The organism is Micromonospora sp. NPDC023737, assembly GCF_040639715.1.
In the GTDB taxonomy this organism is placed as follows: Bacteria; Actinomycetota; Actinomycetes; order Mycobacteriales; family Micromonosporaceae; genus Micromonospora.
Genome location: NZ_JBFAAL010000014.1, coordinates 1 through 115,343 on the forward strand (window position 1 = coordinate 1; position 115,343 = coordinate 115,343).

General features: G+C 72.3%; 95 protein-coding genes, 1 tRNA gene and 1 pseudogene (1 of these 97 running past the window's edge). 51 read left to right on the forward strand and 46 right to left on the reverse strand.

What is annotated here, in order from left to right; genetic code table 11:
• Positions 1-484 (forward strand): annotated as a pseudogene (locus AB0F98_RS24590) (2-oxoacid:ferredoxin oxidoreductase subunit beta); the annotation flags it as partial.
• A 112-nt stretch (positions 485-596) separates the two neighbouring features.
• Here AB0F98_RS24590 and AB0F98_RS24595 read toward each other — a convergent pair.
• Positions 597-1,244, reverse strand: a complete 648-nt coding sequence (locus tag AB0F98_RS24595; RefSeq protein WP_357739426.1) for an NAD(P)H-dependent oxidoreductase — start codon at positions 1,242-1,244, stop codon at positions 597-599.
• A 90-nt stretch (positions 1,245-1,334) separates the two neighbouring features.
• On the opposite strand from AB0F98_RS24595, the gene AB0F98_RS24600 reads away from it, so the two are divergent.
• Positions 1,335-1,802, forward strand: a complete 468-nt coding sequence (locus AB0F98_RS24600; protein WP_357739429.1) for a MarR family winged helix-turn-helix transcriptional regulator — start codon at positions 1,335-1,337, stop codon at positions 1,800-1,802.
• A 24-nt stretch (positions 1,803-1,826) separates the two neighbouring features.
• Here AB0F98_RS24600 and AB0F98_RS24605 read toward each other — a convergent pair whose 3' ends face one another.
• On the reverse strand, positions 1,827-2,840 hold the full coding sequence (locus AB0F98_RS24605) for a potassium channel family protein (RefSeq protein WP_357739432.1): 1,014 nt from the start codon (positions 2,838-2,840) through the stop codon (positions 1,827-1,829).
• A 160-nt stretch (positions 2,841-3,000) separates the two neighbouring features.
• Between AB0F98_RS24605 and AB0F98_RS24610 the strand changes: the two genes are divergently transcribed.
• The 6 genes from AB0F98_RS24610 to AB0F98_RS24635 all read left to right on the forward strand — a co-directional run bounded on the left by AB0F98_RS24610 (position 3,001) and on the right by AB0F98_RS24635 (position 7,658).
• Positions 3,001-3,513, forward strand: a complete 513-nt coding sequence (locus AB0F98_RS24610) for a SigE family RNA polymerase sigma factor (protein ID WP_357739435.1) — start codon at positions 3,001-3,003, stop codon at positions 3,511-3,513.
• 11 nt (positions 3,514-3,524) lie between these two features.
• Positions 3,525-4,640: a hypothetical protein gene (locus AB0F98_RS24615; protein WP_357739438.1), complete on the forward strand. Its 1,116-nt coding sequence runs from the start codon at positions 3,525-3,527 to the stop codon at positions 4,638-4,640.
• 196 nt (positions 4,641-4,836) lie between these two features.
• On the forward strand, positions 4,837-5,331 hold the full coding sequence (locus tag AB0F98_RS24620; RefSeq protein ID WP_357739441.1) for a helix-turn-helix transcriptional regulator: 495 nt from the start codon (positions 4,837-4,839) through the stop codon (positions 5,329-5,331).
• Between the two features lie 135 nt (positions 5,332-5,466).
• Positions 5,467-6,069, forward strand: coding sequence for an ATP-dependent Clp protease proteolytic subunit (locus AB0F98_RS24625; protein WP_357739443.1), 603 nt, complete (start codon positions 5,467-5,469; stop codon positions 6,067-6,069).
• 536 nt (positions 6,070-6,605) lie between these two features.
• Positions 6,606-7,010, forward strand: a complete 405-nt coding sequence (locus AB0F98_RS24630) for a RidA family protein (RefSeq protein WP_357739447.1) — start codon at positions 6,606-6,608, stop codon at positions 7,008-7,010.
• Between the two features lie 138 nt (positions 7,011-7,148).
• Entirely contained in the window at positions 7,149-7,658 is a 510-nt protein-coding gene (locus tag AB0F98_RS24635; RefSeq protein WP_357739450.1) for a hypothetical protein, read from the forward strand.
• Between the two features lie 115 nt (positions 7,659-7,773).
• Here the strand turns inward: AB0F98_RS24635 and AB0F98_RS24640 are convergent, their stop codons facing one another.
• Both AB0F98_RS24640 and AB0F98_RS24645 read right to left on the reverse strand, forming a co-directional pair.
• Entirely contained in the window at positions 7,774-8,409 is a 636-nt protein-coding gene (locus AB0F98_RS24640; RefSeq protein ID WP_357739453.1) for a hypothetical protein, read from the reverse strand.
• Positions 8,410-8,686: 277 nt separating this feature from the next.
• Positions 8,687-8,759: transfer RNA gene (locus tag AB0F98_RS24645), tRNA-Arg, on the reverse strand.
• Positions 8,760-9,089: 330 nt separating this feature from the next.
• Here AB0F98_RS24645 and AB0F98_RS24650 point away from each other — a divergent pair.
• Positions 9,090-9,635 (forward strand): hypothetical protein, encoded by a 546-nt coding sequence (locus tag AB0F98_RS24650; RefSeq protein ID WP_357739456.1) that lies wholly within the window; start codon positions 9,090-9,092, stop codon positions 9,633-9,635.
• 114 nt (positions 9,636-9,749) lie between these two features.
• Here the strand turns inward: AB0F98_RS24650 and AB0F98_RS24655 are convergent, their stop codons facing one another.
• From AB0F98_RS24655 to AB0F98_RS24680, 6 genes are read right to left on the reverse strand one after another with little or no spacing between them, the layout of a single operon-like run.
• Positions 9,750-10,376 carry a hypothetical protein gene (locus AB0F98_RS24655; protein ID WP_357739787.1) on the reverse strand — a complete coding sequence of 209 codons (627 nt, stop codon included), beginning with the start codon at positions 10,374-10,376 and terminating at the stop codon, positions 9,750-9,752.
• 23 nt (positions 10,377-10,399) lie between these two features.
• Positions 10,400-11,032 (reverse strand): hypothetical protein, encoded by a 633-nt coding sequence (locus tag AB0F98_RS24660; protein ID WP_357739459.1) that lies wholly within the window; start codon positions 11,030-11,032, stop codon positions 10,400-10,402.
• A complete protein-coding gene (locus AB0F98_RS24665; RefSeq protein ID WP_357739462.1) occupies positions 11,029-11,907 on the reverse strand; it encodes a DUF6406 domain-containing protein in 879 nt (292 codons plus the stop codon). Before AB0F98_RS24665 ends, AB0F98_RS24660 begins: the two co-directional genes overlap by 4 nt.
• Positions 11,908-11,939: 32 nt before the next feature.
• Positions 11,940-26,837: a toxin glutamine deamidase domain-containing protein gene (locus tag AB0F98_RS24670; RefSeq protein ID WP_357739464.1), complete on the reverse strand. Its 14,898-nt coding sequence runs from the start codon at positions 26,835-26,837 to the stop codon at positions 11,940-11,942.
• Between the two features lie 45 nt (positions 26,838-26,882).
• On the reverse strand, positions 26,883-27,227 hold the full coding sequence (locus AB0F98_RS24675) for a hypothetical protein (protein WP_357739467.1): 345 nt from the start codon (positions 27,225-27,227) through the stop codon (positions 26,883-26,885).
• On the reverse strand, positions 27,224-27,616 hold the full coding sequence (locus AB0F98_RS24680; RefSeq protein WP_357739470.1) for a YbaB/EbfC family nucleoid-associated protein: 393 nt from the start codon (positions 27,614-27,616) through the stop codon (positions 27,224-27,226). Before AB0F98_RS24680 ends, AB0F98_RS24675 begins: the two co-directional genes overlap by 4 nt.
• A 153-nt stretch (positions 27,617-27,769) precedes the next feature.
• On the opposite strand from AB0F98_RS24680, the gene mycP (AB0F98_RS24685) reads away from it, so the two are divergent.
• Positions 27,770-29,065 (forward strand): type VII secretion-associated serine protease mycosin, encoded by a 1,296-nt coding sequence (gene mycP / locus AB0F98_RS24685; RefSeq protein WP_357739473.1) that lies wholly within the window; start codon positions 27,770-27,772, stop codon positions 29,063-29,065.
• 123 nt (positions 29,066-29,188) lie between these two features.
• Here mycP (AB0F98_RS24685) and AB0F98_RS24690 read toward each other — a convergent pair whose 3' ends face one another.
• The 3 genes from AB0F98_RS24690 to eccB all read right to left on the reverse strand — a co-directional run bounded on the left by AB0F98_RS24690 (position 29,189) and on the right by eccB (position 31,419).
• Positions 29,189-29,476 (reverse strand): WXG100 family type VII secretion target, encoded by a 288-nt coding sequence (locus tag AB0F98_RS24690; protein ID WP_357739476.1) that lies wholly within the window; start codon positions 29,474-29,476, stop codon positions 29,189-29,191.
• A 17-nt stretch (positions 29,477-29,493) separates the two neighbouring features.
• The gene (locus AB0F98_RS24695; RefSeq protein WP_357739479.1) at positions 29,494-29,826 is read right to left on the reverse strand and encodes a WXG100 family type VII secretion target; all 333 of its coding nucleotides are present in this window, start codon (positions 29,824-29,826) and stop codon (positions 29,494-29,496) included.
• Between the two features lie 165 nt (positions 29,827-29,991).
• A complete protein-coding gene (eccB, locus tag AB0F98_RS24700) occupies positions 29,992-31,419 on the reverse strand; it encodes a type VII secretion protein EccB (protein ID WP_357739481.1) in 1,428 nt (475 codons plus the stop codon).
• 137 nt (positions 31,420-31,556) lie between these two features.
• On the opposite strand from eccB, the gene AB0F98_RS24705 reads away from it, so the two are divergent.
• Positions 31,557-32,306, forward strand: coding sequence for an SUKH-3 domain-containing protein (locus AB0F98_RS24705; protein ID WP_357739484.1), 750 nt, complete (start codon positions 31,557-31,559; stop codon positions 32,304-32,306).
• Positions 32,307-32,330: 24 nt separating this feature from the next.
• Entirely contained in the window at positions 32,331-33,140 is an 810-nt protein-coding gene (locus tag AB0F98_RS24710; RefSeq protein ID WP_357739487.1) for an SUKH-3 domain-containing protein, read from the forward strand.
• Positions 33,141-33,284: 144 nt separating this feature from the next.
• On the opposite strand, the gene eccD is transcribed toward AB0F98_RS24710, so the two are convergent.
• A complete protein-coding gene (gene eccD, locus AB0F98_RS24715) occupies positions 33,285-34,673 on the reverse strand; it encodes a type VII secretion integral membrane protein EccD (protein ID WP_357739789.1) in 1,389 nt (462 codons plus the stop codon).
• Between the two features lie 135 nt (positions 34,674-34,808).
• Here eccD and eccCa point away from each other — a divergent pair, with 135 nt between their 5' ends.
• The 5 genes from eccCa (at position 34,809) to AB0F98_RS24740 (ending at position 43,298) form a co-directional block, all read left to right on the forward strand.
• Positions 34,809-38,765 carry a type VII secretion protein EccCa gene (gene eccCa, locus AB0F98_RS24720; RefSeq protein ID WP_357739490.1) on the forward strand — a complete coding sequence of 1,319 codons (3,957 nt, stop codon included), beginning with the start codon at positions 34,809-34,811 and terminating at the stop codon, positions 38,763-38,765.
• A 110-nt stretch (positions 38,766-38,875) separates the two neighbouring features.
• Complete coding sequence (locus tag AB0F98_RS24725; protein WP_357739493.1) at positions 38,876-39,499, forward strand: hypothetical protein; 624 nt, start codon at positions 38,876-38,878, stop codon at positions 39,497-39,499.
• Positions 39,500-39,533: 34 nt separating this feature from the next.
• On the forward strand, positions 39,534-41,282 hold the full coding sequence (locus AB0F98_RS24730) for a hypothetical protein (protein ID WP_357739496.1): 1,749 nt from the start codon (positions 39,534-39,536) through the stop codon (positions 41,280-41,282).
• Between the two features lie 100 nt (positions 41,283-41,382).
• Positions 41,383-42,726, forward strand: coding sequence for a type VII secretion-associated serine protease mycosin (gene mycP / locus AB0F98_RS24735; RefSeq protein WP_357739499.1), 1,344 nt, complete (start codon positions 41,383-41,385; stop codon positions 42,724-42,726).
• 140 nt (positions 42,727-42,866) lie between these two features.
• A complete protein-coding gene (locus tag AB0F98_RS24740; RefSeq protein WP_357739502.1) occupies positions 42,867-43,298 on the forward strand; it encodes a hypothetical protein in 432 nt (143 codons plus the stop codon).
• A gap of 91 nt (positions 43,299-43,389) precedes the next feature.
• Here the strand turns inward: AB0F98_RS24740 and AB0F98_RS24745 are convergent, their stop codons facing one another.
• From AB0F98_RS24745 to AB0F98_RS24755, 3 genes are read right to left on the reverse strand one after another with little or no spacing between them, the layout of a single operon-like run.
• Positions 43,390-44,652 (reverse strand): SseB family protein, encoded by a 1,263-nt coding sequence (locus AB0F98_RS24745; protein WP_357739505.1) that lies wholly within the window; start codon positions 44,650-44,652, stop codon positions 43,390-43,392.
• The gene (locus AB0F98_RS24750) at positions 44,646-45,131 is read right to left on the reverse strand and encodes an SUKH-3 domain-containing protein (protein WP_357739508.1); all 486 of its coding nucleotides are present in this window, start codon (positions 45,129-45,131) and stop codon (positions 44,646-44,648) included. Before AB0F98_RS24750 ends, AB0F98_RS24745 begins: the two co-directional genes overlap by 7 nt.
• Positions 45,128-45,511: a YwqJ-related putative deaminase gene (locus tag AB0F98_RS24755; RefSeq protein WP_357739510.1), complete on the reverse strand. Its 384-nt coding sequence runs from the start codon at positions 45,509-45,511 to the stop codon at positions 45,128-45,130. The genes AB0F98_RS24750 and AB0F98_RS24755 overlap by 4 nt, the downstream gene beginning before the upstream one ends.
• Positions 45,512-45,809: 298 nt before the next feature.
• On the opposite strand from AB0F98_RS24755, the gene AB0F98_RS24760 reads away from it, so the two are divergent.
• The 9 genes from AB0F98_RS24760 (at position 45,810) to AB0F98_RS24800 (ending at position 57,250) form a co-directional block, all read left to right on the forward strand.
• Positions 45,810-47,489 carry a right-handed parallel beta-helix repeat-containing protein gene (locus AB0F98_RS24760; RefSeq protein ID WP_357739513.1) on the forward strand — a complete coding sequence of 560 codons (1,680 nt, stop codon included), beginning with the start codon at positions 45,810-45,812 and terminating at the stop codon, positions 47,487-47,489.
• A 32-nt stretch (positions 47,490-47,521) separates the two neighbouring features.
• The gene (gene eccE, locus AB0F98_RS24765) at positions 47,522-49,024 is read left to right on the forward strand and encodes a type VII secretion protein EccE (RefSeq protein WP_357739516.1); all 1,503 of its coding nucleotides are present in this window, start codon (positions 47,522-47,524) and stop codon (positions 49,022-49,024) included.
• On the forward strand, positions 49,021-49,713 hold the full coding sequence (locus AB0F98_RS24770) for a hypothetical protein (RefSeq protein ID WP_357739519.1): 693 nt from the start codon (positions 49,021-49,023) through the stop codon (positions 49,711-49,713). The genes eccE and AB0F98_RS24770 overlap by 4 nt, the downstream gene beginning before the upstream one ends.
• 577 nt (positions 49,714-50,290) lie before the next feature.
• Positions 50,291-53,296 (forward strand): family 16 glycoside hydrolase, encoded by a 3,006-nt coding sequence (locus AB0F98_RS24775; protein ID WP_357739522.1) that lies wholly within the window; start codon positions 50,291-50,293, stop codon positions 53,294-53,296.
• A 139-nt stretch (positions 53,297-53,435) separates the two neighbouring features.
• Entirely contained in the window at positions 53,436-53,762 is a 327-nt protein-coding gene (locus AB0F98_RS24780; protein ID WP_357739525.1) for an amphi-Trp domain-containing protein, read from the forward strand.
• Positions 53,763-53,823: 61 nt separating this feature from the next.
• Entirely contained in the window at positions 53,824-54,837 is a 1,014-nt protein-coding gene (locus AB0F98_RS24785) for an ion transporter (protein ID WP_357739527.1), read from the forward strand.
• A 64-nt stretch (positions 54,838-54,901) separates the two neighbouring features.
• Positions 54,902-55,123 (forward strand): hypothetical protein, encoded by a 222-nt coding sequence (locus AB0F98_RS24790; protein WP_076470674.1) that lies wholly within the window; start codon positions 54,902-54,904, stop codon positions 55,121-55,123.
• A gap of 136 nt (positions 55,124-55,259) precedes the next feature.
• Complete coding sequence (locus AB0F98_RS24795) at positions 55,260-56,552, forward strand: histidine kinase (protein WP_357739531.1); 1,293 nt, start codon at positions 55,260-55,262, stop codon at positions 56,550-56,552.
• Positions 56,540-57,250: a response regulator transcription factor gene (locus AB0F98_RS24800; RefSeq protein WP_357739534.1), complete on the forward strand. Its 711-nt coding sequence runs from the start codon at positions 56,540-56,542 to the stop codon at positions 57,248-57,250. The genes AB0F98_RS24795 and AB0F98_RS24800 overlap by 13 nt, the downstream gene beginning before the upstream one ends.
• Positions 57,251-57,277: 27 nt before the next feature.
• Here AB0F98_RS24800 and rpsN read toward each other — a convergent pair whose 3' ends face one another.
• The 3 genes from rpsN to rpmB are packed head-to-tail and all read right to left on the reverse strand — an operon-like array spanning position 57,278 to position 57,986.
• Complete coding sequence (rpsN, locus tag AB0F98_RS24805; RefSeq protein WP_357739537.1) at positions 57,278-57,583, reverse strand: 30S ribosomal protein S14; 306 nt, start codon at positions 57,581-57,583, stop codon at positions 57,278-57,280.
• Positions 57,583-57,750 carry a 50S ribosomal protein L33 gene (gene rpmG / locus AB0F98_RS24810; RefSeq protein WP_357739540.1) on the reverse strand — a complete coding sequence of 56 codons (168 nt, stop codon included), beginning with the start codon at positions 57,748-57,750 and terminating at the stop codon, positions 57,583-57,585. The genes rpsN and rpmG overlap by 1 nt, the downstream gene beginning before the upstream one ends.
• Entirely contained in the window at positions 57,750-57,986 is a 237-nt protein-coding gene (rpmB, locus tag AB0F98_RS24815; RefSeq protein ID WP_357739543.1) for a 50S ribosomal protein L28, read from the reverse strand. Before rpmB ends, rpmG begins: the two co-directional genes overlap by 1 nt.
• A 164-nt stretch (positions 57,987-58,150) precedes the next feature.
• Here rpmB and AB0F98_RS24820 point away from each other — a divergent pair, with 164 nt between their 5' ends.
• Complete coding sequence (locus tag AB0F98_RS24820) at positions 58,151-59,476, forward strand: GTP-binding protein (RefSeq protein WP_357739546.1); 1,326 nt, start codon at positions 58,151-58,153, stop codon at positions 59,474-59,476.
• Positions 59,473-59,736: a type B 50S ribosomal protein L31 gene (locus tag AB0F98_RS24825; RefSeq protein WP_357739549.1), complete on the forward strand. Its 264-nt coding sequence runs from the start codon at positions 59,473-59,475 to the stop codon at positions 59,734-59,736. Before AB0F98_RS24820 ends, AB0F98_RS24825 begins: the two co-directional genes overlap by 4 nt.
• 79 nt (positions 59,737-59,815) lie before the next feature.
• Here the strand turns inward: AB0F98_RS24825 and AB0F98_RS24830 are convergent, their stop codons facing one another.
• The 5 genes from AB0F98_RS24830 to AB0F98_RS24850 all read right to left on the reverse strand — a co-directional run bounded on the left by AB0F98_RS24830 (position 59,816) and on the right by AB0F98_RS24850 (position 63,731).
• Positions 59,816-60,574 carry an SRPBCC domain-containing protein gene (locus AB0F98_RS24830; RefSeq protein WP_357739552.1) on the reverse strand — a complete coding sequence of 253 codons (759 nt, stop codon included), beginning with the start codon at positions 60,572-60,574 and terminating at the stop codon, positions 59,816-59,818.
• A gap of 114 nt (positions 60,575-60,688) precedes the next feature.
• Complete coding sequence (locus AB0F98_RS24835; protein ID WP_357739555.1) at positions 60,689-61,144, reverse strand: DUF6069 family protein; 456 nt, start codon at positions 61,142-61,144, stop codon at positions 60,689-60,691.
• A 1-nt stretch (position 61,145) separates the two neighbouring features.
• Positions 61,146-61,754, reverse strand: coding sequence for a helix-turn-helix domain-containing protein (locus AB0F98_RS24840; RefSeq protein WP_357739558.1), 609 nt, complete (start codon positions 61,752-61,754; stop codon positions 61,146-61,148).
• 166 nt (positions 61,755-61,920) lie between these two features.
• A complete protein-coding gene (locus tag AB0F98_RS24845) occupies positions 61,921-62,568 on the reverse strand; it encodes a helix-turn-helix domain-containing protein (RefSeq protein WP_357739561.1) in 648 nt (215 codons plus the stop codon).
• Between the two features lie 158 nt (positions 62,569-62,726).
• Entirely contained in the window at positions 62,727-63,731 is a 1,005-nt protein-coding gene (locus AB0F98_RS24850) for a zinc-binding alcohol dehydrogenase family protein (RefSeq protein WP_357739564.1), read from the reverse strand.
• A gap of 72 nt (positions 63,732-63,803) precedes the next feature.
• On the opposite strand from AB0F98_RS24850, the gene AB0F98_RS24855 reads away from it, so the two are divergent.
• Together AB0F98_RS24855 and ileS are read left to right on the forward strand one after the other, a co-directional pair.
• Positions 63,804-64,175 carry a helix-turn-helix domain-containing protein gene (locus AB0F98_RS24855; protein WP_357739567.1) on the forward strand — a complete coding sequence of 124 codons (372 nt, stop codon included), beginning with the start codon at positions 63,804-63,806 and terminating at the stop codon, positions 64,173-64,175.
• 316 nt (positions 64,176-64,491) lie between these two features.
• Positions 64,492-67,614 (forward strand): isoleucine--tRNA ligase, encoded by a 3,123-nt coding sequence (gene ileS, locus AB0F98_RS24860; RefSeq protein ID WP_357739570.1) that lies wholly within the window; start codon positions 64,492-64,494, stop codon positions 67,612-67,614.
• Between the two features lie 49 nt (positions 67,615-67,663).
• Here the strand turns inward: ileS and AB0F98_RS24865 are convergent, their stop codons facing one another.
• Positions 67,664-70,984, reverse strand: a complete 3,321-nt coding sequence (locus tag AB0F98_RS24865; protein ID WP_357739573.1) for a BTAD domain-containing putative transcriptional regulator — start codon at positions 70,982-70,984, stop codon at positions 67,664-67,666.
• Between the two features lie 145 nt (positions 70,985-71,129).
• Here AB0F98_RS24865 and AB0F98_RS24870 point away from each other — a divergent pair, with 145 nt between their 5' ends.
• The 3 genes from AB0F98_RS24870 (at position 71,130) to AB0F98_RS24880 (ending at position 74,056) form a co-directional block, all read left to right on the forward strand.
• Complete coding sequence (locus AB0F98_RS24870; RefSeq protein WP_357739576.1) at positions 71,130-72,002, forward strand: alpha/beta hydrolase; 873 nt, start codon at positions 71,130-71,132, stop codon at positions 72,000-72,002.
• 447 nt (positions 72,003-72,449) lie between these two features.
• On the forward strand, positions 72,450-72,785 hold the full coding sequence (locus tag AB0F98_RS24875) for a YciI family protein (protein WP_350791469.1): 336 nt from the start codon (positions 72,450-72,452) through the stop codon (positions 72,783-72,785).
• An 11-nt stretch (positions 72,786-72,796) separates the two neighbouring features.
• Positions 72,797-74,056, forward strand: a complete 1,260-nt coding sequence (locus AB0F98_RS24880) for a DUF6596 domain-containing protein (RefSeq protein ID WP_357739581.1) — start codon at positions 72,797-72,799, stop codon at positions 74,054-74,056.
• 16 nt (positions 74,057-74,072) lie between these two features.
• Here AB0F98_RS24880 and AB0F98_RS24885 read toward each other — a convergent pair whose 3' ends face one another.
• Positions 74,073-74,981, reverse strand: coding sequence for an LLM class flavin-dependent oxidoreductase (locus tag AB0F98_RS24885; protein ID WP_357739584.1), 909 nt, complete (start codon positions 74,979-74,981; stop codon positions 74,073-74,075).
• Positions 74,978-77,278, reverse strand: a complete 2,301-nt coding sequence (locus tag AB0F98_RS24890) for an LLM class flavin-dependent oxidoreductase (protein WP_357739587.1) — start codon at positions 77,276-77,278, stop codon at positions 74,978-74,980. The genes AB0F98_RS24885 and AB0F98_RS24890 overlap by 4 nt, the downstream gene beginning before the upstream one ends.
• A 134-nt stretch (positions 77,279-77,412) precedes the next feature.
• Here AB0F98_RS24890 and AB0F98_RS24895 point away from each other — a divergent pair, with 134 nt between their 5' ends.
• From AB0F98_RS24895 to AB0F98_RS24905, 3 genes are read left to right on the forward strand one after another with little or no spacing between them, the layout of a single operon-like run.
• Positions 77,413-77,892 carry a MarR family winged helix-turn-helix transcriptional regulator gene (locus tag AB0F98_RS24895; protein ID WP_357739589.1) on the forward strand — a complete coding sequence of 160 codons (480 nt, stop codon included), beginning with the start codon at positions 77,413-77,415 and terminating at the stop codon, positions 77,890-77,892.
• A gap of 41 nt (positions 77,893-77,933) precedes the next feature.
• Positions 77,934-78,767 carry an MEDS domain-containing protein gene (locus tag AB0F98_RS24900; protein ID WP_357739591.1) on the forward strand — a complete coding sequence of 278 codons (834 nt, stop codon included), beginning with the start codon at positions 77,934-77,936 and terminating at the stop codon, positions 78,765-78,767.
• Entirely contained in the window at positions 78,764-79,717 is a 954-nt protein-coding gene (locus AB0F98_RS24905; RefSeq protein ID WP_357739594.1) for a sensor histidine kinase, read from the forward strand. Before AB0F98_RS24900 ends, AB0F98_RS24905 begins: the two co-directional genes overlap by 4 nt.
• 26 nt (positions 79,718-79,743) lie before the next feature.
• Here the strand turns inward: AB0F98_RS24905 and AB0F98_RS24910 are convergent, their stop codons facing one another.
• The 3 genes from AB0F98_RS24910 to AB0F98_RS24920 form a co-directional block, all read right to left on the reverse strand.
• The gene (locus tag AB0F98_RS24910) at positions 79,744-79,962 is read right to left on the reverse strand and encodes a hypothetical protein (protein ID WP_076470692.1); all 219 of its coding nucleotides are present in this window, start codon (positions 79,960-79,962) and stop codon (positions 79,744-79,746) included.
• 88 nt (positions 79,963-80,050) lie between these two features.
• A complete protein-coding gene (locus AB0F98_RS24915; protein WP_357739597.1) occupies positions 80,051-80,509 on the reverse strand; it encodes a hypothetical protein in 459 nt (152 codons plus the stop codon).
• A 3-nt stretch (positions 80,510-80,512) separates the two neighbouring features.
• Positions 80,513-82,951 (reverse strand): nitrate reductase, encoded by a 2,439-nt coding sequence (locus AB0F98_RS24920; RefSeq protein ID WP_357739600.1) that lies wholly within the window; start codon positions 82,949-82,951, stop codon positions 80,513-80,515.
• A 139-nt stretch (positions 82,952-83,090) separates the two neighbouring features.
• On the opposite strand from AB0F98_RS24920, the gene AB0F98_RS24925 reads away from it, so the two are divergent.
• Both AB0F98_RS24925 and AB0F98_RS24930 read left to right on the forward strand, forming a co-directional pair.
• Entirely contained in the window at positions 83,091-83,615 is a 525-nt protein-coding gene (locus tag AB0F98_RS24925) for a YetF domain-containing protein (RefSeq protein WP_357739603.1), read from the forward strand.
• Between the two features lie 94 nt (positions 83,616-83,709).
• The gene (locus tag AB0F98_RS24930) at positions 83,710-83,868 is read left to right on the forward strand and encodes a hypothetical protein (RefSeq protein ID WP_357739606.1); all 159 of its coding nucleotides are present in this window, start codon (positions 83,710-83,712) and stop codon (positions 83,866-83,868) included.
• A 53-nt stretch (positions 83,869-83,921) separates the two neighbouring features.
• Here the strand turns inward: AB0F98_RS24930 and AB0F98_RS24935 are convergent, their stop codons facing one another.
• Positions 83,922-84,320, reverse strand: coding sequence for a four-helix bundle copper-binding protein (locus AB0F98_RS24935; RefSeq protein WP_357739609.1), 399 nt, complete (start codon positions 84,318-84,320; stop codon positions 83,922-83,924).
• Positions 84,321-84,516: 196 nt separating this feature from the next.
• Between AB0F98_RS24935 and AB0F98_RS24940 the strand changes: the two genes are divergently transcribed.
• From AB0F98_RS24940 to AB0F98_RS24950, 3 genes are read left to right on the forward strand one after another with little or no spacing between them, the layout of a single operon-like run.
• Positions 84,517-84,873, forward strand: coding sequence for a hypothetical protein (locus AB0F98_RS24940; RefSeq protein WP_357739612.1), 357 nt, complete (start codon positions 84,517-84,519; stop codon positions 84,871-84,873).
• Positions 84,870-85,373 (forward strand): universal stress protein, encoded by a 504-nt coding sequence (locus AB0F98_RS24945; protein ID WP_357739615.1) that lies wholly within the window; start codon positions 84,870-84,872, stop codon positions 85,371-85,373. The genes AB0F98_RS24940 and AB0F98_RS24945 overlap by 4 nt, the downstream gene beginning before the upstream one ends.
• Positions 85,374-85,411: 38 nt before the next feature.
• A complete protein-coding gene (locus AB0F98_RS24950) occupies positions 85,412-85,738 on the forward strand; it encodes an SAV_915 family protein (protein ID WP_357739618.1) in 327 nt (108 codons plus the stop codon).
• An 88-nt stretch (positions 85,739-85,826) separates the two neighbouring features.
• On the opposite strand, the gene AB0F98_RS24955 is transcribed toward AB0F98_RS24950, so the two are convergent.
• From AB0F98_RS24955 to kdpF, 6 genes are all read right to left on the reverse strand, one after another.
• Positions 85,827-86,507, reverse strand: a complete 681-nt coding sequence (locus AB0F98_RS24955) for a response regulator (protein ID WP_357739621.1) — start codon at positions 86,505-86,507, stop codon at positions 85,827-85,829.
• Complete coding sequence (locus AB0F98_RS24960) at positions 86,504-89,056, reverse strand: DUF4118 domain-containing protein (protein ID WP_357739625.1); 2,553 nt, start codon at positions 89,054-89,056, stop codon at positions 86,504-86,506. The genes AB0F98_RS24955 and AB0F98_RS24960 overlap by 4 nt, the downstream gene beginning before the upstream one ends.
• Before the next feature lie 87 nt (positions 89,057-89,143).
• Entirely contained in the window at positions 89,144-90,025 is an 882-nt protein-coding gene (locus AB0F98_RS24965; protein ID WP_357739628.1) for a potassium-transporting ATPase subunit C, read from the reverse strand.
• Positions 90,025-92,217 (reverse strand): potassium-transporting ATPase subunit KdpB, encoded by a 2,193-nt coding sequence (kdpB, locus tag AB0F98_RS24970; RefSeq protein ID WP_357739631.1) that lies wholly within the window; start codon positions 92,215-92,217, stop codon positions 90,025-90,027. The genes AB0F98_RS24965 and kdpB overlap by 1 nt, the downstream gene beginning before the upstream one ends.
• A 20-nt stretch (positions 92,218-92,237) precedes the next feature.
• Positions 92,238-93,893 (reverse strand): potassium-transporting ATPase subunit KdpA, encoded by a 1,656-nt coding sequence (gene kdpA, locus AB0F98_RS24975; RefSeq protein WP_357739633.1) that lies wholly within the window; start codon positions 93,891-93,893, stop codon positions 92,238-92,240.
• On the reverse strand, positions 93,893-93,982 hold the full coding sequence (kdpF, locus tag AB0F98_RS24980) for a K(+)-transporting ATPase subunit F (RefSeq protein WP_091592907.1): 90 nt from the start codon (positions 93,980-93,982) through the stop codon (positions 93,893-93,895). The genes kdpA and kdpF overlap by 1 nt, the downstream gene beginning before the upstream one ends.
• A gap of 380 nt (positions 93,983-94,362) precedes the next feature.
• On the opposite strand from kdpF, the gene AB0F98_RS24985 reads away from it, so the two are divergent.
• Positions 94,363-95,517: an acyl-CoA dehydrogenase family protein gene (locus AB0F98_RS24985; protein WP_357739637.1), complete on the forward strand. Its 1,155-nt coding sequence runs from the start codon at positions 94,363-94,365 to the stop codon at positions 95,515-95,517.
• A 169-nt stretch (positions 95,518-95,686) separates the two neighbouring features.
• On the forward strand, positions 95,687-96,775 hold the full coding sequence (locus AB0F98_RS24990; protein ID WP_357739791.1) for a CaiB/BaiF CoA-transferase family protein: 1,089 nt from the start codon (positions 95,687-95,689) through the stop codon (positions 96,773-96,775).
• Positions 96,776-96,988: 213 nt separating this feature from the next.
• Here the strand turns inward: AB0F98_RS24990 and AB0F98_RS24995 are convergent, their stop codons facing one another.
• Positions 96,989-98,392, reverse strand: a complete 1,404-nt coding sequence (locus AB0F98_RS24995) for a cation:dicarboxylase symporter family transporter (RefSeq protein ID WP_357739640.1) — start codon at positions 98,390-98,392, stop codon at positions 96,989-96,991.
• Between the two features lie 287 nt (positions 98,393-98,679).
• On the opposite strand from AB0F98_RS24995, the gene AB0F98_RS25000 reads away from it, so the two are divergent.
• The 6 genes from AB0F98_RS25000 to AB0F98_RS25025 all read left to right on the forward strand — a co-directional run bounded on the left by AB0F98_RS25000 (position 98,680) and on the right by AB0F98_RS25025 (position 104,817).
• Positions 98,680-100,269, forward strand: a complete 1,590-nt coding sequence (locus AB0F98_RS25000) for a sensor histidine kinase (RefSeq protein WP_357739643.1) — start codon at positions 98,680-98,682, stop codon at positions 100,267-100,269.
• 22 nt (positions 100,270-100,291) lie between these two features.
• Positions 100,292-100,975, forward strand: a complete 684-nt coding sequence (locus tag AB0F98_RS25005) for a response regulator (RefSeq protein ID WP_357739645.1) — start codon at positions 100,292-100,294, stop codon at positions 100,973-100,975.
• A gap of 143 nt (positions 100,976-101,118) precedes the next feature.
• Positions 101,119-102,360 (forward strand): DUF2786 domain-containing protein, encoded by a 1,242-nt coding sequence (locus tag AB0F98_RS25010; protein WP_357739648.1) that lies wholly within the window; start codon positions 101,119-101,121, stop codon positions 102,358-102,360.
• 197 nt (positions 102,361-102,557) lie between these two features.
• The gene (locus AB0F98_RS25015) at positions 102,558-102,914 is read left to right on the forward strand and encodes a YciI family protein (protein WP_357739793.1); all 357 of its coding nucleotides are present in this window, start codon (positions 102,558-102,560) and stop codon (positions 102,912-102,914) included.
• Positions 102,914-104,164, forward strand: coding sequence for a DUF6596 domain-containing protein (locus tag AB0F98_RS25020; RefSeq protein WP_357739795.1), 1,251 nt, complete (start codon positions 102,914-102,916; stop codon positions 104,162-104,164). The genes AB0F98_RS25015 and AB0F98_RS25020 overlap by 1 nt, the downstream gene beginning before the upstream one ends.
• A gap of 17 nt (positions 104,165-104,181) precedes the next feature.
• Entirely contained in the window at positions 104,182-104,817 is a 636-nt protein-coding gene (locus AB0F98_RS25025) for a dihydrofolate reductase family protein (protein WP_357739651.1), read from the forward strand.
• 53 nt (positions 104,818-104,870) lie between these two features.
• On the opposite strand, the gene AB0F98_RS25030 is transcribed toward AB0F98_RS25025, so the two are convergent.
• From AB0F98_RS25030 to AB0F98_RS25055, 6 genes are all read right to left on the reverse strand, one after another.
• The gene (locus AB0F98_RS25030; protein ID WP_357739654.1) at positions 104,871-106,340 is read right to left on the reverse strand and encodes an alpha/beta hydrolase; all 1,470 of its coding nucleotides are present in this window, start codon (positions 106,338-106,340) and stop codon (positions 104,871-104,873) included.
• 590 nt (positions 106,341-106,930) lie between these two features.
• Positions 106,931-107,425: a hypothetical protein gene (locus AB0F98_RS25035; protein WP_357739656.1), complete on the reverse strand. Its 495-nt coding sequence runs from the start codon at positions 107,423-107,425 to the stop codon at positions 106,931-106,933.
• A 395-nt stretch (positions 107,426-107,820) separates the two neighbouring features.
• Positions 107,821-107,994: a CsbD family protein gene (locus tag AB0F98_RS25040; protein ID WP_357739659.1), complete on the reverse strand. Its 174-nt coding sequence runs from the start codon at positions 107,992-107,994 to the stop codon at positions 107,821-107,823.
• Positions 107,995-108,204: 210 nt separating this feature from the next.
• Positions 108,205-110,469 carry a heavy metal translocating P-type ATPase gene (locus tag AB0F98_RS25045; protein WP_357739662.1) on the reverse strand — a complete coding sequence of 755 codons (2,265 nt, stop codon included), beginning with the start codon at positions 110,467-110,469 and terminating at the stop codon, positions 108,205-108,207.
• Between the two features lie 11 nt (positions 110,470-110,480).
• The gene (locus AB0F98_RS25050) at positions 110,481-111,458 is read right to left on the reverse strand and encodes a hypothetical protein (RefSeq protein ID WP_357739665.1); all 978 of its coding nucleotides are present in this window, start codon (positions 111,456-111,458) and stop codon (positions 110,481-110,483) included.
• Positions 111,459-111,489: 31 nt separating this feature from the next.
• Positions 111,490-111,699 carry a copper ion binding protein gene (locus tag AB0F98_RS25055; RefSeq protein ID WP_357739668.1) on the reverse strand — a complete coding sequence of 70 codons (210 nt, stop codon included), beginning with the start codon at positions 111,697-111,699 and terminating at the stop codon, positions 111,490-111,492.
• A 146-nt stretch (positions 111,700-111,845) separates the two neighbouring features.
• Between AB0F98_RS25055 and AB0F98_RS25060 the strand changes: the two genes are divergently transcribed.
• Entirely contained in the window at positions 111,846-112,142 is a 297-nt protein-coding gene (locus AB0F98_RS25060; protein ID WP_357739671.1) for a metal-sensitive transcriptional regulator, read from the forward strand.
• A 53-nt stretch (positions 112,143-112,195) separates the two neighbouring features.
• Here AB0F98_RS25060 and AB0F98_RS25065 read toward each other — a convergent pair whose 3' ends face one another.
• On the reverse strand, positions 112,196-114,214 hold the full coding sequence (locus tag AB0F98_RS25065; protein WP_357739674.1) for a heavy metal translocating P-type ATPase: 2,019 nt from the start codon (positions 114,212-114,214) through the stop codon (positions 112,196-112,198).
• 300 nt (positions 114,215-114,514) lie between these two features.
• Between AB0F98_RS25065 and AB0F98_RS25070 the strand changes: the two genes are divergently transcribed.
• On the forward strand, positions 114,515-115,343 hold the 5' portion of the coding sequence (locus AB0F98_RS25070) for a YibE/F family protein (protein WP_357739677.1). The gene runs 533 nt beyond the window's last position; the window shows 829 of its 1,362 coding nt (coding positions 1-829); its start codon is at positions 114,515-114,517; the stop codon falls past the right edge of the window.

Here is a 115,343-nt window from a genome sequence, read left to right on the forward strand (position 1 = left end):
CCAGTCGGTGCTGCGCGCCGCCGCCGAACACGAGGGCTCGGCCTTCGTGGAGATCTACCAGAACTGCAACATCTTCAACGACGGCGCCTTCGACCAGCTCAAGGAGCACGAGACCCGGGACGACTACCTGATCCGGCTGGAGCACGGACAGCCGATCACGTTCGGCAAGGACGGGCAGTTCTGCGTCGTACACCCGCCGGGCGGCTTCGGCCTGGAGGTGCGGGAGACCGCGGCGACCCGCCCGGAGGAGATCGTCGTGCACGACGCGGGCGTCACCGACCCGGCGTACGCCTTCGCGCTGTCGCGGCTGCCCGGCCTGGACCTGAGGAACACCCCGATCGGGGTGTTCCGTGCGGTCGAGCGGCCGTCCTACGACAACGTGGTGCGTACCCAGCTCGACGCCGCCCGGGCGGAGGTCACCGAGACCCCCGAGCAGCAGCTCGCCGGCCTGCTGAGCAGCGGGGACACCTGGACGATCCTCTGAACGTCGACGACGGTGAAGGGGCCCGCAACCGATTGGTTGCCGGCCCCTTCGTCGTTGGCGGTGCGGTTGTCCCCGGTCAGAAGACCAGGTTGAAGCCGCCTCAGCCGCCGGTTCAGGCGGCCGCGCGAACCGGCATCCAGAGTTCGTCGATGGCGCGCTCGGCCGCGGCGAGGCTCTGCTCGTGCAGCGGGACGAGCTCGGCCATCGCCGGTACCGCCGGGGCGAGCGTCAGCTCGGCCGCGATGAAGCGCGGCTCCAGGCCGGTCTGCGAGAGGCCGTGCGGCAGCCAGGGCTCGGCGTGGTCCCAGCCCTCGCGCGGCGTGCCCGGGCCGTAGCCGCCGCCGCGACTGGTCAGCACGACGAACTCGCGGCCGCCCAGCAGGCCGGCATTCGTCTCCGGGTCGTACGCGATGCCGGGCGCGATGAGGTGGTCCACCCAGGTCTTGACGCTGCTCGGCGCCCCGTAGTTGTAGAGCGGAAGGCCCAGCAGGACGGTGGTGGCCTGCTGCAGCTCGCCGACCAACTGCTCACTCAACTCCCAGGACGCACGCTGCGCGGGAGTGTGCTGATCGTACGGCGTCATCCGGGCGAGGCCCCCCGCCTCGTCAAGGTGGGGCAGCGGCTGCTTGCCGAGGTCCCGGTAGGTCACCGTGCCGCCCGGGTGGGCGGCCCGCCAGACCGCGGCGGCGCGGGCGGTGAGCCGCCGGCTGATCGAGTGCTCCCCGCGGATGCTCGAATCGATGTGCAAAAGGTGAGCCATGGACTAACCCTCCGTCAGTCACAGATCATTGGTGCAGGACCAATCATTTATAGCAGGCTCATCGAACGGGTCGGCGGTAAACTGGCTCACATGCCTGACCTGCCGGCTGTCCAGCCGGAACGCCGTACCGGGCCGCTGCTTGATCACTTGGCTCGGCGGATGCGCCTCCGGTCGGAGTCGGTGCTGACACCGCTCGGCCTGCGCCCCCGGCACCTGCTCGCGCTCACGGTGCTGCGCAATGCCGGCGGAATAAGCCAGCAGGCGCTCGCCAGCACTCTTCAGATCGACAGCACGAACGTGGTCGGGCTGCTCAACGACCTGGAGTCGGCACAACTGGTGGAGCGGCGACGGTCAGCCGAGGACCGCCGCCGGCACGTCGTGTTCCTCACCGACGCCGGGATGGCTCGCCTTCACGAGGCAGAGTGCGCCCTCGAGACCGCGGAGGACGAGGTCCTCGAGGCGCTGCAGCCGAACGAGCGCGAGGTGCTCTACAACCTGCTCCAGCGGGCCACCAGCGGGTGGCAGATCATCTGCAGCGCAAACGAGGACGGCTCGTAGAGCCGAGCCGCGCGCGGCGATCGGTCAGGCGACCGTCGCCGACTGGGGCCGGTCGTCGCGGACGTAGACCAGCATGTCCCCGGTCTCGATCTCGGCACCCGCCGGATCGGTCAGGGTGATCACTCGGCCGCGCCGGACCAACGCGATCACCAGGCAGTCCAGCTCGCGCGGCGAACGGCCCACCTCGTTCCGCTCGGCCGACCGCATCGCCAGCGCCATCCCCTGCCCGGGCGTGAGCAGGTCCTCGACGACGTCGATCAGCGGCGGCGCGGAGGTGGAGAGACCGAGCAGTCGACCCGCCGTGGCGGAGGAGACGATCACGTGGTGCGCGCCGCTCTGCTTCAGCAGCGGAGCGTTCTCGGCCTCCCGAGCCGCGGCGATGATCCGTACCTGCCCGGCGGTGAGCTGCCGCACCGTGAGCGCCACCAGCACCGACGCGTCGTCGCTGTCGGTTGCGATGATCACTGCCTTGGCGTTCTTCACGTGGGCTTCGTTCAACGTCGCCGACCGGGTCGCCGAGCCCTCGATCGCGACGAGTCCCGCCGCGGTGGCCTGGCGCAGCGCGGTGCTGCTGCGCTCGACGACGATGATCCGCGACTTGTCCAGCCCGTTCTCGAGCAGGGCGGAGACGGCGCTGCGACCCTTTGTGCCGTAGCCGCAGATGATCACGTGGTCCTTCACGGTTCTCCTCCACCGCGTCAGGCGCCGGCCCGTACGGTACTGCTCGGTCAGAACTTCCAGGGTGGTGCCGACCAGGATGATCAGGAAGACCACCCGGGCCGGGGTGATGTAGAGGACGTTCACCAGCCGGGCGCCGTGGCTGACCGGAGTGATGTCGCCGTAGCCGGTGGTGGAAAGGGTCACCACCGCGTAGTAGAAGCTGTCGAGGAGCGTCAGGCCGTCCTCGTTGACGTCGCGGTAACCGTCACGGTCGAGGTACACGACCGCGACGGTGGCGAACACGAGGGCAAGCGCGGCGGCCAGCCGCAGGCTGAGCGCACTGAGCGGACTACGGCGCTGCGCCGGGAAATGGATCACCGTCTAACCTGCTCCGTCGCCTGCACGCCCACAACATAGCGGGTGCGACGAATCCCGTACTGCCGGGTACGGCCCCGGGCAACCGACCAGCGCTCCGGCCTCGACTACCAGTCGACGACGACGAACCGGTCGAGGCCGGCAGACGAGAGGCGGACTCCTCGTGACGACGAGCGGCGGGCGCAGAGCCCAAGCCGACGCCGAGTACACCGACTTCGTGCGGGGCCGGATGAGGCAGTGGCGGCGGACCGCGTACCTGATGTGCGGCGACTGGGATCGCGGCGACGACATTCTGCAACGGGTACTCACCGAGCTGTACCGCAACTGGGCCCGGGCCCGGCAGGCCGAACACCCGGACGCACTGGTGCGCACGATGCTGCTGCGACGGCTGCTCGACGAGCGGCGGTTGCGCTGGAGCCGCGTGGTGCTCGGCGCGGCCCTGCCCGAACGGCGGACCGAACCGACCGACCCGACCGAGCGACTCACCCTGGTCGCGGCGCTGCGCAAGGTCCCGCCCCGGCAACGGGCCGTGCTCGTTCTCCGGTACTTCCAGGACCTCAGCGTCGACGACACCGCCCGTGCCCTGGGCTGCTCGGCCGGAACCGTCAAGAGCCAGGCGGCGAAGGGCCTGGCCGCCCTGCGCGCCGTGCTCGACACCGCACCCGTGGGCCGATGAGAGGAGCGACGATGCTGGACGAACGGGAACTCACCGACCTGATGCACGCCGAGGTGGACTCGGCGGAGCGCCCCTCCGCGGTGCTCGACGTCGACCGGGCGATGGCCACCGGCCGGCGACAGCGCCACTACAGCCGGGCTGTGGGCGCGGCACTGGCCATCGGCCTGCTGGTCGCCGGCGGAGTGACGGTCCCAGGCCTGCTGGCACCCGAGCACCCACCCGCCACCACCGGGACGGCGGGTGGCCCGGCCGCTCCGGCTGGCCTGCCGGCCGCGCTGACCACGGTCGACCCGGGCGTGGTGTACGTCCGCTTTGGCTGGCTGCCGGAGGGGGTACGCAGCCTCCAGTACCAGTCCGGGTTGCTGCTCTCCGGGCCCGGCGTCTACCTCGGCGCCGTCAGCAACCCGGTCGGCGAGAACTGGCAGGGCGTCGCGGTGGACCTGTACCCGAAGGGGGTGGAGCCGTCGGCGCCCCAGCGGGACAGCGATGAACCAGCCACCCTCACCGGTACCCGCCCCGGACCCGTGCTCAACGGCGCGCCGAGCACCTTCGCCGCGTACAGCGGCGCGGAGCAGCCGGAGGCGATCCTGCGTTGGCGGTACGCCCCGGACGGTTGGGCCCAGGTGCGGACCCACGGCGTCGCGGGAGACCCGGCGGAGACGGCGGAGCGGGTGGCCCGCACGCTGACCTTCGGCCACGAGGTGCTGCCGATGCCGGTGACCGTGCCGGACCTCCCGAAGAACCTGCGGCCGATCACGGGGAACGTCTCGCTGGACCTCGGCGAACCGAGGTCCTGGAACGCCTACACCGAGTGGTCACCGGAGCCGGCGGACGCGGATCCGGGCCGGCAGCGGGCGCGGACCCTGATGGTCGCCTTCTCCCCGTACCGGCTGGTCACCGACCCCAGGGACAAGGCGTACGTCGATCCGAACACCACCCTGGACGGTCATCCCGCGCGGTTCGGCGGGCAGGGCGGCGAGGAGTCGCTGACCGTGTTCGACGTCGAGGGCATCAGCGTGTCGATCTACGATGACGGCCTGCTGCCCGCCGGCGGCACCCGGGCACTGTTCCGGAAACTCGACATCGGGCCCGACGCGGCCAGGTGGCTGCCGCACCTGGCGCGGTGACCCGGCTCCGGGCGGGGCCACCCCCGCCCGGGGTCACCTCGGTCGGACCGCTCCGACCGCCTCGACCGAGGCGCTGCCCGGCCGCGTGGCGCGGCGACCCGGGGCGGCGGATGCGCCTCCGGGGGCCGCCCGGGACGGCGGGACCGGGCATGATGGGGGTGTCCCCGAGACGACGAGGCAGGAAAGTGAGGCCGGCATGTCGTTGCTGCGACGGGTGATCGGCGGGGTCCTGCGCCGGCTTCGGCTGCGTCAGGGCCGCACGCTGCGCGAGGTGGCCCAGGCCGCCGGTGTGTCCGTGCCCTACCTCTCCGAGGTGGAACGCGGGCGTAAGGAGGCCTCCTCCGAGGTGCTCGCGGCGATCTGCCGGGCTCTCGGCATCCACCTCTCGGAACTCCTCGAAGAGGCTCGGGACGACCTTCGCCAGGTCGAGCCTCGGCTGCCGGCCACGCCCCGGTCGGCGACGGCCGCGCTGGCCCCCGTGCCGACGTCCCGACCGCAGGCCGGGCCGAACGTGCGGGTCGGTCCGCGTACGCCGCAGGGTCTGCTGCACCGGGGCCCCGGGGCAAGCGGTCCGACGTTGCGGGCCGACCGGTCCGGTTCCGCACCGGCCGGGCGCACCGGTCCACGTACCGCCGGCCTGCTCGGCTGCGGGCGGACCCGCACGTCGCGGCGTTTCCTGACCGCCGCCTGACCCGACCGATTCTGCCGGCGGCAGATTCGCCGCCGGCAGAATCGCTGGGACCGCGACCACCGACGAACGCACGCTTGTGGGGCCGGTCCCCCGGGCGCTCCCGCCGCCCACCGGCACGGTGGAGAGGCGGACGTGATGATCGGGTACGACCAGGTGCGGATGCTCACCGAGGGGCAACCGTCCTTCGGTGACCAGGTGTTCGAGCGGTTGCTCAGGGAGCGGATCGTCTTCCTCGGCACCGAGGTGACCGACGAGTCGGCGAACCAGATCTGCGCCCAGATGCTGCTGCTCGCCGCCGAGGACCCGGACCGGGACATCCACCTCTACATCAACTCGCCGGGCGGCTCGGTGAGCGCCGGCATGGCCGTCTACGACACCATGCGGTACATCCGCAACGACGTGGTGACGCTGGCGCTCGGTTTCGCCGGCTCGATGGGCCAGTTCCTGCTCTGCGCGGGAACGGCGGGCAAGCGGTACGCGCTGCCGCACTGCCGGATCATGATGCACCAGCCGTCGGGCGGGATGGGCGGCACGGCCGCGGACATCACCATCCAGGCCGAGAACATGCTGCACGTGAAGCGGACCATGCAGGAGCTGATCGCCCGGCACAGCGGACGGACGCTGGAGGAGATCCAGCGCGACTGGGACCGGGATCGCTGGTTCACCGCCGAGCAGGCCCGTGAGTACGGGCTGATCGACCAAGTGATCACGCGAGTCGATCAGCTACCCGTGGGGTGAGACGCGACGGCCGGCCGGCGATGGTCCCGCCGGCCGGCCGTCGTCCCCGCGTCAGGGCCTGTCGACGAAGCCGGCCGGGAAGCCACGCGCGCCGGCGAGCACCGCGGTACGACGCGGGGAAATCCGCCGTCAGATCGAACAGGCATCGGCGGTGGCGGCGGACGCGCCCCCTCGTTCGCGTCCGACACCCTGGCCGCAGGAATGCCACAGCTATCGATCTCGGTAAGCGGGAGCCTATGCCCGCCGGAATTGCGGCGCTCGCGCTCACGCCGCAGCGTCTTCCCACAGATTCTCGTTACGTCACCGGCTGCCGCCGAGCCGATCCGTGGGGTTCGTGACGACCGCCTCGACGATTCAGGGATTGATCGACGTGGTACTGGTCGACGATCTCGGGCGGCGCCGCGTGCCGGGGATGACCGACCCCACCTTCCTGCACGAGACTCGCAGGTCACCCACTTTCCCCCAGCATCGAGACATACCGCTGCAATGGTGCTGCTATGTTTCAAGACGGATCAGGTAGCTCGATGGAGGTAGCCGTGACGGTCAAGTCCCAGACCTTCCAATTCGGCGTGCCATGGGAGTCGCTCTACGGGTACAGCCAGGCGTACCGCGCCGGTGACACGCTCTACGTCTCCGGCCAGCTGTCCCACGACATGTCCGGCAACTTCATCGGTGCCGGCGACTTCGAACTGCAGCTGAAGACCACCCTGGCCAACCTGGATCTCGTGCTGAAGCACTTCGGGGCGAGCCGCAACCAGATCGTCGAGACCACTGTGCTGGTGAGGAACCTGCGCGAAAATTTCGACACCTTGGCGCGTCTCCACGCCGCCTACGTCGGGGACCACCGTCCCACCAGCACCGTGATGGGCATTTCCGACCTCGCCCTGCCGGAACAGCTGGTCGAACTCGGCGCTGTCGTCCGCCTCGACCTGCCGGCGTAGCAGCGGGGCGAGGGGTCCTGACCGCCGGCACGGCCGGGTCCCACCGACACGAGGTTCACTGACCCATGAATGGTCCAGCCTCGGCGTGAGCCAAGACCACGTGTCGTCAGGGCCCGCCCGTGGTTAGGGTGCAGACCCATGGAGAAGTGGGGAGCCAACCTTTACGGACAACCCTGCCGGGGCTGCGGCTTCGACTGGGAGCTGACCCCAGCAGAAGCCGTAGCTGCGGTCCGGGCGATGCCAGATGCGTACGCCAAGCGGCTAGCTGATGCGACCGGTCGGGAGACACACCCCGAGCTAACCTGGACGAGCGCGGCGTACGTCAGCCATGTCACAGACAACCTGCGTACGTGGGCTGAACGCCTCGCGGGCGGCTACCTGGCAGGAGTCCGCGACGTGCCGGGCTACGACCCTGACCTTCTGGCCCAAGCGCGCCACTACAACGAGATCTCACTGGCGGGCGCCCTGTGGTCCCTGCGGTGGGCCGCCGATGCATGGGCGGAGGCCGTGGAGCAGGCGCTCGCCTCCGGTGTGGTGCTGCAACACGCCACCCGGGGCGCGCAGCGCGCCGAAGACGTGGCACGCAACAACGCCCACGACGCTCACCACCACCTATGGGACGTCGAGCGCATCCTCGCGGTGAGGTAGAGAGGATGGCCAGGGTTCGGGGCGGAGCCGCGAGGCCTTCAGCAGACAGTACGACGATGGCCCGCCGCTGAGCGCCGGCACCATCGATCCTGTTCGTCGTGGCGGGCGCCGGTCATCAACTCCCTGAGTCCGGAAACAGGTAAACGTCGAACCACAGTCCCTGACCGTCGAGCTCCAACTGTTGGCTGCTGCCCGAAAGGCTTGGCGGGCCAGCGTAGGTGCCGGTAAGGGTGTAGAGGCCCGGATCGACGGCGAACTGGAAGATGCCGTCGGGGCCTGTGACAACCTCGATCCCAGCCGGTTCCAGCCGGATCGTCGCCCCCTCCACCGGCATCCAGGTGGTCGCGTCAATCGCTTGGCCCTGGAGGCTCCAGACGGCAGAGACCGTGAAGGTGCCCTGCGTCATGGAGCTGACCCGACCTCTGCGGTCGACCGACACCGCGTACACCGGACGCTCACCGGTCACGTTGCCTACGTCGACCGTCACCGTCGCCGTCCCGTCCGGCGCCGCCGGGACCTCGTTGCCCAGGGTGATGTTGTCGACGCTGTACCGGAACCGGGTCACCGTGGTGTCACCGTCCACGTCGAACCGGATGGCAATCTGACCGCCTGCGGAGACGCTGTTCCCGTTCGGGAAGCCGATACCTGGCTGACTCGGCGCCTTCGCCCCGGCTGGCCGCCCCACAGCCGCCGACGCCGGCGACGCCACCAGGGTCGAACCGCTGACGAGCAAGAGCAGGGACGCGGCCACCACAACAAGCCTGCGGCGAGTAGAAAGGGTGCGCGCGCCCGAGGTTGATCCGACAAACATCCGAGTCCCCGCATCATCAGTACGTCATGTCGCGGTCAGCCTAGCCAGTACGATGATCTCCGCCAATGCCCTTCAATGCTACGCGAGCCGGATCTATGGCTCCTGTCGCGATGTGGCTCCGGGGGGACTTGAGTCCCTAGGCCCTGTTTCATAGCTCGGGTGGGCCACTCGGTCCGGCCAGGGGTCTCGGTGTGTCGGTTCTGGCTGAGTATCGAGGTGCCCCCGGCAGGATTCGAACCTGCGACACACGGTTTAGGAAACCGTTGCTCTATCCCCTGAGCTACGAGGGCGCGAGGGCCCAGTCTAGCGACATGCACGTTGCGCCGGGTGGCAGGGAGTGGCCCACGATGACCTGGCTTGACCGGACCCGCCGGGCCGGACGACGACCACGTGCGGATCACACGGTTGCGCCGCCGGCCGGCCTAGCGACTGTCGGAGAAACGACCATTTCTCGGACGGCGGATCACAGGGCCGGGTCGGCCGCCGGCTTCCCACTCGGCGATCCGCTCGGCCAGCGACATCGACTGCTGGCGGCAGCGACCTCGACGGCATCTACCCACGTGTACGGGTGAGCCGCGCGGGGCGGTCGGGGAGGGCGGAGGGTCGGTACGGTGGAGCGCATGATCCTGCCCGCCAGTCGTACGAGCGCGGAGGCGCACCTCTACATGGACCTGCGGCCCTGCTCCTGCGGGGAGACGCGGTTCCCCCGGCAGAGCGCGGTCGTGGCGCTCGAGGACGGCGACCTGGCCGCCCGCTACACCGGCGCCTGCCCGACCTGCGGCCAGCCACGCGAATTCACCTTCCGGCTGCCGGCCGAGCCCGCCGTGGCCCCCGCCGGCGGCTTCCGCTACGGCGGGGACGAGCCGTCGCAGCTGCTCGACCCCGGTGAGTGGCTGCGGGTGGCCGACGCGTACGCCAGGTCGGTGCCGGCGGGGGGAACGACCGGCGACGCGGGGCAGGCGGCGCGGGCCACGTTGATCCGGGCCATAGCGGCGCTGGACGAGGTGCTCAAGTTCGTCCCGCCCGGCGAGGAAGTGGTGCCGGCCGCCGCCTTCACCAGCGAGCGGGGGCGCGACGTGCACCGGCGGGAGCCGGGCCGCTTCCGGCGTGACCGGCTGGCCGCGGTCCGTGACACGTACGCTGGGATGCTGCCGCAGGCGGTCTGAGCCGGCGCGACCGGCAGCCGGAATGCCGGCCGCGTCACGCCGAGCCCGTTCGACAGCGATGCCCTTCCCGCGTGGTCCGTCCTCAGGCCCGCCGGATCCCGGATGCGGCGGGCCTCACCGTCGGGCCTCGTCCAGGCAGGCGGCGCTCGCGCCGACCAGCAGGGGCAGCGCCGCCAGGAACTCGCGCAACACGTGTCGGGGGTCGTGCTCGCGAGTGTCCGCCACCTCGGCTCGTGCGCTGGCGTCGGCGAAGACCTGACAGACGTCCCACAGGTTGGCGCCCACGCTGCTCCACTGCCACACGTCGTGTGCCAGCGCCGGCAGCCGCAGCACCGGGGCGGCACCGAAGAGGCCGACGCCGTAGCGCAGCGGATCGTCCGGGGTGTTGCCCAGCGACACCATCAGCGGAAGCACCCGGTGTGCTTGGGCGAACTCCACCACGTCCGGCGCGTCGGGCGCGATCTCCACCAGCAGGCCGTCCTCCAGGAACTCCGCGACTACCCGGTCCGGGTCGGCCACGCCGAGCTGCCTGGCGGCTTCGGTCACCGCAGTCCGGTCCCAGGTCAGGTCGGGCCGGTCGACGGGGCGGTGCGCCGCGGCCCAGACCGCGAAGGCCTGCGGGTCCTCCAGGGTCACCGAAAGGCGGCCGACGCTCAACGAGTGGTACTTCACCGGGGCGCCGACGGCCGGGTGGAACTCCCCGGTGTAGCGCCCCACCGGCAGGATCAGCGGATCGGCCATGGTGGGGTTCCTCGTCGTATCGGTCATGGCAGCGGCTCCAGGTAGACGACGCTGGCCGCGAGCAACAGGTGGGCGGTACGGAGGAACGCGGTGAGCAGCCGTTCCGGGTCGACCAGGTCCGGTTCGGTGCCGCCGGCCGCCCGTTCCTCGTCGGCGAGCGCCTGGCACATCGTCCAGAGGCTCTCCCCGGACGGACACCGTTCCCACAGGTCGTAGACCGTGCGCGTGACGCTGACCACCGGGTGCTCGAAGAAGCCGATCGACCAGAGCCAGGGTTGCTCGGCGCTGTTGCCCAACCCGAGCATGCGGGCGCCGACCCGGTGTCGGCGAGCGAACTCCAACGCCTCGTCGGGGGCGACCTCGACGGCGAGCCCTTCGGCAAGCAGCCCGTGCAGCAGCGGCGCACTGTCCACGCCGGGCAGTTGGCCGGCCGCCGCGTCGAGTACCGCCGGCACGGTCCAGGGCTGCTCGGCCGGCTGGTCGCCGGTGCCGTGCGCCAGCGCCCACAGGGTGAAGCGCTGGTCGTCCAGCTCCCACACCTCGTCGCTGAGGCGGACCCGGTGGTAGCGCTCGGTCGAACCGGCCACCGGGTGGAAGGTGCCGAAGAACTGCCCGACCGGCAGCAGCATGGCCTGTGCGGTGTGCGTCGTCGTCATCGCTGCTGATCCTCGGGTCGCGTGGCCCACCACGTCTGGTCGTCATGCTGGGAGTGGCCGGGCTCGCCGGGCCGGATGATCTGCGCCGGCGGCAGGTCGGGCAGGTCGATCGGGGTCAGCCTGCCGAGGAAGTACCCGATGGTGCGGGCCACCGGGACGAGATGCCGCTCGCGGCCCGCGGCACCCGCGGGACCGATCGGTCCGCTCATGCCGGCCTCCGGCAGGAAGTAGACGCCCTCCTCCGCCTCGTCGCGTGGCCGCAGCGAGACCACCAGCAGACCGCCGGAGGGGTTCGCGATGACCAGCCAGGCCGGCGGCAGCCAGGGATCCCGGTGTACGCGCTGCGCGTGCACCAGGTCGAACGGCGGGTACTGGGGATGAACGCCGAGCAGGGGACGTTCCGGCAACATGGTGAACGGCAGGCCGGGCACGTGGTGCTCGACCTCGGGCTGTGCTCCGTTGTTCTGCCTCAGCCAGTCGCGGTAGCTCGGCGGCAGCTGAGTGCCGAGCTCGGCCTCCACCGCGAGTAGCTGTGCTTCGTCGAGCTGACCGTAGGGCCGCAGCCGGGCGGACTTCCAGACGTGGCCAGTCGGTGGCGTCACCACCTCGTTCTCGTCGACCCGTCGGACGATCACCCGCCACTCGTCCGCGTTCTTCATGTCGACGTCCGCGAAGCGCCAAGTCTCCTCGCCCACCGGGAAGGTCTCGCCGATGGCGACCTCGTAGTGGGGGGATTCCTCGCTCCGGCGGGGCATGACGACGATTTCGCACCGCACCGGCGGGCCCTCGTCAATCCACCGGACGCCGAGCCGGGCCGGCCCGATGTCCGACGGCACGTTGTTGCGGATGGACATGACGTCCGTGTAGGAGCGCAACGGCTCTCCTCCCAGCTCTCTTCTCGGCACGGTCACCCGTTCAGCATGTCGTGCAGTGTCGCCTCGTCGGGCAGCACGAAGCCGAGCACCTCCCGGGCGATCCGCTCGGCCTCCGCCCGGCCGACCGGCAGCGAGCCTCCCGGACCGGGCGGTGCCCCGCCCGCCGTCCAGTGGGCCGAGCGTTGTCCCCGCTCAGACGACTCGACCACCCCCAGGCCACTCACCGTACCGTCGGCCGCGAGCAGGGCGTAGTACGCGATGACGTAACTGAACTCCTCCAGATAGGTCCGACCAAGGGTGTCCGGGCGAGCTGGGTGAACCGGAGACGGACCCGGTGGCATCGGCGGATACGGGGGTGCCGGCGGCAGGTGCGGCGGAGCCGGTGGTGGGGGTGCCGGCGGCACGGCCGGCGGCGCCGCCGGACCTGGCACCGGTGGCTGCGGGGACACGGCCGGCGGAAGCGGTGGCGGGGGTGGTGGTGGCACGGCGGCTGCGGACGGCGCGACCGGCGGGGTTGGCTGCGTCACCAGGTGGGCAAAGCCGCGGTCCATCAGATCGAGGAAGTCCCGCACCGACATCGGGGTCGGGTGGTCGACGTTCCATGGGTTGCGCAGTTGCACCTGGCCGTTGCTGACCGCCACCACCTCGTAGGCGTGTCCGGGATAGAGCCCGTGCGGGAGGCTGTTGCGGATCGCTACCGGGTAGTGCTGTTTCGACTTGGTACCGGTGATCACCGGGCTGCCGGCGGCCAGCAGTGCGGCCAGCCGGGCCTCGACGGCGGCCTCCCGCCCGGGCGTCTGGTCGAACAGTTCAGAACGACTCGGCATCCCGGTGAGCTGGGTGAGGAGCTCCGCCTGCATTCGCGGGGTACTGCCGACATCCAACCGGGCGTATCCGGTGGGTGCGGCCACGTGCGGGTCGTTCGGGCTGTGCCAGGAGGACCAGTCGCGCTGCCACTGCTGTTGGCGTTCGGTGCCCCAGGTCCTATCCACCGCCGCGAGCGCCTTTTCCAACAGCGATGCCCAGGAGCTGCCGTTCTCGCTCTGGTCGGCGTAAGCGGTCTCGCCGTCGTAGTGGGAACGGAGCGGCACGTCCGGATGCACGGTGATCCGCAGTCGCCGGCCCGTCGGGTTGATCGCGTCGCCGAGCAGGGTGCCCTCGTGCAGCAGCACGTCGACGGTGCCGTCCGGGTTGGGCTGGAAGAGCTGGGCGATCGCGTCCGGCCGGTGACCGGCGACGGCGGCCATCATGGCAAGCATTCCGCAGTCGCCGAGCATGCCCTGCTGCACCTGCTCCCGGCGGGGCGGCCCGTCGAAGAGCGGCGACGGTTGGTTGGTCTGTGCGTCACGGGCCTGGCCGTACTCGGGGACGGGCCGGTTGGGCTCCGCGGCCGGCAGCGTGACCCGGTCGGCGACCATCGCCGTCTGACCCGGCGTGAAGGTCGCTTCGACCTCGACGTCCAGCGGCGGCGCGCCGGGCACCAACGCGTGCAACGCCCGGGTCAGTACGTCCGGCACCAGGGCCAGCACCCGGGCGTTGGTCAGGTAGTGGAAGTCGTGCGTGTTCAGCACCGCCACGGCGGCCGGGTTCGCACCGTACTCGGCCCGGAACGCTCCCCGGGCGCGAACCCGGTCCTCGGCCAGCAGCGACTGCCGCCCCACCTCCGTGCCCAGGTCGAAGGCCGCCCGCGACTCCGCCAGCCGGAACTCCGGTGCGCCGTCGAGCACGTACGGGCGCAGATCGAACCGACCGGTCAGATCGACGTACACGCCTTCGGCGGCGATCCGGGCAGCGAGCTGCGGATCCACCTGCCGGATCAGGTCCAGCTGAGCCGGCGGCATGGCGATGATCTGCCCGGCGCAGGCCGGCATCCGGGGCAGGCTCGACTGCGCCTGCTCGCCCTGCACGGCCAGCTCACGCAGCTGGGCGTCCACCGCGGCAGCCGAAGGCGCCTGGAAGTCCGGAGCCAGCCGGGCCCGGTAGTCGGTCGCGCGGAAGCGCTCCACAGCGCTTGTCGGGGTGCCGCTGAGCACGTCGGCGATCGACTCCGGCGTCACCAGCGGCACGCTCAACTGCATCAGGCGGGTGGCCACATCGCCGGGAAGGACGCCCCAGCGGGCGTGCGCGCCCGGGGCGCCCAGGCGCAGCCCGAGATGGTCGGCCAGTGCGTCGATCTCGGCCCGGAGGGTGAGCCGGGTCGCTGGATCCGCGCCCGTGTACGACGCGGCGAGGATCCGCAACTCGGCCAGCCGACCCTGGTCCTGGGCGGTCAGGCCGGCGGGGTCGATCGGCCCGTCGCGGTGGTCCACGTCGAGCTGACCGACCAGCGCCTGGCCGGCTTCGTGCAGCGCCACCAGTTCCGCCACCTCGTGCGCCAGCGCGCGGGTGACCGCGGCGTCGGTCGCGCGGTCCGACACGGTGAGCGTGAACGAGCCGTCGAGGCTCCGCACCGTCTGGGCCACCACGCCGTCGGCGAGCGGGCCGGCCGCCACCCGCACAGACAGCGGGTCCAGGCCGGCCACCCGCACCTCGAACCGGTCCGGGGTGACCGCGACGATCTGGTCGGCCCGCACGGCCTCCGTCACCGTGGGCAGCGCGGCCCGGGCCGCGTCCGCCACCACCACGGCGTCGGCCGACGGCCGGCCCAACCCGTCGAACGACGAGTTCGGCACCGCGGTGGTAGCGGTACGGGCCAGCTCGACGTGCGCGTACCAGGGGCTCATCAGGTCGAGGAAGGCGCGCACCGGCATCGGCGTGGGATGGCTCTTGTTCCACGGGTTACGCAGCTGCACTTCACCGTTGGCGACGCCGACCACCTCGTAGGCGTGCCCGGCGTACAGGCCGTGCGGAAGGTTCGCGGTCTGGTACGCCGACGCCGGTTGGGTGCCGATGATCACCGGGCTGCCGGCGGCCAGCAGCTCCGTCAGCCGGGCCTCGACGACGGCCTCCTGACCGGGCGTGGTGTCCAGTCGGTCCACGGACGTCGGCAAGCCGGTCAGCTGGGTGATCAGCTCCGCCTGCGCAAGCCGCGAGCTGCCGTTGTCCAGCCGCGCGTAGCCCAGTGGGGCGGCCTGAGCGGCCGGCACCCCGGGTCGTTTGGTCCACTGCTGCTGCCACTGGTCGTGACGATCCTGCGTCCAGGTCCGGTCGATCGCGGCGATCGCCTTCTCCAGCAGCGACGCCCAGGCCACCCCCACCGCCGACTGGTTCGCGTACGCCGTCCGGCCGGCCGGGCCGGGTTGCAGCGGCACGTCCGGCTGCACGGTGATCCGCAACCGCCGCCCGGTCGGCGTCACCGACCGGCCGGGCAGGCTGCTCTCGTGCAGCAGCACGTCCACCGTCCCGTCCGGGTTGACATGGAACAGGTCGGCGAGCGCTGCGGGGAGATGGCCGGCCACCGCGCCGATCACCGCGATCATGCCGCAGTCGCCGAGCATGCCCTGCTGCACGTCCTCGCGCCTGGGCTGCCCGTCGAACAACGGCGGCGGCTGGCCGGTCTGACCGTTCAGCGCCTGCCCGTACGTCACGGCCGGGGTGCCCGCTTCGGCGGCCGGCAGGGTGACCCGGTCGGCGACCACGGCGGTCTCCGTCGTGCCGGCCGCGGTGGGGGTGGTCTCCGCGGTCGTCGCCTCGGCGATCGGGCTAAACCCGCGCAGCACCTGGGTCAGCGCGTCCGGCACCAGGCCCATCACCCGACCCGCGCCCAGGTAGTGGAAGTCGTGGGTGGCGAGAAGCGGGACCGGCTGACCGCCGGCGAGACCACGTAGCGCGGTGCGTGCCCGGACCCGGTCCTCGACGAGCAGCGCCTGCCGCCCGGCCGGCGTCCCCAGGTCGAACGCCGGCCGGGCGTCACCCAGGTTGATCTCGGGTTGGCTGGCCACCGCGTACGGTCGCAGGTCGAACTGGCCGGTCAGGTCGACGTACACGCCCTCGGCGGCGATCCGGTCGGCGAGCTGCGGATCCACCTGCCGGACCATGTCCAGTTGTGCCGACGGCATGGCGATGATCTGCCCGGCGTACGCCGGTATCCGCGGCAGGCTGGTTTGAGCCTGCTCCCCCTGCACCGACAGCTCGCGCAGCCGCGCGTCGAGTTCGGTGGACGCCGGCACCTGGAAGTCCGGGGCGAGTCGGGCCCGGTAGTCGATCATCCGGAACCGCTGGACGTCGGTGAGCGCCGGGCCGCCCTGCAGCACCTGGGCGACCGACTCGGGCGTCACTGACGGCACGCTCAGTCGCATCAGGTGCGCCAAGGCGTCCTGCGGCATGGCGGCCCACCGCGCAGGTGCGGCCGGATCACCCACCCGCAGGCCGAGATGATCGACGAGAGCGTCGATCTCGGCCCGTACGGCGAGCCGGGTGGCCTGGTCGCCGGCCTCGTACTCGGCGGCGAGCAGGCGGATCTCGGCCATCCGGCCCCGGTCGTGCGCGGTGAGCCCGGCCGGGTCGATCAGCCCGTCGACGTTGCCCGGGTCGAGCGGGCCGACCAGCGCCTGCCCGGACTCGTGCAGGGCCACCAGTTCCGCGACCTCGTGCGCGAGCGCGCGGGCGACCACCGCGTCCACGGCCCGGTCCGAGACGGTCACCGTGAACGACCCGTCCGGGTTGCGCGTCGACTGGGCCACCACCCCGTCGGTCAGGGAGCCGACGGTCAGCTGCACCCGCAACGGATGCAGGCCAGCCGCGCGCACCTCGAAGCGGTCCGGGCCGACCGCGGCGACCTCGTTCGCCCCGGCGTACATGGCCACCTGCGGCAACGCGGTGCGGGCACTCTCCAGCACCGCGGCCGGGTCGGCCGTCGGCCGCCCCAGACCGTGGAAGCCCGAGTTCGGTACGGCCGCAGCCGTGATCCGCCCCGAGTTGGTGCCGTTGCCGGGGTCGCCGCTGCCCGCCGGGTCCGCGCTGTTGCCCGGATCACCGCCGTTCTCCGGGCCGGTACCGCTCTGCGGGTTGGTCGTGGCCGGATCCGTCTGTCCACTGTTTCCGACGCCGAAGAGGCGGGACAGCAGGCCGGTGCGGTGGTGGTTCTTCGCCAGCCGCTCGGCCAGCCGGTCGGTGGCCGACTCGGCGGCGCTCAGGCGGTCCTCGAGCCGGTCGGCCGCCCGCTCCAGCTCGGCGACCGGCTCGTTCAGCCGGTCGATGACCTGGTCCACCCGATCAGCGGCGGCCCGAGCGTCGCTGCGCGCGTCGAACCGGCTGCGCACGTCGTCGGCGGCGAGGCTCTGCCGCTTGGCGTGCCACTTCGCCATGCCGATCACCGGCGCGGCGGCCACCGCGGCGATGGGGATGACCGGTGCCAGCGGACTGGCTACCGCGAAGGCGATCGCGGTCCCCGCTCCGGCCGCCGCGCCGGTGGTCAGCACGCTCGACACGAGGTAGGTCCGCAGTCGGGGAATGCCCGATGGACGAGCGGCCTCGGCGGACCGCCGCTCGGCCCGGAGCGTCCGGAGCTGCCGCGCCCGGCCGGCACGGTCGCCGCCGAACTCGGCGACCACCTGCTGGGCCTCGGCAGGCAGCTGCGAGACCCGGTCCGGCGCGCCGAGCATGCCCTCGCGCAGACCCAGCCTGTCGATCACCGCGTGCAGCTCGCGCAGGGCCGGCTTCAGGGAGACCCGATCAGCAGTACGCACGTGGTGCGCGGCCGTCTGCAACTCCCAGACGTCCGCCCTGCTCAGCGGTTCCGGACCGGTCGACTCGGGCGTCCCTTCCCGGTCAGGGGTGGTGGCCGCCGGGTCCTGGGTCCCGGTGGCGGTAGCCGGGTCGGGTGCGGTCGCGGGATCGGTCGAGCCGGGCGTGGTCGCACCGGCGGATTCCGGGGCGGCCTGCGGAGATCCGGTGCCACGCGCGGTGGTACGCCCCTGCGCCAGTCGGTCCAGGGTCGCGTTGATGTCGTCGAGGCGTCGCGAGCCGGCGTCGAGCTGCCCAGCGGCGTCGGTCACGGCCGTCGCCGACGGGCCGGCCAGCCCGGCCACCCGTGATGTCGGGTCCGTTGCCGGGTTGGGGTTGGCCAGGTCCCACTCCCGTCGGGCGTCCTTGATCCGGGCCTCGACGCGCTTGAGCAGCAGGTCGCGGAGCGGGCCGAGGAGCCCACCGGCGAGCATGTTGCCCGGTCCGGCCCCGGCGGCGACCTGGAGAGCCTGGGCCACCCCGACCGTCGTCCCAGCCTGGACCAGTGGTCCGGGCGTCTGCTCGACCGCGTACACCCCGATGCTCGGCACGTTGCTCGGCCGTTCGGCGCTGTCCGTCGCGTGTGCCGGCGGACGGTTGAACAGTCGCGTCGCCCGGGCACCCAGGCCCGGACGTCCGTGCCGCTCCACCACCGACCGCAGCTCCGCGGGCACCAGCTCACGGCGCTGGTCCGCACCCGGCGTACCCTCGCGCAGGCCCAACTGGTCGACCAGGACCCGCAGCTGCCGGGCCACCGACGGGCGGGCCAGCGGGCCTGCGGCCTCGTGCCGCGCGGCGAGCTCAGCAAGCCGTTGCAGCGGCGCTGTGCGCGGATCGACAGTCGTAGCAGCGGCCGGACCGGTCGACGCCGCCGGGTCGGTGGACGCACGCGGCGCGGGGATGTTGGCGTTCGGCGGGGCCAGCCCGGCCCAGGCCGGGTCGCCGAAGAGCAGGTGGCGGAACGAGTCGGTGAGACCGTTGCGCCGCTGCGACTCGGCGAGCCGGCGCTCCAGGTCGGCGAGGCGCTGCTCCAGGTCGACGGTCCGTCGTGCGGCCGTCGAGGCGCGGTCGGCCACCGCGCTGATCGGGTCGGCGAGCGAATCGGCCGCCTGGGACAGCAGTGCCTCCGCCGGCAGCGCCGGGTGCTCCGCGTCCCAGGTGTCCCGGGCGTCCTTGGCAGCGGCCTCCTTGCGGGCGATCACCGGGTCGACCGCCACGCCGGTCGCCGCCGCGGCGAGGGCGCCCGCGATGCCGAACCAACCGAGTTTCAGCTGGCCGAGGAGGTCACCGACCCCCACGATGGTGGCGGCCGTCAGCAGGTTCGGCGCGGTCTCCGCCATCGACATCCACCACGGCGCCACCTTGCCCGGCCGCTGACCATCGGCTGGGTAGCGGTCGACGAGGACCCGGACCCGTTCCCGGACCGGCGCCATCCGCGAGCCGCCGAACCGGTCGACGTGCGAGCGTACGTCGGACGGCAACAGGTCACGCCGCTGTTCGGCACCGGGCGTCCCCTGCCGCAGCCCGAGGCTGTCCAGCAGCGCTCGGATCTCCCGGCTGACGCCCCGCCGGGCCCATGGCCGCGCCCCGTCGTGACGGGTGACGAGACTGCGCAACTCGGCGAGCCGCCCCTGCTCGTGTGGGGTCAGACCGATGCTGGGCGCAGCGTTCTGGCCGTCCGGCGACGTGGTACCGCTGCCGGGTCCCCGACCGGTCGCCGCCGAAGGGTCTCCGCCGACCGGCGCGAACCGGCGGGGCCGGCCCGTGAGCCGGTGCCGGCGCTCGTCCTGGCGCAGCTGCTCCTGGACCGCCGCGACCTGCTCACCGAGCCCGGTCACCGCCTCGCCCAGCTCCTGGGCCGCCGAGGTCGCGTCCCCGGTGCGGGCCGCGAGCGCCTCTCCGGTGGTGGTGTCCGTCTCGGCTACGGTGCGGGCGTCCTGGCGGGCGTCGTACCGTGCCCGCCGGTCCTCGGCAGCCAGTCCGGCTCTCTTGGCCAGCCACTTCGCGGGGCCGGTGGCGATGGCTCCGACGATCGCGCCGGCGCCCAGCATCAGGGCGACCTCCGGTCGGCCACCGGCGTCCACGGTGAGCTTCGTCGCCAGCGCCACGAGGAGCGAGTTCACGGTGAGATGCGTGACCAGGTACGTCCTCATCCGCGGCAGGCCGGTGGGGCGACCGTTCGATTCCGCCTCGGCGCTACGGCGGTCGGCTCGCAGTTGGGAGCGCTCGCTCGTCCGCGCCGAACGTTGGCTGGTCGCGTCGGCCAGCGCGGTCCGCGCCTCGGCAGGCAGAGCGGCCATCTTCTGGTCGGACCCGAGCATGCCGTCACGCAGACCCAGCCGGTCCACGATGGCGGCCAGCTCCCGTCGCGCAGCCGCCCGCGACCACGTGTCGACGGTCCGGACCTGGTGCGCGGCCGTCACCAGCTCGGCCACGTCGGCGGGGGTGAGCGGCGTGACGACCGACGCGCCCTCCACCAGCGGCTGATCGAGGGCGGCCAGCTCGGCCACCTCGTGGGCCAGCGCACGTTCGATCACCGCGTCGGCCGCCCGATCGGAGACCGTCACCACGGCCGTACCGTCGGGGTTGAAAACGCTGGCCGCGACCGCGCGGTCGGCGACCGGCCCACTGGTGACCCGGAGGTTGAACTGGCTGCCGTCGGCTCGGGTGACCTGGTAAGTCCCGCCGGTCATTGGGGTCACCGCCCGCACACCGGCGGGGGCGGCCACGCCGGGCAGCGCTGCCCGCGCCCGGTCGAGGACAGCATCAGGATCGGCCTGCGCCCGTCCCTCGCCGTGGAACGCCGTGCCGGGCAGTTCGCTCGCGGTGATCGATTCGCTCGTCGCCACGTCGCCGTCGGTCGACGTGTCGGTGCTGCCCGGGGTCGCCGACCCCGCAGTGGAGTCGGTGGACGTGTCGGTGCTGCCCGGGGTCGCCGGCTCCGCGGTGTGGTCGGTGGACGTGTCGACGACCGATGCGGACCTGTCGGCGTCGGCGTCGGTGGTTGAGGTCAGTCCGTCTGATCGGCCTTGGGCCACACCTGCCTGCCGGTCACCCGGCCCTCCCGGCGTGCCGCCGCGTACCGCTTCATCACCAGGGGTGGCGGCAGGCTGGGATGGGCCGTCACCACTCCCGTCTCGTCGATGATGAAGACCCCCTGGCCCAGCCGCCTGCCCTGCGCCCGGTCCTGCGGAGGAAGCGTCTCCTGGGCCGCCCAGCCGAACTCGAACGGGAACACCGCCACCGGGTTGCTGGTCCCCAGCAGGCGTGTCATCAGTTGCCGGACTTCCTCCCTGGTCATCGTCATAGCTCGGCTGCACCTCCATCGACCACAGGTCGTACGTCCCTTCAACGTAGTCGCCGGGCAGCACGTCCGAGATGGTGTCGCCATGTTGCGGGTCCCACCAGACCGGCCGGTCCGCGCCCTCGGGATAGACGATCAAAAAGGCGTGTTGCGCGGCACCACTCACGTTGCCGTCTTCATCGAGCGCGGGCTCGCCGGTGTTCTCGTCGAAGGAGAGCCACTCGATGACGACGACCGCGGCCGACCCCGGGCCGGCCTCGCGGACACGCTGGTATAGCTCCGTGTACCGCTCGGCCACCGCCTCCGTGCGTTCGGCGGGAGTGGACGGAAGCGCGTCGCTGTCGCCGGTCCACTCTCCGCCGATCCAGCTCTGCACCCGACCGAAGCCGTCCAGCTCACCGGTCTCGGTGTCGATGGAGCCGTCCTCGAGGCGGTCCGGGTAACGCGGCAGGGCCACCTGGGGATCGCCGAAGAAGCTGGCCAGCGCCGCCAGGGAGCAGTCGATGCAGTTGTTGCTGCGGCCGGGCTGGCCCGTCCCGCCATCGTTGATCAGCTGGCCGTACGGGTGCGTCGACGGATCCGCGAAGACGGCGTACCCGTCGGGAGTCCACAGGCTGTCGGCGACGTCGTCCTGGAATTGGGGATCCTCCAGCGGTGCCAGCTCGTCCGGCCCGAAACGCCGGGTGTCCGGCATCGGCCAGCCCTGCATGTCCGGGTAGCCCTGGGTCTGGTCGTCCCCGGACGGCTCCTCGACGGTCCGCTCGCCGTCCGTCTCCTCGGTCGACGTGTCGGCCGCCGCGTCGTCGGTGGCCAGGTCGCCTGGCGGCAGACCTCCGTCTAGGACTGGACCCCGCCCCCCGGTGGCCAGGCCTTCTCGTTCGCCTCGCGTGCCATGATCCGCCGTACCACCGCCCGGAAGGCCAGGTCTTCCCGCTGGTCCGCTACCCGATACGTCCGGTCGAGCTTGTTGATGATCAGCTGGCGGTCCATCATCGGATGTCCGAAGAGGTAGCGCACCTCCTGGTCGGTCTCCTCGGCCTTGCGGAAGCGTTGCAGAATCGCCATCCCGGTGTCCCCAGCTATCAAGATCCTCCCCGGTGCGTGCGGGGATGTTCTGTTCCCAGTTGAACCGCTCGTTCGCGTACGCGTGGGCCTCAGCGTACGTCGCGTTCGGGTGTTCACGCGCGTAGCGCAACTCGCGCAGTTCATGCTCAAGCAGCAGCACGTCCTGGGGTAGCGGCTCACCGGCACGGAGGCGGATCCACGCCTCGGCGATGTCTGCGTCGGGCTCGAAGCGGCCGAGTTGGTGGCCCACCACGTCCCCGTTGTCGTCGTAGACGTTCAGCAGATGATCGTCGACGAACAGGTGCTCTTTGACCTGTTGGATCTCAGCAGCGCTGAAGCCGACCGAGCCATCGTCGCGCGGCACCTGTGCCAGGTTCTCCGCCATCTCCGCGACATCGGTCGGCTCGGACCGGAACAGCTCGTACGCGCTGGCCGCCCAGCGATCCTGGGCTGTCACATCGAGCACATCACGCGGGCGGATCGTGCCGCCGCTCTGCGAGACGTCCGGGGCAGCGGCGGCGGGGTCCTGGACAGGCGACGTGATTCCTGCCGGTCCCGGCTGGCCACTGTCCGGGCTGGCGAGGTCGCTCAGGTGGTCGCTCTCCGCGGTGCCCGTCTGGTCCTGCGCGGCCCTGGGGTCCCCTGAACTCGTCTCGGAGTTCTGGTCCGGCGCCGTGGAGTGCGGCGGCACCGGGTCCGGTCCGGCGGCCTGCGTATCGGTGTCGGTTTCGGTGTCGGTCTGGGTGACCGCCGGCGTGAACGGATCACCTTCGGCGTCGAGCGTGATGGACCAGACGTTGTCGACACCGGCGCTGTAGATCGGGCCCGTGTCGGAGACCGTTCGTGCCTGAACGTCGACCCAGACGATCGTTCCGTCGTGGTTCACCGCGTTCCAGGTGTGCGCCCGGCCGCTGGCGTCCGTGGACGTGGTGATGATGAGGGCAGCCGAGCCGTGGCCGGCCTGCTGGAGAGCAGTGGCGATCCTGTCCAGTCCGGTCGTGCCGGTGCCTTGGTGGCCGAAGGTGGTGCGCAACGCCTGTTCCTGCCGGGCGGTGCTGTCCCGCTCGACGGTCGCCGCGTCCGCCGTGGGCGCCGCCACCTCGGGCCGACCGAACCAGGTGGACAGGAAGGAGAGACCCCCGTCGGCGCAGTTCCGGTCCCGGCCGGGGACCGTCGGTCCTCCGTCGTTGACCAGGCCCGCCCAGTTGCCCACGCGGGGGTCGGGGTGCACCTCCGGCAGGCCCGTGCCCGGGTCGCGAGGCACGGCGTTGTCCAGTGCCTGCTGATCGGCCGGCTCCGGCGGGACCAGGCCCTGCGGATCCCCGTAGGGACGAGCATCGCTCAGCGGTCGCCCGTTGCCCACCACCCCCGGCACCGGTGGCTGATAGTTCGCCGGCAAACGCTCCGTGTCAACGATCGGCTGGACGTCGAACTGCGGCAAGAAGTGTTCGCACGATCGACACGGCGGTCGATAGTGGCCCAGGTCGTGACGGACACCCGCGTCATCGAAGCCGGTGGCGACCTGATGTGTGACGATCTTTGCGCCGCTCAGCGCATCCAGGGCGTACTGCGCGAACGTTCCTGGTTCGCCCGCCTTCCGCCACTGCTCTTCCAGCCGGTAGAGCTGGTCCGAAACCAAGGCGACTTCGGCGCACTTGCCATGACCAGCCCCCTTGCCGCGACCTTTGCCCTGTCCGCCGCCGAGCTCGGCCTCGGTCCGATCGAGAGCCTGTTGCGCCAGCGGGTGCACGTCAGGTTGCGCAGGTGGATTCTTGCTCCTGTCGACCGTCATGCTGGTGTGGGTGGTGATTTCGCCGTTCGGCATCATCAGCGCACCCGCCATGCCCGGCATCTTGCCCTTGGAGATCGTCTTGGCCTTGACGGCCGTCCGGACGGTCTCGGCCAACGTCCTGGAAGCCTCGATGAGCATCCGCTCGGCATCCGGGCCGCTCGGGTCGCCGGGGACGGTGATGGGGTCGAGCTGCCAGCTATGGGTGCCCCGTCCGGTCGGGCCGGTGGAGCGGGTCAGCGTGTTCGGGTCGACCGCCCCGGTGCCGGCATTGGGTCCGGTCGGAGTACCGGTGGTCGGGCCACCGGTGCTGGTCGACACCGGAACGACCACCACACCGTCGCCGGAGGTCCGCTGGGCGGGAACCGCATCCGCCGGGTCCGCCGTCGCGTCGGGGTCGGCGTCCGGGTCGGCCGCCGGATCTGGCGTGTTCGACGGGTCGGCGCCGGTCGCCTCGGGAACGGCCGGCGTGGTGTCCGGTTCGGTCGACCCGTCCGGCGCTGCGGCGACGTCCGCGGGCCCGACACCGACAGCGGGGGGATTCCCCTCGGGCCGTCCCGACGGACTGGCCTGGCCGGTGCCGGACTGGCTGGTCGTGCCCTGCTGCGCCGGCGCACCCGGCTGGTTCGTCGTCCCCTGCTGGTTCGTCGTCCCCTGCTGCGCCGTCGTGCCCGGCTGGTTCGTCGTGCCCGGCTGGTTTGTCGTGCCCGGGTTGGTGCCGCCGGTCGACACGGTGCTCGTCGTCGGGGAACTGGTCGAGGGCGTGGTGGCGGGGGCGAGAGACACGGAGCCGGCCGAGTTCGCCGCCGTCGGGTTGACGGTCGGCGTCGGGCGGCCCGTGGTCGGCTGGGTGTTCGTGCTGGTGTTGGTCGTCGGCGTGGCCTGGGTACCCGTCGCGGTCTGGCTGCTCGGGCCGGTGTTGGTCGTCGGCGTGGCCTGGGTGCCCGTTGCGGTCTGGCTGGTCGTGCCGGTGGTGGTAGCGCTGGTGGTCGGAGCGGTCGTGGCGGCAGTCGGCTGCGCGGTCGTCGGTCCCGGCTGCCCGGCCACGGCCGGGTTCGTGACGGTGCCACCGGTGGCCGGTGCAGACGAAACTGTGCCCGACGTGGGTCCGGCGGCTGTCGGGGTGCCCACCGCCGCGCCGGGTACGACGGCGGGTTCCTGGTCGCTGGAGAGCGGATCGTTCGCGGAGTCCGATGTGGTGTCACCCGGTACGGAGCCGTCGACGGTCGGTGACGGCGACATGTCCGCCGCAGAGACTGAGGGGGACCCGGCGGTTTTGGTCTCGTTGGTCGTGGACGAACCGCCGTCGGTGCCGCCGGTGGTCGAGGAGGCCGTGTCGGACCCGGCGCTGCCACCGCCGGAGTTGGCGTCGACGGAGCCCTGGTCGGCAACGGGATTGCCGACGGGTGCATCAGCGGTGACGGGGGTGCCGGTGGTCGGCGTACCGCCGCCCGTGGCCGGATCGGTGCCCTGACCGGTGCCCGTGGCCGACGGGTCCGACGTGTCGGCCACCGGCGGAACGCCGGCGTCGGCCGGCGGTGGGGCGAGCGAGATCGATCCGGACCCGCTGGTCGGCGCGTTGCTCGGCCCGGCGTCGTCGGCACTTCCGTCACCCTGGCTGCTGCCGTTCGATCCACTGCCCGATCCCGAGCCGCTGCCCGATCCGGACCCACTACCTGAACCCGAACCCGACCCGGAGCCCGACCCGGACCCACTGCCCGAACCCGATCCACTGCCCGAACCCGAACCACTGCCCGACCCGGACCCACTACCCGAACCCGAACCGGAGCCGCCACCCGCGCCCGAACCGCTGCCCGAACCCGAGCCCGACCCGGAGGTCGAGCCCGAGCCGCCGGCCCCATTACCCGCCCCGGTGCCGGCGCCGGCGCCCGTCCCAGTGCCCGTGCCCGGGCCGCCGACGTTGCCGAGGTTCGCCCCGCCGACAGGCGTGTTCCCGGTGCCCGTGCCGGTGCCGTTTCCGGTGCCGGTTCCCGTCGCGGTGCCGGGATCGAAGCCGGCGAGCCTGTTGTGCAGGTTCGCCATGCCGCTACCGAGGTTGCCGGCCGCGATCGTGGCGCCACCGCGACCGGCACCGCTGGCGAAGCCACCCAGAAACGCGTCGCCCCCGGGCATGCCCCACTGCCCGTTCATGGTGCCGTTCGCCAGGACGCTGGCGGCCGGCGAGATGACGGCGTTCTGCGCACCGGCCGAAAGCGCTTCGCCACCCCAGCGGACGACCCCGGCGCCACGGAAGTTCATCGCGGGCGGGCTGAACGAAACCGGCAACCGCGGTGCCACGTTGTTGCGGGCGAAGCGGGTGCCGGCGTGCATGACGGGGCCGAGGGCCGCACCGAAGGCGCCGCCGAGACCCGCGGTGGCGGTGCGGTTGACGTCCCAGTCCTTCCGCGTGCCGGCATTCATCTGGTACGCCTGGGCGCCGATGTCGATGATGAGTTCCTCGCCGACCTCCTCGGCGAGTTCGCGGGCGAACCGCTTTCCGGCGTTGCGCAGCGCCTCACTGGTGAGCCGCCGAGTGATCTGGGTGCCGGCGGTGCGCAGGGCCGCTTGCATCCCGGCGCGGGTGAGGAGTTGCCGGCCCATCTGCGCGATCAGGCGCCGGAACGCGACCGTCACGGCCTGCCGGCCGGCGGCGAGGATGCCGGGGATCGCTCCGGCTGAGACCCCACCCAGCCAGGCCATCAGCAGCGCCACGAAGACCGCGATCACGGTGATCATCACGGCGATGAGGACGGTCAGTTTGGCGTACTCGATCTCCATGGCCGCGTTGTCGCAGCCGCTGGCGAAGGCCGACGCTGCCTCCTGGATCAGCGGCAGGCCCTTGCCCGGATCGACGCCGAGCTGGTTCCAGAGCTGTCCGAACGCCTCACCGGCCCCGCCGCCCCAGTTCTGGAGGATCTTCATGGCGGCCGGGTCCGCGTCGGCGAGGGCGTCGTTGATCGCCTCGGCGAGGCCCTCCCACGCGTCGGCGAGTTGGCGCATGCGGTCCTCGTCGCCGGTGGGCCACGCCTCACCGGCGCTGACCCAGCAGATGGCGTCCCAGACCCACGCGTACTCGCCGAGCGAGTCCCTGGGATTCGGTACCGCCACCCGCTCTGCCTCTCAGTCCCTGCTCGACCTGCCGGAAGCCGGAAGTTACTTGTCCTCGCCGCCGAACCACTTGTCGACCATGTCGTCGACCTCGACGGTGCCGTCGACGGCGCTGGTCACGTCGGGGCCCAACACCTTGACCAGGTCCACAATGGTCTTGCCGCCGCCGATGACGTTGGTGGCGGGGGCGTCATCGCCGCCCTCCAGGTAGTGCTTGTTGAACTCCTTGCCCGGGTCGTCGGTGCCCCAGGGGGCCGAGGCGTTGAGCGAGGAGATGGTGGCCGCGTGCTGGGCCCAGCGGCTCGCCAGCGTATGGCCGGCGGCGCCGAGCTGACGAGCGCCGTCCCGTGCGCCGTCGGGGTTGACGAAGGTCTCGTTCGGGTCGCTCATCGCTCGTCCTCCCGTGGAAGATCGCTGTCCAGCTGACGGAAGATGCCGTCCAGGTCGTGGTCCATGTACGCCTGGAACTGGCTGTCCGGCACGAAGGGCCGCAACAGCTCCTCGACGTCGGTCATCGCCTTCTCGGTGGCCCGCCGGATCGTTGCGGTGACGGTGGCGGAGAGTTCCTTCGAGTTCGGCCGGCGGTAGATGCGTGGATCGAACTCCACTTTGACCACCTGGCCACGCGGGCCTACGGTCACCGTCACGAACCCGTCGTCGGAGGTTACGGTGGCGTTCACCGCCTTGAGGCGTTGCTGGAGGTCGCCCACGCCTGAGCGCATCCGCTCGAACTGGGCCATCAGCTCGTCTGCTCGGGCGCGCAGCGCCTGCGTGTCCATGGCGTCCTCCCCCTGCACGTCCACGTGCCGCCGCAACCCGTCAACGGCGTGACAGCTCGACGATACTGAATCGGCACGACATCGGGGTATCCGGTGAATGCCCGAGGATCGTTACGATGCACCGGCGCCGTGCGGACGGGAGGTGGGTGCGGAATGGTCCTCGACCGTCGTACGTCCGCTGCTGCCCTGGTGGTGGCACTGATGGGCTCGATCGTTCTCGGCACGCCGGCCCGGGCGGTGGCGGCCCCGGCGGTTTGTGACAACCCGAGCGATCCAGGTCAGGTCATCAGCGAAATCCCTTGGCACCAGCGATGGCTCGCGCCGCAACGGGTGTGGCCGTTCAGCACCGGCGCCGGGGTCAAGGTGGCGGTCATCGACTCCGGCTCCGACGGCAACCATCCGCAGTTGAGCGGCCGGGTGACCACCGGCTTCGACGCTCTGCGCGGGACCAGCGGCGGCGATGTGGACTGTGTCTCGCACGGCACCGCGGTGGCCAGCCTCATCGCTGCCCGCCCGCAGGACGGCGTCGGCTTCCAGGGCCTGGCTCCGGACGCCACGATCATCCCGATCCGAGTCAGCGAACGGGCCGGCAACGAGGGCGAGGGCGCCCAGGGCGAGAGCGTCTCCATGGAGGTCTTCGCGCAGGCCATCCGCCGGGCGGTCGACGACGACGCGGACGTCATCAACATGTCGGTGACGCTCTACCGCCCCGACTCCGCCGTCGAGAGCGCGATCAGGTACGCGCGGGCGAAGGACGTCGTGCTGGTCGCCGCCGCCGGCAATCTGCACCAGGAGGGCGAACGCCCGGACCCGGTGCCCTACCCGGCCGCCTACGAGGGGGTGATCGGGGTCGGCGCGATCGACCAGCAGGGTGCGCGGGTGGAGCAGTCACAGGTCGGGCCGTACGTCGATCTCGTTGCCCCCGGCGGCGCGGTGGTGGCGGCGACCCGTCTGTCCGGCCACGCGGTATGGAGCGGCACGAGTTTTGCGGCTCCGCTGGTGAGCGCGACGGCTGCCCTGATCCGCGCCGCCGAGCCGGGCCTGTCGGCGGAGGAGGTCAGCCGTCGACTCACCGCGACCGTCGACCCGGCGCGCGGGGATCCGGGGCAGGGCTACGGACACGGCGTGCTGAACCCGTACCGAGCGGTCACCGAGCGGCTGACCTCCGCGGCACCGGTGGCCCAGCCTCCGCTGCCCGACCCGTCGTACGATCCGGCGGCGCAGGAGCGTGCGGAGCGGTGGAGCGTCTTCGGCCAGCTGGGGCTATGGGGCGGGCTGATGGTGGCTGCGGTCGCGCTCGCCGTCGGCGTGATGGCCTCGTTGCTGCCGCGTGGACGCCGCCTGCGCTGGCGACCGACCCGGCCCGCGGCACCGCCACCCCCGGTCGGCGAGATCGACGAGCCCGAGGAAGCCTTCTTCCGGACGCCCACGTCGCTGCCGCGCGGCTGACGGCACGCCCGCGGTCGGAGCCGCCTCGCCAGGGCACGCCCAAAGTCGGGCAGTGTCATCAACCGGCTGTGCGAACGACGATGGCCCGGCACGGAGCCGGGCCATCGCGTCGTACTGTCGTGCTCAGCCGTGGAACTTTCCGCGGTTCGCGGCTTCGCGGGCCTGCATCTTGGCCGCCGACTCGCGCAGCGCCTTCTCGATGCGGCCGAGCAGGTCGCGCAGGTCGGTCGCCGCCGCTTCCCATTCGGCCTGCCGCTGGCCGTACGCGTCGCGGGCCTCGCCGTCCCAGGTGGCGAGCAGCGGTGCGATACCCGACTTGAGCCCCTCGAGCTCGCCGTTCAGGTTCTTCACCGCGCCGCCGCAGCTGTCCGCCGCGGCGTTCAACGCACCGAAGTTGTAGCGGATCTCCATCTCAGAACCTCTCCCAGTCAGAGCTTGAGCGCGGCGGTGATCTGACCAGCGGTGGCCCCGGCAGAGTCCATGTCGGACCGGATTTCCTCGTCGCTGACGTCGTAGTCCTTACCGGCGGACCCGACGGCCTCGGCGATAGCCCGCAGCGCCACGTTCAGCCGGGCCATGTCCTGGTCGAACCGATCGCGAACCTGCTGGAAGGAGCCCGCGCCAGCACCCTTCCACTGGTCGTACAGCGGCGCGAGCTGGTCCATCAGCTGGTTCAGGTTGCTGGTGAGCCGGTCGGCGACGGCATCTACGTCACCCTCGGTCTTCACCATCAAGCCGGTGTCGGTACCTACCGTCGTCATGGTGGAGTCACCCCCGTCCTCGTCGATCGCCCCGCATCACCGGGGGCAGATTCTGTCGCGGTGCTCACGCACCGGTCCTCGTACGAACCGTAACGGGTCGTGTCCAACCGGCGCTAGGCCAGTCGGCATTCAGACCCGCAACTATCTCTACTGTGGCAGATGCGGCTACTCGGGATCCAGCGCCCGCTTCGCATTCGCCGGGTCGAGCGCAGGGCCGGCGGGAAGCCGGACGACCAGACCAGCCGGCAGCTCGACGGGCCGCGCACCGCGGTAGCCGAGCATTTCCGGCACCTTCTCCGAGGCCAGCGGATACCGGTAGCCCAGATCGGTGACCAGGTTCAGGGTGCCCGTCGCGACGTCCGGAGACGGCATGGCGGCAACCAGGACGCCGTACCCCGGTTCGATGACCACCCGATCGGCGAGCGGGATACCGTCGCCGGTCTGCTCGGCGGTGCGTACCGGCTCCTTCACCGGCTGCACCTGCGCATCCAGCAACAGGGTCGGCTCAGCCTGCCCGGGACGGTAGGCGGCGCAGACGGCCGGCTGATCACCGGTCAGCCGGGCGATCTCGGGGCGTTCGGCGGGTGCGCGGTGGCGCCCCTCGGCCGGAGGCGCCGCCTTGGGGGCCGCCGCGGCGGTCCCGGCCGCGAGCGGCAGGGCCCGGGGCGCCGACTCACCCGGGTACGCGCTCCGCGTCTCCGGGTCGGCGAGCAGCATGTCGGCCTGCATCGGAGTCAGCGGGTGCAGCCTCTCCCGGTTGGCGAGGTAGTACTGGCGGCTGCCGTTCTGGCTCTCCACGACGAAGATCTGGCCGACCCGGGCGTCACGCAGTGCGGTTGAGGGCTCGCCGCGTCCGGCGACGTCGGCCGTGCCGATCGGTTCGCCGGCCGGCAACGCGTTCAGCCAGGCCCCACCGACGTCGACCACCGGCTCCGCGGTCATGGTGAGTCCTTCGAGGACGATCTTCTGATTCCGAATCTCGTACCGGTGGTCGTGCCAGACCAGGTGCAACCGTTTGGTCTTGGTGTCCCGGACCAACAGCGCCGCGTCGCCCATCTCGCGCCCGCCGGTGGGTGGCCTACCGACGGTGAGCACCGTCGTGGCCACGGTCCCACCCGCCTGGTCCCGGGCCGGCTGGGTACAGAGCGTCCACGGCCCGGTGAGGATCCGTTTCGGGTCGGGCAGGGCGTCCGGCGCGTCCGGGATGCCGATCCGGGGTCCGCGCGGCGTGCCGACGAGCGAGTTGCGGGAGACGGAGACGGTGGGGGCCGCCGACTCCATCGCCAGCAGCGCGGACGAGTAGTTGACCACCGGATGGAGGCGACCCTCCCGGTAGACGTACCGGGTCCCGGTCTCCTTCTCCAGGATGACCGCCCCGCCCGCCTTCCACTTGGTGGCGCCACCGGGGCGAAGCAGCCCGTAGACGCCCACCGCGGCGAGGCAGAGCACCGCCACCATGATGCCCGCGAAACCGGCGCCGCCGAGCCGCCGGAACGGCGCGGCCTCCGGATCAGGCTCGCGCGCCACGAGCGCGGACGTCATCCGCTGGACGAAGAACTGGTACGACTGGACCTGGTCCCGCCGCGACGGCATGGCACCCTCCCCTGGCGTACGGCCGGCACCGACAAGAGCCGGACCGCGGTGCCTACGATAGGCACCGCGTCGACCACGGTGGTGCCGGCACCCGGCCGGGGCCGGCGACCAGGACCACCACGGCCCGAGGAGTTCCGATGATCAGTCGTGATGAGGCGCTGGCCCGCGCCCGGGAGTGGGCCGCCGCCGGCCACCCCGGCCCGACGCCGGAAGTCGACCTGTACGAATTCGATCTCGGCTTCATCGCCTCCCGCCGCGAACCCGAACCCGAGCCGACGAACGGAGCACCCCAACCACCCTCGGCAACCGGACAACCCACAGTGGTCATCGACCGGGAAACCGGAAAACTGACCCAGTGGCCGTCACTGCCCGCCCCGGCGATCGCCGAACGATACGCCCAACACCGCGCCGCCGAGAGCCGCTTCCCACCAGACGTCCGAGAAGTCCTCGAGAAAGCCGGCTGGTTCCCCGGCCGCGACATGACCGCCGCCGTCGACCTGTGGCTGACCCGCTTCGCCGACGAACTCGCCGGCCTGGAACTATTCTCCGCCGCACGGGCCGCCCTGGTCGAATTCGGTGGCCTGCGCCTGCCCCAGTTCGGCGGACACGGCGAACCGGGAGGCGGTTACACCAGCGGCATCCACCCCACCCGAGGCGGAGGAGTGCTGGCCGAAGGCTCGGAGATCTTCGCCGAGGAATACGGCATCCCCGTCTTCCCGCTCGGCAACAACGCCGACGGGCCCTCCGAACTCGTCATCGACGCCCAAGGGCGAGTCTTTCAGCTGCACTGGGCCGACAATTTCTTCATCGGCCCGGACATCGACACCGCCGTCATCACACTCATCCGCGGCGACGACGTCCCGGTCGTCGAGGACATCACGCTGTAAGCCGGCGCCCACCAACACACACGAATGGCCACGAATATCGGTCCAACCGGTCGTGATGAGGCGCTGGCCCGCGCCCGGGAGTGGGCCGCCGCCGGCCACCCCGGCCCGGCGCCGGAAGTCGACCTGTACGAATTCGATCTCGGCTTCATCGCCTCCCGCCGCGAACCCGAACCCGAGCCGACGAACGGAGCACCCCAACCACCCTCGGCAACCGGACAACCCACAGTGGTCATCGACCGGGAAACCGGAAAACTGACCCAGTGGCCCTCACTGCCCGCCCCAGCGATCGCCGAACGATACGCCCAACACCGCGCCGCCGAGAGCCGCTTCCCACCAGACGTCCGAGAAGTCCTCGAGAAAGCCGGCTGGTTCCCCGGCCGCGACATGACCGCCGCCGTCGACCTGTGGCTGACCCGCTTCGCCGACGAACTCGCCGGCCTGGAACTATTCTCCGCCGCACGGGCCGCCCTGGTCGAATTCGGTGGCCTGCGCCTGCCCCAGTTCGGCGGACACGGCGAACCGGAAGCTGGCTACTGGAGCTTTGTCCACCCGACCCGCGGCGGAGTGCTCGCCGAGGACGCGCGCATCTTCGCCGAGGAGTTCGACAACCCCGTCTTCCCGCTCGGCAACAACGCGGACGGACCCTCCGAACTCGTCATCGACGCCCAAGGGCGGGTCTTCATGCTGCACTGGGCCGACAATTTCTTCGTCGGCCCCGACCTCGACACGGCGATCGTCAAGCTCGTCCGCGGCGGTCGGATGCCGGAGGCGAGCGGCCTGAACTGGGACGAGCCTGCGCCGATGCCCAGGTGGTACTCATCCCGCAAGTCCTGATCGATGAAGGCCCGATGATCAGTCGTGACGAGGCGCTGGCAACGCTCGTCTTGTGGGGGCGACGCACCGGCGGTCGGCGACGTCACCGTGTGACCCGCCGGCGCACCGCAGGCACGTCGGCGAATCGATGGTCAGCCGCCGGCGTCAGCCGTTCAGCGCGCGCATGAACGCGTACAGGCCCAGCACGCTGCACGCCACCGGTACCACGGCCAACTGCAGCAGGATGTCGAGGACGTCCCCGAGACGGGCCAACCGGGGCGACGGAGCGCGGCGGCTGTAGGTGAGCCCGGCACTGACCGAGAACCCGGCCGCGACCACCGCCACCGGCAGGGCGGTCAGCACGCGCAGCACGGTCCCGGCGTCGGCCGCGCCGACCAGGGGCAGCAGGGCCAGCCCGACGAGACCCCCGGCGAGCAGCGGCACGCGGTGCCGCACGGTCGGCACCAGTCGGGCCCGCAGCAGGTGGCCGAGTGCGACCACACCGGCCAGCAGCAGGGCCGCGACCGAGCCGTGGGCGGTGAGCACGATGAGGCAGCCGACGGTGACCACGAACGAACCGAAGATCATGCCGGTGAGCACCTCGTCGGCCCGGGCGGTGGCCTGGTAGACCAACTCGCGCCGGGGCTGTGGCTCATCGCGCAGCAGGTCCTCGGCGGTGCGCGGCAGCGCCGGCATCGGCATCTTGCCGAGCCGCACGGCGAGCAGCGGCATCGCCGGCAGCAGCAGGGTCACCGCGGTGACCACGATCGCCGCGCCCTGCGCCGCGTCCATCGAGCCGAGAGCGAAGAGGCCGCCGAGCATGCCCCAGATCCCGGCGAAGACCGCCGCCACGAAGACGCGGGTCGCGTCGCCCACTCCGAGGAAGCCGAGCAGGCCGGTGAGGAGCAGGATGGCGGAACCGAGCAGCACGTGCGGCGCGCCGAGCGCCCAGACGGACTCCCCGGTCCCGATCACCAGGACGCCGCCGACGAAGGCGTACGGCAGGCCGGCGGCGGCGACCACGGCACCGGCGAGGGAGTCCGCCATCGCCCGGGACAACACGATCCCGACCACGAGCAGCACCCCGGCGGTGCCGAGGGCGATCACGCCGCCGAGCCAGCCGGGCTCGTCGGATCCGATGATGACGGCCAGACCGAGCAGCAACAGCGCACCGGCGACGATCAGGCCCGTCAGCCGGGTCGCGAGCGGGCTCCAGGCCACCCCGCGCCGGCGGGCGCCGGCCGCGACGGCCTCCATCAGATCGTCGTACGCCAGCTCCGGCCACTCGGTGCGGCGCGGCACCAGGTGCAGCACCTCGCCGTCGCGGACGTTCTGCCCGGCGAGCGTACGGTTCAGATCGACGGTGCTGCCGTCGGTGCGGCGCAGCGCCCAACCGCCGTGTGTCGTCCCGTCCGACGGGTGCTCATCCGCCTGCCGCAGCACGGCGGGAAGCAACCCGACCAGCGGCAGATGCTCGGGCAGGGCGAGATCGAGCCGCCGGTTTGGGGCGACGACGGCGATGCGCGCGAGTCCGGTTCCGGCCTGGGTGACCACTGACGACCCCTCGGCGAGGAGCGGGCCGACAGGGCCCGCGGCTGTCATGACGAGAGAAGGCTACCTACCATGTGCCGTGGCGTGGGCGCCGGTTCGGTCCGCTCGGGTCCGGGCACCAGCGGGGAGGTCTGATACGTGAGCACGGTCGTCGTGAAACGCCCGGCCCGGCAGCCGGAGCCGGAGTACCCGTCCGGCGAGGTCCTGCTGGAGGCGCCACCTGAGCTGCCCGCGCCCAGCGGGCGCAGCTGGGGCCAGATGATGATGATGCTGCCGATGCTCGCCGGCTCATTCGCGATGGCGCTGATGTTCGCCGGCCGGGGCGGCAGCACCCTCGGTTACGTCACGGGTGGCCTCTTCGGCCTCTCCGCGATCGGCATGCTCGGCTCCCAGCTCACCAGCAACTCCGGCGGCCCGAGCAAGCAGGAAATGCTCCAGAAGCGACGCGAGTACATGACGCACCTGTCGCGGCAACGCCGCCGAGTGCTCAAGACGATCCGCAAGCAGCGGGAGGCGGCGTTCTACCGGCACCCGGAGCCGGACGCGCTGTGGTCCGTCCCGCTCGGGCCGCGACTGTGGGAGCGCCGGCGCGGCGACGTGGACTTCGCCACCGTACGGATCGGTTCCGGCCCACAGGAGCTGGCCACGCCACTGGTCCCGCCGCCCGCGACCTCGCTGGAGAAGCTGGAGCCGATGTGCGCGCTGGCACTGCGCCGCTTCCTCACCACGTACAGCGAGGTGCCGGATCTGCCGGTGACGATGGCGCTGAACGGTTTCGCCCGGATCCACCTGGGTGGTGACGACGAGGCGGTCCGAGGGCTGGTGCGGTCGGTGCTCGCCCAGGCGGTCGCGTTCCACGCGCCGGACGACATGCTCGTCGCGGTCTGCGTCGCCCCCGACCGGCGGGACGCGTGGGAGTGGACGAAGTGGCTGCCGCACGCGCTGCACCCGACCCGCACCGACGCGCTCGGTCAGCTCCGGCTGGTCGCGCCCTCGGTCACCGGGCTGGAGGCGATGCTCGACGACGTGCTGGCCACCCGGCCCCGGTTCAACTCCTCCGGCGGCGCACCCCAGGTGGGCGGGCCGCACGTCCTGGTCATCATCGACGGTGGCGACACCGCCGGCTCGGACCACCTGATGACCGAGGGCGGCGTGGAGGGTGTCACCCTGCTCGACCTCTCCCACCCGGCGCCGCGGGTGCTGGACCGGGCCCGGCTGGTGCTCGAGGTGGCTGCCGACCGGCGGTTGCAGAGCACCACCGTGGACGGCCCGGCAGAGATCGGGCGGGCCGACGACTGCCGGATCGCGGAGATCGAGGCGCTGGCCATGCAGCTGGCCCCGCTGCGTCTCTCGGCCGCGTCCCGGGGCGGCGACGCCCCGCTCACCACCGAGCTGGGCCTGGCCGAACTACTCAACGTCGGCGACCCGTACGAGTTCGAGGTGGACCGGGCCTGGCAGCCCCGGCCCAACCGGGACCGGCTGCGGGTGCCGATCGGTGTGGGTACCGACGGCGCTCCGGTCGAGCTCGACCTCAAGGAGTCCGCACAGGACGGCATGGGCCCGCACGGCCTGCTCATCGGCGCCACCGGTTCCGGCAAGAGTGAACTGCTGCGCACGCTGGTGCTGGCGCTCGCCGCCACGCACAGCTCGGAGAACCTGAACTTCGTCCTGGTCGACTTCAAGGGCGGCGCGACCTTCACCCGGCTGGACGCCCTGCCGCACACCAGCGCGGTGATCACCAACCTGGCCGACGAGCTGACGCTCGTCGACCGGATGACCGACGCGATCAACGGTGAGCTGGTGCGCCGGCAGGAGCTGCTGCGCGCCGCCGGCAACTACGCCTCGCAGCGCGACTACGAGAAGGCCCGTGCGGCGGGCGCCCCGCTGGCGCCGCTGCCGAGCCTGCTCATCATCTGCGACGAGTTCTCCGAGCTGCTCACCGCCAAGCCGGACTTCATCGACATGTTCGTGCAGATCGGCCGGGTCGGCCGGTCGCTCGGCGTACACCTGCTGCTGGCCTCACAGCGGTTGGAGGAGGGCCGGCTGCGCGGTCTGGACACCCACCTGTCGTACCGGATCGGTCTGCGGACCTTCTCTGCGATGGAGAGCCGGGTGGTGCTCGGCGCCACCGACGCGTACGAGCTGCCCCGTTCTCCCGGACACGGCTACCTGCGCTTCGGAACCGAACCGCTGGTCCGCTTCAAGGCCGCGTACGTCTCGGGCACCTACCGCAGCAAGACGGCCGAGGCGGTCGCCGCCGGTCACGGCGAGGATCGGGTGCAGGAGTACAGCACTGCCTACGTCGCGCCGCCGGTGACCCGTACGGCCCAGGAGACGACACCCGAGCCGGCCGACACGGGCGGCGACAGCCTGCTGGACATCCTGGTCGGCCGGCTCGCCGGCCGGGGCGCGCCGGCCCACCAGGTGTGGCTGCCCCCGCTTGCGGAGGCTCCGACGCTCGACCAGCTGCTTCCGCCGCTGACCGCCGACCCGACTCGTGGCGTGACGGTGGCGCACGCCGGCCTGGTGGGCGAGCTGCAGGTGGCCGTCGGCATCGTCGACAAGCCGTTCGAGCAGCGCCGCGACGTGCTCTGGTTCGACCTGGCCGGCGCGGCCGGCCACGCGGTGATCGTGGGCGGTCCGCAGAGCGGCAAGAGCACCCTGCTGCGCACGATCGTCACCTCGCTGGCGCTCACCCACACGCCGCGGGAGGCCCAGGTCTACTGTCTCGACCTGGCCAGCAACGCGCTCTCTTCGCTGCGCGACCTGCCGCACGTCGGCGGGGTGGCGACCCGGCTCGACGCCGGTCTGGTCCGCCGGACCGTCGCCGAGCTGCAACTGCTGATGGGCGAGCGGGAGCGGCGGTTCGGCGAGCGTGGGGTCGACTCGATGGCCGCGTACCGGCGTGCCCGTCGGCACGGCCAGCACAACGACGACCCGTTCGGCGACGTCTTCCTCGTCATCGACGGCTGGTCCACCATCCGGGCCGAGTTCGAGGACCTCGAATCGACCATCAACGACATCGCCAACCGGGGACTCTCCTTCGGCGTCCACCTGATCGTCACCGCGGGCCGTTGGATGGACCTGCGCCCTGCCGTGCGGGACGTCTTCGGCACCCGGTTGGAGCTCTGGCTGGCCGACGCCGGAGACTCCAACCTGGACCGCCGCGCCGCGATGAACGTGCCCGAGAAGTCACCCGGCCGGGGCATCACTCCCGGCGGGCAGCAGTTCCTCGCCGCCCTGCCTCGCGCCGACGGCGCGCAGGACGCGGAGACCCTGCCCGAGGGCGCCCGCAAGCTGGTCAACGACCTGGCCGGCGCCTGGCAGGGGCCAGGAGCTCCGCCGATCCGGCTGCTCCCGCCGGTGGTCCCGTACGGCAGCCTGCCGGCCACCGGTCGACCCGGCGTCCCGATCGGCATCGCCGAGGTGGACCTCCAGCCGGTGCACCTGGACTTCTCCACCGACCCGCACTTCCTGCTCTTCGGCGACGGGGAGTCCGGCAAGAGCACCTTCCTGCGGGCGCTGGCACAGACCATCGTCGACCGCAACGAGCTGACCGAGGCCCGGCTGGTCATCGTCGACTACCGCCGCAGCATGCTCGGCGACATCACCACCCCGCACCTGATCGGGTACGGCTCGTCGGCCCAGCTCACCGAGGGCATCATCGCCGAGGTCGCCGGGGTGATGCGGGACCGGCTACCACCCAACGACGTGACTCCGGACCAGCTGCGCGCCCGCAGCTGGTGGAAGGGGCCGGACCTCTACGTCCTGGTCGACGACTACGACCTGGTGGCGGGCGCGGGCAGCAACCCGCTGACCCCGCTGCTGGAGTTCCTGCCGCAGGCCCGGGACATCGGTCTGCACCTGGTCGTCGCCCGCCGCACGGGCGGCGCGAGCCGGGCGCTGTACGAGCCGGTGCTGATGCGGCTGCGGGAGATCAGCACGCCGGGCATCGTGATGTCCGGCAACCGGGACGAGGGTGTACTGCTCGGCACCGTCCGCCCCGGGCCGCTGCCGCCGGGCCGAGGTTGGTTGGTCACGCGGCGGGAAGGCACCCGCCTCGTGCAGTTGGTGAACCTGCCGTCGCGGTCCTGAACGTACACAGCGGGGTTGCTCGATGGCACTATCCTCGACCAGAGTGGATGTACGGATTGGCGGCTCTTGGCACAGCCGCACTGCTGGCATGTGAGCGAACGGGGAGACGCATGGGCGACGAGTGGCTCGTCGACGAGAACATCGACGTCGACATACAGCAGCTGAAGGACTTCGCGAAGGCCATCCAGGACGAGCTGGAGACCAACTTCCGGCCCAGCTTCGAGAACGGCGTACGCCCCATGCTCACCGTGCAGGCGCCGTTCGGTGGAGGTGGGCTCAAGGAGGGCAAGTTCTTCCGGGGCCGGCACGACGAGAGCCGAGCGGCGGTGTCGCAGATGCTCGGCGACGCGATGAAGGGGCTCGTGTCGCTCAGCACGGCCGCGGCGTCGATCTCCGCCGAGTACCTCACCGGAGACGCCCTGGCCCAGGCCACCAACGACGACGTCTACAACGCCTTCTCCGGCATCGACGGGCAGAAGACGCTCAACGACTACTGGCAGCAGGGCGGGGACGAGCACCAGGACCCGGCCAAGGCGGTCCCGAAGGAGGCCACGGATCCCACGACCTACTTCGGCTCGGAGAACACCTGCGGCGTCGACGAGCCCGAGACGACGCCGGACAAGGACAAGCCGGAGACCATCGGCGACGGCTCCGGCACCTACCGGATCCAGGGCGACGACGAGCGGATGTACGGCGACGAGGTGGCTCGCCCGGACGTGGACACGCGGTCCTGACGGTGGGCACGGGACGGGACGCTGAGGAGCGGGGATGAGCGACAACTACTACGGATGGAAGCCGACGTACATCCCGGGTTACGCCGGCGCCGTCGACGACTACGCCGCCGAGCGGGCTTCCCAGGCCGCGCCCTACGAACCCACGGCCTGGGACGGGGTCACCATCGAGCAGATGTGGGAGTACGCCCGCAACGAGAGCGACGAGCGCACCGTCGCCCTCGCCGAGACCTGGCGACGGACCAGCAGCCTGTTGCAGAGCACGCGGGACAACCTCAAGCGGCACGCCGACGCGCTGCAGGCCAAGTGGCGGTCGCCGGCGGGCCGGATCTTCATGGACAAGGTGGGCGCGGCACTCTACTCGATGGACGAGTGGAAGGACGTCGCCGACAAGACGGCCAGCGGTCTGGAGCAGCTCGCCAGCAAGATCCAGACGACGCAGACCGAGATGCGCAAGCTCTGGCTGGAGTACAAGGCCGAGCAGGAGCACCAGGCCCAGAAGGCGAAGGACGACGAGGGCCTGCAGTGGGGCGACTTCTTCGGGATAAACAACGCCGAGTCGTACGAGGACGTGCAGAAGAAATTCCACGAGCGGGCGAAGAACATCGTCAAGCCGCTCGCGGACCTCTACATCGACGTCTACATCTCGAACATCTCCCGCGGTGGCATGTACAAGGGCCCGACGAACGCGGTCGTGCACACCGCCACGCTGCCCCCGCGGCCCACTCGACCGGTCGGGCCGCGGCCGACGACGCCGACCACGTCCGGTGACCGACCGACCCGGCCGGACATGCCCAACCGGCCGAACCAGCCGGACGCGCCCAACCGGCCGGACATGCCCAACCGGCCCGACGTGACCGCCCCGTCCACCCCAACGCCCCCGCCGGCCGACCTGCCCGAGGGCATCGGGCTCGCCGGCAACATGACCGCCGCACCTCCGGCGCCGTCCGGGCCTCCGCCCGCCGCGCCGCCGGCCACCGCGCCGCCGGCCGCCCCGCCCCCGCCCACCCCGGTGCTGCCGGGAATCAGCGGCCAGGGCAACCCGCGTCCGAACGCGCCGAACACCACCGGCCGGCCGGGTGCCCCCCGCACCACCCTGCCGGGAGCCGGCGGCCCCACCCCGGGCACCCGCGGTGGGGCGCCCAACCGCCCCACCCTGCCCGGCGCCGGCGGCCCCGGCGGGAACCCAGCAGGTCGCGGCACCGCACCGAACCGGCCGACCCTGCCCGGCAACACCGGCGCCGGTCGGCCGGGCGGTTCCCGCCCCGGCGCGCCGGGGCTCGGCAACCGGTCGACCGGCCCGGCGACGCCGCCGTCCAGCCCGCGCCTGCCGGGCAGCACCGCCGGCCCCAAGCGCCCGGGGGGCACTCCGGCCCGGCCGGCGTCGCCACCGCCGAGCCTCGGCGGCCAGCGCGGCACCGGCCGTCCCACGACGCCGCCGGGTGCCGCTCGTCCGGCCACGCCGAGCACCGGCGGCACCCGTGCGGGTGGGCCGCTCGCCCCCGGCACGAGCGCCCGTCCGGATCTCACCGGTCGCGGCGCGGCAGGCGCGGCGCGTCCGGCCCCCACCACCGGGCCGGCGCCGTCGCTCGGTGGTCGCCGGGGCGGCCCGGCCGCCCCGGGCGCTCGCAGCGGGGCGCGGCGGGCAGAGGACGAGCAGGAGACCTGGGAGTACGGCGAGGGCGACGACGAGCTCTGGGCCACCGACTCGGCCGCGGTCGGCACCATCGAGGCGCCGACGGAGCACCGACCGCAGCAGCAGGGCAGGGCGCTCGGTCAGGGATGACACACGGCGGGCCGGTCACCACACCATGGGTGGCCGGCCCGTACCATGCGGTGACCGTCTATCCGGCCGCTCGGCGGCCCACAGCGGAAGGTACGCGCAGATGCGCCTCGTCCCCCGTCCGGCATCCACAGTGGCCGTAACGGCGCTGAGCGTCCTGGCGGCCCTGGCCGTGCCGGTGGCGTCGGCACACGCCGCCGACCGCAAGGACGCCTGGTACATCGACGCCCTCGAACTGACCGAAATGCACAAGCTGACCCAGGGTGCGGGCGTTACCGTCGCGGTCGTCGACACCGGTGTGGACGCCCGCCACCCGGACCTGAAGAACAACGTGCTCCCCGGCGTGGACCTCTACGACGACCGGAGCAAGGGGCAGCAGGACCGGAACTCGCACGGCACCACGATGGCGTCCCTGATCGCCGGGCACGGGCACGGCCCGGGCGGCCGCGAGGGTGTGCTCGGCGTCGCCCCGAAGGCCAAGATCCTGCCGGTGACCGTGCAGGGCGCCGAAGGCGTGTCGGTCATCGCGCCGGACGCGGTCGCGGCCGGGATCGACTGGGCGGTGGACCACGGAGCCGACGTCATCAACGTCTCCCTGGGCAGCTCGGCCGACGCCGACATCGACCGGGCGGTGAAGCGGGCGTACGACAACGACGTGATCGTCGTCGCCGCTGTCGGCAACAAGCAGGACGCGATCATCGGGAGCCCGGCCCGGCACCCCGGCGCGCTCGCGGTCACCGGCACCGACCGCGAAGGTCGCCCCAGCCGCATCGCCGCCATCCCCGCCGAGGAGACCGACATCGCCGCGCCCGGCGACGACCTGTTCGCCGCGCTGCCCAACGGGAAGTACACGATGAGTACCGGGAGCAGCGGTGCCACCGCGCTCGTCTCCGGCGCGGTCGCCCTGGTGAAGTCGAAGTACCCGGACCTCAGCTCGTTCGACCTTTTCAAGCGAATGCTGGAGACCACCCGGGACGCCGGCAAACCGGGTAAGGACGTCGACTACGGTTGGGGTCGGCTCGACCTGCGGCAGGCGTTGACCGGCGAGCCGGACGGCCGAGCCAGTCGTAGCCAGGTGGCCCAGGAGCCCGAGGTCGACCCGACCCTGGCCCGTGCTCGCGCGGTGAACTCCGGCGGTTCGAACAAGGCTCTCGAAACGGTGCTCTCGTTGGCGGTCGTAGTCATCGTCCTCGGCCTCGTGGTGACGGTGGTGCTGCTCCTGTGGCGACGCCGCCGCCGGCGGACCGCGGCGCCCTCGGGAGAAGTCCTCAGCGCGGTCGGGGCACCCACCGCCGCCGGGACGCCGTATCCGCCCGCCCCGGGCGCGCCCTACCCGCCGGCGGCGGGAGGGTATCCGGCCGGGCCGGGCGTGCCGCCGCAGGGCGGGCAGCCGGGCCAACCCGCGGACCAGGCGGGCGATGCCGGCTGGCGCAGACCCGGCACCTGACGAGCATCGGAGGCGAGATGTCGACCCTTCCACCGGGTGCCGTACCTCCGCCCGACGCTGTACCGCCGCCACCGCCCGACGCCTTACTGCCGCCACCGCCTGCGGCCGTACCGCCGCATGCCGGAGCGTCCGGTGCGCCGGTGCTGCCCACGGCCGTCCGGCGGCCGCCGACAGTGATCGCGGCGATCGTGCTCATGGTCCCCACGGCCGTCACCTGGCTCGTCGCGGGCGTCGCGTTCCTCGTGGCGATGGCGAGGAGCGACGGAGACGGCAAAATCTTCCTGATCGTCCTCGGCCTGCTGATCCTCGCGCTCTGCCTGCTACTGGTGGCCATGACAGTGGGTGGGATGGTCCTCGCCTGGCGTCGGGCGGGCGCCGCAGGGCTGCGGACGCCGGCCATATTCACCTTCGGGCTCTTCGTCGTCGTACTGGTCGGCCTGCTCGTGCAGGGCAAGCTCAGCTTCCAACCGACGATGGTCACCCCGCTGGTCGTGGGCGGGCTCTCCGGGGTGGCACTCGCCCTGCTCAAGAGCCGGCCGACCAAGGACTGGTTCGCCGGCAACCGGCGCTGACGGGCCTGCCGCCGCGCCCCGGGCCCTCCTGGGCTGCGGCGGCGCCAGAGCCGAGGCGGTGCGCTGGAACCAACGGTGGAACCAGCGACGGTCAGGCCGGCAGCCAGCGCCCGGTGGACGCGTCGAAACGGGCCAGCAACTCGTCGCGGCCGTCCTGGTGCAGGCAGTGCAGGCCCGTCCCGTCCGGCACCACCAGCGACTCCATCCGCGGCTGGCCGCGTCCCCAGTCTTCGGGCGTGTCCTCGTTGGGATCCCAACGGAGCACGGCCGTCCACTCGTCGGACTCCGCGAACGGCGAACCCTCGCCGAGCAGGCCGAGTCGCCGGTAGAGCCGGGCGGGAGTGTCCCGGCCCGGTCCGGCCCAGGCGTGCACCAGCCCGGCGGCACGTTGGTAACCGTCCTCCAGGTAGGACGGCAGGTACCGGTGCGGGATCACCAGTTGCAGCCGTACCGGCAGGTCCGGGTCCGGCTCGTCATCCTCGTCGGCCTCCTGCGGTGCCGTCCGCTGGGCCGGCACGCCTACCGCGGCCGGCTCGGCGTACGCGGCCGTCTCCAGGCGCTGGCGCTCCTCCTCGGTGGCGTCGGTGACCACCTGCCGTAGCTGACCGAGCCAGTCACGAAGGGCCCGCACGGCCTCGCCGGGCAGCGCCGCCGCCAGCGGCGTACCCGGGTTGAGCAGGAGCTGCCAGGACGGGTCCGGCCACTGCTCGGCCAACTGGAGACTGCTGACCGCGATCAGGTCGTGGTCACCGAGGGCCTGCCGTAGCCGCACCTCGGCGGTGAAGACCGGCACGCTGGGCTGCCCCTGCTCGTCCGGGAGGCACCACCACGGAAACTCCGGATCGGACAGGTCCCGCGACTCGGACCCGTCCGGCCGCAGCGGCAACAGCAGCTCCGTCCGGAGCAGCGCCGCCATCAGGGCGTCCGGCTCCTGCCGGGCGATCGCGTCGCGCAGTTCCCGCTCGGCCTCGAGGGCGGGCCCGGCGATCGCGCGCAGTTCCCCGGCGGTGAGCCGGACGCCGATCGGCAGCCCGGCGTCGACCGCGAGCAGCCAGTCGTCGTCCGGCCATTCGGCGGCCAGGTCCTGGGCGCCGAGGGTGTGGTAGCTGACCGACTGACCGGGCAGGCAGGCGGCGATCGCCTCTGGCGAGGTGAACGCGATGACGTGGGTCCGCCCGTCGTACCGGCCCGTCGGCCACGCCATCGGCGCGCGGCCGGCCGCCGCCTCCGGTGACACCGGCAGCAGCAGCGGGCCGGCGGCAAGCGTCGCGAGGAACGTGTCCCGGTCCCCGGCCTCGGCAGCGGCCAGCAGCGTCTCCTCCGTCGGCGTCGCCGGCCGCCAGTCGGTCACCACGTGCCGTCCTGGTGTACCCGGTGGGGCTGCCGGCCCAGCACCAGCGCGGTGATCGCCTCGTCGAGGTCCTCGCCGAGGAACCAGTCGCCGCCGTGGTCCAGCACGAACACCCGCCCCTGGTCGTCGATCGCGAGGATGCCGGTGCCGTCGCCTTCCTCGCCGAGCGGGGTGAGCGGCGCCCCGATGGCCGCGGCGAGCGCGGCGAGGGTGCCCACCGAGTGGCCCACCAGGAACGGATCCAGGTGGAACGTGCTGGGCGCGATCTGTTCTCCGTCGCCCTGCGGGCCCACCAGCAGGCCGCCGAACTCGGCGTACGCCTCGACGGCGGCGCGGACGACGGTGTGCTGCCGGCCGTCCGGCGTGGCGTCGGCGGCCAGCCGCAGCGCCCACTGCCGGGCCCGGTCGTCGTCGCGGCGGCCCGGAACCCAACCAGCAACCCGCAGCGTCTCGGCCACCAGGGATGGGAAGCGGTCGTTCATGTCAGCGCCTCCACGCCGAACCAGTCGAGCAGGGCCGCGCACGAGCGGCAGGGCGCCTGCACCTCACCGTGGCGGGGGTCGCCCTCCTCCCGGACCCGGGTCACCCGCAGCTTCGCGCCCCACAGCAGCGACCGGGCCCGGGCCGGGCTGAGCGACCCGCTGTCGGCCTCGGCCGCATAGAGGCGGTCGGAGAGGAGCACCACCTCGGCGCACCAGCCCGCGAACCGTTCCCGCTGCCCGCTCGGCAGGTCGTGCAGGAACCGCCGGATCACCGGGTGCAGGTCGGGTGCGAGGTCACCGCGGATCGAGGTGTGCGTGTGGACGGTTCCGTCGACCAGCAGCGCGCCTGCGGCGAGCGGCAACATCCGTGGTTCCGCCATCCGTCCTCCCGCTCTCGAGTTCCGGCACTCGGTGCGCCCCGAGCCTAACGGCCCAGCCGCGCACCCCACGGCCCTGCCACCGTGCCGCCCCACTCGTCGTCGATCCGGCCCGGCCGCCGCCGGCCCCGCCGGCGTCGCCGATCCGCCCGGCGAGCAGGCGACGGGCCAAATCCCGCCGCCCACTCGGGACAGGGCGCGGGCGGCCCGATCGCCGCTCGCCGCAATAGGGCTCCCGCCATGCCGACCGCCTGGGATATCGTCGGCGTAACCCTTCCGCCGCCGTATGAAGCCCGGAGCCATGACGCGCACCCTTCTCGTCTCCCCGGACCAGCCCGGCGCCTATCCGTCCATCGGTGACGCGCTCACGGCGGCGGACGACGACGCCGTCGTCTCGGTCAGCCCCGGCACCTACTACGAGGCGTTGTTCGTCAACGACCGCGGCATCACCATCGTCGCCGCGCAGGGCGCCGGCACCGTCACCATCGACGCCTCGTCCGGGGCGTATCCGACGGTGTCCTGCAACTCCGGTCGCCTGGAGCTGCGTGATCTGGTCCTCAAGGCCGGAGACGCGCCGGTCGTGGCGGTCGACCAGGCGACGCTCAGCATGACCGGGTGCGAGCTGAGCGCCGGCTTCGGCGCGGCCGTCTCGGTGGCCAGCCGGTCGGAGTTCACGTTGACCCGCTGCCAGGTCAACGGCGCCCGCTACGGCCTTGTCGTCGAGGATTCCGACGGCACCGTGGAGGGCTGCGAGTTCAGCGATCTGAGCGAGGACGGCATCATCGTCCGGATCGGCGCCGCCCCGACGATCCGCACCAGCACGATCACCCGCTGCGGCAACCGCGGCATCTACGTCTACCAGTACGGCCGCCCGACCATCGAGGCCTGCGACATCTCCCAGACCGGGCACGCCGGCGTCGCCGTGGTCCACCAGAGCGCCCCGACGCTGCGCCGCTGCCGGATCCGCGACACCCGCGGCCCCGCCGTCTCCTTCGCCCGCGGCTGCCAGGGCCGCGTCGAGGAGTGCACCACCGAGAACACCGCGCTGCCGGCGATCGACGTGGCCGACGGCGCCACACCGACCATCGTGGCCGGCACCGCCAGCCGGCGCGCCACCTTCGGGGCCGAGGCGGCACAGGTTGCGAAGGAGCAGGACACCGAGCGCACCGAGAAGCTGCTCTCCGAGCTCGAGGCGATGGTCGGCCTGGAGTCGGTGAAGGAGGAGGTGCGCGCGCTCATCGACGAGATCCAGGTGAACGAGTGGCGGCGCAGCGCCGGCCTGCCGGTCGGCACGGTCAGCCATCACCTGATCTTCGCGGGCGCACCCGGCACCGGTAAGACCACGGTGGCCCGCATCTACGGTGAGCTGCTGGCGGCGCTCGGCGCGCTGCCCGGCGGGGCCTTCCGGGAGGTGTCCCGGCGGGACCTCGTCGGCCAGTACATCGGCCACACGGCGGAGAAGACGGCCGCAGCGTTCGACACGGCCCGCGGCGGGGTGCTCTTCATCGACGAGGCGTACACCCTTTCACGCTCCTCCGGCAGCGGCGGCGACTTCGGCCAGGAGGCCATCGACACGCTGGTCAAGCTGATGGAGGACCATCGCGACGATGTGGCCGTCATCGCCGCCGGCTACACCGGGGAGATGCTTCAGTTCCTCGACGCGAACCCGGGCCTCGCCTCCCGCTTCGCCAAGACCATCGAATTCGGCAACTACAGCCCGGAGCAGCTGGTCGTCATCGTGGAGCGGATGGCCGGCGGCGACGAGTACCTGCTCGCCGACGGGGTCTCCGATCTGCTCCAGACGCACTTCGCCACGATCGAGCGGGACCAAAACTTCGGCAACGCCCGCGAGGCCCGCAAGCTCTTCGAGGGTGTACGCAAGGCTCAGGCGCAACGGCTGCGCCAGTCCGGTCAGCGCCCCAGCCTCGACGAGCTGCGCACCGTGACGGCGGCCGACATCCGTGCCGCGATCGGCCGCTGAGTGGTGCCGGCCCAGGTGAGGGGGGACGTGAGGTGACGCATCCGGGTGCGGCACGGCCGGGCGAACCGGGTTGGCAGCACCATCCGGGTGCGGCCGCCCAACCGGCGCAGCAGGGGCCGCCCGCGCAACGAGTGGCAGCACCACAGCAGGCCGGCGTACCGGCACCTCCGCCGATGGTGAGCTGGGCGGGCCCGGGGCAGGCCCGGGCGGCGCAGCACGGGCAGGGCCGGGCGTCGACCGGCACCGCGTACACCAGCCGGGCGGCCGCCGCGGCGCAGGCCGCGACGGCCGCGCCGCCGACCAGCAGCGCACAGGCCGCGCCGCCTGCGCAGGCCGCCGCTCCCGCCGCCGAGGCTGACGTCCCGGTCGCGGAGGCCGCTGCGGCCACCCCGCTGGTGCGACCGTACCGGCGTGAACTCGGGTTCGGCGGCGTCAACGTTGCCCAGCTGGTGGCGTGGCAGGTCGGGGCAGCGGCGGTGCTCGCCGCCACCCCGCACGGCATGCCGCTCACCGTTGCGGTGGCCGCCGTGGCAGTGCTGCTGCTCGCCCCGACGGTGATCCGGTTCCGCGGCCGTTGGCTGCACCAGTGGATTCCGGTCTGGTGGGGCTTCCGGGGGCGGCGTCGACAGCTCACCGCCGCCGGCGTCGACCCGGCCCTGCATCTGTTGGCCCACCTGGAGCGCGGTGTGGAGCTGGAGGCCGTCGAGATCGACGACCAGCCGGCCGTGCTGCTGACCCACCGGGGCGGGCTGAGCGCCGTCTTCGAGGTCGACCCGACAGAAGGCGCCCTGCTGATGAACGCTCCGCAGGCCCTGTTGTCTCCCGCTTCGCTCCTACCGGCGGCCGACGAGAAGGCGCCGCCGGTGGTGGTGCAGTTGCTGGTCCAGGTGACCCCGGCGCCGCGCGCCCGCTCCGGCGCGGCGGCGGTGGACCGGGCGTACCGGGAACTGACCAATGGGGACGTGCCCGCCAGCCGGCAGGCATGGGTGGTACTCCAGGCCGCACGGACCCCCGATTTCCACGCCGACGGCGACCTGCGCCCGACCCTCACCGCGGTGATTCGGCGGACCCGGCGGCAGCTGCGGCAGGAGCGGGTGGCCGCGCGGATGCTCAACCGGGACGAAGTGCTCGTCGCCGTCACCACTCTCACCCACTTGACCGGCGGGACGGCCGGCGGCGCCGGCGAGCAGCCGCTCGCCCGGGAGACGTGGCGGGCCTGGTCGACCCAGGGCACCCCGCAGAGCTGCCACCGGCTGCTGGACTGGCCCCGCCAGCCGTGGGAGGTCGACCCGTTGCTGCGAGCGCTTCCCGCCGCCGCCAGCGTGGTGTCGATCGCAGCGAGCCGGTCGGCCGGCGACGACATCGCCGTGGAGGTGGCGTTCCGTCTGATGGGCGCCGATCCGGCCGCACTGGCCGCCGCCGACCAGGCCCTGCACGAGGCGATCCGCCGCCACGGCGGTCGTCTGCAACGACTCGACGGCGAGCACGCCCACGGGGTGGCCGCCACGCTACCGCTCGGAGGTTTCCTGCGGTGAAGAGCGTCGCCTTTCCCGGCAGCCGGATGGGGTTGCACCTCACGGACACCGCCTCCGTCGGCGGCCTGCACCTGGTCGCCGGGGGCGGCGGCCTCGTCGTCGGCCGAAACCGGCAGCAGGAGCCGGTTGGGCTGCGCCTGTTCCGCGCCGAACCGACGCGGCTGATGCTGACCGGCGGCGTACGCTGCGCCGAGCTGATCGCCTTCCGTGCCATCGCGCTCGGCGCTCGGCTGTTCATCCAGACCGCCCGCGAGCAGGAGTGGGACGCCTTCTTGCGGCGCTGCGTCATCGGTCGGGAGATCGCCTCGTTCCTTCCGCCGGGCGTGCCGCCGCCGACTGCGGCCACCCCGACCGAACCGCAGCTCGTCGTGATCGACACCGGCCCGGTCACCGGCCCCGACTCGAGCCTCAGTGCGCCGTGGCGGGCCACCCTGGTGGTTCGCGACGACCTGGCCGGCTGGGACGTCGACGTGCTGGTCCGCAGTGACATCGTGGTGCTCCAGCGGCTGACGGAGGCGGAGGCGGCGACGGCGGCGAGCGCGCTGGGGCTGGTGAGCGTCCAGAGCTGGTTCACCCAGTTGCACCCGGAGATGATCGGCCTGATCACCAAGGGCAAGGTTCAGTGGGTCATGCTCAGCATGACCCCCACCGAGCGCCAGTTGATCGGTCCCGTCGCCCGCGCCGGCTGACCGGTGCCGGTCCGGCTCGACCGGATACGGAGTCGGCGGCCTGAAGCTGGTCGCCGTTTGAGGGCCGTCAACGTGCTCGACGGCTCTCGGGCAGGCATCGACCCGCGGCGTGCGGAGGTCACCCCGCCCGTCCGCTGCGCCCACCTTCGGGTGGGCCCCCGCGGGTGGCCGATCATCGTCGTCGTCCCGCAGGGAACCCTGCCCGGCTGGCCGCCGCCGTCGCCGCGGCGGCACGCTGGGCGAGGAGCGTGCGCATCCGGGGCGAGCGCCGTCTCAGGGATCTGTTTGCCCTGTGTCCTGAGCTACGAGAGCGCGAGCGGTCAGTCCAGCGATCGGCGCGTTGACCCCCGAAGGCACACGGAGTTGCCCACGTGGGCTCCGACTCTCACTGATGCCTGTGCATCAGGCGCGCAATGAGGGGCAACTTTCGCACGAGCATTGAGAACTTTCCATTTTTCTATCGAAAGTGATAGTGTCATCGATCGATCTTTCGCGTCGAGAGATCGTACTAACCACCCCCGGGAGGGAAAGTGGGACGACTCTTCTCGACCGGGGACCCGGACCCCCCGGAGGACCGATGACCGCACCGAACCGATGGCGGCGCCGCCGTCGAGCCGTGCTCACCGCCGCAGGTGCCGCTCTGGCGACCCTGCTCGCCACAGCCCCTGTCACCCCGGCCGCCGCCGCACCTGGCATCGCTGACGTCCCGCCCCAGGAACCGGGCGTCACCCTGCGCTCGTACGACATGGGCGTCCCGTTGTCCGCACTGTGCACCCTCAAGCCTGCGCAGACGCCGAACGTCGACAAGCTCATGCCGCAGGTCAACTGGTCGAGCACGGACGACTTCGGTCTGTCCGACCGGTTCATCAGCCACGCCATCGCCAACCTCACGGTGCCCGCCGACGGCACGTACGCGTTCCGGCTCACCAGCGACGACGGGTCACGCCTGAAGGTCGACGATCAGCTGATCATCGACCACGACGGACTGCACGGCGAGACCGCCAAGGAAGGGTCGGTGACCCTGACCGCAGGCCTGCACCCGTTGTTCGTCGAGTTCTTCGACAACGGCGGGGGCCAGTTGCTGCGGCTCGAGTGGCGTGTCCCGGGCGCCGACACCTTCGAGCTCGTGCCGACCTCCGCGTTGAGCACGGAAGCCGGCGTCGTGCGTGTGACGGCACCCGGCTGGAAGTACTGCGAGGGGGCCGCCGACTCGGCCGGCGACGGCATGCCACTGGACCGGGTCCACCCGGGCTACACCCTTACCGACCTACGCCCCGAAGGGTTCCAGCCGCAGGTCACCGGTATGGCCTTCATGCCCGACGGTGACCTGGTCGTCTCCACCTGGGGCGGCACCGACAACGCGACCGGCGAGGTCTACCTGGTCGAGGGGGCCACCGGGGAAACCGGCCCCGGCCAGGTGACCTACCGCCGCTTCGCGGAGGGGCTACGCGAACCCCAGGGGGTCGCGGTGGTCGACGGCACCGTCTACGTCAGCCAGAAGCACGAGCTGACGGCCCTGCGCGACACCGATGGCGACGGCATCGCGGACCACCGCCGGACGGTTGCCACGTGGCCGTGGGGAGCCAACTTCCACGAATTCGCGTTCGGCCTGCTCTACCGGGACGGGTACTTCTATCTCAACCTGTCGGTCGCCATCGACCTCGGCGGCGCCACCACGGTGCCCCAGCCCGCACCCAACCGCGGCACGTCGATCAAGGTCAACGCGAAGACCGGCAAGATCACGTACGTCGCCGGCGGGCTACGCACGCCGAACGGCATCGGGTGGGGTCCGCACGGGGAAGTCCTCGTCACCGACAACCAGGGCGGCTGGCTGCCCGCCTCCAAGCTGGTCGAGATCAAGCAGGGGGCGTTCTACAACCACTTCACCACCCCGGCGGGCCCGTCCGACGACAAGCCGGTGACCCGACCCATCGTCTGGCTTCCGCAGAACGAGATCGGTAACTCGCCGTCGACTCCCGTGCTGCTCAAGCAGGGGCCGTACGCGGGGCAGTTGGTCGTCGGCGATGTGACCTACGGCGGCCTGCAGCGCGTGTTCATCGAGAAGGTCGAGGGGCAGTACCAGGGCGCGGTGTTCCGGCACTCGCAGGGCCTGGAGGCCGGCATCAACGAGGTCACTCTCGGCCCCGACGGCGCGCTCTACGTCGGTGGACTGGGCGCGGGCGGCAACTGGGGCCAGGAGGGCAAGCTCACCTACGGCCTGCAGAAACTGACGCCCAACGGCACGTCGGTCTTCGAGGTCAAGCGGATGCGCGCATCGCACGTCGGGTTCGAGCTGGAGTACACCGAGCCGCTGTCGGCCGAGACCGCGCAGGACCTCGCCGACGCGTATCAGGTGACGCAGTGGCGCTACGGCGCGACGAGCCAGTACGGCGGTCCCAAGCTCGACCTGGAGACGCTCGACGTCGCCGAGGCCGAGCTGTCGCGGGACGGCCGCACCGTCAAGCTCAAGATTCCGGGCCTCAAGGAGAACCGCGTCGTCCACGTGCGTTCGCCGCGCCCGTTCTCGTCCGCCGACGGCGAGGAGCTGTGGAACACTGAGGCCTGGTACACGCTCAACGAGATCCCGGGTCGCGTGGTGCAGCCGCAGACGTTCTTCGAGGCCGAGGAGGGCCGGACCGTCGGCGTCGGCATGGCGACCGACCACGCCGCCTACTCCGGCGCCGGGTTCGCCGCCGGGTTCGCTGAGGACGGCTCGTCGACCAGGATCTCCGTCGACGTCCGGAAGAGCGGCACGTACGACCTGGCGATGCGCTACAGCAACGGTCCGAACCCCTACTCGGGCGAGAAGCAGCTGAGTTTGTACGTCAACGGTCAACGGGTGGAGCAGACCGTCTTCCCCTCCACCGTGACGTGGGAGGAGTGGGGCACGGTCACCACCACCGTACCGCTGCGCGAGGGGCGCAACCTGGTCGAGTACCGCAAGGAGGCCGCCGACTCCGGCCACGTGAACCTCGACGTCCTCGCCGTCCGGCCGCACGGCGGGCGCATCACGCTGTTCGGCGGTGGCGACCTCGCCGAGTGGCAGCACAGCGACGGCCGCGAGCCCGAGTGGACGGTCGCCGACGGCACCATGACGGTGCGCAACGGGGATCTGCGTACGGTGCAGGCCTTCGGCGACTTCCGCCTGCACGTCGAGTTCAACCTGCCGTTGTACCCGCCGGACGTGACCGGTCAGGCACGCGCCAACAGCGGCGTGTACCTGCAGGACCGCTACGAGATCCAGGTGCTGGACTCGTTCGGCATCGACCCGCCGCAGACCAACGACGCCGCGGCCATCTACACCCAGAAGGCACCGGACGTGAACGCGGCACGGCCGCCGCTGACCTGGCAGACGTACGACATCGTCTACCGGCAGGCGCGCTACGACGCGTCCGGCAACAAGGTGGAGAACGCGCGCGTCACGGTGGTCTGGAACGGCGTCACCGTGCACGACGACGTCGAGATCCTCGGCCCGACCGGCGGCAGCCGGCCCGAGGGCCCGGCCACGGGCGCCATCCGGCTGCAGGATCACGGCAACCCGGTCCAGTACCGCAACATCTGGATCGAGCCGCTGGATTCGTAGCCCTCGCGGTCGCCTCGACGCGGGCGGTCGGGTCCGGTTCGCCGGCCCGGCCGCCCGCGCTGCTGTCGGAGCAATATCATTCCGGTCCGGCGGGTTCGCGACCCACCCGTCGGCCGTCCGTCCTTTGTGGAGTGCGAACATGGCGCGCATGGATATCTACGAGGATGCCCGTACGGTGTCACGGGCCGACCTGGCCGGCTGGCTGCGTCAGCTGGCGAACCAGCTGGAGTCCGACGGACGGGTCTACTACGGCGCCGCCGGCGCGGTCGCGGTCGCCGACGAGGTGCGCTGCGAGCTGGAGATCGAGCGGGAGAGCGAGACCGAACTCTCTGTCGAGATCGAGTTCTCCTGGACCGTGCCCGCGCCGGTGAAGGCGGCGGAGCGGGAGACCGAGCCCGCGAAGGACGACGAGGCGGTCGAGGAGCCGAAGGCCGAGCCGGCCGCCGAGGAGACGCCGCAGGCGTGACGGTGCAACGACCGGAGGGCGGCGGCAACGCCGGCGCCCACCGGGCGATCGACGGAGAATCATGACGCCCCCCGTTCGGAGCCGGAGGCACCGACTCGCCGATGCGTGCCAGAAGCTCGTGGACGCCTCCTGGTTCGGCCTGGCGAGCTTCATCGTCATCGTCGTCAACTCGATGGCGCTCGGCCTGGAGACCTACGGCCGGGCGGTCGTGGCGGCCGGTGGCTCGCTGCGGGCGATCGAGTACGCCTGCCTCGCCTTCTTCGTGCTCGAACTGCTGGTGCGATTCGGGGCGCACCTGAAGAGTCCGGCCGGGTTCTTTCGGGACCGCTGGAACGTGTTCGACCTGCTCATCCTCGCCGCTCCACTGGCTCCCGGCGTACGTGAGAACGTGACGCTCCTGCGGTTGCTACGACTGGCCCGCATCGTGCGCGCGTTCCGTCTCTTCCCCAGCCTGCGGGTGATCCTGATCGGCATCCGGCGCAGCCTTCCCGGGCTCGGCAGTTTCCTTCTGGTCACCGTGCTGGTGCTGTACGGGTACGCGATGCTCGGCTGGATGCTCTTCGGCGCCGCCTACCCGGAGCGGTACGGCACGGTCGGGCAGGCGATGCTCACGCTCTTCCTGCTGTTGTCGCTGGACGGCATCACCGACACGCTCCAGTCCGGCCGGGAGGTCACCGAGTGGGCGGTGCTGTACTACGTGTCGTACATGGTCACCGCCTGCTACCTGCTGACCAACCTGCTGGTGGGCGTGGTCCTCAACGCGCTCGAGGAGGCCCACCAGGAGGAGCGGGCCGCGGCGGAGCGCACCACCCGGCGGAGGGTTCCCGACGACGAGGAGCCGTCGGTCCACCAGCAGCTGGCCCAGTTACGCATGATCATCGCGGCTCTGGAGCGGCGACTTCCGGAGGATCCGGCCGGCGACACCCAGGGATCGGCGGTGGCTCGGCGCCACGCCCAGCCGGCGGGCCACCGACGGGCGCGCGGCAAGCGTGGAGGCGCCGGCGGCGCGTCGAGAGGTACCCGATCGAAGATCGAAAATTCGGTGTCCTCTGTGGAGTCACTGCGACGCGGATGATGTAATTCATCCCGATCGGTCTCCCTCCGGGCGAGATGTCAGCCCGGGTATCGAAGGAGAGCGCATGCCCGTCACCGCCGACCTCAGCAAGCTGGTCGACAAGGCCTACCAGGACCAGACCCTCGCCGAGCTGGTCGACGCCCCGGTGGCCGCCCTCGCTGGGGTCAGCGAGGGCGGCGCCAAGCTGCTCAAGGAGGCGCTCGGCATCGTCACGATCGGCGACCTCGGCCGGAACCCGTACTTCCGGGTCGCCCAGGCGCTGGTCGCCCTGGATTCCGGGAAGTAGGCACCCCGAGTTCGTGACGCCCGGCGGTGACCCGAACCCGCCGGGCGTCACGCCCCCGAGGGTAGGGCTGGACATACCCGCGGAAGTGGATCCAGGCGGCTGGGTCGACGCCGGCACCGCCGATAGCGTCGATGGCATGACGTCGTCCCAGCTCCCGCACCTGGCCACGGCGCTGCGCCACCCCCGCTACCTGGTCTCGGAGTGGCCGTGGCGAGCGCTGGGCTACCTGGTGTCCACCGCCCCGATCGCCGGCGTGCTCTCCGTCGGGCTGCTGCTGGTCGGGGCACCCCTGTTGGCCGCTGTCAACGCCGTACGGCAGCACGGGCGCCCGATTCCGCTGCCTCTCGCGCTCTCCCTGGCCCTGGGCACGCTGGCCCTCGTGGGGTTCGCGCCGATCGTGAGTGCCGCCGTCGCGGCGGTCGAGCGGTGGCGGCTCGGGCTCATCGATCCACGCCCGCTGCCGGCCCGCCGCTGGTCGGGTGTCGCCGAGCGCTACACCAGCGCCGGCGCGTGGCGTGAGGTCGCGTACCTGGTGTGGCTGGGCGGCGTGGTGCCGGTCGTCTACTGGGTCTACCTCCTGCTCGTGCTGATCGACCTCCTCGTGGTCGCCAGTCCGTGGCTGGCCGGGGACGCCGACCAGGTGATCGTGCTCTGGGACATCGTCGACCGGCCCGGTGAGGCCGTCCCGTACGCGATCGTCGGGGTCCTGCTGCTGCCGGTGCTCTGGTACGGGCTCGGGGTGATCGCAGCGGCCCAGGGGGCGGTGGCACGGTGGCTGCTCGGCTCGTCGCCCGACACCGTCGAGCTGCGCGAGGTGACCCGGTCGCGGGCCCGTCTCGTGGACGCGTACGAGGCGGAGCGCCGCCGGATCGAGCGCGACCTGCACGACGCAGCCCAGCCCCGGCTTACCAGCCTCACCCTGCAACTGGGGCTGGCCCGGCTCGACGTGCCGGAGGACTCCCCGGCCGCCCGGCCGCTCGCGGTGGCGCACGATCAGGCCAAGGGGCTGATGGTCATGCTCCGGCAGATCGTGCACGGCATCCGACCGCAGAGCCTCACGGACCTCGGCCTCGCCGGTGCGGTCCGGGAACTGGCCGACGAGGCCGCCGTCCCGGTGACCGTGCACGCCGGCCTGGACCGGCCGGTGCCCGAGAGCGTCGAGACGACCGCCTGGTACGTGGTCTCGGAGTCACTGAACAACGTCACCCGGCACGCTTGGGCTACCCGCGCCGAGGTACGGCTGACGCAGGCCGGCGACCGGCTCGTGGTCGAGATCTCGGACGACGGCCGGGGCGGCGCGAACCCGGCGCGGGGCACCGGCCTGACCGGGCTCGCCGACCGGGTGAGCGCGGCCGGTGGGCGGTTGCTGCTCGCCAGCCCCCCGGGCGGCCCTACGCTCGTCCGGGTGGAGCTGCCATGCCAGCGGTGACCCGGGTCGTGCTCGCCGAGGACGAGGTCCTCCTGCGCGAGGGGCTCGTCGGGCTGCTGGAACGGTTCGGTTTCGAGGTGCTCGCCGCCGTCGGCTCCGCGCCGGAGCTGCTGGCGGCGGCCCGCACGCACCGGCCGGACCTGGTGGTGACCGACATCCGGATGCCCCCTGGTCGACGGGACGACGGACTGCGGGCGGCGGTCACGTTGCGCGCGGAGCGGCCGGAGCTCGCGGTGGTGGTGCTCAGCCAGCACGTGCAGGCCGAGTACGCCGCCGCGCTCCTCGACAGCGGAGACGGCCGCCGCGTCGGCTACCTGCTGAAGGACCGGGTCGCCGAGGTGGTCGAGTTCGTCGAACACCTACGTACCGTCGCCGGCGGCGGCACGGTCGTCGACCCCGACGTCGTACGCCGGTTGTTGCACCGCCCGCACGACCCGCTGGCGGCGTTGTCGCCGCGCGAGCGGGAGGTGCTGGCGTTGATCGCGGAGGGTCGTTCGAACGCGGCGATCGCGGCGGCGCTGCACGTCACCGAGGCGGCGGTCGGCAAGCACGTCGGGAACATCCTCACGAAGCTCGGCCTGCTGCCCAGCGACGACACCAATCGCCGGGTGCTGGCGGTCCTCACGTACCTGCGTGGCGGCCCGGCGGCCGATCCCGCCGGCTCGACGTGGACCGGCCCGGCCACCGACCGACGCTGAGGCGGCACGGACCGGCCACGCCGGACGTCACCAGGACGCCTTGCGCACACCCGGCAGCTCGCCCCGCAGCGCCATCTCCCGGAACCTGATCCGGGACAGGCCGAACCGGGTGAGCATTCCGCGCGGTCGTCCGTCGACGACGTCCCGGTTGCGTAGCCGCACCGGGCTGGAGTCCCGGGGCAGCCGCGCCAAGCGGCGGACGGCCTCGTCGCGTACCGCCGGGTCGGTGTCGGGGTGTGCGATGGCCCGCTTCAGCTCGGCGCGGCGGTCGGCATGCCGCGCGACCAGCTCCGCCCGGCGGGCCTGACGGTTGACGAGACCGTTGCGGGCCATCAGCGCTCCTCCCGGAACTCGACGTGCCGGCGCACGAACGGGTCGTACTTGCGCAGGACGAGGCGATCCGGGTCGTTGCGCCGGTTCTTCCGGGTGACGTACGTGTAGCCGGTGCCGGCGGTGCTGCGGAGCTTGACCACCGGGCGGATGTCGGTCTGTCGGGCCATCAGATCCGTGCCCCCCGGCCACGCAGCTCGGCGACGATCGCCTCGATGCCCTTGCGGTCGACCGTCCGCAACGCCTTCGCGGTGAGGGTGAGAGTGATCCAGCGCCGCTCGGACGGCAACCAGTAGCGGTGCCGCTGGAGGTTGGGGTTCCACCGGCGGCGGGTGCGCCGATGGGAGTGGGACACGGAGTTGCCGAAGCCTGGTTGGGCCCCGGTGACGTCACATCGTCTGGACACGCGGACTCCTTCTCGTTGATGCTCGACCTTAGCGGTAATGGTTTTCGTTTCTACTTGGACCGGCCGGCCGCCGCGACAGCGGGGGTGCCGGCTACCCCGCTCGCCGAACCGGCCCGGTGGTCACCCTATAATGACAACCGTTTTCAACAAGCGACGAGAGGACCGTGATGTCGACGTCACCACTCGCGCCAACCAGCACCGTGGCCGGAGAGGCCGACCTCCGGCCGTCACTGACCGTGCTGAGCGGCTTCTGGCCGGCAACCACGTACGCCGTCGCCCGCGCCCTGCTCGCGGCGGACCCGTCACTGCTGCTGGTGCGCCACGACCTCGCCGAGGTGCACGCGGGCGCGGTGCAGCGCATCGTCCGCGACGGCAGCGGCCTGCTGGAGGATGTACGCGTCAGCCTCGCGCACGGATGCGTCTCCTGCACGCTCCGTGAGGACGTGCTGCCCACCCTGGCCCGGCTCACCCGCACCCACCCCGGTCGGAGCCTGCTCCTGATGCTCCCCGAAGTGGCCGAGCCGGAGGCGGTCGCCGCAGCCTGCGCGCACTGTCTCGTCGACGGCGCGCCCGTCACCGACCTGCTGCGCGTCGACTCGTACGTCACGGTGGTGGACGCCGAGCACCTGATCGACGGGCTGGCCACCACCGACGACCTCAAGGCCCTGGGCATCCACGCGGCCGCCGACGACGACCGTGCCGTGGCCGACGTGGTCGTACGCCAGATCGAGTACGCCGACACGATCGTCCTGTGGGGACTGTCCCGCGACGGGGAGTTCGACACCAGCCGACTGTCGGTGCTACTGGACCGGATGGCGCCGTGGGCCACCCAGGTCCGGGTCGACGGGGATCTGGTCGATACCCACGCGCTCAGCCGTCAGCTACGAGACACCCGACGTCACCGGCCCGACACGCCAGGCGTACTGACCCGCGGTCTGGAGGGGTACGCGCTCGGTGCGCACGAGCCGCACCCGGACTGCGGGGTCGTCTCCGTGCTGTTCCGGGCGCGCCGCCCGTTCCACCCCGAGCGCCTGCACGACGCGCTGGAGGAGCTCAACGCCGAGGCGATCCGGTCGCGGGGACACCTGTGGCTGGCCAGTCAGCCGGAGACCGTGATCGCCTGGGACTTCGCGGGCGGCGGCCTCGCCCTGGGGTCGCTCGGGCGCTGGCTCGCCGTCCTGCCGGACAAGCTCTGGGCCGACACGTCCGACCACCGGCGGCTCGCCGCCGCGCTGGACTGGGACCCCTACTACGGCGACCGCCATCAACATCTGGTCTTCATCGGTCTGGATCTGGCCGCCGCCGAACTGCACCGCACCCTAGCCGCGTGCCTGCTCACCGACGCCGAGCTGGCCGACGGCGAGGAGGTCTGGCGCAGCTATCCCGACCCGTTCGCCGGCTGCTTCCCCCTCGTCACCCTCCCCCCGGGCGGCAGTCCCGATCCCGATCTGCCCGACAGTTCCGCCGACCCCGAAGGAGAGAGCGCATGAAGCGCGGCATCCACCCCGAGTACCGGCCGGTCGTCTACCGCGACCGCGCCGCCGACTTCGCCTTCCTCACCCGTTCCACCGCCACCAGCGACCAGACCGTCGAGTGGACCGACGGCAACACCTACCCGGTCATCGACGTGCAGATCTCCTCCGCGAGCCACCCGTTCTGGACCGGAAGGCAGCGGCTCGTCGACAGCGCGGGACGGGTGGAGAGGTTCCGGGCACGCTACGCCCGGCACGGGGCGCAACGACCACGCTGAGATCGCCCCTCACCGCGGCCGAGGCCGCCTCCCGAGCCGATCCGGGAGACGGCCTCGGCCGTCGGCGTACCACAGGTCGTCAGGCGATCGGTAGCTTGTCGGCCCACGCCTGCCAGGCCTGCTCGGCCTGGGCCGGGTCCTGGTCGGCGTCGTAGAGGTGGTGGCCGAGAACCAGGACGTTGCCCCGGTCGATGCCGGAGTGCAGGAAGCGGTAGAGGGCGTCGTCGGTGCGGACACCGACGTAGGTCGGCAGGCCGGCGAGGTCGACCACCCCGTCGATCGGCGGCAGCCCGTCGACGGTGAGTCGGACGCGCTGCCCCTCCTCGATCGGGCCGGCGAGCCCGAAGGCGCCGGCCACCGCCGCCCAGACCTGGTCGGGCGTGCCCGCCTGGGGACGGAACGCCGCGACCGGCGCTCCGGTCCGGCCGGGAAAATGGGCGAGGTACGCGGCCAACGTGCCGAGGTACATGTCCCAACCGGCCTTCATCGCCTCGTACTCGGTCTCCCAGTTGTCGCCGAGCACCCCGCTCTGCACCAGCCGCAGCACGGCGCTTCCCTGGCCACGCCCCTCGATGAGGTACTCCATGGCCAGGAAGCTGCCGTCCGGTCCGGGCACGGTCCGATTCGCGAACCGCGTGCCCGGCTCCCAGGCGGTGACCGTCGCCTCCTCGGTGTGACCGGCCATGGTGAGGCTGCTGCGGCCGCCTTCGCGCGGCTCGACCTCACTGCGCCCCATGAACCAGGAGTCGAGGCCGGGACCGGTGGCGATCGCCTCCCAGACCTGCTCCGGGGTGGCCGCCAGCTCGATGTCCTTCTGAAGCTCGAAGTGGTGTCCCATCACGGTGGACCTTTCGGTAGGTGTGCGGAATCCGGGTCGGAGAGTGCCGGCCACGGCAGTGCTGGCCCGGCCGGGCAGGAGTCAGCGGGCAGTGCTGGACCGCCGGGGAAGGAGTCAGCGAGCGACCGCCCGTCGGCGCAGCATCGGCAGCAGCGCCACGGCCACCACGACGTGGAGTACGCAGAGCATGACCCGGGTGTCCACCGTGGCCTGCTCGATGAAGACCGGGACGAAGGACGCCAGCAGCACGGTGCCGGCCAGTACGCCCCAGACGGTCCGCGCGTGCCGGGTGAACCGCTCAAGCAGCGCGAGCGACCCCCAGCCGAGCAACGCGAAGACCAGGCTGAACGCGGCGATCTCCGGCAGGATCAGCTGGTGCGACTGCGTCGCTCCCGGGTCGGTGAGGGTGAAGTCGGTGCCGACGGCCCGACCGGCCAGGTAGAGCAGGCTGTTCGCGACCACCGCGCCACCCACTCCCAGGGCGCGCTGGCGGCGACGCCGGGTGGTGGCACTGACGGTACGGGTGGCCGGTCGGGTGCGGACGGCGATCGGGCTGGTCGTGGCGGTCATGTCAGGACTCCTCGGATGCGTCGCGGCTGGTTGGGTCGGCGCTGGGGTGCAGGGCGAGCACCACCCGGTGCTCGCGGCCGCCGGGGGCGTTCTCGTCGTGGTAGCGGGCGACCAGTGCGCCGATCGTGGCCGCCAACTCTTCGGCGAACGCGGCCCGGTCGGTCGCCGAGGCGAACCGCACGTTGGCGTCCACGGCGAACGTCGCGACCCGCTTCTTCGCTCGGTCGGCGCCGGTGATCAGCGAGCCGACGTCCTGTACTAGGCGGGCCGCGAGCGCGAGCAGCCACCGCGCCGACAACCGGTCCGGCGCCTCCGCCGGGTCGGGTCGCACCGCGGCCAGCGCCGCCGGCGAGATGACGTACGACGTGGCGGTGGCCTGCATGATCCGCTCGGTGACGTTGCCCTTGCGGCGCTCCTCCACCAGCTCGATGAGGCCGTGCTGCTCGAGCGCGCGGAGGTGGTAGTTGACCTTCTGCCGGGGCAGGCCGACCCGGGCGGCGAGCATCGTCGCCGAGGCCGGCTCGGCGAGGGCCGCCAGTAGCCGGGCCCGCATCGGGTCCAGCGACACCTCGGCCGCCGCCGCGTCCTCGATCACTGCGATGTCGAACATGCCTTGACTCTCTCACCGACAACTTTTCTTGTCAAGACAAATCACATTGTCGGTGCGCGGCACAAAGAGAGCGACCCCCGTGCGGACCCGCCCTCGAAGGGGCCCCGCATGGGGATCGCGTCACGTTTCGTGGCTCGGCGACCCGCGGTCAGCCGACCGGCGGCTCCTACCCAGCGGGGCGCCGATAGACGCCGTACCACCAGGTGTTCGCCAGCTCGAGGGCGGCGGCCTCGTCACCGCTGCCGTCGTCGGTAGCGACGTGGTCGGAGAGGAAGCGCTCGCCGCCGATCACGATCAGACGGCTCGCGGCGGCTGTGTCGACGTCCCGCGGCGCCCGCCCGGCCCGCTGCTCCTCCTCGAGCACGTGGACGGTACGCGTCAGGAACTGGTCGAGCCGCGCCCGCCAGAACCGGCGGACAGCCGGCTCGTAACCGGACACCTCGTTGATCGCGGCGAGCACTCCGCTGTGCTGGCGGTAGATGGCGATGATCTCCCGGAAGCCGCTCACCAGCGCGTCCAGCCCTACCGAGTCGCCGGCCGGGGCGCCCACCTTCGCCGGCTCCCACTCCCCGGCGACCCCGAATGCGGCCTCGGTAAACGACTCGGCGAGCCGCAGCAGCAGCTGCGTCTTGTCGGCGAAGTGCATGTAGAAGGTCGATCGCGCGACGCCCGCCTCCTGGGCGATGCGCTGCACCCCGAGCTCCGTGAAGCTCTCCCCCTCCGCGAGCAGGCGCTCGGTGGTGGCGAGGATCCGCGCCTCGACGGTGAGACGCCGGTCGGCGGCACCGGAGCGTCGTCGCGTGATCGAAGGCATGGCCAGATCCTATGCGCCCCGGCGCGACCACCGGTCCACTTGCTCGGACATCCTGTTCGACAGGATGACCGAGCAAGCCCCGCGACGTGACCCGCCGACCGAGCGCCGACCGTGGACCCCGACGGCCGTCCACGGCCGGACACGGCCGAGCCCGACCGTCAGAAGCCGGCGACGACCACCTTGCCGACGGTGGCGGAGGTCTCGACGAGTTCGTGCGCCCGGCGCAGATTCTCTGCGTTGATCGGGCCGAGCCGCTGGGTCAGGGTGGTACGAAGCGAACCGGCTTCCACCAGGCGCGCCACCTCCTCCAGCAGCTCGTGCTGGCCAGGGTCGGCCGGCTGGAACAGCGGTCGGGTGAACATGAACTCCCAGTGCCAGGCAATGCTCTTCGCCTTCAACGGCAGCACGTCCAGTTCTTTCGGATCGTCGATCGCCGTGATCTGGCCGCCGGGGCGGACGATCTCCGCGTACCGCTCGACGTTGCCAGCCGTGAAGGCGCTGATCAGATAATCGACGCCGCCCGGAGCGACGGCGCGGACCGAGTCGACGAGGTCGTGATGGTCGACCACGTGGTGGGCACCGAGTTCGCTGACCCACTGCCGTGACTCGGGCCGCGAGGCCGTCCCGATCACGGTCAGGTCGGTCAACGCCCGCGCGAGCTGCACCGCCATCGACCCGACGCCACCGGCGCCGCCCACCACGAGCAGTGCTCCGGTAGCGCCTTTCGCCAACCGGAAGCGATCGAACAACGTCTCCCACGCGGTGATCGTGGTGAGTGGTAGCGCCGCCGCCTCGGCGAAGCCGAGTGTCTTCGGCTTGTGCCCGACCACGTGCTCGTCGACGGTGTGGAACTGGGCGTTGGTGCCGGGCCGGCCGATCGAGCCCGCGTACCAGACCTCGTCGCCGACCGCGAACCTGCCGACCCGCTCACCCACGGCGACGACCACGCCGGCCGCGTCGTAGCCGAGCACCTTCAGCTCGCCGCCGGGATCGTTGCCGGCGCGCACCTTGACGTCCACCGGGTTGACCGACACCGCCTCTACCCGGACCAGCAGGTCGTGCGGTCCGGGCGTGGGCACCGGGATCTCGGCGTCCATCAGACTCTCCGGATCGGTGATCGGCAGGCTCCTGCGGTAGCCCACCGCTCGCATCAGATCGTTCATGCCTTGGACGCTATCCAGAGGTGGATAGTTACCGTCAAGGGATGTTGGTTCCCTTTGGGTACCATAGGCGGCATGACCTCCGCTCGAATCGATGGCTGCGGCCCGCGCGACGTCTACTCGGCGGCCTGCCCCTGCCGTGACATGCTCGACCTGCTCGCCAACAAGTGGAGCGCCCTGGCCCTGGGCGCGCTCGAGAACGGGCCGCAGCGCTTCGGCGCGATCCGCACCCGCCTCCAGGGGGTCAGCCCGAAGGTTCTCACCCACACGCTGCGCCGGCTCGAGGAACATGGCCTGGTCGACCGAACGGTCTACCCCTCCGTGCCGCTGCACGTGGAATACTCACTCACCCCGCTCGGCCGGGACGCGTGCGGCCCCCTGGCCCTCCTGCGCGGCTGGGTCGAGGAGAACATCGACCGCTTTCCCACCGCTTCCGCGCCGCACTGAACCACCGCCGGCACGCCTCGGGCCGCGGCATCATGGTCGTGGGGCCACACCAGGCTGGGATAGGATGGGCCCGGAAGGCGCAGATGGGGACGAGTACCGTCGCACGCAGCCAGTAGCGATCCGGGGATGGTGGAAGCCCGGAGGCGTGCGCGGCGGGAAGATCACCCCGGAGCCGTCGGAAGAAAGGCCGCGAGGCCGAGTAGACCCGACCGCACCCGAAACGAGAGGGCCGGACACCGGCCAAGGAGGGTGGTACCGCGGGGCCCCGGCCTCGTCCCTCCGGCGGAGCTTTCCCACACGCGCCGACGGAGGAGCGATGTACCGCAGCGTACCGACGCAGGTCGATCTGCCCGACCTCGACCACCAGGTTTTGCACTTCTGGCACGCCAACAGCGTCTTCAAGCGCAGCCTGGAGCAGTCCGCGGGCCGGCCCGAGTGGGTCTTCTACGAGGGTCCGCCGACCGCCAACGGCATGCCCGGCGCCCACCACATCGAGGCGCGCGTCTTCAAGGACGTCTTCCCCCGCTACAAGACCATGAAGGGCTTCCACGTCGCCCGCAAGGCCGGCTGGGACTGCCACGGGCTGCCCGTCGAACTCGCCGTCGAACGCGAACTCGGCTTCTCCGGCAAGCAGGACATCGAGAAGTTCGGCATCGCCGAGTTCAACGCCCGCTGCCGCGAATCGGTGACCCGGCACACCGACGCGTTCGCAGAGCTCACCGAGCGCATGGGCTACTGGGTCGACATGGACGACGCGTACCGGACCATGGACCCGGAGTACATCGAGTCCGTCTGGTGGTCGTTGAAACAGATCTTCGACAAGGGCCTGCTGGTCGAGGACTTCCGGGTCGCCCCGTGGTGCCCGCGCGACGAGACCGGCCTCTCCGACCACGAGCTCGCCCAGGGCTACGAGACGGTCGTCGACCCGTCGGTCTTCGTCCGGTTCCCGCTCACCTCGGGCCCGCTGGCCGGCCGGGCCGCCCTGCTGGTCTGGACGACCACCCCGTGGACGCTGCCGTCGAACGTCGCGGTGGCGGTCCACCCCGACGTGCGGTACGTGGTCGCCAGTGACGGCAACGAGCAGCTCGTGGTCGCCGAGCCGCTGCTGGCGTACGCGCTGGGCGACGGCTGGGAGCTCACCGGCGAGTCGTTCAAGGGCAAGGAGCTGGAGCGGTGGACCTACCGGCCGCCGTTCGACCTCGTCGAGGTGCCCGACGCGCACTACGTCGTCCTCGCGTCGTACGTGACCACGGACAGCGGCACCGGCCTCGTCCACCAGGCGCCGGCGTTCGGCGCGGACGACCTGGCCACCGCCCGGACGTACGGACTGCCGATGGTGAACCCCGTGCAGTCGAACGGGCGCTTCGAGCCGGACATCCCGCTGGTCGGCGGTCGTTTCTTCAAGGAGGCCGATCGACCCCTGATCGAGGACCTCCAGCTGCGGGGGCTGCTCTTCAAGAACGTCCCGTACGAGCACACGTACCCGCACTGCTGGCGCTGCCACACCGCGCTGATCTACTACGCCCAGCCGTCCTGGTACGTGCGGACCACCGCCGTCCGCGACGCGCTGCTGCGGGAGAACGAGCGGACCACCTGGCACCCCGCCACGGTCAAGCACGGCCGCTACGGCGACTGGCTCAACAACAACGTCGACTGGGCGCTCTCCCGGCGGCGCTACTGGGGCACCCCGCTGCCCATCTGGCGCTGCCCCGACGACCACCTGACCTGCGTGGGCTCGCTGACCGAACTCAGCGAGCTGACCGGCACGGACGTGACCGGGCTCGACCCGCACCGGCCGTTCATCGACGACGTCACCTTCGCCTGCCACTGCGGCAAGACCGCCCACCGGGTTCCCGAGGTCATCGACGCCTGGTACGACTCCGGGTCGATGCCGTTCGCCCAGTTCGGCTACCCCTACCGCAACAAGGAGCTGTTCGAGCAGCTCTACCCGGCGCAGTTCATCTCCGAGGCGATCGACCAGACCCGTGGCTGGTTCTACACCCTGATGGCCATCGGCACGCTGGTGTTCGACCGTTCCCCGTACGAGACCGTCGTCTGCCTGGGCCACATCCTCGCCGAGGACGGCCGCAAGATGTCCAAGCACCTGGGCAACATCCTCGAGCCGATCCCGCTGCTGGAGCAGCACGGCGCGGACGCGGTGCGCTGGTTCATGGCCGCCGTCGGCTCGCCCTGGTCCGCCCGGCGGGTCGGGCACACCGCCCTGCAGGAGGTCGTCCGCAAGACCCTGCTGACCTACTGGAACACGGTCGCCTTCCAGTCGCTCTACGGCCGTACCGCCGGGTGGACCCCGTCGGCCGGGGACCCGGCGCCGGCCGACCGGCCGGTACTCGACCGTTGGCTGCTGTCCGAACTGAACACGCTGGTCCAGCAGGTCGACGCCGCGATGGCCGATTTCGACACACACCAGGCCGGCCGGCTGCTCGCCACGTTCGTGGACGACATGTCGAACTGGTACGTGCGGCGCAGCCGGCGACGCTTCTGGCGCGGTGACCGGGCGGCGCTCGCCACCCTGCACGAGGCGTTGACCACGGTCACCCTGCTGCTCGCGCCGCTCACCCCGTTCATCACCGAGCGGGTCTGGCAGGACATGGTCACGCCGGTGAACCCGGAGGCGCCGCAGTCGGTCCACCTCGCTCCGTACCCGGTCGCCGACGAGTCGCTGATCGATCCGTCACTGTCCCGGCAGATGGCGCTCGCCCGGCGGCTGGTGGAGCTGGGCCGGGCGGCCCGCGCCGACTCCGGCATGAAGGTCCGGCAGCCGCTGTCGCGGGCGCTGGCCTCGGCGGGCGGCTTCGAGGAGCTCTCGCCGGAGCTGCTGGCGGAGATCGCCGCCGAACTCAACATCGGGTCGGTCGACCCGGTCGGTGGGGCCGGCGCGTCGCTCGTGGACACCACAGCGAAGGCCAACTTCCGGACGCTGGGCAAGCGGTTCGGCAAGACGGTGCAGCAGGTGGCCAAGGCGATCGCGGCGGCCGACGCGGCCGCGCTGAAGGAGTCGCTGCGCGACACCGGGTCGGCCACCGTCCAGGTCGGTGAGGAGACGGTGACGCTCGGCCCGGACGAGGTGGTCGTCACCGAGACCCCGCGGGAGGGTTGGGCGGTGGCCAGCGACGCCGGCGCGACGCTGGCGCTCGACCTGCACCTCACCCCGGAGCTGCGCCGGGCCGGTGTCGCCCGGGACGCGATCCGGCAGATCCAGGAGGCGCGCAAGAGCAGCGGCCTGGAGGTGACCGACCGGATCGAGCTGCGTTACCGCGCGGACCGGGAGGAGACCGCGCTGGCCCTGCGCGAGCACCGTGAGCTGGTGGCCGAGGAGGTGCTGGCGACCGACTGCGCCGAGGGCGAGCCGGGCTGGGCCGACGCGTCACCGTTCACCGACGAGTCGCTGGGTCTGACCTTCTGGCTCCGGAAGTCCTGAGCCGAGGCGGGTACCCCGGGCCACCGCGGCCCGGGGTACCCCGCGTCCGTCACGAGGCCCCCACGAGGCGCGCGGCGAGCGCACTCGCCGTCCGGTCGTGCGCGGTGGCCTCGTCGTCCCGGCCGAGCGCGGTGGCCAGGTCGGCCAGGTGCCGGGCCACCGGGCCGAGGCTGAGCACACCGCTGCCCGCTCCGCCCAGCTCGGCCGCGGCGGGGAGCAGCTCGGCGTACGCGTACCGCATCGCCTGCTCGTCGCCGGTGGCGAGCGCGGCCCGGGCGGTGAGACAGAGCCGCGCCTCCCGGAGCAGGTCGTACGGCGATTCGGGCAGCCCGCGCAGCGCGGCGACGGCCTCGTCGCGACGCCCGGCGGCGGCCAGCTCCAGCGCCCGCACCCACGGCTCGTACGGACCCAGGTCCGTTCCGTCGCCGGGCACCCGCACCGGCGCGCTCGGGGACGTGTCGACCAAGCGCAACGACAGCAGCGCGAACGGCAGCAGACCCTGCGCCATGCCGGGCATTCCCGCTGCGGGGGTCCGGGCCGCCGCCCGCCGGTAGGCGACCTCCGCCTCGGCAGCACGCCCCAGCAGGGCGAGACGCAGCGCTTCGTACCACCCGGTGAAGACGCCCACCAAGGGCAGATCGTGCCGGGCGGCGAGCCGGTCGGCGGCGGTCGCGGCCGCGTCGGCGGCGGCGAGGTCGGCCAGCGCGCAGCTGGCCTGGAGCACGACGAGGTGGCCGAGCACCTCGAAGGTCACCAAATCGTGCCGGGCCGCCAGGTCGACCAGCTCCGCGCCGAGGCGCACGCGCTCGGGGGCGAGGCCGGTCCGCTCGAAGGTGTGCATGAAGCGGGCGTTCAGCGCGAACGCCAGCAACGCTGGTCGACGCAGCCGCCGCGCGATCGTCTCCGCCTCGACGGCCGCTTCGCGTCCACGGTCGCCGGTGGTCCCGCGCAGCTCCAGCGCGAGCGTGCTGAGCAGGCGACTGCGCAGCTCCGGGTCGTCCGCGCCGATCATGGCCAGGGTCCGGTCGGCGGCCACGACGATCCGGTGGGAGAGCTCCTCGTCGTCGTTGCGGGTCCACACCGCCGGCACGTCGAAGGCGGTGAGCACGGCCGCGACCAGAGCCGGGTCGTCGAGCGACTCGGCCGTGCCGATCGCCTCGGCGCGGTAGCGCCGGGTACGGTCCAGGTGCCCGGTCACGGCCAGCGCCCGGCCGAGGCCCATCACCGCGGTCAGCCGCCCGCGCACGTCACCGTCGCCCGCTCGGTCGTGGGCGTCGACCGCTTGCTGCCACAACCGGGCCGCCTGGTGCGGATGGGCGCGGTGTTCGGCCTGCTCGGCGGCGGCGCGGGCGTAACGGGCCGCACGTGCGGCGGTGGCCCGGGTGCCCGCCCGGCCGAAGTGATGGGCGAGGGTCACCACGTCGTCCGGGTGCAACCGCTCGATCGCCTCACCGGCAACGGTGTGCCAGTGGGCCCGTCGCGGCGCGGACAGGTCGCCGTAGAGGGTGTCCCGGACCAGGACGTGCGTGAACCGCAGCTCGCCGTCCTCCTCGGTGAGGAACCCGGCAGCCAACGCCCGGTCCAGCGCGTCGAGCAGCGTCGCGTCGCCATCCGTGAGCGCGGCCAGCACCTCCGGATCGACGTCCCGGCCGAGGACCGCGGCCTGCCGCAGCACGTCCTGCGCCGCGGCGGGAAGCCTGGTGAGCCGGTGCCGGATGACATCCCGCACCCCGGCCGGCACCCGTTCCAGCGCGGCGTCTCCCTCCGCCGCGAGGAGCCGGGCCAGCTCCCGTACGAAGAACGGGTTGCCGCCGCTACGACGGTGGATCGCCCGCACGTCGGCCTCGTCCAGGTCCCGCCCGACCACTGCCCGGGCGAGTTCGCCGGTCGCCGGTTCGGCGAGCCCGCCCAGGTAGACGCGGAGGGGTTCGATCCGGGCCAACCGGGCCAACGCCGCGGTCAGCTCCGGGGTGATCTCGCTGGCCCGGTAGGTGCCCACCACCAGCACCGGGCCGGTGACGGGCTCGGGTTCGGTGAGCAGCGCGGAGAGCAGATCGAGGGTGCCCTCGTCCGCCCGGTGCAGGTCGTCCAGCACGAGCAGCACCGGCCCGCGACGCGCGACCCCGGTGAGCTGCGCCGCGGCGGCCCGGTGCAGGCGGAACCGGGCCACGGCCGGATCGCTCCCGGTGCCCTCGGAGACCTCCGCGTCGGCGGTGGGCGGCGCGGTTCCGGTCGCCGCGCCCAGCTGGTCGGCGATCTGCCGCCACGGCCAGGCCACCGGGGCGCCGTCGTACTCGGGGCTGCGACCCCACGCCGTGACCCAGCCGACCGGCGCCAGCTCGCCGGTGAGCGCCTCGGCGAGCGCCGACTTGCCGGCACCCGCGTCCCCGGAGACCAGTGCCAGGACAGGTGGGCCCCCTCGGGTGACCCGTTCGGCCGCCTGCCGCACGCGGGCCAGTTCCTCGTCCCGCCCGACGAGCGGGTGCCGTCCCACACCGCCGTTGAGCCCGCCGGCCCCCGGGGCGGTGACGCGCGCGGCGGGGGTAGCCGGGGCCGCGAGGTGCGCGGCGGGAGTAGCCGGGGCCGTGAGGTGCGGCGCCTGGGCGAGGATGTCGGTCTCCAGCTGCCGCAGCCGGGGGCCGGGGTCGACGCCGAGCCGCGCCACCAGCGTCTCCCGCGCGCGGCGCAGCGCGGCCAGCGCGTCCCCCTGCCGGTCCGCGCGGTACAGGGCGAGGGCCAGCAGCCGCCAGGCGTCCTCACGCAGCGGCTGGTCGGCGACGTGCGCCCGCAGATCGGAGGCGGCCTCGGCGGCGCGACCGGCGGACAGCAGGGACTCGGCCCGCCGCTCGACGGCCAGCAACCGCAGCTCGTCCAGCCGGTCGATCTCGGCGCGGGCCCAGCTCCGGTCGGCGTACTCGGCGTAGGCGGGGCCGCGCCACAGGGCGAGCGCGTCGTCGAGGCGGGCCAGTGCCTCGCCGGGCTCACCGGCGGTGAGCAAGTCCGCCGACTCGCTGAGCGCCGCCTCGAACCGCCAGGCGTCCACGGCGTCCGGTGCCGGATGCAGCGCGTACCCGGGCGGCGCGGTCACCAGCAGGCGGGGCGGCCGGCGCGGCGGCCGGTCGGGCTCCAGGGCGCGGCGCAGGTCGGCGACGAAGGTCCGCAGGGCGGCCACCGCACCTACCGGCGGCTCCTCCCACAGGGCGTCGACCAGCCGGTCGACCGGCACCACCCGCGCTCGGGCGACCAGCAGCCGGGCCAGCACGGCGCGCTGGCGGGCACCGCGCAGCGGCACCGCGCCCCGGGCGTCGTCGGCCCGTACCGCCCCGAGCACGCCGAACGTCACCGCGGGCCGGTCCGGCTGGCTGCTCATGGCCCCAATCTAGGCAGACCCGCCGGACCGCACGCCACTCATCCGACGCTGATCGGTTACTGATCACCCGGGCGCAGGCTCGACGCGTAACGCCGGGCGTGGCCTCACGGCCCAGCCCGGAACCTCCGGCACCGAAAGGTTCTACGTGGAGATCGAGGGCTTCGACTACCAGCGCGTCACCGTCGCCGACGGCGTGACGCTCCAGGCGGCCGTGGGCGGATCGGGCAGCCCGGTCGTTCTGCTGCACGGCTTCCCGCAGACTCACCTCATGTGGCGGCACGTCGCCGCCGACCTGGCCGCGGACCACACGGTGATCTGCCCCGACCTGCGCGGCTACGGCGCCAGCGACAAGCCCGCCGACACCGACGGCGAGCGGTACGCCAAGCGGACGATGGCGGCCGACGTCGTGGCGCTCGCCCGGGCACTGGGGCACGACCGGTTCGCCCTGGCCGGCCACGACCGGGGCGCGCTGGTCGCTGTCCGGGCCGGTCTCGACCACCCGGACGCGGTCACCCACCTCGCCGCACTCGACGTGCTGCCCACCCTGGACATGTGGGACGTCCTGCACGGCACCACCGCCGCCGTCGGCTTCCACCTGTATCTCATGGCCCAGCCGCCCGGGCTGCCCGAGCAGCTGATCAGCGGAAGCCCGGACGCCTTCTTCGGGCACTTCCTGGACATCTGGACCCGTGATCCGGAGGCGATCCCCGCCGACGTGCGGGCCGCGTACCTCGCGGCGTCCCGGGCAGCGGTCAGCTCGATCGTGGCCGACTACCGGGCCTCGGCCGGGGTGGATGTCACGCACGACCGGGCCGACCGGGCCGCCGGGAACCGGCTGCGGATGCCGGTGACCGTCCTCCAGCAGGACTGGGGCGCGGCCCTCGGTTACGACGCGGCGCAGCTGTGGCGCGCGTGGGCGCCGGACCTGGTGCACCGCACCGTCTCCTGCGGCCACTTCATGGCGGAGGAGGCACCGGCCGAGGTCGTCGAGGCGCTGCGCGCGCTGCTGGCCCGGTAACGGCGCCACCCTGCGGCTCACGGTCGGCGCGTGCGGGCTGGCCCGCGTCGACTCGACCGTCGCTGGTTACGTAACGTCGCAACGCAAGCTCCGGCCGGTACCCTCCCCGACTCCTTTGCTCTGCACCCCTCTACGCACCGAGCACTCTGCGTGACAGCCGACTCCGCGCCGACCCGGAGCCCTTCCCTCATTTCAGCAGCTCAGCGCGGTGGTGCGTCGGTGAGTGCAGAGCAAAGCGTCGAGGAGGGGGTGGGGCCGAGTCCCGTGCGCAGCGACGCTCCGTCACCTCACCCAGAGTGACGAGGTGGTCCATGCGGCGGGGCTACAGCGACACCGGCCGAGAATTCAGCGACACGGGTCGAGAATTCTCTGTGGGGCGTGTCGATTCGCGCTGGTCCCGTTCGTCGTCAGAACGTAAGGCAGCCGGAGAGACGACAGGAGTCGAACATGAAGTACATGCTGCTGATCTACAGCGGATCCGCGGACGCGACGGACCCGTGCGGCGTCGAGGACTGGATGGCCTTCGACAAGACGGTGAAAGAGGCAGGGATCTGGGTCTCCGGCCACTCGCTGGCCGACCTGACGACCGCCACCACCGTGCACGTCACCGACAGCGGCGAGCGGGCCGTCACGGACGGGCCGTTCGCCGAGTCGCGGGAGGTGCTCGGCGGCTACTACGTCATCGACGTGCCCGATCTCGACGTCGCCGTGGACTGGGCCGCCCGCTGCCCCGGATCGCGTGGCAACGGGGCTGTCGAGGTCCGACCGATCGGCGAGTTCTGAGACAGACCGGAGTGGACGAGCAGGCAGCCGGCACGCGCGACTCGGTCGAGGCGGTGTTCCGCGAGGAGCACGGCTGGCTGCTCGCCGCCCTGGTGCACCGCTTCGGCGATCTCGACCTCGCCGAGGACGTCGCCTCCGAGGCGATCGAGGCGGCTCTGGTGCACTGGCCGGTCGACGGCGTACCGGACCGGCCCGGTGCCTGGCTGCTCACCACCGCCCGCCGACGGGCCGTCGACCGGCTCCGCCGCGACCAGGCGTACGCGGCCCGCTTGGCGCTCATCGCGGCCGAGGCGGAGCGCGACGTGATTGTCCCGGTGAGCGGCGACGACGGTCTTCCCGACGAGCGATTGCGGCTCTTCTTCACCTGCGCCCACCCGGCGCTGCCGGCCGCGGACCGGGGCGCGTTGACCCTGCGCTACCTGGCCGGACTGGCCACACCCGAGGTCGCCCGCGCGTACCTCGTGCCGACGGCGACCATGGCCCAACGGCTCGTCCGCGCGAAGCGGAAGATCTCCCAGGCCCGTATCCCGTTCCGGGTGCCCCGGCCGGATGAGCTTCCGGGGCGCCTGCCCGGCGTACTCCAGGCGGTCTACTCGATCTTCACTGAGGGGTACGCCGCCAGCTCCGGTCCGCGGCTCCAGCGGCTCGACCTCGCCGAGGAGGCCATCCGGCTGGCCCGGATCCTGCGCCGGCTGCTTCCCGCCGAACGGGAGGTCGCCGGGTTGCTCGGGCTCATGCTGCTCGTCCACGCCCGGCGGGACGCCCGGATCGGACCCGACGGTGACCTGGTGCTCCTCGACGCCCAGGACCGCACCCGGTGGGACCACGACATGATCGCCGAAGGACGCTCTCTGGTGCTCGTCGCGCTGACCGGCGGCGCGCCCGGCCCGTACGGGGTGCAGGCCGCGATAGCCGCGCTGCACGACGAGGCCGCCGACGAGGCGTCCACCGACTGGCCGCAGGTGGTGGCGCTCTACGACCTGCTCCTGGCGTTGACACCCTCGCCGGTGGTGGCCCTGAACCGGGCCGTGGCGGTCGCGATGCGGGACGGCCCGGACGCCGGCCTCGCGCTGCTGGACGAACTGGCCGGCGAGGCACAGCTGCGCGGCTACCACCCCTACCCCGCCGCCCGGGCCGCGCTGCTGCACCGGATCGGCCGGCACGCGGAGGCGGCCGCCGCCTACCGGGAGGCGCTCGCCCTGGCCGGCACCGAGCCGGAGCGGAAGCACCTGCGCGGGCGGCTCGCCGTCGTCGAGGCGACCGACGGGTGAGTCCGGCGCGGTTCCGTCAGCGGCCGGCGCGGGCACGCTCCTCGGCGACCAGCTGCCGGGTGGCCGGGGCGACCTCGGCGGCGAAGAGTTCGATCGTGGCCGGATCGTCGGCCATCAGGATGAAGGCGCTCACCCCGTACTCCAGGGTCAGGCCGGCGAGGTCCTCCGCCCACTGCTCCGGCGGGCCGTTGAGCAGCGACCGGCCGGTGGATGCGAACTCGCCGGAGATGTTGAGCAGCCGCCGGATCTGCGTCGGCTCGCGGCCCGCGGCCGCGGCGGCCTCGTCGATCCGCTCGTTCATGGCCACCAGGTCGGCCGGCCCACCCTGGAAGTACGGCAGCGACGGCAGCCAGCCGTCGGCCACCCGCCCGACCAGGCGCAGCATCCGCGGCTTGTACGCGCCTATCCACACGTTCACGTCGTGCGCCGGGGCGGGACCCCGCTTGGCCCCGTTCACTCGGTAGTACTCGCCGTCCAGGCGTACGCCGCCCGGCTTGTCGGCCGCCCACACCTCACGGATGATCTGGATCGCCTCCTCCAGCGCCGTGATCGCCTGGCCGGGGCTCAGCCGCCGGCCACCCATCGCCTCGATGGCGTCCCAGAACGCGCCCGCGCCGATGCCCAGCTCGAACCGTCCACCGCTGAGCAGGTCCAGGCTGGCCGCGCTGCGTGCGGTCACCGCGGGCGGCCGCAGCGGCAGGTTGAGCACGTTGGCGCTGAGATGGACGCGCTCGGTGCGTGCGGCCACGTAACTCAGCAGCGTCCAGGTGTCGTGGAACCGAGGCTGGTACGGGTGGTCCTGGAAGGTGACCAGGTCCAGCCCGGCGCGGTCGGCGACCACGGCCAGGTCGACGGCCTGCCGGACGGGTTGCACGGTGGGCGTGGTGAAGGTGCCGAACAGTAGGTCGTGCCCGTAGTCGGTCATGGCGTCGTCCTCGATGCGGTGTCGGGTGTGATGGCGAAGTTGTCGCGGAAGAGGCCGTCCGGGTCGTAGCGCTCTTTCAACGTGCGCAGCCGGGCCAGCGTGCGGGGCGGGAACGCCTCGGCGAGACGCTCCGGCCGCAGGTCGGTCTCGAAGCTGAGGTAGGTGCCGCGCAGGTGCTCGGCGAGCAGGCCGTCCCAGAGCGCGTCGAGCCGGGCCCGGTGCCGCCCGAACGCGGTCACGTGGAAGTTGGCGTTCCGGTGACTCCACGCCATCGCGTCCGGATCGACGTCGGTGACCGCGCCGCCGATCGAGCGGATGTGGAAGAAGTAGACGACACCGCTGGCCAGCAGGCGGGCGGCGGCCGCCGCGAACTCGGGGGTCAGGTGCTCGATCAGGCCGGTGCGGGAGATCGGTTCCCCCTGGGCCTGGTGCGGTGCGTCGCTCGCGTTGGCCATCACCGAGGCGTACGAGGTGATGACGACCTGCTGGTCGTAGCCGGGCGCGACGTCGGCGACCGGTTGGAGCTGCGCCACGATCGTCGCGGGGTCGTCGGAGTCGACCATCGCCATCACCTGCGCCACGGCCGGTTGGCCCATCCGGGGCGGCCCCATGATTATCGCGCTGGTCAGGTCGCGTGGCGCGGCCTCCACCGCGGCGCCCCAGCGGGTCAGGAGCCCGGCGGGGTCACCGGCGTCCAACGCGAACTGGGCCCAGCCGACCGGTCCGACCTCGTCCGCCTCGAACTCGAAGGCGGTCACCACCCCGAAGTTGGCACCGGCGCCGCGTACCGCCCAGAAGAGGTCGGCGTTCTCGGTCTCGCTGGCCCGCACCACACGGCCGTCGGCGAGCACCAGCTCGACCGCGCGGAGGTGGTCGATGGTGAGCCCGTGCTTACGCGCCAGCCAGCCGACGCCACCGGCGGTGGCCAGTCCGCCCACGCCGACTCCGCCGTAGTCGCCGGAGGTGAGCGCCCAGCCGTGCGGGGCCAGCGCCGCGGCGACGTCCATCCAACGCGCACCCGGGCCGATCCGGACCAGGCGGGCGTCCTCGTCGAGCACCTCGATGCCGTTGATCCCGCCGACGTCGATGACGATGCCGCCGTCGTTGGTCGACCGCCCGCTGATGCCGTGCCCGCCGCTGCGGATACCGAGCGGCAGGTGCCGGTGCGCCCGGGCGAAGGTGAGCGCGTCGGCCACCTCGGCGGGGGTGCGCGGGCGCAGGACGAGACCGGGCGCGCCGCCGCGCAGGTAGTTCGACCTCACCTTGGCGTAGTCGATGTCGCCGGGCTCCACGGCGCGGTCGGCCAGGGAGGCGGGCACCTCGTCGTACGCGATGCCCGGACGCCGCTTGACGCGGACCGCGCGGCCGCGCTGGGCGGTGCGTGGCAGCGGGGCGGGCAGTGCCCGGTCGGCCGCCTCCCGTAGTGCCGGCGCCACCTCCCGCGCGAACCGTTCCATGGTCGCCATGTCGTCGGTCGTCAGGACGATCGTCCCGACGCCGTTCTCGACGACCAGTGGCAGCAGGTCATCGACCCAGCCGGTGGCCGGCCCGTGCAGGAAACCCTGCCGGGTGGCGGCGAAGCGTCCGGTGACGTTCAGCAGCCGGCGGATCTCGGCCGGGTCGCGCCCCGCCTCCCGGGCCGCCTCGTCGATGATCTTGTTGCTGGTCCGGACGGCGTCCGGTTCGGCCGGATCGAGCGTGCCGAGCCATCCGTCGGCCTTCGCGCCGACCAGCCGCAGCAGCCGGGGGTCGGTTCCGCCGAGCCAGATCGGGATGTGGTGGGCCGGCAGCGGGCCGCGCGGCGCGCCGTCGAGGCGGTGGTGCTCGCCGTCGTAGTGGACCGGGTCCGGATCGCCGGCGTCCAGCACGGCCCGGACGACGTCGACCGACTCGCCGAGCGCGTCCACCGCCGCGCGCGGGTCGAGCCGGGCACCGCCCCTGGCCGCGACGGCCGCCAGGCCGTCGGGGCCGCGGTCACCGGCACCGAGGGCGAGTTCCAGCCGGCCGCCGGAGAGCAGGTCCAGGCTGGCGGCGGAGCGGGCGATCACGGCCGGGGACCGCAGCGGGACGGTGAGCACGTTCGCGGCGAGGTGGATCCGGTCGGTCCGCCCGGCGACCCAGGCGAGCAGCGTCCACGTGTCCAGGTGGGCCGGCTGGTCGGGATCGTCGGCGAAGGTGACCAGGTCGTAGCCGAGCGCCTCGCTGCGGCGCGCGAGCGCCACCGGGTTGTCGGGCGACGCGTTCACCGGCGTGACGAGTGTGCCGAACTCGAGGCGGTGACCGTAGTTACCTGACACGACTGCCCCCCAAAGGTTGATGCGTCAACCAGAATACGGCGCGGGCCGCCGACCCGCGTGTGATCCCGGTCATCTCCGGGCGGCCCGACCGCACGCTCGGGCCGGGCCACCCGAACGCGAATTACGCTGGTCGGATGGGCGGATCCGGTAGCCGGCTCGACGGGCGCGAGTACCAGGTCTGGCGTGCCTTCCACCGGATGCACGACCAGCTCTCGCTCGCTCTGAACCAGCATCTTCAGCGGGACGCGGGCATCTCCGAGCCCGACTTCCAGGTGCTCGCCGCGCTCGCCGAGGCACCGCGGCAGGCGCTGCGATCCCGCGAACTCCGCGAGGAGCTCCAGTGGGAGAAGAGCCGACTCGCCCACCAGATCCGCCGGATGGAGCAGCGCGGCCTGGTCGTCCGGGACGAATGCCTGGAGGACGGCCGGGCCGCCACGGTCCGGATCACCGACGCCGGCCTGACCAGCGTCCGCGCCGCCGCGCAGGCGCATGCGGCCATGGTGCGTGAACTGTTCTTCGACGCGCTCAGCCCGGCTCAGCTCGACGCCTTCGACGAGGCCGGCGCGGCGGTGATCGAGCGACTGCGCCAGCGCTGCCCCGCCGAGGCGCCGTGACCGGGCAGATGGGCCTAAACTGCCGGCATGAGGCGCCGAACGTGAGCAGCGAGATGGCGCCTCCGACGCCGTACGGGCACGTCTGCTGGGTCTACGACGACCCGGCCGCACTCGACCGAGCGGCCCGCAGGTTCCTCACCGCCGGGCTCGCCGTCGGCGAACGGCTCTGGTATGTCGCCGCCGGCCGCGCCGAGCCGGTCGTCGCGAAACTCTCCGCCACACCGGCGCTGCGCGACGCGCTGGACCGCGGATCGCTCGAAGTGGTGTCGCTGGGCGACACCTACCGCACCGGCGCCGTCGTGGACGGCCCGGCCCAGGTGCGGGCGTACGCGGCGGCCACCGAGGACGCCCTCGCCGCCGGTCACCGCGGGCTGCGGGTGGTCGCCGAGGCCACGCCGCTGGTCCGCACCCCGGCGCAGCTCGACGCGTTCACCCGCTACGAGCACCTGATCGACCGGTACATGCGCGCCCGGCCCTTCCACGCGATGTGCGTGTACGACCGGCGGGAGATCGACGGCCGTGCCGCGGCCGAGCTGGCCTGCCTGCACCCGGAGACGAACGTCGCCGAGACCCCGTTCCAGCTGTACGCCCACGACGCGACCGGCCACCGGGTCGAGCTGGCCGGTGAGCTCGACGAGAGCGCCGAAGATCTCTTCGGCACCGCCCTGGAGCGGGCCGACCTGCGACCGGTCGGCGGCCGACTGGTGCTGGAGGCGTCCCGCCTGCGCTTCGTCGACCACCGGGCGCTACTGCGGCTGCGCGAGTACGCCCGCCAGCGGGACGCCGCCGTGGTGCTGCGCTCCCCGCGGGCCGCCGCGGCACGCCTCACCGCCCTGCTCGACCTGCCCGGCCTCACGGTGGAGGTGGCCCGATGAGAACGGGCGCCGCCGCCGACCGCCACGGCTACTTCCACGAGGCGGTCCGCTACGACTCCGACGAGGAACTGCTCGCCGTCGCGGTGCCGTTCCTGCTCGGCGGGGTCACGGCGGGCGAACCCACGTTCGTCGCCTTCGGCGAGCGCACCGGAGGGCTGATCCGGGCCGCCCTGCCCGCCGGGTCGGGCGTCGAATTCCTCACCGGCGGCAGCGTCTACGCCCGGCCCACCGCCGCGATCCGCTCCTACCGGCAGCTGCTGGCAGACCAGGTGGCCGCCGGTGCGGGCCAGATCCGGATCATCGGCGAGCTGCCGCAGATCGCGTTCGGGGCGACCTGGGACTGGTGGGCCCGGTACGAGTCGGCGATCAACCACGCGTACGACGACTTCCCACTCTGGAGCATGTGCGCGTACGACAACCGGCGCACACCGCCACACGTGCTCGACGAGGTGGCTCGTACCCACCCCCGGTTCGCGACCCCGGGCGACGGGCACGTGCCCAGCCCCACGTACACCGAGCCGACGGTCTACCTGCGCGAGGAGTGCGCCGCGCCGGCCGACCCGCTCCAGGACACCCCGCCGCTGATCGAGCTGACCGACCCCACGGCGGCGCAGGCCCGCGCCGCCGTGCAGGCGGTCGACCGTCGCGTACTGCCGCCGGACGACGTGGACGACCTGATCGTCGCGGTGAGTGAAACCGTCACCAACGCGCTGCGACACGGACGTCCGCCGGTCCGGCTACGCCTCTGGGCCGGCCCGGACCGGATCGTGGCAGCCGTCAGCGACGGCGGGGACGGCCCGAAGGACCCGTTCGCCGGGCTGCTCCCGGCCGGCGACGGTGCGACCGGCGGCCTCGGGCTGTGGATCACCTACCAGTCCTGCAACCACGTGAGCCTGCACCGCGGCCCGGCCGGCTTCACGCTCCGACTCACCGCAGGCAACCCGCACTGACGCAGCGTGACCAGGTCGGCACCCGATCAGTGGGGCAGCTCTCGCCAGGCCGGATGGTTGCCGCGCCACGCATCGGCCAGGATGGTGGCCGCAGCCCGACTGGGGCATTCCTGCACCCGGGAACGGCCGGATTCACCACCGATCTGGGCCTGGACCTCCCAGCGCTGCCCATCGGTGCGGATGTACACGTCCCGGCGCCCGCGCACGGTCCGGTCACCGTTCCACCAGTGCTGCTCGACAATCACACCGCTGACGCTATAGCAACACGCCCGCCGGTGTTAAGCCGCGGCCGGGGGGCTCGTCGTCGCCCGGCGTGACGGAGGGGCGGCGGGATCAGTCGGCCACCACGAGCGCCTGTGGAGCTGCCTGCTTCATCCGGCTACGGAGCCACTTGAGCTGCATGGCGGTCCCGCCCTCGCAGCGCTGGACGACCGCGAGCAGGTCCCGGTCGCGGGCGCCGTACGCGGCCTGCCCCACCACCGTCCAGCAGATGTCGCACTCGGCGGCCATCAGGTAGAGGTCCTGCAGGTCGCGTAGCAACCCGATCCCGCCGGTACGGGCACCCCCGAACAGGTTCGAGTGCAGCCGGTCCGGCTCGGTGGGCGCCTCCTCGGCGTACCGGGCGGCGAACGGCTGCAGCAACTCGGCGTACTCGTCGCAGCGCTCCGCCTGCTGCCGGCAGAGGTGGTAGACGTCCGGCTCGTCCCGGTGGGCGGCACCAACCTGCCGGAGCGCGTCCGCGAGGTTGGCCTGGGCCCGGTGCAGCAGGCCGAGATAGTGCGCGAGGTGCATGGCTCACTCCCCTCCGGTGCGGCTGGTCGCCTCGGCCGCCGGCCCACCCACCGTGGCCGGTACGCGGGCCACGGCCGGCGCGCTGCCGCCCACGGTCGGTGCCGGCGCCGGGGCGCCGCCGCCGTCGGCGAGCCGGGTCACGGCCACCGCGGCGACCTTGAAGAGCGGCTGTTTGGAGACCGGATCCCAGGCGGTGATCGTCAGCTCGTTGGCGGCTCGCGGCGTACGGTCGGCCGGGTCCTGGTCGAACCAGCCGTAGTGGAACGGCAGGAAGACCACACCGGGACGGATGCCGCTGAGCCGCGCCCGGGCCTGCACGGCGCCACGGGGCGAGGCGATACCGACCAGGTCGCCTTCGGCGATGCCGAGCCGTCCGGCGTCGGCCGGGTTGAGCTCCACCCAGACATCGGGTGCGGCGGAGTTCAACTGCGGCGCGCGACCGGTCTTCGTACGGGTGTGGAACTGGTAGACGGTGCGGCCGGTGGTGAGCAGCATCGGGTACTCCTCGTCGGGCACCTCCGGCGACGGGCGGTACTCGACCGCGTGCAGGAACGCCCGCCCGCCCGGCTGCTTCGCCCGGTATTCGTCGGCGAGGAACTCCGCGCCGGTGTCCAGGTCCTGGCCGTAGGTCTCGCACACCTCGGGGTCGGTGGGGAAGACCGCGTCGGCGTAGAGCCGTTCCGTGCCGTCCGGGTTGGCGTCGTTGCACGGCCACTGGATGCCGCTGCCGCCGCGCAGCCGGTCGTAGCTGAGACCGGTGTAGTCGCACGGCCGGCCCCGCGAGCACTCCTTCCACGCCTCGAACGCCTCCTCCGGCGTCGTCCACTTGATGAGCGGCCGGCCGTCCCGGTCACGAAAGTCCATCCGCCGCGCGTAGTCCAGGAAGATGTCCAGGTCCGCGCGAGCCTCGCCGGGCGGGTCGACCGCCTTATCGCTGAGGTGCACCGTCCGGTCCACGTTGGTGAAGGTGCCGGTCTTCTCACCCCAGGTGGCGGCGGGCAGCACGACGTCGGCGAGCTCCGCCGTCTCGGTCAGGAAGAGGTCCTGCACCACCACGAACAACCCGGACTGGCGCAGGATGCGCCGGATTCGGGACAGGTCGGGCAGGGAGACGGCCGGGTTGGTGGCGCTGATCCAGAGCAGCTTGATCGAGCCCTGTTCGGCGTACCGGAAGATCTGCATGGCGTGCGTCGGCGGCGCCCAGTGCGGGATGATCTCGGGCTCGACGTTCCACAACCGGGCCAGCTCGGCGATGTGCTCGGGGTTGTCCCAGTTGCGCAGGCCGGGCAGGTCACCGTCCGCGCCGGTCTCCCGGGTGTTCTGCGCGGTCGGCTGGCCGTTCATCTGGTAGATGCCGGCACCCGGTCGGCCGATCATTCCCCGGATCAGATGCAGGTTGTTGACCTGGCAGGAGGCCGCGGTGGCCTGGTTGGACTGGTAGAAGCCCTGGAGCACGGTGGAGAGAAGGCGCTGCGAGCCGCCGAGGAGTTCGGCGGCGCGGCGCACGTCGGCGGCGGGTATGTCGCAGATGTCCGCCACCCGCTCCGGCGGGTAGCCGTCGACCGTGCGGCACAGCTCGTCGAAGCCCAGGGTGTGCGCGGCCACGTACGCCTCGTCGTACCAGCCGTGCTGGATGATTTCCCGCAGCAGGCCGTTCAGCAGCGCGATGTTGGTGCCGTTGCGGATCGGGAGATGCAGGTCCGCCTCGCGGGTCACGGCGGTGGAACGCGGGTCGACGGCGAGCAGCGCCGGTGGGTTGGGGCCCCGGCGGCGGTCCAGCATCCGCATCCAGAGCACCGTCTGGGTCTCCGCGACGTTGTGGCCCCAGATCGCGATCGCGTCGCAGTGGTCCACGTCCGCGTACGAACCGGGCTGCCCGTCCGCGCCGAACGTCGCCTTCAGCGCCGCCGCCGAGGTCGCCGTGCAGAGCCGGGTGTTGCCGTCCATGTGCGGCGTGCCGAGACCCGCCTTCCCGATGACACCCAGCGTGTAGTACTCCTCGAGGAAGAGCTGCCCGGACGTGTAGAAGCCGAAGTGGCCCCATCCGCCGGGCCCTTCGAGCAGCTCCTTCGACCGGGCGACGATCCGTCCCATGGCGGTGTCCCAGTCGGTCTCCACCAGGCGGCCGCCCTCGCGGACGAGCGGACGGGTCAGCCGGTCGGGACTGTTGTTGGCCTGCCAGCCGTAGAGATCCTTCGGATCGACCCGCCCCCGGTTGACCCGGTCCACCGCCCGGCCGCGCACGCCCACGATCCGGCCGTCGCGCACCGCGATGTCGAGCGCGTCGCCGTTCGAGTGGAGTATCGACGCCGACTGGACCCATCGGTCCACATCCTCCGCGCGCAGGTCACCGTCGAGGAAGGTGTCCACCCGTACCGGCCATTCCTGTCCCGACCCGTACGGGGTCCGGGGACCCCACGGGTCGGCGATCCGGTCGACCACGATCCGCTCCCTTCGCCGCCGCTGCTCCGATCCTCACACCTGCCCAGTTCGAAACGGTCGAAACGACAATCCGGTGCCGATTCCGTCGACGCCGGACCATGCCGAGGAATGGCACCGTGGCGGCCGGGTAGGCGTACCCGTGACCGACTGGGGCCGGCTGTTCGTTCCGAGCACGCCACTGCTGGAGACGGTCATCCGTGGCAGCGTGATGTACCTGGTGCTGTTCGGGCTGCTCCGCGTCATCCTCAAGCGGGAGAGCGGCACCACCGGCGTCACCGACCTGCTGGTCATCGTGCTGCTCGCCGACGCCGCCCAGAACGGCATGTCGGGCAACTACACGTCCATCACCGACGGCGTGCTGCTGGTCGCGGTGATCATCGGCTGGTCGTACCTGCTGGACGCAATCGCCTACAGCTGGCCGGCGGCGGCCCGGGTGATCCGGCCCAGCTCACTGATCCTGGTACGCAACGGGCAGATCCTGCACCGGAACATGCGCCGGGAACTGATCAGCGACGAGGAGCTTCACCAACTGCTGCGCGAGCAGGGCGTCGACGACATCTCGAAGGTGCGGGAGGCGCGGATCGAGTCCGACGGGCAGATCAGCGTCACCACCGACCACAAGATCGACCAGCGGAACCGGCGGCGCAGACGACAGGCGCCCTGATCGCGGGCCGGTTTGTGCTCGCCGGCGCCGGGAAATCGTGCGGTTGCCCGGCGCGAGGCCGAGCCTCGCGCTCGTCGCACGGATGGAGGCTGAGATGACCGGCCGAGAGCAACTGCATGAAATGCGTCAGCAGGCTCACAAGATGGGCATCGAGGGCAACTCCAAGATGACGGAGAGTCAGCTGAAGGACGCCATGAAGATGGCCGACAAGGGCATGAAACCGCAGGAAGCGAAGCAGAAGGCCAAGCGCTGACACGTCATCCCGCCGGCCGCCCGGGTGCCACCTGGGCGGCCGGCGGTCGTACCTCAGCTGATCGTCGCCAGCAGGTCCCGGCAGGCGCGCTCGCACTCCCGGCAGATCTCGGCGCAGATCCGGCAGTGCTCGTGCATGGCGGAGTGCCGGGCACACTCGTCACCGCAGGCTCGGCAGACCGTCACGCACGCCTCCAGGAGGCTCCGCGTCACATTCGCGTCGTAGCCGGTGTGTCGGGACAGCACTCGCGCGGTGGTGGTGCAGACGTCCGCGCAGTCCAGGTCGGTCCGCGCACACTTGGTCAGTTCGGCCACCGAGTCGTCGCTCAGACAGGCGTCCGCACAGGCCGTGCAGGCCTGGGCGCACGAGTTGATCGTGTCGATAACCGCGGCGAGCTTCGCGCGGTCCAGGTTGATCGACTTCGGGTACGCCTCGAGCATCTGCCTCGTCACGCTGACCATGGTCGGACTCCTCCGGGTCGCCGGACCTGCCTCCGACCGGCCGTACCCGCGCCCGCGGCGTCCATACCTGGGACCGGACGACCTCGTCTCACACAGGCGTGAACGGCGCGTCAAGAAACACCCGTACCTCGTCAAATCGCCGCATGGAGACGGGTGCGGCCGGCGGACGGCGCGTCACGATGACGACATGCACTCACGATGGTCGAGGCGGCAGGATCGCGAACCGGTTTCGGTCGACGTGCTGCCGGCCGACGAGCCCGAACGGCGGCACGAGGCGCTGATCGGCGTACGGCTGACCGCCACCACCCCCGGCAGCCATCTGCTGGAGTACCTGCGGAGCGAGCCGTGCGCGGTGGCCGCCTGGTGGATGGCGGCGGACCTCGACGCCGTCGTACGACTCTCCGCCGACAGCCTCACCGTGCTGCACCGCGCCGTGGCCGACCTGCGTCGGCGAGGTGGCGCCGAAGTCGTCGTCTCGCTCAGCATCCTGCGCCCCCTCGACCTCTCCGCCGCCACCCCGACGAGCCTGGCGGCATCGGCATGAACCGACCCGCGAACACCCGGCGCGTCGTCGTCGGGGTCGACCGCTCCTTCTGCGGCCTGCAGGCCCTGCGCACCGCCGTACGCCTGGCCCAACGCGAGAACGCGTGTCTGCACGCGGTACGTGCGTGGGCCTTCGTGCCGGTCTGGCGGCCGGGCACCATGCCCTGGCTGTGGCAGGAGGATCTGGTTCGCGCGGCACACGCGTACGTGCGGGAGGCGTTCGACGCGGCGCTGGGTGGCCTGCCCCGGGACGTCCCGGTACGGATCGTCGCCGAGCAGGGGTACGCCGGCCAGGTGCTGGTCGACCACGCCTGCCGGGAGAGCGACCTTCTCGTCGTGGGCAGCCCCCCGCGCGGTCGCTTCGGCATCGGCGGCGGGCATGTGACCCGCTACTGCGTCAGCCGCGCGCGCGTGCCCGTGGTGGCGGTACCCGCCCCGGACTGGGCGCGCGCCGAGGAGATCCGCCGCTTCGGCCGCGACCTCGAACGATTCACCCCGTGACCGGCCACCGGCCGGTCGTACAGGCGAGAGGCGCCACCATGGATGAGCTTCCGGATACCTACGTCGTCCCGGTACGCACCACACCGGTACGACAGGCGCTCACCGTACGGACCGGCCGGCTACCCCAGGGGGAGCGGGTCGGTCTCGCGTTCACCGAGCCGGAACGGCTCGCCCGCGCGATGGGCGCGGACCAGCCGTGGATCCGGCTCTGCGAGTCGGCCCTGCGGTCCATGCTGAGGCCGCTCGGCATCGACCGCATCCAGGTCGACCCGCTCCTGGTGGCGCCACCGGTACGCCCGGAGACTAACGGTGCACCCGTTCCGCAGCAGCGCACCGCCGCACTGGCCGCATCGCGACAGAAGTGACGCGACCGACTCGGGTCCCCGGATGTTCGGGGTTTCCGGGCGGGACGGACACCCCGAGGACCCGGCGTGACCAGGAGGGCCCGCTGGGTCAGGGGCGGTAGCGGTAGCCCATGCCGGGCTCGGTGATCAGGTGCCGGGGCCGGGCCGGGTCGTCCTCCAGTTTGCGGCGCAGCTGCGCCAGGTACTGCCGCAGATAGTTGCTCTCGTTCTCATACCCCGGCCCCCACACCTCGTGCAGTAGCTGCCGCTGGCTGACCAGCTTGCCGGGGTGCCGCAGCAGCTTCTCCAGCACGGACCACTGGATCGGGGTCAGTTTGATCTCCATGCCGTCGTCGCGGGTGACCGTACGGTCGGCGAGGTCGACGGTGTTGCGCCCCACCCGCAGGGTGGCGCCCGTCTCGGTGGCGGGGCTGAGCCGCCGGGTCACCGCCCGGATGCGGGCGAGCAGCTCCTCGACCCCGAACGGCTTGGTGATGTAGTCGTCGGCGCCCGCGTCCAGCGCCTCCACCTTGTCCTCGCTGCCGGCCCGGCCGGAGAGCACGATGATCGGCACACTCGTCCAGCCGCGCAGGCCACGGATCACCTCGACGCCGTCCAGGTCCGGCAGGCCGAGGTCGAGGACGACCAGGTCGGGTGGGTGGCCGGCGGCGGCCTTGAGCGCGGCGGCGCCGGTGTCGGCGACCTCGACGTCGTACTGGCGGGCGCGCAGGTTGATCCGCAGGGCGCGGAGGATCTGTGGCTCGTCGTCCACGACCAGGATCCGGGTCATTCCTGTGGTCCCTCCGCCATGCCCTGGCTGGCGGCGGGCAGCCGCAGCACCATGGTCAGTCCACCACCCGGGGTGGTCTCCGGGGTGAGACTGCCACCCATCGCCTCCGCCAGCCCCCGGGAGAGCGCCAGCCCGAGCCCCACCCCGGTCTGGTTGTCCCGGTCACCGAGGCGTTGGAACGGTAGGAACACGTGCTCCCACTGGTCCTCGGGAATGCCGGGGCCGGTGTCGATGACCCGGAGTTCGACCTGGCCCGCGTGGGCGCTCGCGGTGACCTGCGGCGGCTGGCCGGGCGGGCTGTACCGCAGGGCGTTGGCGATCACGTTGACGAGCACCCGTTCCAGCAGACCGGGATCGGCGGTGACGGCCGGCAGGTCCGCCGGAATGTCGGTGTCGACGCCCGCGGCCGGTGGCCCCAACTCGTCGAGGGCGCGCGGCACCACGTCCTCCAGACCGATCTCGGCCGGTAGGACGCCGAGCGCGCCGGCCTGCAGCCGGCTCATGTCGAGCAGGTTGGCGACGAGCCGGGCCAGCCGGTCCAGCGACTCCTCGGCGGTGGCCAGCAGCTCCGCCCGGTCGTCCTCGTCGAAGTCGACGTCGGGACTGCGCAGGCTGGTCACCGCCGCCTTGGCCGAGGCGAGCGGCGTACGCAGGTCGTGGCTGACCGCGGCGAGCAGCGCGGTTCGCATCCGGTCGGCCTCGGCGAGCGGCCGCGCGGTGGCGGCCTCCTCAGCCAACCGCTCCTGCCGGAGCGCGACGGCCGCCTGGGCGGCGAAGGCCTCGACCAGGCGGCGGTCGGCGGCCTCCAGCCGGGCGCCGCAGAGCACCACGCTGATCCGTTCGTCGACCGGCACCACGGTCTCGCCCCGATCGGGTGTGGTGGCGGGGTGTTCACCGACGCTCGCCACCACGCACCAGGCCCGCTCCTCCCGCGCCCGGGCCGGCCGGCCGGTCGCCTCCTCGGCGAGTTCCAGCACGCTGACCGCGCGCAGCCCGAAGGTCTCGCGTAGCTGGTCGAGCAGCGCCATCAGCGGCCGTCCGCCGCGCAACACCCCGCCGGCCACCGCGGCGAGGGTCTGCGCGTCGGCTGCGGCCCGAGCTGCCTCCCGGGTACGTCGGGCGGCCACGTCCACGATCCAGCTGACCGCGACCGCCACTCCGACGAACACGGCCAGCGCGAGCAGGTTGTCCGGCTCGTTGATGGTCAACGTGTGGAAGGGCGGCGTGAAGAACCAGTTGAGAATCAGAGAGCCGCCGAGCGCGGCGACCAGCGCCGGCCAGAGCCCACCGACCAGTGCCACCGCGACCACCCCGGCGAGGAATAGCAGGATGTCGCTGGCCAGGGTGAGGTCGGGCAGGACGGTGAGCAAGAGCGTCAGCAGCGGCACGCCGAGCGCGGCGAGAGCGAACCCGAGCAGCCGGCGGCGCCGGGACAGCGCCGCCGGCACCCCGGCGGCGCGGCGTCCACGACCCGCCTCGGTGTGGGTGACCAGGTGCACGTCGATGGCGCCGGAGTGGGCGATGGTGGTCACGCCGACGCCCCGGGCGAACAGTTGGGCGAAGCGACCACGGCGGCTGGCACCGAGCACCAGCTGCGTGGCGTTGACGCCCCGGGCGAAGTCGAGCAGGGCCGCCGACACGTCGGCGCCGAGCACCTGGTGGTAGGTGCCCCCGAGGCTCTCCACCAGCACCCGCTGCCGGGCCAGCTGCGCCGGATCCGCGCCGACCAGCCCGTCGCTGCGGGCCACGTGCACGGCGAGCAGGTCGGAGCCCTTGCTGCGGGCGGCGACCCGCGCGGCGCGGCGGATCAGCGTTTCGCCCTCGGGCCCACCGGTCAGCGCGACCACCACGCGCTCACGCGCCTCCCACGTCTCGGCGATGCCCTGCTGGTCGCGGTACCGGCCGAGCTGCTCGTCGACCTTGTCGGCCAGCCAGAGCAGCGCCAGCTCGCGCAGCGCGGTGAGGTTGCCGACCCGGAAGTAGTTGCCCAGCGCCGCGTCGATCTTGTCGGGACGGTAGATGTTGCCGTGCGCCATCCGCCGGCGCAGCGCCTCCGGGGTCATGTCGATCAGCTCGACCTGCTCGGCGCCGCGGACGATCTCGTCCGGCACCGTCTCCCGCTGCACCGTGCCGGTGATCTGCGCGACCACGTCGTTCACCGACTCGAGGTGCTGGACGTTGACCGTGGTGAGCACGTCGATGCCCGCGTCGAGCAACTCCTGGACGTCCTGCCAGCGTTTGCCGTTGCGGGAACCGGGCACGTTCGTGTGCGCCAACTCGTCGACCACGGCGACCTCGGGCCGGCGGGCCAGCACCGCGTCGACGTCCATCTCGGTGAACTCGGCGCCGCGGTAGTCGACGGTACGGCGGGGCACCTGCTCCAGGCCCCCGATCATGCCCGCGGTGTGCTTCCGGCCGTGCGTCTCGACGAGCCCGATCACCACGTCGGTGCCGCGCTCGGCCCGCCGGTGCGCCTCCTCCAGCATCGCGTACGTCTTGCCGACGCCGGGGGCGGCACCAAGGTAGATGCGCAGCTCTCCTCGTGACACGGAACCATCCTCTCCCGCACCCTCGGAAGCGCGGTCACGGCGCGGGGCGAGACCACGTTCGTGGCCTCGCCCCGCGTACTGGGCAGATCAGCGGACGGGGAACTCCTGGTCGAGAGCCAGGTTGAGTTCCAGCACGTTGACCACGGGCTCCCCCATGAAGCCGAGCGCCCGACCGGTGGTGTGCGCCTCGACCAGGCGGCGGACCGCCGCCGGGTCCGCGCCGCGCTCGCGCGCGACCCGGTTCACCTGCAGCTCGGCGTACGCCGGGCTGATGTTCGGGTCGAGGCCGCTGCCGCTGGCGGTGACCGCGTCGGCCGGCACCGCCGGGTCGGCGGGTGCGTCGCCCCGGATCGGGGTGACGATGCCGCCCTCGGCGACGTAGTCCTGGCCCGGCTGGGCCAGTTCGACCGGCACCCCCTGGTAGCTGGCGAGGAACGGGGTGGCCGGGGCTGCCTGGTTGACACTCACCACCCGGGTCACCTGGCCGGTGAGCCCGTCGGCGCGGAACACCGCCAGCACCGCACCTACCCCGTCCGGAGTGCAGAACGGACGGCTGCCGTCCACCCCGTTGAGCTCGCCGACCGCCTTGCTGCGTGCACAGACCTGGGTGAGCAGGCTCTGCGAGGACTCCTCGGGGTCGGTGGCGATGGTGTCCACCACGCTCTCCGGGCCGAGGTTGCTGGCCGAGGTCGCGGTGGGGTCGTAGCCGTCGCCGGCCGCCGACGGCCGGCTCTGGAAGTAGCGGGCGACCGGGTTGCCGTCCGGGTCGGTGAAGGACTGGCCGATGAGGCTGCTGCCGACCGTGCGTCCCTCGGCGGTGATCAGGGAACCGTCCGCCTTGCCGTCGAGGCCGGGGATCCGGCCTACGGCGACCATCGCGAGCGGGTAGATCAGGCCGAGCAGGACGGTGAAGACGAGCACGGCCCGCAGAGCGGCTAGGTGCTGGGCGATCCAGCTTGGGAGGCGCATCACGAGATCCCTGGGATGAACTGGATGAGCAGGTCGATGAGCTTGATGCCGAGGAACGGCACGATGAGTCCGCCCAGCCCGTAGAGCGCAAGGTTGCGGCTGAGCAGCTTCGACGCGCTCGCCGGCCGGTACCGCACGCCGCGCAGGGCGAGCGGGATCAGCACGACGATGATGATCGCGTTGAAGACGACGGCGGAGAGGATCGCCGACTCCGGGCTGGCCAGCCGCATGATGTTCAGCGCGTCCAGGCTCGGGTAGAGGCCGGCGAACATGGCCGGGATGATGGCGAAGTACTTCGCCACGTCATTGGCGATGGAGAACGTGGTCAACGCGCCCCGGGTGATGAGCAACTGCTTGCCGATCTCGACGATCTCGATGAGTTTCGTCGGGTCGGAGTCGAGGTCGACCATGTTGCCGGCCTCCTTGGCGGCCGACGTGCCGGTGTTCATGGCCACGCCGACGTCCGCCTGGGCGAGCGCGGGCGCGTCGTTGGTGCCGTCACCCGTCATCGCGACCAGGCGACCGCCCTCCTGCTCCTTCTTGATGAGGGCGAGCTTGTCCTCCGGGGTGGCCTCGGCGAGGAAGTCGTCCACCCCCGCCTCGTCCGCGATCGCCTTCGCGGTCCGCGGGTTGTCGCCGGTGATCATGACGGTCCGGATGCCCATCCGGCGCATCTCGTCGAACCGCTCGCGCATGCCGGACTTGACCACATCCTTGAGGTGGATGACGCCGAGCGCGCGGGCCGGGTGACCATCGACGTGTTCGGCGACGACCAGCGGGGTCCCACCGGTGCCGCTGATCGCGTCGACCAGCTCGCCGACCTCGCCGGTCGGGTGGCCGCCGTTGTCCCGTACCCACTTCATGACCGCCGCCGCGGCGCCCTTTCGGATCCGGCGGACGCCGCCGTCGACGCTCTCCGCGCCGAGGTCGACACCGCTCATCCGGGTCTGCGCGGTGAACGGCACGAAGGTGGCGTGCGGCATGACGCCCGGCTCCCGCTCGCGCAGCCCGAACTCGTTCTTCGCGAGCACCACCACCGAGCGCCCCTCGGGGGTCTCGTCGGCCAGGCTGGAGAGCTGCGCGGCGTCGGCGACCTCGGCCGCCTCGACCCCCTCGACCGACAGGAACTCGGCGGCCTGCCGGTTGCCGAGGGTGATCGTGCCGGTCTTGTCGAGCAGCAGGGTGTTCACGTCACCCGCCGCCTCGACCGCGCGACCGCTCACCGCGAGCACGTTGCGCTGGACCAGGCGGTCCATGCCGGCGATGCCGATCGCCGAGAGCAGCGCGCCGATGGTGGTCGGGATCAGGCAGACGAGCAGGGAGACGAGCACCACCCCGGTGATGCCGGTACCGGTGACCGCGCCGGTGTCCGGCGCGGCCGCCTGGAACGCCTTCGAGAAGATCGCCAGCGGCTGGAGGGTGACCACCGCGAGCAGGAAGATGATCGTGAGCGCGGCGAGCAGGATGTTCAGCGCGATCTCGTTCGGCGTCTTCTGCCGGTTGGCACCCTCGACGAGAGCGATCATCCGGTCGATGAAGCTCTCCCCCGGCTTCTGGGTGATCCTGACGACGATCCGGTCGGAGAGCACCTTCGTGCCGCCGGTGACCGCGCTCCGGTCGCCGCCGGACTCCCGGATCACGGGCGCGGACTCTCCGGTGATGGCCGACTCGTCGATGCTGGCGATGCCCTCGACCACGTCACCGTCGCCGGGGATGATGCCGCCCGCCTCCACCAGGACGATGTCGCCCTGCTTCAGTTCGGGAGCGGGCACCGCCTCGTCCCGGTACCGGTTCGCGGGAGCGCCGGGCGTCCAGCCGATCAGACGGGTGGCGATGGTGTCCCGCTTCGCCTGGCGCAGCGTGGCCGCCTGCGCCTTGCCCCGGCCCTCCGCCACGGCCTCGGCGAGGTTGGCGAAGACCACGGTCAGCCAGAGCCAGACCGTGATGGCCCAGGCGAACACGGACGGGTCGACGATCGCGAGCACCGTCGTGAACGCGGCGCCGATCTCGACGATCAGCATCACCGGGTTGCGCCACAGCGTGCGCGGGTCGAGCTTGCGCAGCGCGTCCGGCAGGGACCGGAGCAACTGCTTCGGGTCGAGCAGGCCCCCACCGACCCGGTTGCCCTGGGTGGCGGGCGTACCCGCGGTCGGCTCCTCGCCGGCCCCGGATGTCACCGACGTGACGGACATGTTCTCGTTCCTCATGGGGATCAGAGCCCCTCGGCCAACGGGCCGAGCGCGAGGGCGGGCAGGAAGGTCAGTGCAACGAGGACCACCGTGACGCCGACGACCATCCCGACGAAGAGCGGCCGGTGGGTCGGCAGGGTGCCCTCGGACGCGGGGACGGGCTGCTGGCGCGCCAGCGACCCGGCCAGGGCGAGCACGAAGATGATCGGCAGGAACCGGCCGAGCAACATGCAGAGGCCGAGCGCGGTGTCCCACCAGGTGGTGTTCACGGTGATGCCGCCGAACGCGGACCCGTTGTTGTTGCTCGCCGAGGTGAAGGCGTACAGCACCTCGGAGAGCCCGTGCGGGCCGACGTTCAGCGCGGTCGCGTTGTTGCCGGTGGCGAAGGCCGCGGCCGTGCCGATCAGCACCAGCGCCGGCATGATCAGGAAGTACATCGAGGCGAACTTGATCTCCCGGGCACCGATCTTCTTGCCCAGGTACTCCGGTGTCCGGCCGACCATCAGCCCGGCCACGAAGACCGTGATCACGGCGAGGATCAGCAGGCCGTAGAGGCCGGATCCGACGCCACCGGGGGCGACCTCGCCGAGCATCATGTTGAGCAGCGGCATCATGCCGCCGAGCGGCGTGAACGAGTCGTGGAACGAGTCGACCGCGCCGGTCGAGGTCAGCGTCGTCGCCGCCGCGAAGGTCGCCGAGTTCGACACGTCGAACCGCAGTTCCTTGCCCTCCAGCGCCGCGCCGACCGCCTGCGGCACGGTGCCGTGCCCGGCCAACTCGAAGACGTTGGTCAGGGTGACGCTCGCGAGCGCCAGGATCGCCATCACGGCCGCGATGGCGTACCCCTGGCGGTTCTGGCCGACCATCCGGCCGAAGACCCGGGGCAGGCTGAACGGGATCAGCAGGATCAGGAAGATCTCGATCCAGTTGGTCCAGGAGGTCGGGTTCTCGAACGGGTGGGCGCTGTTGGCGTTGTAGAAGCCGCCACCGTTCGTGCCCAACTCCTTGATCACCTCTTGGCTGGCCACCGGCCCGCCGGTGATCGTCTGGGTGCCGCCGGTCAACGTGGTGACGTCGGTGCCGCCGGACAGGTTCTGCACCACCCCGCCGAGCATCAACGCGAACGCGCCGAGCACCGCGATCGGCAGCAGGATGCGCAGGGTGATCCGGGTCAGGTCGACCCAGAAGTTGCCCAGATGCTCCGTCCGGTGCCGAGCGAAGCCACGGACCAGGGCGATCGCGACCGCGATGCCGACCGATGCGGAGACGAAGTTCTGCACCGCGAGGCCGGCCATCTGCACGAGGTGGCCCATGGTCGACTCACCCGAGTACGACTGCCAGTTCGTGTTTGTCACGAACGACACCGCGGTGTTCCAGGCGCCGTGCGGCACCACCGCGGGGAAGCCCAGCGACAGCCAGAGCTTGTCCTGCACCCGCTGGAGCAGGTAGAGGAACAGGAGCGACGCGACCGAGAAGGCCAGCACGCTACGGGCGTAGACGCCCCAGCTCTGCTCGGCGGCCGGGTTGACCCCGACCAGTCGGTAGATCCCGCGCTCGACGCGGGACTGCCGAGTACCGGAGACCACCCGGTACATGTAGTCGCCGAACGGCTTGTAGACGGCGACCAGCGCCACCACCAGCGACAGGACGAAGATGACGCCGGCTGTTGTCATGGTCATCAGAAGCGCTCCGGGAACAGCAGGGCGACCACCAGGAAGATTCCCAGGCCGATCGCGAGCACCAGGCCGACGGCATTGACGGCGCTCACAGCTTCTCCACCGCCCGGACCACCAGGGCGAGCGCCGCGAAGAGCGCCACCGTCAGGACCACGAACACCACGTCAGACACGCTGACTCCTCGTACGGATAAGGTTCGTCGCGACCGCCTCCCGGTCGCGCCGGGCAATCAAAGCCCCAGGGTCAGCCAGGCGACAGGGCCTATAACGGGACCATGACGGCGGCCTCCAGCTTTTTGACGCCCTTTTCACACGCCCCCTTTCCGGGGTGAACCGGCCCACACGGCCGGCCGTCCCGGCCGTCGGCCGCGGACCGGGCAGGCGTCGGCGCTGTCGGGTGCAGGCACCGCCGAAGCCCGAGGGGCCGATCGAAGCTTGTTGACACGTTGCCGACCGGGCACGAGGGTGGGGCCATGCCGACGCCCCACCCCTCACCGTGGCGCAAACCGGAGCACGACGACCTCGCCGACCTGGCCCGCGCCTTCTTCACCCGGGAGGTGCTGCCGCACACCGACCGGCTGCTCGCGCAGGGGCACCCGGACCGGGCGCACTACCGCCGCGCGGGCGAGCTGGGCCTGCTCGGCCTCTCCGTTCCCGAGCGGTACGGCGGCGGGGGCGGCGACTTCACCCACGAGGCGGTGCTGCTCCAGGAGCAGACGTACGCCGGTGAGGCCAGCCTCGGCCTCGCCGTGCACAGCGGAATCGTCACCGGATACCTGGTGGCGTACGGCAGCGAGGAGCAGAAGCGGCGCTGGCTGCCCGGCCTGTGCAGCGGCGAACTGGTCGGGGCCATCGCGATGACCGAGCCCGACGGCGGCTCGGACCTGCAGGCGCTGCGCACCCGGGCGGTACGCGACGGCGACGACTACCTGGTCACCGGGGCGAAGACGTTCATCAGCAACGGTGGACTCGCCGACCTGGTCATCGTGGCCGCCAAGACCGATCCCGAGCAGCGAGCAGCCGGTATCTCGCTGCTGGTCTGCGAGGTCGGCGGCGATCCGGAGGGATTCCGCCGCGGCCGGCTGCTTTCCAAGATCGGGTTGACGGCGAACGACACCGCCGAACTGTTCTTCGACGGGCTGCGCGTGCCGGCGGCCAACCTGCTGGGCGACGCCGAGGGGCTCGGCTTCGTCCAGCTCATGCGGCAGCTGCCGCAGGAACGGCTGGTGATCGGGGTGGGCGCGGTCGCCGCCATGGAGCGGGCCGTCGAGCTGACCGTGGCGTACGCCAAGGAGCGGACCGCGTTCGGCAAGCCGCTGCTCGGGCACCAGAACACGCGGATGGTGCTCGCCGAGTGCGCGACCCGGACGCGGGCGAGCCGGGTGTTCCTCGACGACTGCATCAGCCGGCACGCGCGGGGCGAACTGGACGTGCCGACCGCCGCCATGGCGAAGTACTGGCTCACCGACGGGCAGTGCGAGGTCGTCGACCGGTGCCTGCAACTCTTCGGCGGCTACGGCTACACCACCGAGTATCCGATCGCCCGCATGTACGCCGACGCCCGCGCTCAGAAGATCTACGGCGGCACCAACGAGATCATGAAAGAGCTGATCGCCCGTGCCCTCTGATCGTCCGACCGGGGAAGGCGGCGGCCCGGCACCGCACCGGGCTTCGGCGCCGGGTGGGAACGACACGTCGGCGTCGGCTGCCGGACCGGATCCGAGCCGCCGGCCCGGTGGGCACGGCGGGAGTGCCCACCGGGGCGGGACCGGCACGAGCGGCGGGCCGCTGGCCGGGGTGCGGGTGGTCGAACTCGCCAGCCTCGCGCCCGCTCCGTTCGGCTGCATGGTCCTCGCCGACCTGGGCGCGGACGTGGTCCGGGTCGACCGGCCGGGCGGCCCCGCCTCCGGGCGGCTGGCCGCGCCGTCGAACGGGCCGTTGCAGCGTGGCCGGCGGGCCACCGTGCTGGACCTGAAGTCACCCGACGGGGTGGCGGCCCTGCTGCGTCTCCTGGAACGGGCCGACGTGCTGGTCGAGGCGTACCGGCCGGGGGTGGCGGAGCGGCTGGGCTTCGGCCCGGAGACCTGCCTCGCCCGCAACCCCCGGCTGGTGTACGCGCGGATGACCGGCTGGGGACAGGACGGCCCGCTGGCACCCCGGGCGGGTCACGACATCGACTACATCGCGGTGTCCGGCGCGTTGGAGCCATTGGGCCGCGCTGGTGAACGCCCGTACGCGCCCACGAACCTGATCGGCGACTTCGCGGGCGGCGGGATGCTGCTCGCCGTCGGTGTGCTGGCGGCGCTGCTGGAGCGGGAGCGCTCGGGTGCCGGGCAGGTGGTAAACGCCGCGATGGTCGACGGTTCGGCGTTGCTCACGGCGTTCCTGCACGGAATGGTCAACACCGGCCTCTGGTCCGCGCCGCGCGGGCACAACCTGCTCGACGGCGGGGCGCCGTTCTACGACACGTACCGCACCGCCGACGGCGGTTTCATGGCCGTCGGCGCGCTGGAGCCGGCGTTCTACGCCGCCCTCCTCACCGGCCTGGGTCTGGCCGAGGACCCCGACCTGCCGGCCCAGTACGACCCGGCCGGCTGGGACGTGCTTCGCCGCCGGTTCGCCGAGCGGTTCGCCAGCCGTACCCGGGACGAGTGGGCGGACGTCTTCGCCGATCTGGACGCGTGCGTGGCCCCGGTGCTCGCCCCCACCGAGGCGCACCGGCACCCGCACAACGCCGCCCGGGGGACCTTCGTCGAGGTGGACGGGGAGATCCAACCGGCACCGGCGCCCCGCTTCGACCGCACCCCGGTGCCGCCCCCGATCCCCGCCCCCCAGCACGCACTCCCCATCCAGACCGTTCTGGACGCCTGGCCACCCCGCCCCTGACCCCGTCACGGACCGCACCACGGTCCCGCCTGGCGCAGCCTGCCTCACCCCTGACGCTGCGATAGGTCCCGCCCTCGCTCCAAGATCCACACAAATACATGGAAAGAGTGGCCATCCGGGGCCGGATAGCCACTCTTTCCGTGAATGAGTGCCCGCCGCAGGCCGTGCGTGCGTATGCGGCGGGAGCGGCGGGGGGGGGGCGGTGTGCGCTTCTCAGCGGTTGCCCGCTCCGGCCTTGACCTCCTCGGCCCGGTCCGGGGCGGCGGCGGTTTCCGGCTCGGCCAGGTCCGCGTCGTCGTGGTCCTCGTCGAGCATGGTGGCCTCGTCGAACGGCCGCTCGCCGGAGAGCACCGCCTGCGCCTGCTCCCGGTCGAACTCGCCGGTCCAGCGACCGATCAGCACGGTGGCCACCGCGTTGCCCGCGAAGTTGGTGAGCGCCCGCGCCTCGGACATGAACCGGTCGATGCCCACGATCAGGCCGACGCCGTCCACCAGGTCCGGCCGGTGCGACTGGAGCCCGCCCGCGAGGGTGGCGAGGCCGGCACCGGTGATCCCGGCAGCACCCTTGGACGCGATGATCATGAAGACCAGCAGCGAGACCTGCTCGCCCACGGAGAGCGGGTCGCCCATCGCGGAGGCGATGAAGAGCGACGCCATGGTCAGGTAGATGGCCGTGCCGTCCAGGTTGAACGAGTACCCGGTCGGCACCGTGATGCCGACGACCGGCTTGCTGACCCCGAAGTGCTCCATCTTGGCGATGAGCCGCGGGAGCGCCGACTCCGACGACGAGGTCGAGACGATCAGCAGGAACTCCCGGTTGAGGTACCGCAGCAGCGAGAAGATCGAGACCCGGGCCACCAGCCAGAGCATGGCCCCGAGCACCACCAGTACGAAGATCAGGCAGGTGGCGTAGAAGCCGAGCATGATCTGCGCGAGGCTCTTCAACGCGTCCACGCCGGTCGCGCCGACCACGGCGGCCATCGCGCCGAACGCGCCGATCGGGGCCAGCCACATGATCATGGTGAGGACCTTGAACACGAGGCGCTGAGCGATGCCGACGGCCCGCAGCACCGGCTCACCCTTGCGGCCCATGCCCTGTACCGCGAAGCCGACCAGCAGCGCGACCAGGAGCGTCTGGAGCACCTCGCCACCGGTCAGCGCGGAGAGCAGCGAGGTCGGGATGATGCCGAGCAGGAAGTCGACGGTGCCCGCGCTCTCGGTGCCGGCGGCCTTCTGGCCCGCCTCGGCGAGTTCGCTGCTGAGCTGGAGCCCGGAGCCGGGGTGGACGATGTTGCCGACGACGAGGCCGATGGCCAGCGCGACGGTCGACATGACCAGGAAGTAGCCCAGCGCCAGTCCGCCGACCTTGCCGACCTTGGCGGCCTGTCGTACGGAGCCGACACCGAGCACGATCGTGCAGAAGATGACCGGGCTGATCATCATCTTGATCAGCGCGACGAAACCGGTGCCGAGCGGTTTGAGCTCCTGCGCTGCGTCCGGCGCGACGAAGCCGACGAGGATGCCCGCCAGGACGGCGACGATCACCGCGAGGTACAGGAAATGTGTGCGGTCGCGCCGGGATCGCGCGACCGGTGTGCTGGTGGTGGGGGTCTGCATGGCTGAGACTGTGGCCCAGGTCTCAACCGGAATCAGCCTTGCGTTCATTCTGTTCACCGACCCGAGCCGTCGACCCGGCCGAGACCGCTGACCGAGCCGGGAGGACGCCGGCCCGGACCGCCGACCGAGCCGGGAGGGCACCCGGCCCGGACCGCTGACCCGACCGGGACGCACCGCCCCGGCCCGGCCGACCCGGCACCGACCTGAACCGTCGACCCCGACGGGCACGTGCACCGACCGGAACCGCCGGTTGGGCGGGAACCCGGGTCCCGCGACGACGAGGAGACATGACCGGACGAAAGTGGAGCATCGCCGGGCAACTGTTCGCCCTTCAGGTGGTGGTGGTGACGTTGCTGGTGGCGGCCGCGACCGCGGGCGTCGCCCTGGTCGCCCGCGCCGACGCTCGGGAAGCGGCCCGCAAGGAGGTGCTCGCCGTCGCCGAGACGGTCGCCCGCTCCCCCGAGGTCGCCGAGGCGTTGCGCTCCCCCGCCCCGGCGACCATGCTTCAGCCGTACGCCGAGTCGATCCGGCGCGCCACGCGGACCGACTTCGTGGTGGTGATGGCACCGGACCGGACCCGTTACTCGCACACCGATCCCGCCCAGATCGGGCGGCCCTTCATCGGCGAGATCGCCCCGGCGTTGGCCGGGCGGCCGATCACCGTGGTCAACACCGGGACGCTCGGCGAGTCGGTACGTTCGGTGGTGCCGGTACGCGCCGCCGACGGCCGGGTCATCGGACTGGTGTCGGTCGGCATCACCACCGAGGCCATCAACCGGGAACTGCTCGACCGCTCACCGGTGCTGCTCGCCGCCACCGTTGCCGCGCTGGCCCTGGCGGCCGCCGGGTCCTGGCTGCTCAGTCGACGGCTGCGCCGGCAGACCCACGGTCTCGGCCCAGCACAGATGGCCCGGATGTACGAGTACTACGACGCGGTGCTGCACTCGGTCGGTGAGGGCCTGGTGGTGATCGGGCCGGACCGGAGGATCGCTCTGATCAACGACGAGGGCCGCCGGCTGCTGGGCCTGGCCGCGGACGCGGCGCTGGTGGACCGGCCGGTGACCGAGGTCGACCTGCCGGCCGCCCTGACCGAGCTGATCACGACCGGTCAGACCGCCCGCGACGAGCTGATCCTCACCGCCGACCGCGCGCTGGTGGCCAACCTCCGGCCGACCGGCGCCGTAGGGCACACCATGGGCACGGTGCTGACCCTGCGCGACCACACCGAGCTGCGGGCCCTCACCAGCGAGCTGGACTCCGTCCGAGGGCTCACCGAGGCACTCCGGTCGCAGGCGCACGAAGCCGCGAACCGGCTGCACACCGTGCTCACCCTGGTCGAGCTGGGCCGCACCGAGGAGGCCGTACGACTGGCCACCGAGGAGCTCGCGCTGGCCCAGCAGCTCACCGACCAGGTCGTCGGCGCGATCACCGAGCCGGCGTTGGCCGCCCTGCTGCTCGGCAAGTCGGCCCAGGCCGCCGAACGCGGCGTCGAGCTGACCGTCGACCCGGCCTCCCGACTCGATGTCGGCACGCTGCCGGCCGGGGACCTGCTCACCGTGGTGGGGAACCTGGTCGACAACGCGCTGGAGGCGGTCGCCGCGGGGAAACCGCCTCGCCGGGTACGGGTGCGGGTGGCCGAGACGGAGGGCGAGGTGCTGGTCGAGGTGACCGACAGCGGCTCCGGGCTGCCACCCGATCGGGTCGCCGACGCGTTCCGCCGGGGCTGGTCGACCAAGGCCAGCGGCCGCGGCCTGGGGCTCGCCCTGGTCGGCCAGGTGCTGATCCGGCACGGTGGCCGGCACGAGGTGGCGGAGGCCGTGGACGGTGGGACGGTGTTCCGGGCCCATCTCCCCATCCCCGTGGAGCAGCGAACATGAGCGAGCGCAGCGAGGTGCCGGTGTGAGCGACATCCGGGTGCTCGTCGTCGAGGACGAGGAGCTGATCGCGGAGGCGCACCGCGCGTACACCGAACGGGTGCCCGGCTTCCGGGTGGTCGGTGTGGCGCACGACGCTCGGGAGGCGATGCGGGTCCTGCGGCGGACCGGTACGGACGCCGTCGACCTGGTGCTGCTCGATCTGCACCTGCCGGACGTGCCGGGCCTGGACGTCTGCCGGGCGATGCGGGCCGCGGGCAGCGACGCGGACGTGCTCGCGGTGACCTCGGCCCGGGATCTGGCGATGGTCCGCGCCGCGGTGGCCCTCGGGGTGACCCATTATCTGCTGAAACCGTTCACGTTCGCCGCTTTCCGCGACAAGTTGGAGCGCTACGCCGAGTACCGGCGGCAGACCTCGGCGGGCGGGGCGGTGGCCGCCCAGCACGAGGTGGACCGGATGCTGGCGACGCTGCGCGGGACGGCACCGGACACGCTGCCGAAGGGTCTCGTCGCGCAGACCCTCGACGTCGTGCTGGACGTGCTGCGCCGCCGGCCGGGGCTCTCCGCCTCCGAGGTCGCCGAGCAGACCGGCATGTCCCGGGTGACCGCCCGGCGCTACCTGGAGCACCTGGCGGACGTCGGCCGGGTGACCCGTGTTCCCCGCTACGGCACGCCCGGGCGCCCGGAGGTGGAGTACCGACCGACCTGACCACCACCCGGCGAACCCGGTGCTCGGGATGCGCGCGACGATCTCGTCGACGGCCCACATCGCGATGGCCCCGTTCGGCTGTCGGGCCCGCCCGCCGGGCATGATCGGAGCAGCAGCCAGACCGCAGTGAGGAGGGACGACCCGTGCCGGACGCCGAGGAGCTGATCGACGACGCCGTGACGGCCGCGCGCGGCCGGGACGTACGCCTCGCCGAACGACAGTTGGATCGGCTCGTGGTCGGCACGGGCGCGCCGGACGTGGACGCCGCGCTGCTGCGCCGGCTGGCACGCGACGTGGGGCGGCTCTGGCCGCGCGGCTGGCAACCGGCCGACCTGGCCCGGCTCGCGGACCGCCGCCTCGGGCCGCGACCGGCCCGGCTGCTGCACGACGTGATGGCGGCACAGCGACGCGACCTGCCCGACCCCGTCCCGTCCTGGTGGGACGACCAGCTGCGCGAGTTGGACGCGCGGGTGTGGTGGGCGGACGACGGCGGGCACCTCGCCGCCTGGGCGGCGCGCGAGGGGATCGACCGCGTGACCGCGCTGCGGGAGGCGGTCGACGCGTTGGCGCTCGTGGTGGGACTGCCGCCGATCGCCGTGCTCCGGCCGCCACCCGGTTCGACGGCCGCCAGGGTGGTCACCGGCCCGGCCGGCGGCAGCGGCTCCCGGATCCTGGACCGGGTCCGGGCGCTGCTCGCGAAGGCCGAGTCGACGACGTTCCCCGCCGAGGCCGAGGCGCTGACCGGCAAGGCCCAGGAGCTGATCGCCCGGCACCGCCTCGATGAGGCCCTGCTGGCGGCCGAAGCTCCCAGTCCCGACCTGCCGAGCGGGGTTCGGCTCGGCACCGACGCCCCGTACGCGGGCGCGAAGGCGCTGCTGGTGCAGGAGGTGGCGGCGGCGAACGGGTGCGAGTCGGTCTGGTCGGACGACCTCGGCTTCGCCACCGTGCTCGGCTGGCCGGCCGATCTGGCCGCCGTCGAACTGCTCTACACGTCGCTGCTGGTGCAGGCCACCGCCGCGATGCTCGCCGGCCGGGGCGAGCGGCGGGCGTCCGGCGGGCGGCGCACCCGCGGCTACGACGAGTCGTTCCTCAACGCGTTCGCGCTGCGGATCGGGGAGCGGCTGCGCGCCGCCACGGCGGCGGCGAACCGGCAGGCGGTGCAGGAGGCCGGCGCGGACCGGCTGCTGCCGGTACTCGCCGCTCGGGGCGAGGCCGTCCGAGAGCGGTTCGAGACGCTCTTCCCCGGGGTCACCCGGGCCCGGCTGACCGTACGCGACGCGGAGGGCTGGGCCTCCGGCACGTCGGCGGCGGACCGGGCGTCCCTCGACGTGGGCGACGCCCCGCCGGCACGACAGGTCCGGGGCGGCCGGCGGGGCCGCCGGTGAGGCGACACCGCCGCCGATGAGCTGCGGTGCTCTTCAGCGCGCCGGCGAGACCACCGGTGCGGCGGCACCCGACGTGCCGAGATTTCTGGGATTTTTCTTCCCGTCGGTTGTCGGGGGCTGGGTGTCGGCTCCGACCTCTGGGTGAGCCGCGCCGGTCACGGTCGCGGCCAGGACGTGAGGAGCAGGTCGTGAAGTACATGCTGTTGATCTGGAACCGGCCCGGTTTCATCGATGAGATCTCCGAGCAGGAGCGGGTGGCACTCTTCGGCGAGGTGGACGAGATCATGAAGGAACTCTCCGAGTCCGGCGAGCTGATCGGAGGTCAGGCGTTGGCCGACCCGTCCCAGTCGCGTACGGTCCGGCTGGCCGGCGGGCATCCGGAGGTCGTCGACGGCCCGTTCATGGAGAGCAAGGAGCAGTTCGCCGGCTACCTGGCGGTCGACTGCGACACCCCGGAGCGGGCCGCGGAGATCGCCCGCCGCTGGCCGGACGTGCGCTACGGCGGCGCGCTGGAGATCCGCCCGATCATGGACGAGGCCGGGACGGAGATGTGATCTCCGGGTCGCGCGGGGTCGAGGAGCTGCTGCGCACCCTGGCGCCGCAGGTCCTCGGCCTGCTCGTCCGCCGGCACGGCCAGTTCGACAGGTGCGAGGACGCGGTGCAGGAGGCGCTGCTCGCCGCGGCCCTCAAATGGCCCGAGCAGGGGGTGCCGGAGAACCCGCAAGCCTGGCTGCTGACCGTCGCCACCCGCCGGCTCACCGACGAGTGGCGCAGCGAACGTGCCCGCCGGGACCGCGAGGTCGCGGTGGCCGTACGCGAGCCGGCGTACGCCGCGGTCGCCCCGGCGGCGGACGCGGAGCCGCCGGCCGGCGACGACACGTTGCGTCTGCTGTTCCTCTGCTGCCATCCGGCGCTGGCCCGGTCGGCGCAGGTGGCGTTGACCTTGCGCGCGGTGGGCGGGCTCACCACGGCGCAGATCGCCCGCGCGTTCCTGGTCCCCGAGGCGACGATGAGCCAGCGCATCCGCCGGGCCAAGCAGCGAATCGAGGCGACCGGGGCGAGGTTCACCATGCCGTCCGCGGCCGAGCGGGACGAGCGGCTGGGCGCGGTCCGCCAGGTGCTCTACCTGATCTACAACGAGGGGTACACCGCCTCCAGCGGCCCGGACCTGCACCGGGCCGAGCTGACCGGCGAGGCGATCCGGCTGACCCGGATGCTGCACGCGCTGCTCCCCGACGACGGCGAGGTGACCGGCCTGCTCGCGCTGATGCTGCTCACCGACTCGCACCGGGCCGCGCGGCTGGGCCCGGGTGGCGAGCTCGTGCCGCTGGCCGAGCAGGACCGCACCCGGTGGGACCGGGCGGCCATCGAGGAGGGGGTCGCACTGATCACCGAGTCGCTGACCTGGTCACCGCCGGGGCCGTACCAGCTCCAGGCGGCGATCGCCGCGGTGCACGCCGAGGCGCCGTCGGCGGCCGAGACCGACTGGCCGCAGATCCTCGCGCTCTACCGGCTGCTCGCCCGGATCGCGCCGAACCCGATGGTCACCCTGAACCAGGCGGTCGCGGTGGCGATGGTCGACGGGCCCCGGGCGGGGCTCGCCGTGCTCGTACCGCTCGGCGAGGACGAGCGCACCGCGGGACACCATCGGGTGGCGGCTGTCCGCGCCCACCTGCTGGAGCTGGCCGGCGAGCCCGGTCCGGCCCGCGCGGCGTACCTCGCCGCGGCACGGGCCACCACCAGCCTGCCCGAACGTCGCTATCTGGAGCTGCGGGCCGCCCGGCTCTCGGTGGTCGACGAGTAACCCCGGAGGACGGATTCATGAACACGGTGACCAGCCAACTGTCGATCTCGCTGGACGGCTACGTGGCCGGGCCGGAGCAGAGCCTCCGGGACCCACTCGGTCGGGGCGGCGAGCAACTGCACGAGTGGGTGTACGGCCTTGATACGTGGCGGGCACAGCACGGGTTGTCCGGTGGCGAGCGCGGAGTGGACTCGGCGGTCGTGGAGGAGATGACCCGCGACGTCGGCGCGTACGTCATGGGACGGCGGATGTTCGGCGGCGGTGACGGGCCGTGGGACGAGACGTGGCGCGGCTGGTGGGGCGAGGAGCCTCCGTTCCACACGCCGGTCTTCGTGCTCACCCACCATCCGCGCGAGCCGCTGCCGATGGCCGGTGGTACGACGTTCCGGTTCGTCACCGACGGCGTCCACTCGGCGCTCGAGCAGGCGCGCGAGGCGGCGGGCGACCGGAAGGTCGTGATCGGCGGTGGGGCCGGCACGGTCCGGCAGTACCTGGCCGCCGGCCTGCTCGACACCCTCCAGCTGCACATCGTTCCGGTCGTTCTGGGCGGCGGCGAGCGCCTCTTCACCGGCCTCGACGATTTGCGGCTCGAACAGGCGGCGGTGGTCGCCGGACCGACCGTCACGCACGTGACGTACCGGGTGGTGCGCTGACGCGGGGCGTCCGACCGCCGGACGGATCCGGCGATCGGACGCCTCCCGATGCGTCAGGCGGTCGGGTCCACCGCGGGGCACCGGGTGCCGCGGGACGGCACCACCTCGTCGAGCAGGTACCGGTCCACGGCCTGGGACACGCAGGGACTCGTCGTGTAGCTGCCGTGCCCCCAGCCCTCGTACGTCAGCAGCACGCCATGTCGCCCGAGCTGGCGGGCCACGTTGGTCGCCCAGTTGTAGCCGCTCGCCGGGTCGTGCCGGGTGCCGGCCAGCAGCAGCGGCACGTCGGTGCGGACCCGGAGGCGGTGCTGCGGATTCGCGACCGGGCTGGGGGTGCCCAGGCAGGTCGACAGCGCGAAGACGGCCTGGGGGTACCGCAGGTCGGGCGCGAGCCGCGCGAGCCGTCGCAGGTGGCTCGCGTACTCCCGGTAGTCGCGGACCGGCAGCGACCAGTCCTGGCAGAAGACGGCGAAGGGATACGGGCTGACCGCCGGGTCGGCGGTGCTGCTCGGCGCGGCGAGCGGAGCCGGTCCGGTCGAGTCCATGGTCCGGATGTCGTCCGCCAGCCCCGGCCAGTCCGGGCCGTAGAACGCCCGTTGCGCGAGCCGGCTGAGCATGAACGGGCTCAGCCGGGAGCCGGGGCGGTCGGGGTCGGCGAGTTCGCCCCGCTCGGCGCGGGACCACAGGTCGGCCCAGACCGCGCGAACGTTCCGCCCGTGCAGCGCACACCGCTCGGCGGTCGCGCACCAGGCGACGAACTCGTCGAACGAGTCCTGGGCGGTGACGGCCTGGGTGTCCAGGAAGGACCGGGTGGCGTGGCTGTGGTCCACGGTGCTCTCCAGCACCATGGCTCGCACCCGGTGCGGGAACAGTTCGGCGTACTGGAGGCCGAGCAGGGTTCCGTACGAGCTGCCGTGGAAGGTCAGCCGGCGCTCGCCCAGGGCGGCCCGGATCGCGTCCAGGTCCCGGGCCGCACTGATCGTGTCCACGTGGTCGACGAGCGGTCCGGTCCGCGTTCGGCAGTCGGCGCGCAGCCGCTCGTTGCCGGCCAGGGTGGCGGCGAACTCCGCCTGGTCGGCGATCACCTGGGGTTGCGCGGCGAGCAGGCTGGTGGCGCAGATGACCGGGTGACTGCGGCCGGTGCCGCGCGGGTCGAAGCTCACGATGTCGAACCGGCGGCGTAGGTCGTCGCTGAACCGGTTGATACCGGTGACCACGCGGTCCACACCGCTGTCGCCCGGTCCACCGGGACCGAACACCAGTGCGCCCGTGCGGGCTTCCGGATCGGTGGCGGACCGCCGGGCGAGCGCCAGGTCGAACCGCTCCCCGTCCGGGTGGTCCCAGTCGACCGGGACGGAGAGCGTCCCGCACTCGGCGGTGGCGTCCCGCTCGCAGGGCTGCCAGGTGATGGTCGATCGTGGCGCGGGCGGGGCCGCCGCGGCGGGTGGGCCGCCGACACCGACCAGCGCGACCACCGTCGCGACCGCCGGCGCCCAGCCGACGGATTTGCGTACGCGCAGCACGAGATGTTGTCCTCTCCTCGAAGGGGCACTGCGGGAAGAACTCGCCCGTGGGCGAGAGGGTGCTACCTCCACCCGGGCCGTCGAGTTGCCCCTCGACGGCCCGGGCCGTCGGCCCTGGTCGACGTCCCGCCGGACGCGTTCCAGCGTGGTCATCCGGTCCTGCATCGACCCCGGCCGGCCGTCCGGCGCTTTCCTGTCCACCGGAAGCTCCGGTTGGGCGGACACGAGGCCGCCCGCCGTCAATTGCCGCAGGTGCACCTGCGGCAGCACGCGGCTGATCCCGAGATTCCGGACGTACCCCGGTCTCGGGACCCTGCCCGGCGGTCCGACCCGCCCGGCGCGAACCGACCGACGTAGGCCCGCTGCCGAGCCGGCGCGGCGATCATCCGCATCCGATGTGGATCGGCCGGGGTGCCGAGTGTCCGGCCCTTCCGTCTCCCGACAGCGACGGATCATCGCTCACGACGAGCCCATGCACGTTGCAGAAGGAAGTTAGCGGGTGTACGTCCACGGCGGACAGCACCGGACCGACGATCGAGGGTGAAGTCAGGGTCGGCCCCCAGGGGTGACGGCGGAATCAGTGGGCCGTCTCAGGGGCGGCAGTCCCGCATGAGGACAGCCGGGATCCCGGTGAAGGTGTCGTCGAGCCAGGCGGTGGGGCGGGCGGCCCGGGAGCCGCGGTCGATCCGGTCGGCGGTCGAGGTGACCAGCCTCCTGATCTCGCGATCCCGCGCTCGGCGAGCCTCGCCGCGCACCTGGTCGGCCAACCTGGCGAGGGTCCGGCGGAGTTGAGCGTTGATCTGCTCGCCGGTCAGCTCACGCTCGGTCGCCGCAGCCGAATCCGCGGAGATCTTCCGGCTGGCGGCGATGATGTGCCGGTCGACGGCCCGGCACACCTCGACGGTGTTGACAGCGGTCACCGGCGAAGGGCTGGCGGTGGGCGTCGGAGTGGTCGTGGCGCTCGGGACCGGCTTGTTCGTCGCCGGCTCACCGGACTCCGTTCCGGGTGCCTGACATCCGGCGAGCAGTGCCACCAGCAGGGCCGCGGCGGCGGCCCGCCGGCCGGTCGACGTGGGCTGGGACATCGTCCTCTCCCGTCCGTGGTTGGCGTCCCCCGCTCGACCCGTCCGCGCGTACCTCGCCCTGCCAACGATCCGACGCCGGGCCAGGACACGTCGGCCCGCAGCGCTCCCGGGCAACCGGCCGGTGACCCGCTGCGCTTCCGGAGTCGGTCGGCGGGCCTACAGCGCTTCCGGAACCGGCAGGCGTCCGTCAGGGCCTTGATCAACTCGGGCTCATTGAAGTCGGGGTGTCCAGATGCGGCGGATACCCCGACTTCAGGGATGTCGAGTCGATCAATCCCCCAGCGCATCCCCGGCCGATCGCACGTCGGGCCGAAGGCGCCGTGGGCCGGTGGTAGTCGGGGCCAGCGGCAACGCCGGGCCGGTGGGGACCGGCCCGGCGTGCGGTACGAGACACGTCAGCTCTTGAAGGCGTCCTTCACCTTCTCGCCGGCCTGCTTGAGGTTCGCGGCGGCCTGGTCGTTGCGGCCCTCGGCCTCCAGCCGTTCGTCGTCGGTGGCCCGGCCGGTGTGCTCCTTGACCTTGCCAGTCGCGTCCTCGGTCGCGTTACGGATCTTGTCATCGATACCCATGACGAACCTCCCGTGCAAGACGTCGCTACCCCCGCACAGGTACCCCGCTCGCCCAGAACCCAACCGCCCATCACCCGACCGTGTTGATCATGAGGTTGACGCCGGCGCCGGCGAGCAGACCGACCGCCAACCGCATGATCAACACGTGGGGAACGGCACGCGAGGAACGGCGAGCGGGAGCGTGCAGAAAGTGGTGGGCAGGCGTCGTGCTCAGGCGACGTCGAGAGCGCGGAAACGGCGGAGGCGGAGGCTGTTGGCGACCACGAAGACCGAGGAGAACGCCATGGTGGCGCCGGCGATCATCGGGTTGAGCAGCCCGGCCGCGGCCAGGGGCAGCGCCGCGACGTTGTAGCCGAAGGCCCAGACCAGGTTGCCCCTGATGGTGCCCAGGGTGCGACGGGCGAGCCGGATGGCGTCCGCCGCGGCGGTCAGGTCGCCGCGGACCAGGGTCAGGTCGGAGGCCTCGATCGCCACGTCGGTGCCCGTACCCATGGCCAGGCCCAGGTCGGCCTGGGCGAGCGCGGCCGCGTCGTTCACACCGTCGCCGACCATGGCCACGACCCGCCCCTCGCGTTGCAGGCGGGCGACCACGTCCACCTTGTCCGCCGGCAGCACCTCGGCGATCACCTCGTCGATGCCGACCTCCTCGGCCACCGCGCGGGCGACCGTGGCGTTGTCCCCGGTGAGCAGCACCGGGTGGAGTCCGAGCGCCCGCAGCCGAGCCACCGCCGCCCGGCTGGTCGGCTTCACCACGTCGGCGACCGCGAGGACGCCGCGTGCCCGCCCGCCCCAACCGGCCAGCACCGCCGTGCGGCCGGCGGCCTCCGCGTCGGTCGCGGCCCGCTCCACCTCCGGGGGTACGTCGAATCCGCGTTCCCGGAGCAGCCGGAGCCGGCCGACCAGCACCGTACGACCCTCGACGGTGCCGGAGACGCCGAGCCCTTCGACGTTGGCGAAATCGGTGACCGGCGGCAGCGCGCCGGACTCGGCCGCGCCGACGGCCACCGCCCGGGCGATCGGGTGCTCGGAGGCGGCCTCCAGCGCGCCGGCCAGTCGGAGCAGTTCCTCGGCATCGTCGCCCTCGGCGGGCGCCACGTCCACGAGGGTCATCCGGCCGGTGGTCACGGTCCCGGTCTTGTCCAGCACGACCGTGTCGACCTTCCGAGTGCTCTCCAGCACCTCCGGTCCCTTGATCAGGATGCCGAGCTGGGCACCACGACCGGTGCCGACGAGCAACGCGGTGGGCGTGGCGAGGCCCAGCGCACACGGGCAGGCGATGATCAGCACGGCCACGGCGGCGGTGAACGCGGCGGTCGGGCCGGCGCCCGTGCCGAGCCACCACCCCAAGGTGCCGACGGCAAGCGCGATCACGATCGGCACGAAGACGCCGGAGATCCGGTCCGCGAGCCGCTGCACCGCCGCCTTGCCGCTCTGTGCCTGCTCGACCAGGCGGGCCATCTGCGCGAGCTGGGTGTCTCCGCCGATCCGGGTGGCGGTGACCACGAGCCGGCCGCCGGCGTTGACCGTGGCACCGACGACGGCGTCGCCCGGACCGACCTCGACCGGTACGGACTCGCCGGTGAGCATGCTCGCGTCGACCGCCGACGTGCCCTCGTCGACCACGCCGTCGGTGGCGATCTTCTCCCCCGGCCGGACGACGAACCGGTCCCCGACGGCGAGCTGGTCGACCGGTACGCGGGTCTCCACCCCGCCGCGGAGCACGGCGACGTCCCGCGCGCCGAGTTCGAGCAGCGCACGCAGCGCGGCGCCGGCGTTCCGCTTGGAGCGGGCCTCGAAGTAGCGCCCGGCGAGGATGAACAGCGTGACCCCCGCCGCCGCCTCCAGGTAGATGTTCCCGGCGCCGTCGGAGCGGGCGATGTCGAAGCGGAACGGGTGTGTCATGCCGGGCATCCCGGCGTCACCGAGGAAGAGCGCCCAGAGCGACCAGCCGAACGCGGCGAGGGTGCCCACCGAGACCAGGGTGTCCATGGTGGCGGCGCCGTGCCGAAGGTTGATCAACGCGGCGCGGTGGAACGGCAGCCCGCCCCAGACCACGACCGGGGCGGCCAGGGTCAGCGACAGCCACTGCCAGTAGTCGAACTGCCAGGCCGGCACCATGGCGAGCACGATCACCGGGACGGTCAGCGCCACGGACGTCCAGAGCCGGTGACGCAGACCGCGTAGTTCGTCCACCGGCGCCTCGGTGGCCGGTGTGCCCGCCGCCGCGGGTGGGGGCGGCACCTTCGCCGTGTAGCCGGTCTTCTGCACGGTGGCGATCAGGTCGTCCGGGGTGACGTCGTCGGCGAACCGGACGGTGGCCTTCTCCGTGGCGTAGTTGACGGTGGCGGAGACGCCCTCCATCCGGTTCAGCTTCTTCTCGATGCGCGCGGCGCAGGACGCGCAGGTCATGCCGCCGATGGAGAGTTCGATCAGGTTCGGTGCCGTTGGCAGCGGGGTGCTGCTGGTGGTGGTCATCACGGCTCCCGTCAGTCGTGCCCGTGGCCAGGCTCGCCATGCTGGGCGGGACCGGTCGGGGTGGGTGGGCTCGGGGCGCGGGTGGCGGCGGGCGGGACGTCGTCGGCGTGCGCGTCGCCGGCCACCACGGTGAACTCGGCGGTGTGCACCGCGCCGCCGTGCTTGAAGTCGAGGTAGAGCCGGTAGGTGCCGGCGGAGGGCACCTCGGCCAGGAAGGTGACGGCCGGTCCGGGCCGGGTCCGCCCGTCGCCGGGCTCGCCGTCCGGATGGACGTGCAGGTACGCGAGGTCACCCTGGCGCAGTGCCACCAGGTGACCGTACGCGCCGAGGTAGGGCTCCAGGTCGGTGACCGGAGCGCCGTCGCGGCTGATGGTCAGGGTCAGTTCGGCGGTACGGCCGGGCTCCGGGTCGCCGGCCAGCGTGACGGTGTAGCCGTCGACCGTGGTGCTGGTGATCGGTGCCGGTAGCGGCCGGGATGAGAGCGCGCCGGGCACGGTCACGTCGATGCCGAGCGTCAGGGGGTCGCCCCCGGTGGGTGTGAAGTCGGCGAACGCCCGCCACACGCCGGGCCCGGCCAGCGGGGTGGCGACCCGCCAGGTGCCGTCCGGTCCGAGTTCGGGGTGCACGTGCCGGAAGCCGGAGAGATCGCGGCGCGCGACGATCAGGTGCATCCGCTTGTCGTGCGCCACGTCGTACGTGGTGACCGGCCGGCCGTCGCCGCCGGTGATCTGGAAGGCGAACTCGCCGGCCGGGGCGGCGACGGGGGTGAGCGTGTAACCGCGGTCGGAGACGAGCAGGCCGCCCGGGAGATGGGCGGCTGCCGAACCTTCGCCCGGATGCTCGTCGCCCTGGCCGGCGGTCGCCGTGTCGTCATGGCGGGATTCGGCGGCCGCCGTGACGGGGCCGACCACTCGGCCGACCCCGTACGCCGCGCCGAACACCGCCGCGAGGCCGAGGGCGAAGCCACTCAGCTTCAAGGGGGTGCTCACGGTGGAACCTCGATTCCTGGTCGGCTGCCGCTCACTCGTCGACAAGGTCGTAACCGGCCTCGTCGACGGCGGCGCGCACCACGTTGGCCTCCAGCGGGCTCTCGCTGGTGACGGTGACCCGGCCGGTGGCCAGGTCGACCTGGACGTCGCTGACGCCCGTGATCGCGCCGACCTCGGCGCTGACCGCGCTCACGCAGTGGCCACAGGTCATGCCCTGCACCTGGTACGTCGTGGTGACCATCGGATCTCTCCTTCCATCGCCAGCCTATACCCCCTGGGGGTACCGGCCGGGCAGACTTCGGCCCCGAGCCGGTTCAAATACCGGGCGGGGGTATCGGGACACTGGGACCGTACCATACCCCCAGGGGGTAGGCTATCCTTGCCGGCATGACCACACCGACCCCGATCCGCGGATACACGGCCAGCAAAGATCAGCTGCTCGCACGGCTGCGCCGCATCGAGGGGCAGGTGCGCGGCGTCGAGAAGATGGTCGACGAGGATCGCTACTGCATCGACGTGCTCACCCAGATCTCCGCCGTCCAGGCCGCGCTGGACAAGGTCGCCCTCGGGCTGCTCGACGGGCACGCCCGGCACTGCATGCACGAGGGAGCGGCCGAGGGCCGCGCAGACGAGATGGCCACCGAGATGATGGCCGCGATCGGCCGGCTCATGAAGCGCGGCTGACCGGGTCCGCCCAGCCGGCGCGAGGCGCCCGCGACCCACGGCGAGCGCAACGGTCAGCCTGCGTTCGCCGAGTCGAGGCGTACCCGGCGCAGCAGCTGGGCATTGAGCGCCACCACGATGGTGGAACCCGACATCAGCACCGCGGCCACGGCCGGGCTCAACGACAGCCCGGCCCCGGCCAGCACCCCTGCGGCCAGCGGCAGGGCGACGACGTTGTAGCCCGCCGCCCAGGCGAGGTTCTGCAGCATCTTCCGGTACGAGGCACGCGAGAGCCGGATCACCGCCCCCACCCCGCGCGGGTCGGAGGAGGCGAGCACCACCGCGGCGGACTCGATCGCCACGTCCGTGCCCGCCCCGATGGCGATACCCACGTCGGCCCTGGCCAGCGCCGGGGCGTCGTTCACCCCGTCACCGACCATCGCCACGGTCAGCCCACGCCGCCGCAGCTCGGTCACCTTCGCGTCCTTCTGCGCCGGCAGCACCTCGGCGAACACCTCGTCACCAGCGCCGAACCCGAGGTCCGCGGCGACCGCCTCGGCGACCGGCCGGGCGTCGCCGGTGATCATCGCGATGGTCCGTACGCCGTGGTCGCGCAGTTCGGCGACCGCCTCGCGCGCCTCGGGGCGTACCTCGTCGGTGAGCGCCAGCGCACCGAGCACCGTGACCGGCCGCCGGACGAGGTACAGCACCACCGCACCGCGGGCGGTCCAGCGACCCGTCGAGTCCCGGAGCTCGTCGGGCAGGCGTACATCCAGTTCGCGCAGGAGCGCCGGGCCGCCGACCGCGTACTCCCTGCCCGCCACGGTGGCCTCCACCCCGCGGCCGGGCAGCGACCGGAATCCGGTCGCCGGTGCGGCACCACCGTGCGCCCCCGCCGCCGCGACGATCGCCCGGGCCATCGGATGCTCGCTGTCCGACTCGACGGCGGCGGCGAGCCGCAGCAGCTCGTCATGCTCGACACCGGAGACGGCGGCCACCTCGGTGACCACGTGCTCGCCGCGGGTCAGCGTGCCGGTCTTGTCGAACAGCACCGCGTCGACGGTCCGCATCCGTTCCAGCGCCAGCCGGTCCTTGACCAGGATCCCGGACTTCGCGGCCAGCGCGGTGGAGAGCGCGATCACCAGTGGGATCGCCAGGCCGAGCGCGTGCGGGCACGCGATGACCAGCACCGTGACGGCCCGCACCACTGCCTCGTCGCCCCTGCCCATGAGCGTCCACACCAGCACCGTGACCACGGCGGTGGCCATCGCCACGTAGAACAGCGCCGCCGCGAACCGGTCGGCCAGCACCTGAGCCCGCCCGCTGGACTGCTGCGCCTCGGCGACCATGCGCTGGATGCCGGCGAGCGTGGTCTGCTCACCGACCGCCTCGACCCGGACCCGCAGCGCCGAGTCGGCGGCCACGGTGCCCGCCACCACCCGGTCGCCGACGGACCGGGGCACCGGCCGGGACTCGCCGGTGATCATCGATTCGTCCAGTTCGGCCGCGCCGTCCACGACCCGTCCGTCCGCCGGCACCCGGCCACCTGGCCGGACCAGCACCACGTCGCCGGTCCGCAGGTCGGTCACCGGCACCGGCTCGGTACGGCCGTCCTCCGCGACCCGTTCGGCCCGGTCCGGCAGAAGCGCGGCGAGGGCCGCCAGCGCGCCACGTGCCTGCCCGATCGCCCGCATCTCCTGCCAGTGCCCGAGCAGCATGATGGTGACCAGGGCCGCCAGCTCCCACCAGAAGTCCAGGTCGAAGGCGCCCAGGCTGGTGGCGAGCGACGCGCCGTAGGCGACGGTGATCGCCATGGCGACCAACAGCATCATGCCCGGCGCCCGGTCGCGCACCTCGCGTACGGCGCCGACCAGGAACGGCCAGCCGCCCCACCAGAACACCACCGAGCCGAGCACCGGGCCGACCCAGGTGAGTCCGGGCGCCTCGATCCGGTAGCCGAACCAGTCCATGACCATATGGCTCGTGACCACGACCGGCGCGGTGAGTACCAGGCAGAACCAGAACCGCCTGCGGAACATCGCCGGGTCGTGGCCGGCGTGCCGGTCGTGCCCACCGCTGCCGTGGGTCGGCATGGATGCGCCCGAAGGATGGTGCGACGGATGTGCGGGCATGACACCAACATGCCCGTTCGGTCGCCGACGCGGGTGCCTTCGCCGCCACGCGCCGCGACAGATGCCATCGCCAACACCGCGTGACACGTGCCTTCGCCGCCACGCAGCGTGACACCGCCGGGCGCGAACGGGCGCCGGAGAACCACCTGGTTAGCATTCCGACGATGACCCTCCGGACCTTGCCTGGCGGGGCGGCCCCACGCCGCTGACCGATCGCGCCACCGGTACGTACCCCGCCCCGGAGTCGTTGGGAGATTCGTGATGGGCGCCGACCACACTCGTCCCACGCCGTCCGCCCCGCCGGGGGTGCGACGGGTCCTCCTCGTGACCGTGGTGCCGCTCGTCGTCGCCACCGTGGTCGCCGCCGTGCTGCTCTGGCCGCGGGGCGCACCGGAGGCCGACGGTGGCGGGGACCCGGCCCGGTACCACGGCACCGTCACCCGGGTGGTGAGCGAAGCCTGCCCGAACCCGGCCGAGACGCCGGAGGACATGCCCGGTGCGCAGCCGACGCGCTGCGGCACCGTGACCGTACGCGTGGAGAACGGCCCGGCCGCCGGTCAACAAGTCGAGGCGCCTATCCCGGACGGCCCGGGCGCACCCGCCGTCGAGGCCGGTGACGAGGTCGTCGTGGTGGAGCTGACCGATCCGGCCGACCCCTCGTCGTCGAGCTGGAACGTCGCCGAGCACCAGCGCGGCGAGCCGCTCGGCTGGCTCGCGCTGATCTTCGCCGCCGCGATCGTCGCGTTCGGCCGGTGGCGGGGCCTGGCCGCGCTCGCGGGTCTCGCCGCGAGCTTCGGCATCCTGCTCACCTTCGTACTCCCCGGAATCGGCGCCGGGCACCCGCCGCTGCTGGTCGCCGTGGTCGGCGCCGCGCTGATCATGTTCGTGGTGCTCTACCTGACGCACGGTGTGACCGCGCAGACCTCGGTCGCCGTACTCGGCACCCTCGGCAGTCTGGTACTCACCGGTGTCCTCGGCGCCCTGGCCACCGCCGCCACCCACCTCACCGGATTCGGCAGCGAGGACGCCCTCACCCTGTCGATGTTCCAGGGCGACGTGGACCTGCGCGGCCTGCTGCTGGCCGGGATCA

What these genes read in the sequence shown, in the direction of transcription:
- AB0F98_RS24595 (WP_357739426.1), bottom strand. Translation starts at nt 1,244, where the DNA reads ATGGCTCACCTTTTGCACATCGATTCGAGCATCCGCGGGGAGCACTCG.
- AB0F98_RS24600 (WP_357739429.1), top strand. Translation starts at nt 1,335, where the DNA reads ATGCCTGACCTGCCGGCTGTCCAGCCGGAACGCCGTACCGGGCCGCTG.
- AB0F98_RS24615 (WP_357739438.1), top strand. Translation starts at nt 3,525, where the DNA reads ATGCTGGACGAACGGGAACTCACCGACCTGATGCACGCCGAGGTGGAC.
- AB0F98_RS24620 (WP_357739441.1), top strand. Translation starts at nt 4,837, where the DNA reads ATGTCGTTGCTGCGACGGGTGATCGGCGGGGTCCTGCGCCGGCTTCGG.
- AB0F98_RS24625 (WP_357739443.1), top strand. Translation starts at nt 5,467, where the DNA reads ATGATCGGGTACGACCAGGTGCGGATGCTCACCGAGGGGCAACCGTCC.
- AB0F98_RS24635 (WP_357739450.1), top strand. Translation starts at nt 7,149, where the DNA reads ATGGAGAAGTGGGGAGCCAACCTTTACGGACAACCCTGCCGGGGCTGC.
- AB0F98_RS24650 (WP_357739456.1), top strand. Translation starts at nt 9,090, where the DNA reads ATGATCCTGCCCGCCAGTCGTACGAGCGCGGAGGCGCACCTCTACATG.
- AB0F98_RS24655 (WP_357739787.1), bottom strand. Translation starts at nt 10,376, where the DNA reads ATGGCCGATCCGCTGATCCTGCCGGTGGGGCGCTACACCGGGGAGTTC.
- AB0F98_RS24660 (WP_357739459.1), bottom strand. Translation starts at nt 11,032, where the DNA reads ATGACGACGACGCACACCGCACAGGCCATGCTGCTGCCGGTCGGGCAG.
- AB0F98_RS24675 (WP_357739467.1), bottom strand. Translation starts at nt 27,227, where the DNA reads ATGAGCGACCCGAACGAGACCTTCGTCAACCCCGACGGCGCACGGGAC.
- AB0F98_RS24680 (WP_357739470.1), bottom strand. Translation starts at nt 27,616, where the DNA reads ATGGACACGCAGGCGCTGCGCGCCCGAGCAGACGAGCTGATGGCCCAG.
- mycP (WP_357739473.1), top strand. Translation starts at nt 27,770, where the DNA reads ATGGTCCTCGACCGTCGTACGTCCGCTGCTGCCCTGGTGGTGGCACTG.
- AB0F98_RS24690 (WP_357739476.1), bottom strand. Translation starts at nt 29,476, where the DNA reads ATGGAGATCCGCTACAACTTCGGTGCGTTGAACGCCGCGGCGGACAGC.
- AB0F98_RS24695 (WP_357739479.1), bottom strand. Translation starts at nt 29,826, where the DNA reads ATGACGACGGTAGGTACCGACACCGGCTTGATGGTGAAGACCGAGGGT.
- eccB (WP_357739481.1), bottom strand. Translation starts at nt 31,419, where the DNA reads ATGCCGTCGCGGCGGGACCAGGTCCAGTCGTACCAGTTCTTCGTCCAG.
- AB0F98_RS24705 (WP_357739484.1), top strand. Translation starts at nt 31,557, where the DNA reads ATGATCAGTCGTGATGAGGCGCTGGCCCGCGCCCGGGAGTGGGCCGCC.
- AB0F98_RS24710 (WP_357739487.1), top strand. Translation starts at nt 32,331, where the DNA reads ATGGCCACGAATATCGGTCCAACCGGTCGTGATGAGGCGCTGGCCCGC.
- AB0F98_RS24725 (WP_357739493.1), top strand. Translation starts at nt 38,876, where the DNA reads ATGGGCGACGAGTGGCTCGTCGACGAGAACATCGACGTCGACATACAG.
- AB0F98_RS24730 (WP_357739496.1), top strand. Translation starts at nt 39,534, where the DNA reads ATGAGCGACAACTACTACGGATGGAAGCCGACGTACATCCCGGGTTAC.
- mycP (WP_357739499.1), top strand. Translation starts at nt 41,383, where the DNA reads ATGCGCCTCGTCCCCCGTCCGGCATCCACAGTGGCCGTAACGGCGCTG.
- AB0F98_RS24750 (WP_357739508.1), bottom strand. Translation starts at nt 45,131, where the DNA reads ATGAACGACCGCTTCCCATCCCTGGTGGCCGAGACGCTGCGGGTTGCT.
- AB0F98_RS24755 (WP_357739510.1), bottom strand. Translation starts at nt 45,511, where the DNA reads ATGGCGGAACCACGGATGTTGCCGCTCGCCGCAGGCGCGCTGCTGGTC.
- AB0F98_RS24760 (WP_357739513.1), top strand. Translation starts at nt 45,810, where the DNA reads ATGACGCGCACCCTTCTCGTCTCCCCGGACCAGCCCGGCGCCTATCCG.
- AB0F98_RS24775 (WP_357739522.1), top strand. Translation starts at nt 50,291, where the DNA reads ATGACCGCACCGAACCGATGGCGGCGCCGCCGTCGAGCCGTGCTCACC.
- AB0F98_RS24780 (WP_357739525.1), top strand. Translation starts at nt 53,436, where the DNA reads ATGGCGCGCATGGATATCTACGAGGATGCCCGTACGGTGTCACGGGCC.
- AB0F98_RS24785 (WP_357739527.1), top strand. Translation starts at nt 53,824, where the DNA reads ATGACGCCCCCCGTTCGGAGCCGGAGGCACCGACTCGCCGATGCGTGC.
- AB0F98_RS24790 (WP_076470674.1), top strand. Translation starts at nt 54,902, where the DNA reads ATGCCCGTCACCGCCGACCTCAGCAAGCTGGTCGACAAGGCCTACCAG.
- AB0F98_RS24795 (WP_357739531.1), top strand. Translation starts at nt 55,260, where the DNA reads ATGACGTCGTCCCAGCTCCCGCACCTGGCCACGGCGCTGCGCCACCCC.
- AB0F98_RS24800 (WP_357739534.1), top strand. Translation starts at nt 56,540, where the DNA reads ATGCCAGCGGTGACCCGGGTCGTGCTCGCCGAGGACGAGGTCCTCCTG.
- rpsN (WP_357739537.1), bottom strand. Translation starts at nt 57,583, where the DNA reads ATGGCCCGCAACGGTCTCGTCAACCGTCAGGCCCGCCGGGCGGAGCTG.
- rpmG (WP_357739540.1), bottom strand. Translation starts at nt 57,750, where the DNA reads ATGGCCCGACAGACCGACATCCGCCCGGTGGTCAAGCTCCGCAGCACC.
- AB0F98_RS24825 (WP_357739549.1), top strand. Translation starts at nt 59,473, where the DNA reads ATGAAGCGCGGCATCCACCCCGAGTACCGGCCGGTCGTCTACCGCGAC.
- AB0F98_RS24830 (WP_357739552.1), bottom strand. Translation starts at nt 60,574, where the DNA reads ATGGGACACCACTTCGAGCTTCAGAAGGACATCGAGCTGGCGGCCACC.
- AB0F98_RS24835 (WP_357739555.1), bottom strand. Translation starts at nt 61,144, where the DNA reads ATGACCGCCACGACCAGCCCGATCGCCGTCCGCACCCGACCGGCCACC.
- AB0F98_RS24840 (WP_357739558.1), bottom strand. Translation starts at nt 61,754, where the DNA reads ATGTTCGACATCGCAGTGATCGAGGACGCGGCGGCGGCCGAGGTGTCG.
- AB0F98_RS24845 (WP_357739561.1), bottom strand. Translation starts at nt 62,568, where the DNA reads ATGCCTTCGATCACGCGACGACGCTCCGGTGCCGCCGACCGGCGTCTC.
- AB0F98_RS24850 (WP_357739564.1), bottom strand. Translation starts at nt 63,731, where the DNA reads ATGAACGATCTGATGCGAGCGGTGGGCTACCGCAGGAGCCTGCCGATC.
- AB0F98_RS24855 (WP_357739567.1), top strand. Translation starts at nt 63,804, where the DNA reads ATGACCTCCGCTCGAATCGATGGCTGCGGCCCGCGCGACGTCTACTCG.
- ileS (WP_357739570.1), top strand. Translation starts at nt 64,492, where the DNA reads ATGTACCGCAGCGTACCGACGCAGGTCGATCTGCCCGACCTCGACCAC.
- AB0F98_RS24865 (WP_357739573.1), bottom strand. Translation starts at nt 70,984, where the DNA reads ATGAGCAGCCAGCCGGACCGGCCCGCGGTGACGTTCGGCGTGCTCGGG.
- AB0F98_RS24875 (WP_350791469.1), top strand. Translation starts at nt 72,450, where the DNA reads ATGAAGTACATGCTGCTGATCTACAGCGGATCCGCGGACGCGACGGAC.
- AB0F98_RS24885 (WP_357739584.1), bottom strand. Translation starts at nt 74,981, where the DNA reads ATGACCGACTACGGGCACGACCTACTGTTCGGCACCTTCACCACGCCC.
- AB0F98_RS24895 (WP_357739589.1), top strand. Translation starts at nt 77,413, where the DNA reads ATGGGCGGATCCGGTAGCCGGCTCGACGGGCGCGAGTACCAGGTCTGG.
- AB0F98_RS24905 (WP_357739594.1), top strand. Translation starts at nt 78,764, where the DNA reads ATGAGAACGGGCGCCGCCGCCGACCGCCACGGCTACTTCCACGAGGCG.
- AB0F98_RS24915 (WP_357739597.1), bottom strand. Translation starts at nt 80,509, where the DNA reads ATGCACCTCGCGCACTATCTCGGCCTGCTGCACCGGGCCCAGGCCAAC.
- AB0F98_RS24930 (WP_357739606.1), top strand. Translation starts at nt 83,710, where the DNA reads ATGACCGGCCGAGAGCAACTGCATGAAATGCGTCAGCAGGCTCACAAG.
- AB0F98_RS24940 (WP_357739612.1), top strand. Translation starts at nt 84,517, where the DNA reads ATGCACTCACGATGGTCGAGGCGGCAGGATCGCGAACCGGTTTCGGTC.
- AB0F98_RS24945 (WP_357739615.1), top strand. Translation starts at nt 84,870, where the DNA reads ATGAACCGACCCGCGAACACCCGGCGCGTCGTCGTCGGGGTCGACCGC.
- AB0F98_RS24950 (WP_357739618.1), top strand. Translation starts at nt 85,412, where the DNA reads ATGGATGAGCTTCCGGATACCTACGTCGTCCCGGTACGCACCACACCG.
- AB0F98_RS24955 (WP_357739621.1), bottom strand. Translation starts at nt 86,507, where the DNA reads ATGACCCGGATCCTGGTCGTGGACGACGAGCCACAGATCCTCCGCGCC.
- AB0F98_RS24965 (WP_357739628.1), bottom strand. Translation starts at nt 90,025, where the DNA reads ATGCGCCTCCCAAGCTGGATCGCCCAGCACCTAGCCGCTCTGCGGGCC.
- kdpB (WP_357739631.1), bottom strand. Translation starts at nt 92,217, where the DNA reads ATGTCCGTCACGTCGGTGACATCCGGGGCCGGCGAGGAGCCGACCGCG.
- kdpA (WP_357739633.1), bottom strand. Translation starts at nt 93,893, where the DNA reads ATGACCATGACAACAGCCGGCGTCATCTTCGTCCTGTCGCTGGTGGTG.
- AB0F98_RS24985 (WP_357739637.1), top strand. Translation starts at nt 94,363, where the DNA reads ATGCCGACGCCCCACCCCTCACCGTGGCGCAAACCGGAGCACGACGAC.
- AB0F98_RS24995 (WP_357739640.1), bottom strand. Translation starts at nt 98,392, where the DNA reads ATGCAGACCCCCACCACCAGCACACCGGTCGCGCGATCCCGGCGCGAC.
- AB0F98_RS25000 (WP_357739643.1), top strand. Translation starts at nt 98,680, where the DNA reads ATGACCGGACGAAAGTGGAGCATCGCCGGGCAACTGTTCGCCCTTCAG.
- AB0F98_RS25015 (WP_357739793.1), top strand. Translation starts at nt 102,558, where the DNA reads ATGCTGTTGATCTGGAACCGGCCCGGTTTCATCGATGAGATCTCCGAG.
- AB0F98_RS25025 (WP_357739651.1), top strand. Translation starts at nt 104,182, where the DNA reads ATGAACACGGTGACCAGCCAACTGTCGATCTCGCTGGACGGCTACGTG.
- AB0F98_RS25035 (WP_357739656.1), bottom strand. Translation starts at nt 107,425, where the DNA reads ATGTCCCAGCCCACGTCGACCGGCCGGCGGGCCGCCGCCGCGGCCCTG.
- AB0F98_RS25040 (WP_357739659.1), bottom strand. Translation starts at nt 107,994, where the DNA reads ATGGGTATCGATGACAAGATCCGTAACGCGACCGAGGACGCGACTGGC.
- AB0F98_RS25045 (WP_357739662.1), bottom strand. Translation starts at nt 110,469, where the DNA reads ATGACCACCACCAGCAGCACCCCGCTGCCAACGGCACCGAACCTGATC.
- AB0F98_RS25055 (WP_357739668.1), bottom strand. Translation starts at nt 111,699, where the DNA reads ATGGTCACCACGACGTACCAGGTGCAGGGCATGACCTGTGGCCACTGC.
- AB0F98_RS25060 (WP_357739671.1), top strand. Translation starts at nt 111,846, where the DNA reads ATGACCACACCGACCCCGATCCGCGGATACACGGCCAGCAAAGATCAG.
- AB0F98_RS25065 (WP_357739674.1), bottom strand. Translation starts at nt 114,214, where the DNA reads ATGCCGACCCACGGCAGCGGTGGGCACGACCGGCACGCCGGCCACGAC.